The organism is Candidatus Palauibacter sp., assembly GCF_965208055.1.
GTDB lineage: Bacteria > Gemmatimonadota > Gemmatimonadetes > Palauibacterales > Palauibacteraceae > Palauibacter.
Window position 1 is genome coordinate 1,780,825 of the sequence record NZ_CBDBNY010000004.1, and the last position, 115,343, is coordinate 1,896,167.

Here is a 115,343-nt window from a genome sequence, read left to right on the forward strand (position 1 = left end):
CGTGCCCGCCGATGGCGCCATCGGCAGGCTTTAGTGCGAACATGGGCTTCCTCGCCTCCTGGGCCAGCGGCATCAGGCTCCGGTAGTGCTTGAGCGTGGCGAGGCAGTGCGGATCATTGTCGGTCGTCGTGCCCTCCGATAGCAGAGGATCGCCGACGACGGCCGCGCGGTAGACCGCGGGAATCCGGCTCATCCACCGCCTGTACGCCTTGACCGGGCGGTCCAGGCGGACGGCATGTCGCATGACGATGTACCCGATGGGTCTCATCGTGCCCTCCGGGACGGCAAGATCCGCGACGGGATTGCGTTCGCGCCTCTCCTCCCATTCGTTCTGCCAGCGGCGAAGTGTCGGCCCCAAGTTGCGAAGGCCTTGGAGCGAATAGAGATCCGGGGTCAAGGGGACCACGACGGAATCCGCGGTGACGAGGGCTGCACGATTGAATGCCCCGAGGTTTGGCCCAACGTCTACGAGGATTAGCTTCGCTTCCACCCTGTCGGCAGCCCGACTCAGGATGCGCGGAAGCGCCGAGAGCACCCGGAACGCCCTCGGTTTTTTGTCGAGGCATGCGGGCCACTGGCTCGACAGTTCGTCTTCCGCCATCGCGAGCCGGAGATCCCCAACCACGAGCCCGAGCCCGGGCTCCGGCTCCTCGACGTGAGGGTTTCCCACGTCTCCGGTTCCCTCCAACAACGGACGCAGGGCACCGTAGACTGTCCCGCGCTCCCCGTCTTCCGGCCACAGCGGCTCGAGCCTTCCGTCGTCAAGGAACATGCTGGTCAGATTGGCCTGAGGATCGAGATCTGCCGCCAGCACGTTCACGCCGAGGCGGGCGTACATCCAGGCGAGGTGGTAGACGAGAGAAGTCTTGCCGACGCCACCCTTGTTGTTGAAGAAGGCGATGGTCTTCATTGGATCGCCCATACGGTGACCGCAACCCGTGTGGGCTGGAAGTCGAAATCGGGCTCGGGGTTGCCGTTTTCGTCCAGTGTCTTCTTCGCAAGGGGCACGCCGAAGCCGAAGCGCTGAGCGAAGCCCAGGTGGTGCATGATCTCGGCGACCAGGGGATTCCTGTAATCGACCGCTCCGCTGCCGAAGTTGTCGGGCGTCACCTGACCGTAGAGTCCGCCGGGGTTCTGGATCTCCACCCGGTCGGAATACCAGTAGACCCGGACCGGCGCATTTGTGCCCTCGTACTGCCTGTGCATGACCGCGTTTCGCGCCAGCTGTTGAAGCGCCGTCACGGGATAGTCCGGCGAACGTCTCTCGAGGGAGCCAGCCGCAACCTCGGTGCGGAGCGAGATGTTGAGTTTCAGGAGTTCATCCAACTGTCGCAGGACATCTTCGAGTCTCCCTGTCAGCTCCTTCTGGCTGCGAATCGGATCCACAATCTCGGTGCCGTCAATGCGGAGGAATTGGACGTACGCGCCGGGAACCCAGCCCTGGGGGTCCTTGCCGAGGCCCAGGAGCGCACCCCAGGTCGGCGTCTCACCCGCGAGCAGACGCAGAGACTGGAGCTGTTGATCCAGGGAACGCCGGTTGTCATCCAGAACTTCCTGCGCCACCGCCTGCGACAGGTAGTGTGACTCGAGGTACTCGAGATCGAGGTCCTCGAGCGAGGCTTCCGGCGCCGGGCGCCGATCGAAAGGCAGATCTCCGGCGCGTTGCCGCTCGCTCAGGCGCTGCTCTTCCTCCGCAGAGGCGGCCCGTACGGTCGGGCCAACCCTCACCCAGACACGCCCCCTGTAACGTACCGGCGGACTCCGCGAAGGCTCAACGACGATCACGGCGACTTCGCAGCCGGAGAGGCAATGCTTCTGAACGATCAGGGACGGGACAGGAATGATGTTCCCGTCGTCCTTCATGCCCGCAAGTTGCGTCAGGAGCTCGTCATCGATGGTTGCGCCGGCGCAGCTACCGTCGTTGTCCTCGACTCCAATGAAGATCACGCCGGGCAGTCCATGTCCCGGCAGATCGTTGGCGAGCGCACAGATGTTCCGCCGTAGTTTGTTCCGGTCGGAGGCGGAACGCTTACGTTCGACCCGGTCCGACTCGAGGTCCCACCGCAATCGTTCCAGTTCGCGTTCGTCCGGTGGATTCATCGGTCTCGCCGAGTGGTCAATGGACTCCATTCTCCTTCGAAGTGGACCTCCGGTATCGAGAGTGTAAGGATGAAATCCGAGAAGACGCGCTTGCGCGGACCCGGCGGGGCCTTGTCGGTCGGGGGCTCGGAGGGTTTCCGGGATTCGCGGTGCTCATGGTGCGGATAGTATCGCGTGCCGGGTCGGACGATGCGACCCTGACGGCCTTCACATGACTTCGGGAGGACGGGAAACGTTCCCGCGCGAACGCCCAATCGACGTGAAACCGGCTATTGCGCGCCGTCGCCCGATGGCTCGCGGGCGCGGATCAGGTCGCCCAGTTCCCGAATCTCCCCGCGAAGATCCCGCATCTCCCGGCGAAGATCCGCCACGCTCTCGCGCAGTTCCACGCGGAGCGCCGTGACGTCCTCCTCGAGGATTTCGACCTGCGCCTCGACGCGGGACACACCGGCGACGAGCTCCACTTGCGTCTCGCGAAAGGCGTTGAGCTCGTACCACACGAGCGTGAACCCCCCATCAGAACGGTGAGGGCGATCGCGAGCGAGACGCCAAATGGCCTGGTGGACGGCTCCGGCGATTCGCGATGCGTCTTCCGGCTTGACCTCCGATACCCGCGACCGATCGTCGCTACCCACGATGCCGCGCTGTTGCATCGGCCTTACTCCATCAACGGCGGGTCAGGTGCGGGTCAGGCGGGGGCGGCGTGGGCCTCGCGGGCGTGGAGGATGGCTTCGACGAGGGGGTCGGGGCCGAAGCGGATGGGGTCGGTGGCGGGGAGGCCGGTGACCTCGCGCGCGTGCTCGACCGCGTCGGCGGCCCTCTGCTCGGAGATGTCGTAGGTCGCCAGGGAGACGCCGATCACGCGGCCGGGGACCTCGGGGCAGGCCCAGGCGAGCGCGTCTTCGTAGCGGCGGATCACCTCGTCCAGTTCCGGGAGCACGACCCAACTGTGGTTGCCGCCGTAGATGCGGGGGCGGCTCGGCATCCACGTGAGGATCATCGCGTGCGGCAGCGTGCCGTGGAGGAGGCCGTGCGTGACGCCGGAGTAGCCGGGGTGCATGAGCGACCCCTGGCCTTCGACGAGGACGATGTCGACGCCCTCGCCGTCCCCGCCGCGTGCCGCCTCGAGGGTGACGCGTTCGGCGGCGCCGGAGATGAAGTCCGACACCACCGCGTCGATGGCGATGCCCGTGCCGGCGATGAGGATGCCCGTCTGGCCCGTGGCGGCGAAGCCGGCGCGCACGCCCCGGGCCCGCAGGGCGCGCTGCAGCTCGAGCGAGACCGTCATCTTGCCCGTGTTGCAGTCCGTGCCGACCGTGAGCACCCGAAACGCGTCGGTCCCCATGGCCCGGCCCGCGCCCACCGGCAGGTCGGGGGGCGGTTTGCGGAGGTCGAACAGCGTGCAGCCGCGCCGCTCCGCCAGCGCCGCAAGCTCGGGATCGTCGCCGAGGAAGAAGTGAAGGCCGCTGATGATGTCGAGTCCCGCCTCGAGCGCGGCCGTGAGCACGGCCCGCCACGCCTCGGGGAGTTGTCCTCCCTGCGGCGCGATCCCCACGAGGAGGGCTTCAGGGCGGGGTTCCGTCGCGAGCGCCTCGGCGAAGGTCGCGACGATGGGGATGTCGCCGCCGAAGCCCAGCGTCTCACCCACGGTGCGGCCGGCGAAACGGGAGTCGATGACGGAACTCACCCGCTCCGGCTGGTAGCGCACGGCCGACGAGGCGGTCTTCGCCGTCTCGACCCCGAAGGCTCCCTCCGCGAGGATCGCGAGCCGAGAGGAGGAAAGCCGCTTCCGCCCCGGGCCCGGGCTCATTCGCTCTCGGCCCGCTCCGTCTCGCCGGACTCGCCCAGCAGCTCGAGGAGTTCCGCTTCGGGAATCTCTTCCGCGTCGGCGGTGGCGTCGGCGGTGGCGTCGGCGTCACCGGCTCCGTCCGCGTTCGATCCGGCGTCCGACCCGGCGGCCGCGTCCGACCCGGCGGCCGCGCCGGAGCCGAGCGCCTTCACCTCCTCGGGCTCGCCGGAGGGGAGCAGGCCCATCGAGGCCTTCATCTCCAGCAGCCTGTCCTCCACGGCGGCGTCGCCTCCCGCCTCCAGCGCCTTGAACTCGCTGAGGAGGGTGTCGCCGGTGAGTTCCTCGGTGACCTCCGCGCTCGCGAGCGCCTGGCGCTCCGCCTGCTCGATCTTCTCGGTCATCTGATCGAAGGCTCGGAAGGCGCTCTTGTCGTGCAGCCCCTGCATCGTGTCGTGGATGCGCTTCTGGGCCTCCGCGCGCTTCTGCTTCGCGATGAGGAGGTTCTTCTTGCGCTTCGCCTCCTCGATCTTCGCGTTCAGCTGGCGCAACGAGTCCTTGAGCTTCTCCGTCTCGTTGCGGTGGTTCTGCCACTGCGTCTCCAGCTCGCTCGCGTGCTGGGCGTGTTCCTGCCCGCGCACGAGCGCCTGGCGCGCGAGGTCGTCGCGGCCCTCCCGAATCGCGAGCCGCGCCCTCCGCTCCCACTCCTGCGCGGTGGAGCGCGACTCCTCGAACTGCGCGCGCAGCTTGCGTTCGTCCGCGATCGCGACCGCCACCTCCTGCTTCGCCTGGGCGAGCTGGCGGCGCATGTCCTCGATGATGGTCGTGAGCATCTTCTCGGGGTTTTCGGCCCGAGCGATGAGGTCGTTGAGGTTCGATCGAATCAGCCGTGAAAGACGGTCCAGGACACCCATGGTGTATGCTCGTTTCCTGTGCTTGCTCTTCGTTCGGTCGAAATCAGTCGGTCGAAATGTCGGCGGTAAGGCTGTCCCAATGGGAGGTCAGCGCGAGCGTGAGGCTCTCGAGCGTGGCGCGGAACTCCGAGAAGTCGAGGTTTTCCAGCTCCAGCGTATCGCTCAGGATGATCTCGCCGTTCTCGAGGCCGTAGGCTCCGTGGATGAGGTCCACCGCGTTCAGTTGCAGGAGCTTCCGGTAGAGCGCGAGCTGGTCCTCGTCGTCGACCGGCAGGTCGCGGATGTCGGCGCGGCACACGAGCACCGGCGGCTGGTAGTTCACCAAGATCCTCGGCTGCCGCCCCGCGCTCTCGCCCTCCGGGTGGACGATCCACAGTCCTTCGTCGAGTTCCTCGAAAGCCGCATCGGTGCGGATGAGGAAGCTTTCTATGTCTTCTCTGTTCAGCATCAGTTCGGTCCCCGCAGTCGTGAATCGGGTCGCCCTTCCGGGCGAGACTCGTCCGATGGCGCCCGGCTCGCGGGCGCGCCGCCCTCGAGGAGGCGGGTCATGAAGCGCTGCTCTTCCGTCAACTGGTCCACCTGGTTCGCCAGCAGCGCGACGTGCTCGCGCAGACGCTCCACCTCCGCGTCCCGGCCCGGTTCCACCGGCGTCGGCGGCGGGCGGGCCGCGACCCGCTTCGAGGCCACTTCCCCGAACGTGACGAGCGCCACGATGATGATGATGAAGACGAAGACGCTCATCGCCGTCCTTGCCGCCGTCCCTTGCCGCCGTCCTTGCCGAAACCGGTACCGCCCGGGAACCGGCCGCCATCGGTGAAACGAACCTACGAGGCGCCGCGAGCCGGAGTTTCCCCGCGGGCGGCTCGCGCGAACCGCTGGCGGCGGGCCATTATAACGTCGGGACACACGCCACGGAACCTGCGGGCCGTTCTATTACGGGGTAATGAATAACGTGACCTCCTCCCCCATTCCGCCCCGAAAAGGGAAGCCGGAGGGCGCTCACCCCCGCAACGCGCTCTCGGCAGCGTTCGTGCGCGCGGCGCCGCCGGGCAGGTACTGCGACGGCAACACCCTGTACCTGTTCGTCCAGCGGAGCGGAGCCCGGAGCTGGGTCCAGCGCCTCGTCATCCGCGGGCGGCGCCACGACCTCGGACTCGGCAGCGTCGAGCTGGTCTCGCTGGCCGAGGCGCGGGAGAAGGCGCGGACCAACCGCAAGCTGGCCCGCGAGGGCGGCGACCCGCTGGCGGAGAAACGGCGCACCTGGGAGGTGCCCAGCTTCGCCGAGGCGGCCGCGCGGGTCCTGGCGCAGAAGGAGGCCGGTTGGCGTAGCGAGAAACACGGGAAGGACTGGATGTCGAGCCTGGATCGGTACGCCTTCCCGCGCATCGGCAAGATGCGGGTCTCCGAGGTGACGAGCGCCGATCTGCTTGAGATCCTTTCCCCGATCTGGTACACGAAGGCGGCGACCGCCCGGGTCGTGCTGCAGCGCATCCGCTCGGTGCTGGATTGGGCGGTCGCGCTGGAGTTCCGCACCAGCAACCCCTGCGACCAGCTCGGGCCGGTGCTCGGCCCGCAAAACCGCGTGATACGGCACATGCCGGCCCTGCCGCACCGGGAGGTCGCATCGGCGATCGGGGCGGTGCGGGGATCGAGCCGGTCGGCCGCCGGCCCGCTGGCCTTCGAGTTCCTGGTGCTGACGGCGGCGAGGTGGGGCGAGGTGCGGTGGGCCGAGTGGGAGGAGATCGATGACGACGCGAGGGTGTGGACGGTGCCCGCGGCGCGCATGAAGGCGAAGCGTCAGCATCGCGTGCCGCTGGGCCACCGCGCCCTGGAGATCCTCGACCGGGCGCGAGGGCTCGACGGCCACAGTCCGTTCGTGTTCACCCGCGGCAGCGCGAAGCCGCTGTCGGAAAAAACGCTGCGCCGGCTCCTGATGAAGCAGGAGATCGCGGCGGTGCCGCACGGCTTCCGGTCGAGCTTCCGCGACTGGGCGGCCGAGGAGACGGACCATCCCCGCGAGGTCGTCGAGGCCGCCCTGGCCCACGTGGTGCAGAACAAGGTCGAGGCGGCCTACCGCCGCACGGACCTGTTCGAGCGCCGGCGCCACCTCATGAACGACTGGGCTGCCTACCTCGCCGACCGGAGTCGCGATTGAGGGATTGAATGAGGTAACAACGGCGATGCTGTAATCGATAACATGTCAATTACCAGCTATTTACAATTATTACGCCGTTGACACTCTCACGGCGGCAGACCCGGATGGCCTCCAGGCCAACCAGGGCTTCAACGTCACGGTCCAGGCGGGAGCCACGAACCAGGCGCCGGTAGCGGTCGGCACGATTCCGGGCTCGAGGCTCCAGATCGGCGGCACGTCGACGATCGACGTGGCGGGCTACTTCAGCGACCCGGACGGCGACGAACTGACCTATGCGGGCGCCAGCTCGAACGAGAGCGTGGCGACCGTCGCGATGGAGGGCTCGACGGCGACGATCAGCGCGATCGCGGCGGGCGACGCCGTGATCACGGTTACGGCGAGCGACGGATCCGCTTCGGTGTCGCAGGGCTTCCGCATCGACGTCCCGACGGGGCCGAAGGAGGCCACGCTCGTGATCACGAGGCTGCTGGACGCGGATCGGCAGCAGATCAGCGATCCGACGGGCATCTCGGGCACGATCTACGCGGTCCTCGATGTGCAGTCGAACGATGAGACGTGGACGGAGATCGGTCTCACGCTGAACGGCGAGACGGTCACGCCCCTGTGCCGCGGCACTGGCGGCAGCTCCGCCGACGCGATTGCGGGCCCAGGACTCGCCGCCGCAGGGCAGGTCGAGATCGAGTGCGCCCTCAAGACCAACGCCGTCGTGGGCGAATGTGCGGGGATGCCGCTCATGCCCAAGTACGGCAACGGCGCGTACGAGTTGAGCGCCTTCCTCACCACCGATGACGACGCCACGCGCGAAGTCGTCGCCTCTCAGCCGATCTCGCTCAACAACCACGGTTTCGTGGCGATCGCGCATGTGCCGGGCAGCCAGTCCGAGGTCGGAACCCACACCAAGGGTCTCACCTTCTACGGCGGTCCCTCCGTCGAGGGCAACGTCAACACCTTCCACGCGTGCCCCGTCGCGTACGACGGCACCGAGGTCGGGACGATGCAGCTCGGAACGATGGTGACCGACACGGAGCGTCCGAATCCGAATCCGATTGCCGACGCGGCAAGAGCGACCTTCAGGGAAGGTGGCAGCGGATCGTTTTATCCGATCAAGGAAGCTCCGTTCACGTGGATGATCAGCACGGCGTCTTCGAGGAACGGGAACGGCGGTGTCGAGAACGTGCCGGGCGAGACCGAGCACTGGATCGTCAACGACGGCATCATCACCGATCCGAACGGCCGCGACGTCACCGCCACGTTCCGCGTGGGCGGCGAGACGGCCAAGCTCGGGCCGCTTCACTTCGACTTCAAAGCTCCGGCGATAACCGACGGTTCGGAAGTCGTGATCGCCGCCGCAAACGCCGCCTCCGCGGATTGGGCATCGACGACGGAGATTTACTACCGCGACAGCGGCGGGTCGACCGCGCGACGCTTCCGGATCACGGAAATGAGCGACATGGGTGTCGGGCACGTGTACGGCACGACCTCGGCGATCGCCGTGGGCGACTACTCCGCGGGCAGGAATAACGACGCCAGCCCGAACACGGCGTTCGCTGCGCTGGACGGTCTTGAGAACGTCACACACATCAGCCAGCTGCCCGAGGAAGACCCGAAGGTCGATGGCATCGCCGATGGCGGCGGAATCGACGCCTACGTGGCCGAGGTTCAGTCTCTGGCGGACCGGCTGGGCAACAGCACTTGGCTCGGTGGTGGCAGGATTCGTACCGCCACGACCTTCGGCGTCGACCGTACGCCACCCGTGATCAGCCGCGAGCGGCCCGCCGAAGCGCTGGTGCTGAAGACCAACGAGCTGCTCTTCGAGATCGAAGATCCGCGGCTCGGGACCGGCGAAGACGGCAGCCAGCCGATGGCCACGGTCCATGCGTATGCCGGCGACTCGAGGTACTGGGTCACCAGCCGTCATTACTGGACCTCCCGGCCCAGCACTGCCGGTGGATCGGTGACGGTCGATATCGATCCGGAGGGGAACACCCGTTTCGCGCGTGAAGACACTCACGTCGTGTACGTTCGGGCGCTGGACGTGGCCGGGAACGCGACGTCGACGTCCTTCACGTTCGTTCGCGACCAGACAGATCCGGCCCTCACGTTGTCCGCGGTGCCGAACAACTTCGGCGCGACGACGGCGAAGTCGGTGAGCGTGACGGTGGCCGGAACGCTGAGCGACGCGACCGAGATCCGGCGCGCGTTCCTGAGCATCCACGCCGGCGCCACGTGTGCGGAGGGCGACGATGCCTTGGAATCGTCGCAGGTGAGCGGTCCCGTCCGGCGGCTCGACAACGGCACCAACGAGATCGAGTTCTCCGAGGTGTTCACGGTCAAGCAGGCCGACGACGCCGGCGAGACGTCCTACTGCTTCTACCTGAAGGCCGAGGACGACGCGCGCGACGCCGATGACCGCGCCGCCCCGAACGTGTACAGCGATCAGGTCTCCACGTTCAGCGTGATGTGGCCTGCAGGACCGCCGCCGGCTCCGACGTACGATCTCGTCTTCACGGGTGCCGACGACGCCGCGCTGGCGATGGTGTCGGTGGACGAGGGCTCGACGGCCACATACAAGGTTGCCCTGTCCGAGGAGCCGACGGCAGATGTAACCGTCGCGATCACGGTCGCAGAGGCCAACCGAGCGGTGTATGCGGACCTCAGCGATGATGAACTGACGTTCACTCCGGCCAACTACAGCACGGCGCAGGAAGTGACGATTACGACCCTCCCGGACGATGATAACGCGGTCCCGGAAACGTTCACCCTGTCACACGATGCCAGCGACGGCGGGTACGATGACGCTGACGCGGACCTCCCGGGTACGGTGAACGATGACGAGGTCGCACTGATGGCGTCGCTAATGAGCCTGGGCGAGAACGACGACACCACGATGGTGACGGTCTCCGTCGCGACAGGCGTGGCGGATCCGGGCGCGGGCGACGACAGCAATCCCAGGACGATCGAGGTAACGATCGGTGGCACCGACCCTGGCGAAGCCACCCTTGACACCGACTTCGGTCTGTTGGCTGCCGACAAGACGACCCCGATCACCGGAGCGTTCAACATCGTCCTGGCAGAGGGCGAGACGAGCAAGGACACGATGCTCTATATCGTGCCGACGGATGACGCTGTTCCCGATGAGGAAGACGAGGTCATCCCGGTCGCGGGTACCATGACGGGCGGTACTGACCTATCCGCGGAGGACAGGGAGAGCAACTTGGTGGCTGATGACGAGATCGATCTGACGGATGACGATCCCGATGTGACCATCACCGCCAACGTCACGTCGGTGGCCGAAGATGCCGATGCGACAGAGGTAACGGTTACGGTGACCGCGTCCGACAGGCGGAACGAGGACAGGACGTTCACCGTGGCAGTAGCTGCCGATCCCGAGGCCAGAGCCGCCGCCGTGGCAGACTTCACGGTGACCATCGGACCGGGCGAGTTGACCGGACGTGGGACATTCGATTTGGCGCCGACCGATAATACCGACGACGATGGCGATGCAACGGTTACGATCAGCATCGCGTCAGTGACGCCGGCAAACAAGGCAAACGGAGTCGCTTACACGTTCGGTGAGGCGGAGATCGAAATCGTCGATGACGACGAAGCAGGCAACTGACCTAAACCGGCAGTTGTGGCCGACGTAGGCGAAGTCGGCACGGTAGGAAGGACGGGCCCCGCGAAGTTTGCGGGGCCCGCTTCTGTTTTATGCGAGGAGAAGGAAATGCCCAGCCGCGACGAGGAGCACGACCCGACGGAGCCCCACCCGGAAGAGCACGACCCGAAGGACCCGAGGGCCATGAACCCGTTCTACCGGGGAGCGCGGCTGTCGGAAGTGGCGCGCGCCGTCGCCTCGCCCACGGATCCGGAAGTGCGAAAGCGGCTCAGGCGGAAGGGAACGGCGGGATAACGGGCCGCCCCTCGGCCCATGCACCAACTCCCGGTAGGTGAGACGTTTGCCCACCATGTGAATCACGACCTGCTGCATCCTCTCGAGAGTGCCGAACGGTCGAAGGTTGTGCTTGCCCGCCAGTTCATCCACGTACCGCTGCAGATGCTTCCGACTCAAGACATGAAACGTTCCCTTGTAGGCCCGCTTGAGTATCGCCCAAAAGCTCTCCATGCCGTTGGTGTGGGCATCGCCCCGGACGTACTCCCCCGTCTTATGCTTTGCCGCTCCGTGCCGGTAAGCCTTCGCCAGCCGGTTGTACGTAGGGTACTCGTCGGTGTAGATGATCGAACCCGGCTCGGCGTGCGCGGTGACGATCCGCCATGGTCGCGGCAACTATCAGCACGGACACGCCAGACAAGGCCAGCGGCGTCGCCCATACCGTCGAGATCGCTGAACTCACGATCCGTAACGCCGATAGCTCAACCGGGAACTGACGAGGAGACCGATGTCACCCGGTTCCCCGTGACGTCGGCGGGGGACCGGGACGATCATCGAGAAACGCCACACGCAAACCCTAGCGGTCTCTGACGAGAGGCCTCACGGAAGCGGGCCCCCGCGAAATCTGCGGGGGCCCGCTTTTTCTTGTCTTGAATCTGGCAACGACAGCTTCCGACGAGCTATGTTCTCCTCCGTGGGTGACCACCTTCCCTCTCTTGGATGCCCGTCCCCCTGGTGGCGGGCGAAGCGGCGCTGTTGCGCGTACATCAACGTCGAGTCCGCGCAGACGGCTCGCGAGGATGTGGGGCGGGCGATGGGGGCGATCGCCACGGAGATCGCCCACGAGGCCCGGGACACGCTGGGCGATCCGGAGACGGCCGAGGCGGCGCGGGGCCTCGACACCACCGAGCGTCCCGATGTCGCGCTGGGCACGTTGCTGCGCCTGTGGACGAAGGCAGACGCCGCTCCGCTCGTGCTGCTGATCGACGAGATCGACGCGCTGGTGGGCGATTCGCTGGTGTCGGTGCTGCGGCAGCTCCGCGCGGGGTACGCCCACCGCCCTGCGCGTTCCCTCACAGCGCCGTGCTGTGCGGGGTGCGGGACGTGCGCGACTACCGGATCCACGCGAGTTCCGAGAGGGAGGTGATCGCCGGGGGCAGCGCATTCAACATCAAGACCCGTTCGCTCCGCCTGGGGGACTTCACCCGGGCCGAGGTCGAAGACCTGCTGGGCCAGCACACGGCCGAGTCCGGCCAGGCCTTCGCTCCGGAGGCGCTCGATGCGGTGTGGGAGCAGACGCGCGGCCAACCCTGGCTCGTCAACGCGCTCGCACAGGAGATGTGCTTCCCCGCCGGCGCACTCCGTCCGCGCGACGATCCCATCTCCGACCGGGACGTATTCGAGGCGCGGGAGACGCTGATCCTGCGCCGCGAGACGCACCTGGATCAACTGGCGGACAAGCTGCGCGAGCCGCGTGTGCGCCGGGTGGTCGAACCGCTGCTCAGCGGGAGCGACGCGGAGTATTCGGGCCGGGACTTCGAATACGTGCGCGATCTCGGACTCGTGGCGCCGGACCCGCCGCTCCGTATCGCCAACCCCATCTACGGCGAAGTGCTTCCCAGGGAACTCACCTGGGTGCTCCAGCAAGCGATGCCGCCCCAGCGGACGGCCTGGTACGTGGACGCGGACGGCGGCCTGGGCATGGACGGGCTGCTGGCCGCGTTCCAGGATTTCTTCCGGCAGAACTCGGAACACTGGATCCAGCGCGCCCAGTACACGGAGGCGGGCCCCCAACTCGTGCTGCAGGCGTTCCTGCACCGGGTGGTTAACGGAAGGGGCCGGATCGAGCGGGAGTACGCGCTGGGGAGCCGCCGCGTGGACCTGTTGGTCGTCTGGCCCGGCGGACAGGGGCGCGCCGGCCGGTTCGTCGTCTTCGACATGCGCGAGGGCAGGACCTGGGCGGAGAAGATCTACCGGGAGGAGCGGCAGCAAAACGGCACACCCATCACCGTGTGGGGCGCCTGATCGGCGGTCAGGCCATCCCGGGCCCGGGAGAGTTCAGGGAGCGGGGGGCGTACCCAGGGCGCGGATATCCTCACGGATCCGGGCAAACCCCTCGTTCATTCTGCCCTCCAGCCGATCGATTCGCCGATCCCCACATGGACCTCTCCGACGCCGACGCCGGCCACCTCATCGTCTCCGGCATGCGCGAGGGCCTCCTCATCGCTTCGCATCATACCCCCAAATGAGGTAGTGAATGTGGGAATACCCACCTATTTTAGGGGGCACGAGATTTGTTCTCCCGTGAAACGGGTCGGGGTGCGTCAGGCGGGGTCGGCGCCGGTATCCGTGCCGGGATGAATCGCGCAAAGATCGCGAAACATGTCCTTATGGTCGCGCCGCGAACACCATTCATTACCACATTCGAGTGGGAGTGCGACACGATGAGGACGCTCCGCTCGTTCCATCGCGGGTGCGACGCCTTCGCCGAACCGCGCCGGTGATCCACCGATTCGGGCTCTTCACAAAGGGGCCGCCATGTCAGCGACGGCACCCGGGCGCGAACGCTGGTCTCGAATAAGGTAGCAGATAACGTAACCCATGCCCCGTTTGACAGTTATGCGTTCGCGACCCCCTTCGCCGGTCCCAGCCCACGAGGGTAGCCGCCATTTAGCCCGTACGCCGGGGGGAATCCGCTCGGTGGTATCACGAAGACCCCGCCTCGACAACCCCCTGCGACCGGTTCCGGTCCCCTGCTCAGCCCTACCTCGAGAGCGAGAGGTCGATGGTGCCGCGATGCCGCGAATAATCCGTAAAACAATGTACTACAATCAGTTATTGCGATTCCGCGACTGCCACTCTCACAGCGGCCGACCCGGATGGCCTCCAGGCCAACCAGGGATTCAACGTCACGGTCCAGGCGGGAGCCACGAACCAGGCGCCGGTAGCGGTAGGCACGATTCCGGGCTCGAGGCTCCAGATCGGCGGCACGTCGACGATCGACGTCGCGGGCTACTTCAGCGACCCGGACGGCGATGAGCTGACCTATGCGGGCGCCAGCTCGAACGAGAGCGTGGCGACCATCGCGATGGAAGGCTCGACGGCGACGATCACCGCGATCGCGGCGGGCGACGCCGTGATCACGGTTACGGCGAGCGACGGGTCCGCGTCGGTCTCGCAGGGCTTCCGCATCGACGTCCCGACGGGGCCGAAGGAGGCCACGCTTGTGATCACGAGGCTGCTGGACGCGAACCGACAGCAGATCAGCGATCCGACGGGCATCTCGGGCACGATCTACGCGGTCCTCGATGTGCAGTCGAACGACGAGACGTGGACGGACATCGGTCTCACGCTGGAAAGCGAGACGATGGGGCGCCAGACGGTCACGCCTCTGTGCCGCGGCACCGGCGGCAGTTCCGCCGACGCGATTGCGGGCCCCGGACTCGCCGCCGCAGGGCAGGTCGAGATCGAGTGCGCCCTCAAGACCAACGCCGTCGTGGGCGAGTGCGCGGGGATGCCGCTCATGCCCAAGTACGCCAACGGCGCGTACGAGTTGAGCGCGTTCCTCACGACCGATGACGACGCCACGCGCGAAGTCGTCGCCTCTCAGCCGATCTCGCTCACCAACCACGGTTTCGTGGCGATCGCGCATGTTCCGGGCAGCCAGTCCGAGGTCGGAACTCACACCGCGGGTCTCACCTTCTACGGTGGTCCCTCCGTCGAGGGCAACGTCAACACCTTCCACGCGTGCCCCGTCGCGTACGACGGCACCGAGGTTGGGACGATGCGGCTCAACACGGTCGTGACCGACACGGAGCGTCCGGACCCGAATCCGATTGAGGACGCGGCCAAGGCGACCTTCAGAGAAGGTGGCAGCGGATCGTATTATCCGGTCAAGGAAGCGCCGTTCACATGGATGATCAGCACGGCGTCTTCGCGGAACGCGAACGGTGGCGTCGAGAACGTGCCGGGCGAGACCGAGCACTGGATCATCAACGATCACATCATCACCGATCCGAACGGCCGCGACGTCACCTCGACGTTCCGCCAGGGCGGTAAGATGGCCAAGTACGGCCCGCTTCACTTCGACTTCAAAGCTCCGGTGATAAGCGACGGTTCGGAAGTCGTGATCGCCGCCGCAAACGCCGCCTCCGCGAGTTGGGCATCGACGACGGAGATTTACTACCGCGACAGCGGCGGGTCGACCGCGCGACGCTTCCGGATCACGGAAATGAGCGACATGGGTGTCGGGCACGTGTACGGCACGACCTCGGCGATCGCCGTGGGCGACTACTCCGCGGGCAGGAATAACGACGCCAGCCCGAACACGGATTTCACGCCCCTGGACGGTCTTGAGAACGTCACACACATCAGCCAGTTGCCCGAGGAAGACCCCAAGGTAGATGGCGTCGCCGATGGCGGCGGAATCGACACCTACGTGGCCGAGGTTCAGTCTCTGGCGGACCGGCTGGGTAACAGCACCTGGCTTGGTGGCGGCAGGATCCGTACGGCCTCGACCTTCGGCGTCGACCGTACGCCACCCGTGATCAGCCGCGAGCGGCCCGCCGAGGCGCTGGTGCTGTCGGGCAACGAGCTGCTCTTCGAGATCGAAGATCCGCGGCTCGAGACCGGCGAAGACGGCAGCCAGCCGATGGCCACGGTCCATGCGTATGCCGGCGACTCGAGGTACTGGGTCACCAGCCGTCATTACTGGACCGCCACGCCCGCCCCCAGCACTGCCGGTGGAATGGTCACGGTCGATATCGATCCGGAGGGGAACGCCCGTTTCGCGCGTGAAGACACTCATGTCGTGTACGTTCGGGCGCTGGACGAGGCCGGCAACGCCACGTCGACGAGCTTCACGTTCGTTCGCGACCAGACAGATCCGGCCCTCACGTTGTCCGCGGTGCCGAACAACTTCGGCGCGACGACGGCGAAGTCGGTGAGCGTGACGGTGGCGGGAACGCTGAGCGACGCGACCGAGATCCGGCGCGCGTTCCTGAGCATCCATGCCGGCGCCTCGTGCAAGGAGGACAGCGAGGCGTTGAAATCGAGTCAGGTGAGCGGTCCCGTGCGGCGACTCGACAACGGCACCAGCGAGATCGAGTTCTCCGAGGTGTTCACGGTCAAGCAGGGCGACGACGCCGGTATGACGAGCTACTGCTTCTACCTGAAGGCCGAGGATGACGCGCGCGACGCGGATGACCGCGCCGCCGCGAACAACTACAGCGATCAGGTCTCCACGTTCAGCGTGAGCTGGCCTTCAGGACCGCCTCCGGGTCCGACGATCGATGCCGGTGATGCCAAGGGCGAGGCGTCCGCGACGGAGGGCGCGACGCCCAGCGCGGGGGATGCAACCCAAACCCCGCCGGAGCCCCGCGTGAACGGCTTCCCTGTGAAGCTGGGCACCGAGCCGGACGAGGACGTTACGGTGACGGTCAACGGCGCATCGCCTCCGGTCAGCAACATCGACACGGATCTGGACACGGCCAACGACCAGAACACGCTCACGTTCACGAAAGCCAACTACAGCACGGCGCAGTACGTGTACGTCACGATCACGCACGACCTGAACGCCGCGTCGGAGTCGGTGACGCTCGATCTGTCGGCGGAGAGTGATGACGACGACTACGATGGCGTGACCGGTCAGGTGACGGTCAAGACGGCCGATGACGACATCGGCCTGACGGCGAATGTCTCGTCCATCCGTGAGGATGCCGACAGCACCGCCGTAGTCGTCACGGCGACTGCGGCCACCGCGCCCACTGATGCGGCCGGGTTGACGATCGACCTGACCCTGGCAGGTGTGAGCGGCGGCACTGGCGATGGGGCCGGAAGCGATGGCGATGACTTCCGCGCAACGGCGACCGGCACCGGCAACCAAATCGTGATTAAGAAGGGCGATAAGACAGCCATCGATACTGTGTGGGTGACGGCGATCGATGATGCCAACGCGGATTCCGAACTCGGTGAGCAGATCGAGATCAGCGACGACACCCGCACCGACGCAAACGGTGTCTACGTGGCGCCCGCGAAGATCACGATCATCGACGCCGATCCTGACATCACGCTGACGGTGACCCGGAATTCTTCGATCGATGAAGGGGCGGATGCGACGTCAGTGGAGGTCACCGCGACCCTGCCGACTGGTGTGACGGCGCCGCACATCCTCACGTTCACGATAGGAAATATCGCCGCGTGCGACGCGGTTAGTGCTTCCGCGAGTGACCAGACGTTCACGATCGACACGGGTTCGTCCTCGGGCAGCGGCACGGTGTCGGTGACCCCGGAGGATGACATCGACGGCGACGACATGGACTGCGACGTCACAGCCACGGTGGCCCCGGAGGCCAAGACTACCGGCGGCGTGAACTGGACGATCAAGGATGCCGAGTTGACGATCGTCAACTCGGACGATTCCGAGCCCTAAACCTTCAGACGTCCCTTGGTAGGCCTTACGAGGGCGGGTAGTAAGAAAAGAGGGGGCCCCGCGAAGTTGCGGGGCCCCTTCTCTCTTAACCGCACGACCCGACGAGGAGGACATGATGCCCGACCGTGCACCTGAACGCCTCTCCGCCGCCGGACGGAAGCCGGACCCGAAGGAGCATGACCCGAAGGCCGTGAACCCGTTCTACCGGGGAGCGCGTTTCTCGGAGGTGGCGCGCGCCGTCGCCTCGCCGCTCGACCCGGAAGTGCGCGAGCGGATCAGACGTATGGGACGGCGGGATAACGAGCCGCGCCCCGACCGTACACCAGATCCCGGTAGGTGAGACGCTTGCCCACCATGTGAATCACGACCTGCTGCATCCTCTCGAGAGTGCCGAGCGGCCGAAGGTTGTGCTTGCCCGCCAGTTCATCCACGTACCGCTGAAGATGCTTCCGGCTCATGACGTGGAACGTCCCCTTGTAGGCCCGCTTGAGCATCGCCCAGAAGCTCTCCACGCCGTTGGTGTGGGCATCTCCCCGGACGTACTCCCCGACCGAGTGTTTCGCCGTTCTGTGCCGGTAGCTCGGCGCCAGCCGGCTGTACGTGGGGTATTCGTCGGTGTAGACGGTCGAACCCGGCCCGGCGTGCGCGGTGATGATCCGCCATAACGTCCGGCCGTCCGTGCTGCTCACGACGTAGGCCGACACCCTGTTCGTGGCCCGGTCCTTGAGCCCTACCACCGGGATCTTCCCCGCGAACCCGCCCTCCTGGCGAAGCCGTTTGTCGGCGTGCTTGTTCCCTTCCTTCCCTCCGACGAAAGCCTCATCCACCTCCACCGGCCCCTCGAACCGGGCCGGTCGGACTCGAACGAAGACCTGCCGGATCCGGTGCTGCATGAACCACGCCGTCTTCTGCGTCACGCCGATGTCGTGCTGGAGCCGGGTCGACGCCACGCCCTTCGGACTCGTCATGTCCAGGTAGATCGCGGCCCATTTCCGCAGGGGGAGCGGGGATCCCGCCATCACCGTCCCCGTCTTGACCGAGAAGTACTTCCCGCAGTCCCGGCACCGGTACGGCATCTTCGCGTGCTTGCAACGGTAGGTCCCGAGGCTCCCGCACCGCGGGCAGTGCCGGTCCCCGTTCGGCCACACGAGTTCCTCGAACCACTCCCTGGCCGCCTCCTCCGTTGGGAACATCTCCGCCAGCTCGAGCAAACTAAGGCTCATCATTTCACGCATCTCTTTGGGTTGCTTTCGGTTGTCTCGCCCTCCCCACGCTTCCCAACAACCCCTGTATATAGCTCCCGCCTCCTCCCCCTCCCCCGCCGCCTCCCGCCAACCGGGCGCCGGTCGCGGCTGCCACGATTCCGGATCAGGCGGTCGTCGAGGGATAGACCGTGACGATCGACCTCTCGGCATCGTTCTCGGATCCGGCCGGAGACCCGCTGCTCCGAATACGACGTGGGCCACTACCGGCATCCGGACAGCCTGGAGGAAGTGGTGGTCACCGCGCTGGGCGGCAAGCTCTACGAGGCGTATACCGGGGTCTACTACGACCACGCGCGGGAGATCCAGGTCGACCACATCGTGGCCAAGGGGGAGGCGCACGATTCCGGCGCCTGCACTTGGTCGCTGAGCGAGCGCAGGGCGTTCGCGCACGATGTCGAGAACCTCGCACTGGCTACCCCGACCCTGGATCTGGGCGTGAAGGCCGGAAGCGACGCCGCCGAGTGGCTGCCGAACTTCAACCGGTGCTGGTTCGCGGTCGTGGCCGTGCGCCTCAAGTACGGCTTGACGGTGGACGAGGCGGAGCGCGATGCCCTGGAAGGCGTGCTGGCGGACTGCGACTCGACGGAGTTGATCCTTACCGCTGAATCCTGGACGGTCGAAGCGATGACGCTGGGCGACGAGAGCGGATGGCAGGCGGTGTCTCCCAACGAAGCGGATCTCGACGGGCTGGGGGTCGCGAGCCGGATGGCGGTGTTCTGTACGTCCACGTTCGTCCGTGGACTTCGCGTTCGTGGCCCGGGGCGCGCGGCTGGACACGGGCGTCGAAGACTACGAAACCGGGCGTCTGGGCTACACGTCCCGCGTCGGCATCGAGTGGTCCGCGCCGCCGTCGCGGACGCTGGAGCGGATCACCGTCCACCAGTACCCCCACTGGGAGACCTGGACGGCTCGCCTCGGCCGTGTGCCTCGCGACGCGTTCATCGACGGGCTGACCCAAGACCGCCAGCGGCTCTTCGTCACGTGGCTGCTTCACGACGAAGAGCGTCCGTGGCCTACGAGGGCGGGGCCAACGCCGGAGAGAAGATCCTCGACGCCCTCCAGCGCTGCACGGGTGGCGACGGCGACGTGGCCTCGCTCCTATCCGGCCTGTCCGGCAACCCGACCGCCATCAGAGTACGCCCGTGACGCGGCGCTGATTGCGCCCCCATGCGGGCGGGGCGACGTTCAGGGCATGCGCCGATTCAACACCGCCGGCCCCGCCCGGGCGGACGAGCACTACTGCGTGCCTCCGCTGGACCGGGTGAGCCTGGCCGGCGTGCCGGACCTGATTCGCTTCAAGGCCTACTTCGCACTTGTACGCCGCCCGGCAGACGGGGAAGACCTCCGCCCTGCCGGCGCTGCGCGACCTGCTGAACGACGGCGCCGCGGGGGAGTACCGGAGCGGGGGCTCGAACAGACGGCCGCGTACATGGACCTTTCTGATGCCGACGCCGGCCGCCTCGTCATCTTCGACATGCGCGAGGGCAGAACCTGGGCGGAGAACGTTGCGCGTCGCTGTCGACATTCCCGGGCTCCGCACTGATTGCGTCCCCGCAGGGGTGGGGCCAGCTTTCGGCCATGCGAGACTTCAACACGGCCGGCCCGGTTCGCCGCCGCCTGCACTACTGCGTTCCGCCGCTCGAGCGCCTCAACGCCGCCGAACTCCTGCATCTCATCCGCGCCGAGCGGTACTCCGTGCTGCACGCCCCCCGGCAGACCGGGAAGACGACCGCGCTCCTGGCGCTGCGCGACCTGCTGAACGACGGCGCCGCGGGGGAGTACCGCTGCGCGTACCTCAACGTCGAGCCGGCGCAGACCGCCCGCGAGGATGTGGGGCGGGGGATGGGGGCGATCGCCTCCGAGATCGCGCGGGAGGCAAGGAACACGCTGAACGACCCGGCCACGGCCGAAGCGGCGGACCGGCTCGACACGACCCGGCGTCCCGACGCCGCGCTGGGCATGTTGCTGGAAACCTGGGCGCGCGCCGCCGATTCGCCGCTGGTCGTGCTGATCGACGAGATCGACGCCCTGGTGGGCGACACGCTGGTGTCGGCGCTGCGCCAGTTGCGCGCCGGCTACGCCCACCGCCCGGCCGGGTTCCCCCAGAGCGTGGTGCTGTGCGGTGTGCGGGACGTGCGCGACTACCGGATCCACGCGAGTTCCGAGAGGGAGGTGATCGCCGGGGGCAGCGCCTTCAACATCAAGGCCGAGTCGCTCCGCCTGGGCGACTTCACCCGCACCGAGGTCGAGACCCTGCTGGGGCAGCACACGGAGGAGACGGGCCAGGAGTTCTCGCCGGGGGCGCTGGACGCGGTGTGGGAGCAGACGCGCGGCCAGCCCTGGCTCGTCAACGCGGTGGGCCGGCAGCTGTGCTTCGAGCATCAGGCGCTCCGCCCGCGTGACCGTCCGATCTCGGAGCGGGACGTGTTCGAGGCGCGCGAGGTGCTGATCCTGCGCCGCGAGACGCACCTGGACCAGCTGGCCGACAAGCTGCGGGAGCCGCGGGTGCGCCGGGTGATCGAGCCGCTCCTGAGCGGCGGAGACGAGGCGTACTCGGACAGGGATTTCGAGTACGTGCGCGATCTGGGACTGGTGGCGCCGGACCCGCCGCTGCGTGTCGCCAACCCCATCTACGGCGAGGTTCTGCCCCGGGAACTGACCTGGATGCTCCAGCACCGGATGCCGGAGCCGCAACCGGCGTGGTACGTGGACGCGGACGGCGGCCTCGACATGGGCAGACTGCTCGCCGCCTTCCAGGATTTCTTCCGGCAGAACTCGGAACACTGGGTCGAGCGGGCACGCTACACGGAGGCGGGCCCCCAACTCGTGCTGCAGGCGTTCCTGCACCGGGTGGTGAACGGGAGGGGCCGGATCGAGCGGGAGTACGCGCTGGGGAGCCGCCGCGTGGACCTGCTCGTCGTCTGGCCCGGCGGACAGGGGCGCGCGGGCCGGTTCGTGGTCGAGTGCAAGCTGCTGAAGGAGGGCCGCTCACAGGCCCGGACCGTCGAGCGGGGACTCGAACAGACGGCCGCGTACATGGATCTCTGCGACGCCGACACCGGACACCTCGTCGTCTTCGACATGCGCGAGGGAAGGAGCTGGGCGGAGAAGATCTACCGAGAGGAGCGACAGCGAAACGGCACGACCATCACCGTGTGGGGCGCCTGAGTTCGCGGTCAGACCGCTCCGGGCGCGACGGTGAGGCGGATGCCCAACGCGTCAAGAACCCTCATCACCGTACCGAGACGCGGATCACGCTCGCCGGACAGCGACTTGTACAGGCTCGGACGGCCCAGTCGCGCTCCCCGGGCGACCGTGGTCATGCCCATGGCGCGGGCGACGTTGCCGACCGCCTTCGCGAAAAACTCCGGATCGTTCTCCGCCAGCGCGGCCTTCAGGTATTCGATGCGCGCTTCGTCATCATCGAGAAACTCGGCGCTGTCCCAGGGGGTGTAGGTTTCTCCGCTCACGCCGCCTCCTCAGAGTTCGCCCGCCATTCGCCGGGCGCGTTCGATGTCGTTTTGTTCCGGATCGTTTGCCCTCCGCGACGCGTTCGATGCGAACGACGATCCGCGCACGGGCCCGCCTGTCGCGCAGGTTCTTCAGCCATCGGCGAAACGTGCCGCTCTTGACGACGGTGTATTCCACGGGAGAAGGGTTGTATCCCAGTGGATACATTTGTCAAGCCGGGGGCGTAATGCAGCCGTGACTCTACGGCCCTGACAGGCTTGAAAGACGCACGAGATGGGCTTAGGCTGTGCCGGCACCGGTCCTCCTCTTGTGTAGCCGCCATGTTATTGGGGAATAACACTTTATCGACTACTGGAGGCCGGTGCCCATTTCATCCTCTGAGAAATCCGGGCTCGCGGTCTCTGACGAGAGGCCTCACGGAAGCAGGCTCCGGCGAAGGCTGCGGGGGCCCGCTTCTTTTCTTTGTGGGGAGGTGCAGGTGAGAGCGATGATGTCGAGACGCGGCTGGGTGCGAAGCGCCCTTCCGCTCATTCTGATCGGAGTTGCGGTTCTTGGCGCAGCCTGTGGCGGGGGCGACGCGGTCGACCCGGCGGGGCCCGCGCCTCCTCCTCCGCCTCCTCCGCCCGCGAACCGGGCGCCGGTGGCGGGCGAGGCGATTCCGGATCGGACGGTCGTCGAGGGACAGACCGTGACGATCGACGTCTCGGCATCATTCTCGGATCCGGACGGCGACGCGCTGACGTATGTGGCCACGACATCCAACCCCGCGGTCGCGACCATCGGCCTGTCGGGAACCGAACTGTCCGTCACGGGCGGTGCGCGGGGCGCGGCCGCCGTGACGGTCAGGGTCTCCGACCCGGGCGGGCTCTCGGCTACGCAGAGCTTCGCCGTCGAGGTGGCGGAACCGGTGCCTACGACGGTGACGGTCGCGCCGGACACCGCGACGCTCACCGCGATCGATCAGACGACCCCGCTGTTTGCCGGCGTGCGCGACCAGATCGGCCGCCCGATGACCGATGCGACCGTGGCCTGGTCGAGCGGCGACACTGCCGTCGCGACGGTCGATACGACCGGCCTCGTGACGGCGGTGGCCAACGGGAGCGCGACCATCGCCGCGCACTCCGGCGAGGTATCGGGAAGCGCGTCGATCGAGGTGTCACAGACGCCCGCGACGGTGGAGATCGCACCGGCGACCCGCACCCTCGCCGCCGGCGACACCGTGCGGCTGGTCGCGACGGCCACCGACGGCAACGGACATGTGGTCGAAGCCGCCGCTTTCGGCTGGACCTCGAGCGATACGGCCGTCGCTTCCGTGGACAGCCTGGGCCTCGTAACGGGCGTGGCCGAGGGCACGGCGACCATCACGGCGGCGGGCGGCGATGCGGCCGCCGGGGTGGAAGGCACGGCGGAGATCACCGTCCTTCCGCCGCCTCCCGCCAACCGGGCGCCGGTGGCGGGCGAAGCGATTCCGGATCGGACGGTCGTCGAGGGCCAGACCGTGACGATCGACCTCTCGGCATCGTTCTCGGACCCGGACGGCGACGCGCTGACACATGCGGCCACGACATCCAACGCCGAAGTCGCCACCGTCGCGCTGTTGGGAACCGAGTTATCGGTAACGGGCGTTGCGCGGGGCGCAGCGGCGGTGACGGTCACGGCCTCCGACCCGGGCGGGCTCTCGGCCTCACAGAGCTTTGCCGTCGAGGTGGCGGCCGCGGCGCCTGCGACGGTGACGGTCACGCCGGCGACCCACACCCTCGCCGCGGGCGGCACCGTGCGGCTGGTCGCGATGGCCACCGACGGCAACGGACATGTGGTCGAAGCCGCCGCCTTCGGCTGGACCTCGAGCGATACGGCCGTCGCTTCCGTGGACAGCCTGGGCCTCGTAACGGGAGTGGCCGAGGGCACGGCGACCATCACGGCGGCGGGCCGCGATGCGGCCGCCGGGGTGGAAGGCACGGCGGAGATCACCGTCCTTCCGCCGCCTCCCGCCAACCGGGCGCCGGTGGCGGGCGAAGCGATTCCGGACCGGACGGTCGTCGAGGGCCAGACGGTGACGATCGACCTCTCGGCATCGTTCTCGGATCCGGACGGCGACGCGCTGACGTATGTGGCCACGACATCCAACCCCGCGGTCGCGACCGTCGGCCTGTCGGGAACCGAACTGACCGTCACGGGCGGTGCGGCGGGCGCGGCCACCGTGACGGTCAGGGTCTCCGACCCGGGCGGGCTCTCGGCGGCACAGAGCTTCGCCGTCGAGGTGGCGGAACCGGCGCCTACGACGGTGACGGTCACGCCGGACACGGCGACGCTCACCGCGCTCGGTCAGACGGTCCGGCTGTCCGCCGACGTACGCGACCAGATCGGCCGCCCGATGACCGATGCGACCGTGGCCTGGTCGAGCGGCGATACCGCCGTCGCTTCCGTGGACAGCCTGGGCCTCGTAACGGGAGTGGCCGAGGGCACGGCGACCATCACGGCGGCGGGCGGCGATGCGGCCGGCGGGGTGGAAGGCACGGCGGAGATCACCGTCCCTCAGCCTCCTCCGGCGCCCGTTCGCGGATGAGGTCGGCGAGTTCGCCTATTTCTTCGCGCAGACCGCCGATCTCTTCCCGCATCTCCGCCCGCAGACCGCCGATCTCTTCCCGCATTTCCGTCCGCAGACCGCGCACCTCGGATTCGAGGCCGGTCACCCGCTGGTCGAGGCCGGTCACCCGCGCGTCCAGACCGCCAACGCTTGCGACAAGCTGCATCTGCGTCTCGCCGAGCACCGCGGTCTGATTCCACACGAGAGTGAACGCCGCCGTCACGACGGTGAGCGCGAGCGTCAGGGAGAGTCCCAGGCTCCAGCGCGTGATCGTGATGCGGTCCCGGGCCCCCGACCGCCGAGCGCCCGCGCGGGACCGGCGGTCCTCGACAGGCACCGAACCGGCATCCGCTCCGGATTCGAGAGTTTGCGCTTTCGGCTCGGGCATGGACGTTCCCTCGGTTGATGACCTCAAGCTAGCGATTCGAGCTACCGTCCCAAAATCGCCAACGAGATCAACGGATCATCAACCGGGAACGGTGGAGGGCGGAGGGGCGCCCCTCGAGAATGTCCCTGTCGTCCAGGCTCGCGGCGGAGTCGAAGTCATCGCGGAATCACGCGGACGATGCGGCCATCGGGGTCGGCGACGACGATCGGACCTCTCCGGATGTCGTCCCCGTAGGGGATGCGCCGCTCCGGGTCGATCCGCCGGGCCGCGTCGGCGCCGGGAAGCCGGTAGGGATCGGCCGCCGCCGAGTCGACGAGATATCCGAGGTCGGCCAGGGACTGGACCGTGATCGCGCTCAGGGGCTCGGGACCGGAAGTCAGGTATCCGGTCATGAGTTCCGTGACGAGCACGGCTTCCCGCCAGTGGCCGTTCCTGGTGCCCGGTCCGCCCGTGTTCTCGACCGGCACCTTGGCGCCGGCGTAGTCGGCGCCGCCGGCTTCGTCGAACGCCTCGATGGCCCGCCGGCCCGTGAAGTGGGTGTCGGGCGCCTCGTCTCCGGAGGCGGGGTTGCGCAGCAGGTCCAGGTCTTCCCAGAGGATTCCGATGCCGAGCACATGCCCCATTTCATGGAGGATCGTGTTCTCCATGTGGCCGTCCCGCTCGAGGCGGTCGAGGTCGGCCTCGTCCAACACCATGCGGCCGTAGAAGGGCAACCGCGACGAACTTCGAATCCAGCAGGGGCCCGCGAAGGCCAGCGTCCCGCCGCGGCCATCGATCTCGCCCACGGCCGCCACGATCACCAAGTCGTCGATCGCGACGACGTACCGCTGAAACTTCGGATCACCACCGCTGCAGCCCAGAGTCGCGTTCAGCGCAGCGTCGGGGAGGTCGGTCGGCGCCAGCACCGCCTCCCAGCGCCGCGCCGCGCGGACGAAGGCCGCCTCCTGGGTCGGGGTCACGGGGGAGGCGAACACGAGTTCGATCTGGAACCCCGGCCTGGAGGTCAAGACGGTCGCGCGAAACGTCGCAGCGGCGCTCAACCCGTCCGGGTCGCGCGCGGTCACCGTGACGACCGCGGCGCCGTCCGCAACCCCGCTGACCGCCACGCTGTTGCCCGACACCGAGACGGCGGCGACTCCGGGATCCGAGGAAACCGCCGCGTAGGAGAGCGCATCCCCGTCCGGATCCTCGAAGTGGAGCGAGGCGTCCACCGTGACGGTCTCGCCGACGGGCGCGATCACGCCGGGAATCCCGGTCACCGCCTCGGGAGCGCGGTTCGGCACCGTCACGGTGAAGGTCTGCTGCGCGGCCAGGCCCCGCGGGTCGCGCACCGTCACCGTGACGACCGCGGCGCCGGCCGCAACCCCGCTCACCGCCACGCTGTTGCCCGACACCGAGACGGCGGCGACTCCGGGGTCCGAGGAAGCCGCCGCGTAGGAAAGCGCATCCCCGTCCGGATCCTCGAAGTGGAGCGAGGCGTCCACCGTGACGGTCTCGCCGACGGGCGCGATCACGCCGGGAATCCCGGTCACCGCCTCGGGAGCGCGGTTCGGCACCGTCACCGCGAACGTCTGCTGCGCGGCCAAGCCCCGCGGGTCGCGCGCCGTCACCGTGACGACCGCAACGCCCCTGGCGATCGCGGCGACCGCCAAGGCGCTGCCGGAAACCGAGGCCCCGGCGACCCCCGCGTTCGATGACGACGCCGCGTAGGCGAGGGCGTCCCCGTCCGGATCGCTGAAGTAGGAGGCGAGATCCACGGTCGCGGTCTCGCCCGCCGGCACGGTCCGCGCGGGGATCTCCCCCACCGCCTCCGGGCCGCGGTTCGGCACCGTCACCTGGACCGTCTGCTCCGCCGCATCGCCATCCGGGTCGCTCGCGCGGATGGTCACCGCGGCGACGCCCGTGCCCACGGCCCGGATCGTGACGGTGGCGGCCGCGACCGTGGCGGCCGCGACCTCCGCATCCGAAGACATCGCCTCGTACGTCAGCGCGTCGCCGTCCGGATCGCTGAAGTAGGCCGAGGCGTCCACGGAGACCGCCTGTCCCGCGAACACGGTCTGGACCGGGATCGCTTCCGCGGCTTCCGGCCCCCGGTTCGGCACGGTCACCCGGAAGCGCTGCTGCGCGAGGAGTCCGTCCGGATCGCGCGCCGTCACGGTGACCGTCACGACGCCGCGCGCGTGTGCGGCGACGACGACCGAAGCGCCCGACACGGAGGCGCCCGCAGCCGCGTCGTTCGACGAAGTCGCCGTGTAGGAGAGGGCGTCCCCGTCCGGGTCCCGGAAGTATGACGACACATCCACGGACACCCTCTCGCCGGCGGCCATCGTCCGGTCGGGGATCGCCCCGACCGCCACGGGCCCGCGGTTGGGCGCGGGAGGCGGACCCGTGACGTCCTCGGCCGCGTCTCCGCAGGCGGCGGCCCACACGATGGCGGCCACCGCCGCTACGCGCACCCGTTTCGGCAGGCTCCCGGCCCGCGGCGACGGCATGGTCTAGCGGTCATCCCGGTTTCGGCGCGTCCCGGTCAGGATGCCCGGCCGGGCGCGCTTCGCGTCGGAAATCTCCGCGGCCGCCGGCAGGAGGTCGAAACCGCTCGCGGCGCCCGTCCGACGGGACATGTCCGCACTGCTTTCCGTGCCGGTGACCTCGACCCAATCGAATTGAAGCACATCGCCGCTGCTTCCGAATCCCGCCAACCAGATGGTGGTCACCGCCGCCAAGGCTGTACGGATCCTCGGGTTCGGCGTGATTCTCCAGAGCTCGGTGTCTCCCGCCATCAGGAAGAGCTGGTTGCCGTCCAATCCGACCGCGACGTCCGTGAACTCGCCCGGCGCGTCGCGAACAGCATCCGAGGTGCCGCTCTCATTCGTGACGAGAATCCATTTCGACGTACCCGACGCATTGTCGTCCCAAAATACGAACCTGTAATTGAGCTCCCTGTCACCCAGCGGGCCGAGCACTATGCCGAAGGCCTGGTAGCGGTCGTCCTCCGTGAACCAGTACAGCCCCACCGCTCCGGCGTCGGCGGCCCGGCCCATGCTGGCGCGGATCGTCCACTCCGTGAGCACGGGGTCGACCGCGCGGTCCGCGATCGCGCCCGGAGTATCCGCTGTCTTGGTGAGGCGCAGCACCCCGTCAACGACGGCGGCTTCGGCGTACAGGAAGTCCCAGTCGTCCAGGCTGGCCGATGAGTCGAAGTCATCCCGGAATCCGGGGCCGGCCGACTCCTCGACGGTCACCTCCGCGCTTTGCGACGCCGACAGGCCGCCGGGATCGGTCGCCGTCACCGTGACCGTCGCCGTGCCCGCCGCCACGGCCGCCACCGTCAGGCTGCTTCCCGACATGCTCGCGGTGGCCACAGCGGCGTCCGTCGATGCCGCCGCGTACGTCAGCTCGTCGCCATCCGGATCGCTGAAGAACGCCGCGACGTCCACCGTCGCCGTCTCGCCCGCCGTCGCCGTCTGCGCTGGAATCGTCCCCACGGCCTCCGGCGCCCGGTTGGCCGCCTCGACCGTCACCTCCGCGCTTTGCGACGCCGACAGGCCGCCGGGGTCGGTCGCCGTCACCGTGACCGTCGCCGTGCCCGCCGCCACGGCCGCCACCGTCAGGCTGCTTCCCGACATGCTCGCGGTGGCGACAGCGGCGTTCGTCGATGCCGCCGCGTACGTCAGTTCGTCGCCATCCGGATCGCTGAAGAAGGAGGCGACGTCCACCGTCGCCGTCTCGCCCACCATCGCCGTCTGCGCGGGAATCGTCCCCACCGTCTCCGGTGCCCGGTTCGCCGGCGACACGGTCACCTCGGCGCTCTGCGTCGCGGTCAGCCCGTCCGGATCGGCCGCCGTCACCGTGACCGTCGCCGTGCCCACCGCCACGGCCGTCACCGTCAGGCTGCTTCCCGACACGCTCGCGGCGATCACGGCGGCGTCCGTCGATTCCGCCGCGTACGTCAGTTCGTCGCCATCCGGATCGCTGAAGAACGCCGCGACGTCCACCGTCGCCGTCTCGCCCACGGTCGCCATCTGCGCGGGAATCGTCCCCACCGCCTCCGGCGCCCGGTTCGCCGCCTCGACCGTGACGCCCGCGCTCTGCGTCGCGGTCAACCCGTCCGGGTCGGTCGCCGTCACCGTGACCGTCGCCGTCCCGGCCGCCACGGCCGTCACCGTCAGACTGCTGCCGGATATCGAGACGGAGACGACGCCCTCGTCCGACGAGGCGGCGGCGTACGTCAGGGCCCCGCCATCCGGATCGCTGAAGAACGGAGTCACGTCCACGGCCACGGACTGTCCCGCGGTCATGACCTGGGCCGGTATCGAGCCGACCGCCACCGGGGCCACCGGCGCGGGTGGCGGCGGCGGTGGCGGAGGCGGATCCGTCGTCCCGTCTCCGCCGCAGGAGACAACCCCGAAGAGCGCCGCGAGGCTGACGACCGCCAGGGTCCTTCGATAACGATCCGTGATTCCGTTCATTCAGTCTGCCCCCTCCGCTGCTCGTCCCGGCCGATCCGATGGGCCAATTGGGAAACGCAAGCACTGTTCAAAAACGGTTACCCGACTTCGCCTGCGTCGGCCACAACTGCAACTAGCGCGGCCTTCGGTCGAGCCTGTCCGCACCGCCGGGAATCCGGACTCGATTCGCGGCGGGGGAACCGGCGACCGCCTTCACCTGATCGAACCCGGGCGGAGCGCCGGCGTCGCCGGCCGTCGCGGCAACCTCCTCACCTGAGACCTCCACCCAGTCGAATAGCGCAGTCGCACCGGCGGCGCCCCGGTTCACGAGCCAGATGGCCACGATGCGGTCCAGAAAATCGCCCACGCGAATACCGCGCAGCGGCGCGTCCGGGCTGACCCTTAAGAGCGTAGTACTGAAATCGCCCCCGCCCACCTCGAACACGAAGGAGCCGAACGGATCGTGTCCCAGTCGGATCCGATCATACGAATTCGGAGCCGCCCCGATGCTCCGCGAATGTCCGGACAGCTCCTCTATCACGGTCCATCCGTTCTGCGCGCCATCGAACACGGCGAACTCGTAGTTCATCGTACTAGACGCGGGCAGTAGCAGCCGGATGGCGTGGAACCGGTGGTGACCGGTAAACCAGATCACTCCAGGGGTTGCCTCGCCCGTGACACGACTGATCACCGCGGTAAGTTCCCACCCCCGCAGACTGGGCGGCGACGAGCGTTCCGCGCTCCCGGTGCCCGTGACACTGTTCGTCAGATGCAACGCGCTGTCGGCAACCGTCGCCTCGGCCTCCTCGATGCGCCATCCCTGGAGGCTGGTGGAGGTTTCGAAGTCGTCGCGAAAGCCGCCCGCCCGCCCGCGGACGGTGACCTCGATGGTCTGCGTTCCGGTCAGGCCGCCCAGGTCCGTCGCCGTCACCGTCACCGTCGCCGCGCCTCCGGCCACGCCGATGATGGTCAAGTTGCTGCGGGACAGCCGGACCGACACCACGCCGGCGTTCGATGTCGTCGCGGCATATCTGAGCACATCGCCGTCCGGGTCGCTGAAGTACCGAGACACATCGAGACTCCAGGCCCGCCCCCCGTCGAGGTTCTGCGCCGGAATCGAGCCGGCCGGTGCGGGCGGGCGGTTGGTTGTCTGCACCGTCACGGCCACGCGCTGCGTCGCGCTCAGGCCGCCCGGGTCCGTCGCCGTCACCGTCACCGTCGCCGTGCCGTTTGCCACCCCGGTGAGCGTCAGCGTGCTGCCGGAGACCCCGGCAGACACGACGCCGGCGTTCGATGTCGTCGCCGCATATGCGAGCGCGTCGCCGTCCGGATCGCTGAAGTACCGAGCCACGTCGAGGCTCGCGGTTTGCCCGCGATCGATGCTCTGGGAGGGAATCGAGCCGGACGGCGCCGGGGCGCGGTTGGGCGTCTGCACCGTCGCGGCCACGCGCTGCGTCGCGCTCAGGCCGCCCGGGTCCGTCGCCGTCACCGTCACCGTCGCCGTGCCGTTTGCCACCCCGGTGAGCGTCAGCGTGCTGCCGGAGACCCCGGCAGACACGACGCCGGCGTTCGATGTCGTCGCCGCATATGCGAGCGCGTCGCCGTCCGGATCCCTGAAGTACGAGGCCGCGTCGAGCGTCACGGTCCGCCCTACGTCGATGCTCCGGGCGGGAATCGAGCCGGACGGCGCCGGGGCGCGGTTGGGCGTCTGCACCGTCGCGGCCACGCGCTGCGTCGCGCTCAGGCCGCCCGGGTCCGTCGCCGTCACCGTCACCGTCGCCGTGCCGTCAGCCACCCCGACCATGGTCAGGCGGCTGCCGGACATCGACACGGAGACCACGGCGGGAACCGCGGTGGCCGCAGTATAGGTGAGCTCGTCGCCGTCCGGATCGCTGAAGTACGAGGCCACGTCGAGCGTGACGGTCCGCCCCACGTCGATGCTCCGGGCGGGAATCGAGCCGGACGGCGCCGGGGCGCGGTTGGGCGTCCGTACCGTCACGTCCACGCTCTGCGTCGCGCTCAGACCGTCCGGGTCGGTCGCCGTCACCACCACCGTCGCCGTGCCGTCCGCCACCCCGACCATGGTCAGACTGCTGCCGGATATCGACACGGAGACCACGCCGGGGGAGAACGTGGCCGCCCCGTAACTCAGCGGCCCTCCGTCGGGATCGCTGAAATAGGCAGCCACGTCGATCACCGCCGACTCGCCCACGGTCACGATTTGAGCCGGAATCGAACCGACCTGCGTCGGCGGGACGGCCGGTGGAGGCGGGGGCGGGGGGGGCATGGTCGGTTCCGCACCGCATGAAGCGACACTCACCAGAAGCGCGGAGAGGAACGACATGGATACGGCGCGTTCTCGGGGCTGAAGCCGAGCGAGGCGAGGGTTGGTCACGAACATGATCATCCTTCGGAAGGTTCGGGTGAGATCGAGTCCAGCCAGGAGTTCAATCCCCCCAAAAAGAAGCGGGCCCCCGCAGACTTCGCGGGGGCCCGCTTCCATGAGGCCTCTCGTCAGAGACCGTTAGGGTTTACGAACCGTCGTTGTCGATCAGGTCACGAACCGTCCTGGTTGGTGATCTTCACTTTCGCACCACCAACTGTGTACACCACCGTTGGCGTAACGCCGGACTTCTCGGTCGCCGAAGCGCCGGTGATATCGATGGTGATATCGCTATCATGGTTGTCCGCAGGTGTCAGCGTGACGGTTCCGGTAACTGAGGTCGCCGTACCATCCAGATTCAGCGTGACCTCATTCGAACTGAACGTCCACATGGCAGGAGTCTCGGTATCCGCCGGCAGCGTGACCGTAATCTGAACGATGTCACCGAGCGCCTCATCCACTGATGCTGTGACGGTCAACTCGGTGGCTCCTGCGTCCTCCGCCACCTCTGTCATATCCACCGACAGCTGGATGTCCGGATCGTCGTCCAAGATCATGATTCCGACGGGATTGGTGTACGCCGCACCCACTGTGGGGTCGCTGTTTGCTCCCGTCAGCCGGATCGACTCGCCCTGCTCGGGCGTAAGGGCGTCGTCGATCGCATCCACTTCGACTGTGTCGGCCACCGCCACCATACCCGAAGCAATCGTCAGACTCAACGCAGTGATCGCGGCGAAATCGTCATTACCATCATCAGTATCCTCCCCTGCGCCGACGAAGTTCACCGTCACAGGTGTGCCACCGGCGGGCGCCTTCATGCCGGCCGTCACGGTAACGATCACATCCACGGGGTCGTCATCCTCGCGCACCGACGCCCGATTCACCGAGATCTCGAAGTCGTCGTCCATAACGCGCACGCCAACCGTCGTGTCGTCGAAGTCCTTCGCCTTGTGGGTCAGGCTCCTCAACTCGGACGCGATGTTCAGATCGTGCGTGGTGGTGACGCTCACCGAGACCGTATCCGTCGCCGACGTGAACTGGAGATCGCCATCGTTGAGCTCGGCCACCGTCCAGGCTCTCGGCGCGTCAACCGTCAGGTCGAGCGGGTACGTCGCGCCCGTCGGCGCGTCCTTCAGCGTTACGTGGTAGACCGTCGCAGCCCCCTCGGTCGCGCTCAACGAATCCGCTGCGGTCGCCGTCGACGGATCTGTGTCGTCTGTTCTCGTATTGAACTCGAACGTCGGACCCGGTGGCGGTGCCGGCGGACCTGCAGGCCAGTTCACGCTGAACGTCGCGATGGCATCTTCGTACTTGTTCGCCCCGACGCGGTCATCCGCGTCGCGCGCGTCGTCCTCGGCGCTCAGGAAGAAGCAGTAGGACGTATCGCCGGCGTCGTCGCCCTTCTTGAGCGTGAACACCTCGGAGAACTCGATCGTGTTGCTCTCGTTGTCGAGTCGCCGGACGGGACCGCTTACCTGCGACGCCCCCAACGGATCAGCGGCGGTGCAGTCGGTACCTTTATGGATGCTCAGGAACGCGCGCCGGATCTCGGTCGCGTCGCTCAGCGTTCCCGCTACGGTCACGCTCACCGACGCCGCAGTGACCTCGCTGGCGAAGCTTGAGGGCACCGCAGATAGCGAGAGAACCGGCTTTGTCTGGTCACGCGTGAACGTGAAGGACGTGGACGAGCCGTTGCCGGCTTTGTCCGGCGTCCAGGCGAACACCGTGTGACTCGATTCACGCGCAAAGCGGTGAGTCGCCGACGAAGGCGTGATATCGACCTCGACCGAGCCGTTGGCGGCGACGGTCGCTGAACCGACCCAGTAGGTCGAACTGGAGCTGGGGCTCGAGCCGCCGGCCCACGCGGTAACGCTGCCGGACAGCCCACTGCCGTCTTCGCCGGTGGCGAGCCGCGGATCTTCGACCTCGAAGAACAGCGAGTTGTCCGACAGCACCAGCGCTTCGGAGGGCCGCTCGCGGCTGATGACGGGTCCCGTATGGTCCACACCGAAGTTCGTGGCCGTACGGATCCTTACGCGGCTGAGGCTGGTGGCATTCCCCAGCCGGTCCGCCAGAGACTGAAGCTCGGCCACGTAGGTGTCGGCGCCGCCGCCATCCGCTATGCCATCTACGGTGGCATCTTCCTCAGGCAGCTGATTGACGAGCGTGACGTTGTCGAACAGGGCAGTGAACTCCGTGTCCGGGCGAGTGTCGCTATTCCTGCCCGCAGAGTAGTCGCCCACGGCGATGGCCGAGGTCGTGCCGTACACGTGTCCGACACCGCTTTCGGTCATTTCCGTGATCCGGAAGCGGCGCAGGGCGTTGCTCGGCCCGGCGCGATAGAACGTGGCCGTCGTGGGCACCCAGCTGGAATGTGTGGGATTGTTCGAGGTGGCGATCACGACCTGCGAACTCGCGGTTATCGCCGGAGCCTTGAAGTCGAAGTGAAGCGGCCCGAGCTTCGCATACTCGTCGCCCACACGGAACTTCGCGGTGACGTCGAGGCCGTTGGGGTCGAGGATCTGTCCATCATTGACGATCCACGTCTCGCTCGCGTCGTCCCCGCTCGGGATGTTCTCCACGCGGAGGTTGGGGTTCCACCATTGCGTACCGGCCGACCACGTGAACGGCGCTTCCTTGCTCGGAGAGTCCGAACCGAATCGGCTCTCCCTGAAGCTCAGGGAGGTGGCGCCCTCCACGGGCGTCGGCGTCGGCCTGCTGGTGTCGGTGTGCCTGGTGGACAGCGTCATCTTTCCAACCACGGTGCCGTCGTACGCGACGGGGCACGCGTGGAACATGTTGACGTTGCCCTCGGCGTTCGGACCGCCGTAGAAGGTGAGGCCGTTCGTGTGGGCGCCGAGCTCGAACTCACTGCCCGGAACATGCGCGATCTGCACGAAACCGTGGTTGTCGAGCGAGATCATCTGAGAGGCGACGACTTCGCGCCTGGCGTCGTCATCGGTGGTGACGAAAGCACCCAGAGCATAATCGCCGTTGGCGTACTTGGGATCGAGCTGCATGCCCGCGCACTCGCCCACGACAGCGTTGGTCTTGAGGGCGCACTCGATCTCGACCTGCCCGGCGGCGGCGAGTCCGGGGCCCGGAATCGCGTCGGCGGAGCTGCCGCCAGTGCCGCGGCACAGGGGCGTGACCGTCTCGCCGTTCAGCGTGAGACCGACATCCGTCCACGTCTCGTCGTTCGACTGCACATCGAGGACCGCGTAGATCGTGCCCGAGATGCTCGTCAGATCGACGATCTGCTGCCGATCCGCGTCCAGCACCCTCGTGATCACGACCGTGGCCTCCTTCGGACCCGCGGGAACGTCGATGCGGAAGCCCTGCGACACCGAAGCGGATCCGTCGCTCGCCGTAACCGTGATCACGGCGTCGCCCGCCGCGATCGCGCTGATCGTCGCCGTCGAGCCCTCCATCGCGACGGTCGCCACGGCCTCGTTCGAGCTGGCGCCCGCATAGCTCAGTTCGTCGCCGTCCGGGTCGCTGAAGTAGCCCGCGACGTCGATCGTCGACGTGCCGCCGATCTGGAGCCTCGAGCCCGGAATCGTGCCGACCGCTACCGGCGCCTGGTTCGTGGCTCCCGCCTGGACCGTGACGTTGAAGCCCTGGTTGGCCTGGAGGCCATCCGGGTCGGCCGCTGTGAGAGTGACAACGGCACTTCCTGCGGCTACGCCCGTCACCGTCGCGGTCGAGCCCTCAACACTCACCGTGACGACGCTCCCGTTGGACGAAGTACCGCTGTACGTCAGCTCGTCGCCGTCCGGGTCGCTGAAGTAGCCGGCCGCGGGAACGGCGGCCGTGCCACCGACGTCAACGCTGTGCGCCGGAATCGTGCCAACTGCCACGGGCGCCCGGTTCGCCGGAGGTGGCGGCGGGGGCGGGGGTGGCGGCGGCGGCGGAATGACCGGCGGCGGTGGAATGGTGATGGGCGGAATGTCCGGGAACGGCGGCGTGACGACCTCTACGGTGTCTCCGCAACCGCCGATGGCCAGGACCGCCCCGACCGTCAACAGCCTCTTGGTACCCTTCTTCATTCACTCCTCCTCAGGGATGAAGTCCTTCGGGTGTATGGCTAACTCGATCCATCAACATACCACCGTTAACGAACGATGCACCACACCCCAGCCCGTGAAATCGGGCTGAACATACCGACGCTCCCGAAGAGGGTCAAGAGCGCCGGAAGCCACTAAAACGCTGTGTTTTCGTCGATCAAACAAGTCCGTGAACCGTCTCCGGCAAGAGCGTTGTTTCTGCGGTGATCCCGGGGGATCACGCCGTCACTTCGGGTCACGTTTTTCCGGGGGGATTCGAGGCAGGCCCCACCACACTCTCCACACCCAATCCCCCGCGTACCTTGGAGTATGACATCGATTTCCGCCTGCCGTCAAGTTTTGCGCCAAGTGTTGCTGCGCCGTACCGCGCGCTGATACGGGCCCCTACACCGCTCATAGGGCCAGGGTTCCGCTCGATTTTCGGCTGGATTCCGGACTCGACTTCCGGCTCGGTTCCGGCGGGAACTCCGGCAGGAGCGAGGCGAGGTGCCGACCGGTGTGGCTCGCGGCGGTCGCGGCGATGAGTTCCGGGGGACCCGCCGCGACGACGAGCCCGCCTCCCGCGCCGCCTTCCGGACCCATGTCGATGACCCAGTCCGCCGTCTTCACGACGTCCATGTGGTGCTCGATGACGATGATCGTGTTGCCGCGGTCGGCGAGCCGGTGGAGGACGCGGAGGAGGAGGCGCACGTCCTCGAAGTGCAGGCCGGTGGTGGGCTCGTCGAGGATGTAGATGGTGCGGCCGGTGCTCGTCTTCGCGAGTTCGGTGGCGAGCTTCACGCGCTGCGCCTCGCCGCCGGAGAGGGTGGTGGCGGGCTGGCCCAGGGTCACGTAGCCGAGGCCGACGTCGGAGAGGGTGCCCAGGCGGCGCTTCACGGACGGCACGGCGTCGAAGAACTCGAGCGCCTCGTCCACGCTCATGGCGAGCACGTCGGCGATGCTCCGCCCGCGGTACAGGACCTCGAGCGTCTCGCGGTTGTAGCGGCGCCCCCGGCAGATGTCGCAGGGGACGTACACGTCGGGCAGAAAATGCATCTCGATCTTCACGAGGCCGTCGCCGCGGCAGGGTTCGCAGCGCCCGCCCTTCACGTTGAAGCTGAACCGCCCCGCCGCGTAGCCGCGCATGTTCGACTCGGGCAGGCGGGCGAAGAGTTCGCGGATGGGGGTGAAGAGGCCGGTGTAGGTGGCCGGGTTCGAGCGCGGCGTGCGGCCGATGGGGCTCTGGTCGACATCGATGACCTTGTCGAAGAGTTCAAGGCCCTCGATCGCGTCGTGCGCGCCGGGGACGAGCTTCGAGCGGTAGATCTCGCGCGCGAGGCGGCGGTAGAGGATCTGCTCGACGAGGGTGGACTTGCCGGAGCCGGACACGCCGGTGACGCAGATGAAGGTCCCGAGCGGAAACTCGACGTCGATCGCCCGCAGGTTGTGCTCGCGGGCGCCCCGCACGACGAGGTGGCCCTGCTCGGGGGGGCGGCGGCGCTCCGGGACGGAGATCTCGCGCTCGCCCCGGAGGTAGGCGGCGGTGAGCGAGCGTTCGTCCGCCAGGAGCCGGTCGATGTCGCCGGAGACGATGACTTCCCCGCCCTCGCGCCCGGCCCCCGGCCCCATGTCGACGATGTGGTCGGCGCGGCGGATCGTGAGTTCGTCGTGCTCGACCACGAGGACGGTGTTCCCGAGGTCGCGCAGGGCGCCGAGCGTCTGCAGCAGCTTGCGGTTGTCGCGCGGGTGGAGGCCGATGCTGGGTTCGTCGAGCACGTAGAGGACGCCGACGAGGCGGCTTCCGATCTGGGTGGCGAGGCGGATGCGCTGGGCCTCGCCGCCGGAGAGGGTGCCGGCGGAACGGGCCGGGGTGAGGTAGCCGAGCCCGACGTGGTCGAGGAATTCGAGGCGCTCGACGACCTCCTTGAGGATGGGGACGCGGATCTCGGCCGTCTGGCCGGCGGCGGCGCGGGCGCGCTCGAGCCAGCCGCCGAGGAGCGGGCGGAGTTCGGCCACGGACTGCGCGGTGAGTTCGGGGAGGGAGAGCCCTTCCAGGGTGACGGCCCGGCTCTCCGGGCGCAGCCGCCCGCCCTCGCAGGCGAGACAGGTGGAGAGCGTCATGTACTCCTCGAGCGCGAGGCGCACGCGCTCGCTCGTCGTGTCGTGGTAGCGGCGCAGGGTGGCGGCGACCGCCCCTTCCCAGCCCACGTCGGTGTCGCCGTAGAGGATCGCCTCCTGCCGGTCCGCGTCGAGGTCGCCCCAGGGGGTGTTGAGGTCGAAGTCCAACTTGCGGGCGAGCCGCACGAGGGCGTGGCGGCGGCCGCCCGAACCCGGCGTCCCCAGGGGAAGGAGGACGCCCTCGAGGATGGAGATCCGGTCTCCGCCCACGATGAGGTCCGCGTTGGGGACGCGCTGGGAGCCGAGCCCGTCGCACTCCGGACAGGCGCCGAAGGGAGAGTTGAAGGAGAACTGCCGCGGCTCGAGTTCCGGCATGCCGAGCCCGCAGCCCGGACAGGCGTACCGCTCGCTGAACAGGTGCTGCGTCTCTTCGCCCCCGTCGTCGCCCCCGTCGTCGCCCCCATCGTCGCCCCCGTGGTCGCCCCCGTGCAGGGCGACCTCGACGACGCCGTCGGCCATGCGGAGGGCGGTCGCCACGGAGTCCGACAGCCGCTCGCGGTCGGAGGCGCGCACCGTGAGCCGGTCCACGACGACGGAGATGTCATGGTTCCGGCGCCGGTTCAACAGGGGCGGGTCGGAGAGGTCGATCAGTTCTCCATCCACGCGCGCGCGCACGAAGCCCTCGCTCAGCGTGCGCTCGAACAGGTCGCGGAACTCCCCCTTCCGTCCCCTTACGAGCGGCGCGCGGACCTCGATGCGGGCGCCGGCGGGCCAGCCGAGGATCTGCTGGGCGATCTCCGAGGGCGACTGCGGACGCACGGGGCGGCCGCACGAGGGACAGTGGGGGGTGCCGGCGCGGGCCCACAGGAGGCGGAGGTAGTCGTAGATCTCGGTGACGGTGCCGACGGTGGAGCGCGGGTTGCCGCCCGCCGTCCGCTGCTCGATCGCGATGGCGGGCGAGAGTCCCTCGATGACGTCGACGTCGGGCTTCTCCATGACACCGAGGAACTGCCGGGCGTAGGCGGAGAGCGATTCGACGTAGCGGCGCTGCCCCTCCGCGTAGATGGTGTCGAAGGCGAGCGAGGACTTGCCGGAGCCGGAGAGCCCCGTGACGACGATGAGCCGGTCGCGCGGCAACTCGACGTCGACGTCGCGGAGGTTGTGCTCCCGCGCCCCCCGCACGATGAGGGCGTTCGGCGCGCCCCCGTTCTCCCTCGTTTCCCCGGCCTGACTCCCGGCCTGACCCCTGGCTTGATCCATAGCCGGGGATCGTAGGCGCGCCCGGCGCTCCCGCGCCAGCTTCGGAGTGCGGCGGCGGCGGGCCGGGCCCGGCTCCGCCAGGCCGGGCCACGCGTTCGAGGGCCGGGCACACTACGTTGCGCGGTGGGATCCCCGGCGCGACGGAGACCCCGCCGAGGGGGCCGCGAAACGGGGCGAACGGTATCCGGGGACGGAGGGAGAGAGTTGACCACTACCGATGTACGCGAAGAGGCGGGCGCCGCGACGACCGCGGAGGCGATGGAGTCGAGGTTCGACGCGATCGACCGCAAGCTCGTCGACATCGACCTTAATCTGGAGCGGCGGTCCGCCGGCCTGCGCAACGACCTGGTGACCGTTCGGCTGCGCATCGTCGAACTGCGCGAGCAGGTGCAGGAGCGGCTGCTCCAGCTCGACAGGCGGTTGTACCGGTTGACCCGGGACGTCGCCGCACTCCAGCCGCGCGCGCCCGCGGGCGAACCCGCACCGGCCGGCCCACCCGGCGCGGGCCATGGCGAACGGCGGGATGCGGCGCCGGGTTGATGACCCGTTGATGGCGCCGGGCATGGTTATGGCGTCACGCAATTCCGGGTACGACGGGGAGGGACGTTGTTGATCCGCAGACTCACACGCAACGGTCGCGACGAGGCGCTGGTCGCCGCGGTCGTGCGGGCACTCGAACCACGCTTCGAGGCCATCGACGACCGCTTCGAGGCCATCGACCGCCGCTTCGAGGCCATCGACCTCCGCTTCGAGGCCATCGACCTCCGCTTCGGGGCGATGGACAACCGCTTCGGCGCGATGGACGCGAAGTGGGAGCGCCGGTTCGCCGACCTCCGCAACGAGATATCCGGATTTCGGGAGCGCTCCGTCGGCGTCAGCGAGCACGTCGCCCGTCTGCACGAGCACGTCGACGCGCGGCTGAACGGGTTCGACGCGCGGCTGAACCAAATGGGCGATGAGATCACCGAGAAGTTCTCCGAACAGTTCGCCGCCCTCTCCGCGACCGTGGTTCACGGGTTCGGCGGGCCGAAACCTCCCTGACGCCGGGCGGCGACGCGTCCGCGCCGGTTGGCGATACCGGCGCCTCCGCCCTCCCCTCGCTTGCACCGTCAAGGCGGCTCGCGCGAGCTTGGTGCGGCCTCAAGGCAAGATGTGGCGTAGACCAGAGACGCCCGGCGGCGAAGAACACGTAGAGGGACCCCTCGACCATGACCGACCACGCCCATATCGAGCGTATCCATATCCAGGGCTTCCGCTCGCTGGCCGATGTCGAACTCTCGCCGGGAGCGGGCGCGAACGTCCTGATCGGCGCGAACGGCTCGGGGAAATCCAACTTCGTGAAGTTCTTCGATATGCTGAGTTGGATGCTGAAATCGCGGCGGCTGGCCGAGTTCGTCGGCTTGGAGGGCGGCGCGGACGATCAGTTGCACGGCGGGAACGACACGACGCCGCGTCTGGACGCCGAAATCGAGATACGCACGGGCACCGGGCGGAACGACTACCGGTTCAAGCTCGCCTTCGCCCATCCCGACCGGTTGCTCTTCATCGACGAGGCGTTTCGCTACAGCCGCGACGATCTTGAGGGCAACGCGCCCTGGAACTCTCTGGGCAGCGGACACCGAGAGGCCTTGATCGTCGATGCGGGGCAACTAAACGGCGAGGGGCCGGCGCCGGAGATCCGGCCGCAAACCGCGCGCACGGTGACTCATCTGCTGAGGGACTGTACCGCATATCAGTTCCACAACACCGGCGCGACATCGAAGTTCAAGAAGAACTGCGACGCCGACGATCACGCATACATGCGAGCCGACGGGGGCAACCTGGCGGCCATACTCTACCGGCTGGAACAGGAGCATCTGCGCCGGTACGACGTTATCTGCCGTCACATTCGGCGCGTACTGCCCGGGTTCGACCGCTTCGAGATCGAGGAGCAGTACGGGAAAGTGGCCCTGCGCTGGCGATCCAGGCATTCGGACAAGACCTACGGCGCGCACCTCACTTCGGACGGCTCGCTGCGTTTCTTCGCTCTCGCGACGCTGCTGAACCTTCCGGCGGAAATGCTGCCGGGCGTGCTGCTGCTCGACGAACCGGAACTCGGCCTGCATCCCAAGGCGGTGGCACTCGTGGGCGACATGATCCTTGCGCTGGCGGAGAGTCGGCAGGTCATCGTCGCGACGCAGTCGCCCCTCCTCGTCGATGCGTTCGAACTCGATCAGGTTTTCGTACTCGAACTCGAGGACGGGCGGACGGTGACGCGCCCCCAAGACGCGAACCAACTGCGCGAGTGGCTTGAAGACTACACGCTGGGCGAACTCTGGCAGAAGAACCTGCTCGGCGGACGGCCGTGACGCGTTTGGCCATCTCCGTGGAGGGGCAGACGGAAGAGGACTTCGCCAAAGATTTGCTGGCGGCCCATCTCCAAAGCTGGGGCGTCGACGTGAAACCCATCTTGATTGGCCGAGCGCGAGGCAAGGGACAGGGTGGCGGTAATGTCTCGATAGGCCTGCTCGCGAAAGAGCTGCAGGCACTGCGGCCTAATTTCGATGCCGTAACCTCCCTGGTCGACTTCTATGGGTTCAGAGGCAAGGGAGCCATGTTGCCGGACGACCTCCTCCAGGCGATCCGGGAGAGCATCGGACGATACGACGAGAGATTCGTGTTTCCTTACGTCCAGATGCATGAGTTCGAGGGACTGCTTTTCTCGAACGTAAACGCATTCGAGCGCGTGTTTCTCGATCCTCCGATCGCGGATCTGAGGTCGATCCGCTCCGCATTCGACACGCCGGAGGACATCAACGACAGTTCCGCGACGGCGCCGAGTAAGCGCATCAAGAAGCTGATTCCGAGCTACCGGAAGCGATTGGACGGTCCTCTGCTGGCGGTTGAAATCGGGCTGGATGGGATACGGAGCCAATGCCCGAGATTCGACGCCTGGCTGCGGCGCCTCGAATCCCTCGGTGAGCCTGCGACCTGAGCCCTTGCCTTCATCTCCCGACCCTGGTCAGCGACGGCGCTGCGGCCGGACCGGAAAGGGGCCTGTCCGAATTGTCGCTGTATGTGCCCAACGGTAGCTTTTTCGCCCTGCCGGCCCCCGCGTCGCTGGAAACCTCATGACCCACGAAACACCAAAGAACGGCCTTCATCTCCCGACCTTGGCCATCGCCGGGTTTCGGGGTATCCAAGAGCTTGCGATCGGCCGGCTCGGCCGGGTCACGCTGCTTACGGGAAACAACGGCGTGGGGAAGACGACCGTCCTCGAGGCCGTCCGAGTGTTCGCGGCGCGCGGCCGCCAGTCGACGCTGTCGAGCCTGCTACGCGACCGGGACGAGTACGCCGCCGAGGCCGATGACGACGATGACAAGATCCGGGCGCTCGACTTCGCCGCGCTTTTTTTCGGACGGAGCCCGTCACGAAAGCGGATCTCGATCGGTCCCGTCGCCATCGCTCACCAACTCACGATCGAGGAAGTTGCCCTGACGGAAGAGCAACTCTCCCTGGTCGAAGGGCTGATACCGGAGCTTCCTTCCGATGGCACCATCCGGTCGCTGCTGTCTCGCTTCGAGGGCACGAAGCAGATTCTCCCGTTTTTTTCGATGGACGCGGGATCAAGTGCTGACGGACGGTACACAAGGGCTCAGGCTCATGCGGCCCGAGTCCTGGGACGCGCCATGGGAGCCGAAAAGAGTCCTCCCGAGATCCGGTGCCGGTCCTTGGGCCCAGGCGTGCTGGAAGACGACAAGATCGCGAAATGGTGGAACGACGTTGCGCTAACCCCCGACGAGGACAAGGTCGTCGATGCTTTGAGGCTGGTCGTGAACGGGGTGGAGCGCGCAGCTGTGGTCACGGGACACACCGGCCACCGACGACGACGCAATCGGGTGATCGTACGGTTCAAGGGCGATCCCGCTCCCGTTCCGCTGAAGAGTCTGGGGGACGGAGCCGTGCGCTTGTTTGGCGTGGCGTTGGCCCTGGCAAACAGCCGCCACGGATTCCTCGTCATCGACGAAGCCGAGAACGGCATCCATCACTCCCTCCAAGAGCGTTTCTGGCGCATGGTTCTGCAGACTGCGGAAGCGAACAACGTGCAGGTCCTGGCGACGACGCACAGTCGTGATTGTACGAAGGGATTCGCCCGGGCGGCGGCCGGATATGAACCCATCGACGGTGCTCTTGCCCGGATCAACCGACAGAACGGGGAGGTGTGGGCGGTCGAGTACCCGGAGAAGGACATGTTGATTGCGGCGGAGCAGGGTATCGAGGTTCGATGAGCAACGATCCCAATTCTCCTCCAAGGCAGGCGACCTGAAGACCGATGGCGAACTTGCCACGAGGTTTCCGGGGTGGCTGCAACGCTTGTTCGGCGAATCAGACTGACCTGCCGCCCTGACACAGATACCGCGCTCGCCCCTTGAGCGTGCGGCCGTTCAGGAGCGCTGCGGATCCCGCCCGGCGAGGAGGCCGGCCGCCACGGTGACCGCGGTGCCGATGAGGACGAACCAGGGCCAGGCGACCGCGTCCCGCGCTCCGATCCATATCGCGGTGACGGATCCGATCCCCAGCACGATCCCGAGGCGGACCGAGCGGCTCGTGGCCCGGCGCGAGAAGCGGGCGAGCGCGAACGCCCCCAGCAGTCCGCCGTAGACGAGCGACGCGATCCCGAGCGACACCTCCACGGCGGTGCTCCCCGCGCTGAGGGGGATGAACCCGATCGCCGCCGCCACCAGCAGCACGGTCCACACCGCCGCACCGATCCTCCCCACGCGCAGAATCCGCCGCTCGTCCGCCTCCGGACGGGCCGCCGCCCAGAAGTCGTAGGCGGTCGTGGATGAGAGCGCGTTGATCGAACTGGAGAGGGTAGACATGGCGGCCGCGAACACGCCCGCGATGAGCAGGCCGCGGACGCCGGCCGGGAGCACATCGACGATGAATCCCGCGAAGATCTCGTCGGCGCGCACGAAGGCGGCTCCGTCGTACCAGGCCCAGAGGCCCAGACCAACGAAGAGGAAAAGGGTGAACTGGAAGAGGACGGCGAAGCCGCTGCCGACGAGGGCGCGACGGCTCGCGGCGAGGTCGCGGCAGGCGAGGAGGCGCTGGACGATGAGTTGGTCGGCGCCGTGCGAACCCATGGAGAGGAAGGCGCCGCCGAGCAGGCCGGCCCACAGCGTGTAGGGTCGCCCGAAGTCGAGGGCGGGGTCGATGACGGTGAGCTTCCCGGCCTCCGCGGCGCGAGCGAGGATCTCGGGCCAGCCGCCGGGCACGGCTCCCGCGAGGACGACGAGCGCGATGAGCCCCCCGGCCAGGTAGAGCGCCATCTGCGACGCGTCCACCCAGACGACCGCGCGGATGCCGCCGATGAAGGTGTAGATGAAGGTGACCGCCCCGATCACGAGTACGGAGGTGATGAGCGGCCACCCCGTGACGAGCGTGAGCGGAATCGCCGTCGCGAAGAGCCGCACGGAATCCGCCAGAAGGCGCGTGACCATGAAGATGCCGGAGGTCAGCCGCCGGGTCTCCGTCCCGAAACGGGCTTCCAGCAACTCGTAGGCCGTCCGCAGCCGTCCCTCGCGATACGCCGGCAGCAGCCAGGCGGCGACTGCGATCCGCCCGAGCACGTAGCCCGCCGCGATCTGCACGAAGGCGAGCGACCCGCCGTACGCGATGCCGGGGATCGAGAGAAAGGTGAGCGTGCTGGTCTCCGTCGCCACGACGGAAAGGAGGACGACGACCCACGGCAGGTCGCGTCGTCCCAGAAAATACTCCTCCCCCCCGCGCGCGCCCCTCCCGAGCCATGCCCCCCAGGCCGTGACCCCGCCGAGATAAACGACGAGGATCGCAAGATCGAGAGAATTCAACGGTCGCGCGCCGGCGGCGCCGGTCCGCCCGCGTCACGGGGTCCCTCCGTCCGGTCGCGGGGTCCCTCCGTCCGGTCGCGGGGTCCCTCCGTCCGGTCACGGGGGCGCACCGTCCGGTCGCGGGGGCGCACCGTCCGGTCGCGGATCGAGGTGGCGACGGCGTCGTGCACCGCGCGCCGCAACTCGATGTGCTTGCGGTTGTCCCGGGTCGGGTTCACGCGGTTCGTGAGCAGGACGACGAAGAGATCCAGTTCCGGATCCATCCACATGCTCGTGCCCGTGAAGCCGGTGTGCCCGAACGCCCCTTCACCGAAGTAGTCCCCCGCCGACGAGCGCCCGGAGGGGGTGTCCCAGCCCAGCGCCCGACTCGAGGCGGGAGCGGCCCGCGCGGTGAACTGCGCGACGATCTCGGGCGACGGCGAGTCGAGACGGGCGGCGAACGAACGGGTATACGCCCCGGGCGGGGGGCGCGCGGTGACGGCGAGGTCTCGCCCTTCGCGCGCGGCGGCGAGGATCCAGGCGGCGAACTTCGCGAGGTCCCGGGCCGACGAGAAGAGTCCGGCGTGTCCCGCCACGCCCCCCAGCGCGTGGGCGTTCTCGTCGTGTACTTCCCCGTGCACGTGCCGATGCCGGTAGACGGTGTCCACTTCGGTCGGAGCCGTCCGGCGGTACAGCGACCGGGGCGGATCGAACCAGGTCTCCGTCATCCCCAGCGGACGAAAGACGGATTCATGGAGGTAGTAGTCCAGAGCCTGTCCCGTGATCTCCTCTATCAGGAAACCCAGCGTCATGAACCCTATGTCGGAATAGACCGTCCGTTCCCCGTCATCCCCCGGCTCATAATCGGGTTCGAGGGCGGCGATCGCCTCGCGGTATTCCTCTTCTCCCCGGAGGGTGCGCCAGAAGGGACGGAAGGGCGGCAGACCCCCCTGGTGCGTCAACAGGTGGCGGACGGTGACGTCGCGCTTCCACCCCTGCGACCACTCCGGCAGGTGCTCGCCGATGCGAGTGTCGAGGGAGAGTTCGCCGCGGTCGATGAGTTGCATCACCCCCGTCGTCGTCGCGACGACCTTCGTGAGCGACGCGAGATCGTAAAGACTGGAATCCGCCGCGGCGGTCCCGGGCGCCGACGGAGCCCCGGCCATCGACGGCGCCCCGGCCGTCCAATTCAGGTTGCCGTAGCCGCGCAGCCGGACCACCCGGTCTCCCCGCCCGGCGGCGAGCACCGCGCCGGGCGTCGCGCCGTCCCGGATCGCCGCGTCGATGATCCGGTCCACGCGGGCGAGCGAATCTCCGTCCATCCCCACGTTGACCGGCCACTCCTCCCACGCCCGCCGCATGCGCCCGTCCGCGACCGGAGGACCGGGTTCGCCGATGTGCGCCGGCGCCGGCACCGGCTCCGCTTCCGGGTTTCCGCCGCTGATCAGGCCATCGCCGAGCGCATGACGAGGCGGGAGCGAGATCGGCAGGCGGCCGGAGATCGGCGCGCCGAGAAGGGCGAGCGCGGCGGCTTCCTGCGAGGCGTCCGCCCCGCCCCACGCGATGAGGTACGCCTTGGCCTCCGGCACCGACGTGAGGAGGTAAGGACTCCCGAACGAGACGAGCACGGAGGTTCGGCCGGCGTCGTCGAGGCGGTAGAAGAAGCTCCGCACCTCTTCGGGGAGGTCGGTGGAATCGCGGGCGGCGCCGGGCCGGACGTAGGCGGAGAAGATGACGGCGTCGACGGAGCGGGCGCGCCGGAGAAGCGAATCGTAGACGCCGGGGTGGGTGTCGAACCCGATCCGCGCCCGGCGGACGCGCACGGTTCGGCCGAGTTCGCGGTTGAAGACCCGTCCGGCGGCGAGGTCGTTCGTCCCGGCGAAGGTCACGGACAGCACGGAGCGCACGGAGCGCGACTCGACACGGTCGAGGGGCACGGCATCGGCCTCGTTGCGCACGAGCGTGATGGAGCGCGTGGCAACCCCGCGGGCAAAGGACTCGTGCCACTGGGTGCCGACGAGCCGGGGGATGGCGTCGGGGTCGACCTCCGCGCCTTCGTGCAGACGGGCGCGCGCCTTCAACTCGAGCACGCGCCGGGCGGAGGCTTCGATGCGCTCGGCGGTGAGCCGGCCGGAGCGGACGGCGCCGACGACGGCCGCGATGGCCCTGAGTGGCTCGCGCGGCATGAGCAGGACGTCGCTCCCCGCTTCCAGCGAGCGGATCGCGGCTTCACTGGCCCCGTAACCGTCGGCGATGGCGGCCATGTCGAGCGCGTCGGTGAAGAGGACGCCGTCGAAGCCCAGATCGTCGCGCAGCATGTCCGTCATGAAGTAGGGGGAGAGCGTCGCGGGCGGCGCGCCGGCGCCGAGGATGCCGGGGGCCGCGACGTGGGCCGTCATCACCGCATCGACGCCCTCCGCGATCGCCCGGCGGAAGGGGACGAGTTCGAGGCTGTCGAGGCGGGCGCGGTCGCCGGGAATGATGGGGAGAGCGACGTGCGAGTCGGTGCCGGTGTCTCCATGGCCCGGGAAGTGCTTGGCGGTGGCGAGCAGGCCGGCGTCGTGCGCGCCCCGGATGAACGCCGCGCCCAGCGCCGCCACGCGCTCCGGATCCTCCCCGAAGGAGCGCGTGTTGATGATGGGGTTGGCGGGGTTGTTGTTGACGTCGAGCACGGGGGAAAAGGTGATGTGTACGCCGAGGGCCCGCGCCTCGACGCCGGTGACCCGGCCCGCGGAGTAGGCGAAGTCCTCATCGTCCGCCGCGCCGAGCGCCATCGCTGGAGGGAGGACGGTCGCGCCGGGCATTTCGAGCATGTTCGGCAGCGCGAACACGCCGCTCACGCGGAACCCCGCCCCGGACTCGAAGTCCGCGCCGACGAGCAGGGGAACGTCGGCGGAGGCCTGCAACCGGTTCAGCCGCGCGGCGTAGCCGAGGGGGGTCCCGAGCGAGATCACGATCCCGCCGATCGCGTCGTCGCGCACGAGGGACTCGACGCGCGTGAACTCCTCGTCGTCGCGCGGAGCGTACCCGCCGCTCATCCACACCATCACGAGCTGCGCGACCCGCTCCCGCAGGCTGAGACCGGCGAGCGTCTCCTCGACCCAGGCCCGTGCCTCGGCGGAAAGAGCGGGCTCGACCGGACGGCCGCCAAGGAAAGCCCCGGCGTCCGAGGCGACTGCATCGGAGCCAAGCGCGCCGGAGTCGGCAGCAGCGCTGGGGTCCGCGGTGGCGCCGGCGCCGGGGTCGGCAGCGGCGCCGGCACCGGCGGGACCGGAGGCGGGAGGGGACGCCGCGGGACCGGAAACGGGAGGGGACGCCGCGGAACCGGAGGCGGCGGGATTGGCGGAGGAGACGCAGGCGAACGTACTCGCGGCCAGCAGCGTGGCCAGCCCGAGGGTGGCGACCGACCGTCCCCGCGGAACTGGCCGCCCCCGCCCGCTCCGCTTTCGGGAGCCGCTCAACCGCTCTAATCTCCGCACCATGTCGACCTCCGCCCGCCCCGCGTCTCGCGCTCGCTGCCCCGAACCTACGCGGCGCGAAGTGAATCCGCTCGCCGGTTTCCTCTTCCTTCTTCCCCTTCTTTCCCTTCTCGCGGTCGTCCTCCCGACCGTCGCGTGTGGGGGGTCGGAGGGGGGATCGGGGGCCGGCGAGGCGGAGGGGGGATCGGCAGCCGAGGGACCGGCGGCGGCGGACGCGCCCGCGTCGCTGGTGCGCCCCGGGATCGACGTGCTGCTCGCCGATTCCTCCCATCTCATCGATGGGCGGCGCGTGGGACTGATCACGAACCGGAGCGGCGTGGGGCGCGACGGCACGAGTTCCATCGACCTCCTGCACGGCTACGCGGACGCGGAACTCACGGCTCTCTTCGCCCCCGAACACGGGATCCGGGGCACGGAAGCGGAGGGCGCCGCAATCGACGACGCGACGGACGAAGGGACGGGGCTGCCGATCTACTCGCTGTACGGCGAGACCCGGGCGCCCACGCCGGAAATGCTGGCTTCGATCGACGTGCTCGCGTTCGATATCCAGGACATCGGCTCGCGCTACTACACCTACATCTCGACGATGGCGCTCGCGATGACGGCGGCCGGGCGCGCGGGCATCCCCATGATCGTCCTCGATCGCCCGAATCCCATCGGAGGTCTCACGCAGGGTCCCGTGCTGGATCCTGCCTTCGCGACCTTCGTCGGCCTTTATCCGGTGCCCGTGCGGCACGGACTCACGGCGGGCGAACTGGCGCGCCTGTATCGGGGGGCGTTCGGCGTGGAGGTGGAGTTGCACGTCGTCCCGGCCGCGGGCTGGTCGGCGGACCGCTGGTTCGATGAGACGGCCCTTCCGTGGATCGCGCCATCGCTCAACATGCCTTCGCTGGAGAGCGCCACACACTATCCCGGCACCTGTCTGTTCGAGGGGACCAACCTCTCCGTCGGCCGCGGGACGCCGACCGCGTTTCAGGTGCTGGGCGCCCCGTGGCTGGACGGCGAAGCCTGGGTCGCGGGAATCCGGGCCGTGGCGGACGCGGCGGACGCAGCGGACGCAGCGGACGCGACGGACGCGACGGACGCAGTGGGCGCGACGGTGGCGGCAGGCGAGACGGTGGCGGCAGGCGAGACGGGCGTGGTGCGGCTGCCGGGGGTCGAGATCCGGGCGGTCACGTTCACGCCGGAGTCGCCGAGCGACGGAAGGTTCGCGGGCGAGGAGATCTCCGGGATCCGTCTCACGGTAACGGACCGGTCGACCTACGATCCGGTGCGGACGGCGGTGGCCGCGCTGCTCGCCGCTCGTCGACTCTCCGGCGACGCCTGGGAGTGGAGGGTGCGACACTTCGATCGTCTCGCGGGTTCGGACCGCCTCCGGATCGCCATCGACCGCGGCGCCCCGCTCGATGACATCACTTCGGAATGGGCAGCCGATCTCGCCGCCTTCGAGGCCCTCCGCCGCTCGTACCTGCTCTACTCCCGCTAGACGAACGGGGGCCCGCCCTCCGGCCCTCCGCGCAGTCGGCCAGTCGGAGCCGCGGGGGCGCCAGACGTTCCCGCGGGAACGCGTGACCTGCCTCTCCATCCAGCCGGACGCGGTACTGCGAGTCTTCGATGATACTCCGTTGAGATCTGACCGAATACTAACCGAAGAACGGATGGAGTCGGCGCGCGTCTTCGCTTCCGGCGGTGCGCGTGCCGGCGCCTGGCTCGCGATCACGCGTTGCTCTCGGTCACCGTTTGCTCGCGATCACCCTGGACTTCGGAGATAGGCCATGTTCCACGACACGCCTCGGGGCGGCGACGCCCCTAAAGGTGACGGCCCGGGCGGCAACGGCCGCAGCCCCGCGACTCGGCTGGGCGCCCAGCCTTGCGTCGATCCCCTCGGCGATGAAATCGCCCACCTCTGCGCTCATCTGGACGCCAGTCAGTACCGGCTTCTCACGCTGCTCCAGCGCTTCGACGCGGCGGAGGGCTGGAGCGGGTGGATCTCCTGCGCGCACTGGCTGTCCTGGCGCACGGGCATGACGACCGGCACGGCGCGCGAACGGGTCAGGGTCGCCCGGCGTCTCGCCGTTCTGCCGCTCACTTCCGCCGAAATGGAGAAGGGACGCCTCTCCTGGTCCAAGGTTCGGGCTCTGACCCGGATCGCCGCGGAAGAAAACGAGAAGCGCCTGGTCGAGTTCGCCCTGCACCACACAGCGAGCCAGGTCGAACGTTTCGTCCGCGCGTGGCGTTCGGCCGAGGCGGCCGCGGACGCGTGGGATGACCACTCCGAGATCGCGACCCGCCGCTCTCTGAGCGTACAGGTGTCGGAAGACGGCATGTATCGCGTGCGGGGCTGGCTGACGCCTGAGGTGGGCGCCCTTCTCATGCGGGCGCTGGAGGCGGCGGGGGACGAATTGTACCGAGCGGAACGCGCCGCCGAGCGAGAGGCCGAACGGGCGGAGGGGACGGCCGCCGCCGAGGAACCGGCCGGCGCCGGGGAGGGTGAGCGCGAACAGGGCGCGCCCTGGGAGCCGAAACCTCTGAGACTGCCGCGTACGCCGGGGCAGCGGCACCACGATGCGCTCCAGGCGTGGATCGAGGACCGGACGCAAGCGAAGGTCCAACTCGTCGTCCATACGGTGGCCGGCGCCCCCGACATCGTGAGCACGGAGGAGTCTTCACACGTTCCCGCGGGAACGTCGCGGCGCCTCTCCTGCGATGCCGAGGCGGTACGGGTCACGCGCGGACCGGACGGCTCCGTGCTGGACGTGGGCCGCCGTCGCAGGACAGTGAACTGGCGCCTCCGCAAGGCGCTCGAGGTCCGTGACGGCGGATGCCGCTTTCCGGGCTGCGGATCGCGCTACACGCAGGCGCACCATGCGGTCCCGTGGGCGGATGGGGGAGAAACCGCGCTGCACAATCTCATCCTGCTCTGCCGATTCCATCACCGGATGGTCCACGAGGGCGGCTGGCGCGTGGAGATGCCGCAGCCGGAGACCGACGCGGCAGGCGAGGCAGCCGTGGCCGGGGCGGACGGCACCTCGGGGTCGGCGCACTTCAAGGACCCGGATGGGACTGTGGTTCCGGCTGTCGCACCGCTGTGCGAGGATGTGGCGGCGCCGAGGACGCCCGATGCGGGGCTCGCCGGCTGGCACAGGCAGCCGGGGATCGATCCCTGGACCGGGGCCGGTAAGTGGGAAGGGGACCGGCTGGACATGGACTGGGCGCTCTGGGTCCTCTGGGGTCAGTACGGAGACGCCGGTACGCCCGGCACGCCCGGCACGCCTGACGCACGGGGCGAAGCACCCCGCGCCGCCTGAGCCCTCCACTCACGTTTCCGCGGGAACGCGAACCGACGACGGTCGCCGGTGGACCCCCTACCTGGGGACGATGATCCGGGCGGCCAGCGGTGAGACCTTCGCCTCCATCGGAGTCTCACCTCGGGGGTCGCCGTCGATTTCTATGGCGACGGGCGGATCGGCCTCGATCCGCACGCTGCGGGCCTGAAAGAAGATGATCTTGTCGTCTCCCGAATACCGGTTTCGCGTGACGCGCCAGATGATGCGGGCGACCTCGGGGAGGTTGCTGGGGGCGTAGATGCACACGTCGATCAAGCCGTCCTGGAACGAGGCCCCGGGCGCCATCCGGAACTCCACGGGAAGGGGGCCGGCCCCGAGCTGGCCCGCGTTCGCGACGAGCACCATCGACGCCTTCACCTGCACTTCCTGATCGTCGGCGGTGATGCGGAAGTCGGCGCCGGGACGGTTGATGACGTTCTTGAGTCCGCTGTAGATGTAGGCCCCGAAGCCGAGGCGGCTCTTGAGTTCGGCGGTGGCACCGGCCATGACCTGCGCGTCGAAGCCGGCGCCGGCCATGAGCGCGAACGTCTCTCCGTTCGCCTCCGCGAGGTCGATTCTGGTCACTCTTCCCTCCACCGCGATCCGCACACTGTCCTCCAGTGACGTGGGAATGTCGAAGTTGAGGGCGAGCTGGTTGGCGGTTCCGAAGGGGACGATCGCGACGGGCACCGACGTTCCGGCGACGCCGCGGAGGGCCACGCTCACGGTGCCGTCGCCCCCCGCGGCGACGATGGCCCGGTACCCTCGCTCCGCAGCCTCGCGGGTGACGGCCAGACCTTCCTCTGAATCCGCAGCCTCGATGATATCGAAGGGGACGCCCCTCGCGGCGAAGGCGCCTCCCAGCCGCCGGCGCAGCGTCTCGGGCTCTGCGGTTCCGCCGCCGGCGCCGGGGTTGAGGAGCACGAGGAATCGCTCCGAATCGGGATAGAGGTGCGCGCTGGACATGGAAGGAAGTTACGGGTCCCTAGCGAGAACCGCTGCCGGAGCCGGAACTGTCGTCGGAGTCGGAACTGTCGTCGGAACCGCTGCCGAACACCCACTCACGGAAGAGGAAGAGACTGTAGGTGCGGTCGTTGGCGACGTTTGTGCCCACGCTGAGGCCGAACAGCCTCTCGTCGAATCGGCTCGCGGTGCCAGCTTCGACGGACCAGCCGGGGAGGAACGCCCACTCCAGCGCCGCCCTCGGAGGTCCGCCGCCCAGCGGCTGCCAATAGGAGAGGAAGAGGGCGTTGCTCGCATACCACCCGACTTCGAGCGCCGTACGCTCGAACAGGCTGCGGTTCGCGGCGATGCCTCCCGCGCCGCGCCCGGAAGCGATGGAGGTCAGGTTGAAGTAGGAGATGCCGGTCGCTCCCCCGAGAGCCGATGTGAGCCCGGAACTCAGCGGACCGAAGAGGAACTGCTGCCCGATCCTTTGGGCCAGCTGTTGGTCGGCGGAGCGGTAGCATGGCGTCCCCACGGCGAGCAGGCAGAGCTGGTCGGTCTCGCTCATGGGCGGATTACTCGTGAGGAGGAGCTGCGGCTCGGTTGGGGTACCGGTGATCCGAGCCTCGACGGACACAGGCCCGTCGACCGTCCGGTCCCGATATTCGGCGGTGATGTCGAGGAGGGGGTTGAAGCCGGCGTCGCCCACGAACTGAATGCTCCCCTCGGTGATCCGGAGGGGCCGGACGTAGGGCGGCACGCGGTCGAAGAAGTATGTGCCCCCCGGTATCTCGGCGCTTCCGCTGATGTAGAGCGTATCGAGGCGGCGGTCCACATGGACGGCAAGCCCCTCCGCCACCACCTCGGCGTCGAGCCGAGCCGACCGCAATGAGAGGTCGGAGCCGAGATCGACGTTGGCGTTCAGGACGAGGTTGTCGAGGAACGGGTTCTGGAACTGCGCCAGAACACTCTCGGTCGAGGCGTCGAGGAGCTCGAAGACTTCCAACTCGCCGGGATTGAAGACCTCGAGTCCGCGGAGGAACTCATCCTGCTCCAGAAAGCCGTCGGAGAGGACGACATCGCCGCTCACCCAGGGCCTCGCGTAGGCGCTGTCGAGCCGCGCCCGGCCGGTCACGGCGAACTCCATGTCGTTGCGCACGATGCCGTGGAATTCGTTGGCATCGAAGTTCAGAGCGAAGATCGGGTTGGTGATCCGGGCGATGTCCACTGTACCGCGCGCCAGCAGCGAACCGCCCAGGTCCGACCCCACGTAGGCCGAATCGACGAAGGCGAGCGAGGAACCGCGGAAGGCGATGCGGGCCCCGACATCGGTGAGCCAGACGCCGAGGTCCGGAACCCAACCCCGTCCGTTCACGATGCGCAGGCCGCCGTCGTAGCGGAGGGCGCCGGGGGCGCCGCGAATCGAGAGGTCGGTCTCGGCAGTGCCGGTGACCTCCTCGAAGCTCGCCAGCACGAGTTCGACGAGCGCCAGCGGGAGACGGCCTCCGGTCAGGTCAAGGTCGAACGGGTCGTCGAGGAGGCGGCGTTCCACCGGAAGGATCGCGAGATCTGTGGCCACGGCGCCGCCGAGTCGCGCCAGGAGGGCGCCGCCATCGACGAGGTCGATCTCTCCCCCGAGTTCGCGAGCGGCGTAGCGGACCCGCGCGTTCAGCGCGTCGTAGGCCTGATGTTGAAGGGACGGATCGAGGATCTCGAATTCCGCCGTCACAAGGGGTTCGGCCAGCGTGCCCGTCGCCGTCACGGTGCCACCGAAGGTGCCTCCGAGGACCGGTTGCTCCGAGAGCAGGTAGCCGAATTGGTCGACGCGCACGCCGAAGATCTCCACTCCGAGCGATCCCTCACCTGCGGCGGGGATGCGGCCGTCGGCGCGTAGCCGACCGAGTTGACCGTTCAGATGGAGGCCCTCGACGAGGAGCGCCGAGTCGGAGTAGACCAGTCTCGCGGGCGTCACGAGGGTGGACTCGAGTTTGCCGAGACGGAGCCGGAGATCGGTCAGGCCCGCGCTCCAGAGGTCGCCCCCGACCACGACGCCCCGGCCCGAGACCTCGAGGCTGGAGTCGCGCTGCGCGTAGAATTCGGCGTCCAGCGCGTCGGCGCCGGGCTCGCCGGCGCCCGAGCGGGCGAGCCGCACCGAAAGCGAATCCACCCGCCGTCCATCCAACTCGACATCCGTAGCCGTGAACCGAGACCGGAGATCGCCGATCCGCGGCGGGTCGAACAGTTCGACGCGGGCGGAAAAATCTCCGGCGCGGTAGCTCCGAAAACGCGCGCCCGAGGCCTCGATGGTGGCGTCGAGCGTGAAGTCTCCCCAGCGGCCGGTGGCGGTCCCCCGCGTTTCCAGTCGACCCTCCAGTCCCTCCGTCGGTCTCTGGGTTCGCCGGGCCCGGCCCAGCAACTCCTCGATGCTCTCGAACAGCGCTTCGCCGGCCTCGGCCGCCGCGCCGCCCGGAATCTCATCCACAACCCAGCGGTCCCAGTCGGAGAGATCCGGAGCCTCCGCCTCGAAGGCGATCTGCCCGCTCCGGCCCTCCGCGAGCCCGAAGTCGCCCAGCACCGAGAGCGTCCCCACGTCTGAAGCGAGGAACGCGCTGTCGATCGTCGCCACGCCATCGGCCACCCGCAGCCGCACGCGACTGTCGAAGATCTCGGCCTGATCCACCTGGGAGGGGAGGACTTCGAGGTCGAACGCCGCCTCGAGCGTCGCGGGATCGATCCCTGCTCCCCGCACCCGCCCGCGGACGGCGAGCCGCGACGCCGGGGCGCCTTCGACCCACTGGTCCAGCGAGAGATCCGTTCCCTCGATCTCCGTGTCGTAACGCAGCGCTTCCGAGGCGAGATCGAAGTCCCCGTTCAGGGTGAGTCGGCCGCGTTCCGATTCGAGTTCCGCGTCGAGGGCCAGCGCCTCGAGACTCCCGCGCGCCCGGACGGGGCCGGTCACCGCGCCCGCCAGTTCGACCCCCGAGGCCCACGGACGCAACAGCGTGAGAGCCAGCGGGTTCACGTCGATCGCCGCATCGACCCGCGACTGGGCGAGGTTGAGGAACCCGGAACCCGAGAAGCGCGAAAGATCGCCGGCCGGCGTCAGGTGCTCGACGTCGCCCTCGAAGGTGACGCCGCTGTCCTGTTCGCGATCGAGCGTGAGCGTCCCGTCGAAACGCCCGTCGATCCCCAGGTCCATGTCGATGAGACGGGTCCAGCGAGATTCGAAGGCGTCGACTTCCACGCCGAGGCGGCGGAGGCTCAGGAACTCCTCGCCGATGCCGACGCCACCCCGCGCCAGCAGGCGGGACGGCGGGATTCCCGGCTCGGGATCGTGCAGGGTGAGATCGGCGACGATCAGGAGGTCATCGACATAGCCCGAGCCGCGCAGCGTGCCGCGCATCGTCCCCGGCACCGTCTCCGCCAGCGTCGCGGGCTCCGCCACGGACGACGGGTCGGACTCCGCGTCGGACTCCGCGTCGGGAGCGGCGGCATTGCCGGGCGCGGAGAGTGAGTCGCGTCCGAGGAGTGGGCCGAGGTGCGCGAGCTCGAAGGGCGCCAGCGTGACATCGATTCGACGGAATCTGGGGCGTGGCTCGAGGGCGAGAGCGAACCCTCCGGTCATGCGGGTGTCGCCCGTTCGGAAGTCTCCGTTCGTGACGTCCACGACCGTGTTCCCGTCGCGGCCGCTGAGGTCGATGGACATGGGGCCGCCACCGGTCTCGGGCAGGTCGATGGGCAGCCAGCGGAGGTCCCGCACGTCGAGCGGATCGCCTTCCAGCGCAAACTCGAAGTCGAGACCGTTCGCGGCCATCCACCCTTCCCCGCCGATCACCGACTGGTCCGTCTCCAGCCTCTCCAGATCTACGCGCGCCGTGTCTCCAAGCGTCAGGTTCATGCGCAGGATCGAGACTTCCAGGGGCTGGTTTACGGCGAGCAGCGTGGCGGCCGCATCCTCGACCTCGATCATGAACGGGGCTTCGGGATCCGTCACCCGCGTGACCGGGAACCGGCCGCGGAGGTTCGTCAGTTCGAACACGCGCTCGAATTCGCCGTCCGGTGTCTCTTGCAGGGCCCACGGCGACTCCCCCGCGCGCGCCTCGCGCAACGCTTCCGTCCTGGCGGCTCCCGCCAGCGTTTCCGTCCACGGCGTGCGGATCTGGATGCGGCCGGAGGCGACCGTCGCGTCACGCAGGAGGATGCCGAGCGCGGCCTGCGGCGCCCCGGTCGGCGTCGGCCCCGCGTCCACCGTCTGGTCCGGCCCCTGGTCCGGCTGGTCCGGGCCCCCGTCCGGGTCCTGGTCCAAGCCCTGGTCCAAGCCCTGGTCCAAGCCATGATCCAAGCCCTGGTCGGGGGAGAGGGAGAAGGCCGCCGCGAGGAGCGAACCCGCCGGGAGGAGGGAGGCCGCCGGGAGGAGGGAGGCCGCCGCCATGGTCGCCGACTCGGCGGCAACCGCCGAGGGCTCGGCTGAAGGCTCCGACTGTGCCGACGGGTCGGGCTGTGGCAGCTCGGGGAGCGGTTCGAAGATGCGTTCGTAGTTCCAGCGGCCATCCGGGTACTGCCGGAGACGGAGGTCCAGCCCGCGGGCGTGGAGCCGGCCCACGTCGAGTTGCTGCCGCAGGAGCGCCACGGGGTCGAATTCGATCGTGACGGTGTCCAGCGCCAGGAGCAGTCCGCCGTCCTCGTCGACGATCTCGAAGCGGGAGACGGTGAGTTCGCTGAGGAGATTGCCGGAGATGGCGTGGCCGATGCGTACCTCCCCGTTCACGCTGCGGGCGAGGGCGTTCTCGAGCAGGGAGAGCGCGGCGTCCCGACCCCTGGCGGTCTGCGTCATCACGATGAAGACGCCGAGCACCAGCAAACCCGCGAGCACGGTCAGCGGCAGGGCGATCCGTCGCCGGCGCGGGGGCGGCGCGAGCTCCGACCCGCCGGACTCGAGCGTGGACTCCGACCCGCCGGACTCGAGCGCCGGTTCGCCGGACTCGAGCGCCGGTTCGTCGGACCCTGGCACGGACCCAGCGGACCCAGCGGACCCAGCGGACCCAGCGGACCCAGCGGACCCGGACGGGGAATCCGGCGGGGGGGTCGACCCGGGGGGGCGTTCGCGGGGACTCAGAACGCTTCTCCGATGGACACGTGGATCTGCACGCGGCGCCAGAGTTCGAGCAGGGGGTGCGGATCGTCGAACCGGTACGGATCGAACAAGACGGGCTGCGGCATCTGGACCAAGGTTCCGTCCTCCATCGATACAATTGCCGGTAACTCGGTCGCGAATGTCGTATTGTACCCGATATCGAGCCGGATGGAACCGACCGGGCTCGCGTACCGGAGTCCCAGGCCGGGCGTCCACTGGAGTTTCCGAAGCTCCGTGAGCCTCTGCGAGACGCTTCCCGCGTCCCCAAAAAAGACGAGACTCCACCGCTCGCTGAGGTATCGGCGCAGTTCGAAACTCAGTTCCAGTTGAGCGTCACCGCCGCGGGGCCGCTCGTCGAAGGCGCCGGGGTTCTGCGTCGCGAGCCGCTCGACGCACGCCGCGAAGTCTCCGGCCGGGCAGTCCTCCACCTGGTCGGCCACGAGCACGCGGGGTCCGAGCAGGTTCTGCCCCACGCCGCGCACGCTCTGCGAGCCACCGACGAAGAAGCGTCGCGATGGATGGATGAGCCGGTCGGTCCGGGGGGCGCCGGGCGTGAAAATGCGCGTGCCGGGGAAGCGGACCATCCCGGTGCGCGCGCGCGCGGCGAACACGAGACCGGGTTCCAGTTCCCGGAAGAGGGCGGCTTGCGCCACGATCCGCGCGTACCGGTAATGCGATCCCGTCATCTCGTGGGCGACCTCCCCCTCCGCCGTCAGGTAGTAGCCGCGGGTGGGGCGGAGCGCGTCGTCCGTGTCATTGTAGATCCCGGCGAGGGTGAGGGGCGCCAGCCAGCGCGATCTCGTCACGGTGACGATGTCCTCGGGCTCGCAGAAACCGAAGTTGATGCAGAAGAAGATGTCCGCGGACTGCTCGCCGAAGCCGGTGAAGCCCGGTGAGTAGGAGAGGGTGGCGGAGGCCCTGTGCCCGAGCCGGCGCGTGAGGCCGATTTCGGCGCCGTAGCCCTCCTGGATGAAGACATCGGGGATCGTCTCCCGCTCGAGGAAGATCCGCGCGCTGAAGCTGTTCTCGGACGAAAAGGCGACCGGGAGGAGCAGTTCCGCCTGGAGCAGGTAGTTCAGCGTCCGAAAGGCGTCGTCGGTGCCCACCTGGGAGCAGGGGAAGGATCCGTCCAGTTCGTCCGCGAAGATGTTCCCGAGCTGGCCGGTGATCTCCAGCCGCCGGGCCGCGCCGAAGAGGTTGCGGTGCGTGAGCCGCGTCTCGGTCCGGAGACACTGGTCGGTACTCCATCCGACGCCGAACCGGGCGGCCCGCGGCGAGGCCGGCGTGACCTGGACGACGAGATCCAGGGTCGAATCGGCGGTGGCGGCCCCGGGCGGCGGCGGTTCCCGGCGGATCGAGGCGAAGCGGATGGCGTCGAGGCCGAAGAGGTTCCGCTGCCCTTCCAGCTCGGCCTCCTGGTTGTAGTAGTCGCCCGCACTGAGGGGGAGGAGGTCTCGGATCACTTCCTCGCCGATCGCCTCGCCGCCCTCGATCCGGATCTCGCGCAGGCGATAGCGGGCGCCGGGGTGGACATCGAGCGCCACCTGCGCGGTCCCGTCCCTCCCGCGATGGAAGTCTTCCAGAGCCATGGCGTAGACGTAACCCTGACGGCGTAGCGAACCGATGAGGCTGTCCACGCCGGCCTGGAGCCGCTGGCCATCGAAGGGATCGCCGACGCCGAGACCCACGAGGGCCGCAGCCTCCTCCGCGCCGAGGGCTTCGGGCAGCCCCTCGATGGAGAACTCGTCGATGAGGGTGGCCGGACCTTCCTCGATGAGAAACGAGACGCTGGCATTGACGCCGTTCGTGCGGATGATGTGGTGGACGTCCGCCTCGAAGTGGCCGCGGTAGTTGTAGTACAGGCGCAGCCGGTCGGCGTCGACCGCGACCTCGAGCGTGTCGAGATAGGCGCGGCGGTGCGCGAAGCCCCAGTTCGTCGCCAGACAGAAGGGGGACAGCAGGAGGCTCGCGCACTCGGTGCCGCGGGTGCGGATGACCGCGCGCAACTGCCCGTCCGAGAGCGTCGCGTTGCCGCGGAAGTTGAGGGAAGTCACCTCGGCGCGGCGCGGTCCCGCCTCGCCCGCTGCCTGCCCGAGGAGCGGGGACGGCCCGAAATACGAAGACGGCCCGGCGAACGAAGGCGGTCCGGCGAGGGTGACGGCCAGCGCCAGCCCGGCCAGAGCCACGCGTTTCACACCGCCGCCTCGCCGGCCCGGCGGCGCAGCCTGAGGACGAGCGCGATGCCCGCCGCGAACATCAGGACCGAGATCACCTGAGCGAGCGTGAAGTCTCCGAAGAAGCGGTCGTCCTTGGCGCGGAAGAACTCGACGACGAAGCGCTCGGCCGCGGCCATCGCGAGCCACATGCCGAACAGCCACCCCTGGACGTGCGGGTGCCGCCGCAGCCGCCACAGGAGAAAGAAGATGACGAGCGAGAGTCCGGTCTCGTAGAGCTGCGTCGGGTGAACGGAGAGGACCTCGGTGTCCGGGATCGCGGGGTCCACGTCCGCCCCGAAACGCCGCAGGTTGCCGGCGGTCGAGGGCGGAATGCCGTTGGGGAAGGCGATGCCGGCGAACGATTCCGTCGGGCGCCCGTAGTCGTCGCCGACGAGGAAACAGCCGATGCGGCCGATTCCGTAGGCGAGCGGGAGCGCGGGCGCGATCGCGTCCACTCCGAGACCGGGGGAGACGGGGCGCCGGTACAGTACCCACATGACGCCGAGGAACCCGCCGATGAACCCGCCGTACCAGACGAGCCCGCTGCGCGAGAAGATCATCCCCAGCGGATCGACCACGGTCAGGTCCCAGTAGAGGAGCACGTAGTAGATCTTCGCCCCGGCGATGCCGCCGATCAGCGCCCCCAGCAGCATGTCCGCCGCGAGGTCGCGCCCGGCGCCGAGGCGCGCGGTTTCCTTGCGCAGGAGCAGGTACCCGCCCAGAAAGGCGAGCGCCATCATGAGCCCGAAGGAGGTGAGCGTGAACTCGCCGAGTACCGGCAGCGTCAGTGTGAAGAGTTCGGGATACACGTCTGGTACGCTCCTCGTTGGCTCTGTGCTGCTCGTTGGCTGCTGTGCTGCTCGTTGGCTCTGTGCTGCTCGTTGGCTGTCCCGGCTTGCGCGCCGGCCGCTATGCGAGGCCGGGAAACGCGAGCGCCGCTTCGGCGTTCAACGACCACGGGCTGCGCTCCCCTCTCGCCAGGCGGAACTGCGCGGCCGCGGCGATCATCGCCGCGTTGTCCGTCGCGAGACGGGGGGAAGGGGCGTACAACTCCCCGGACGAGCCCAGACGCTCGGCTAAACCTTCACGAAGACATGAGTTCCGCGCCACTCCCCCGCCCAGCACGACCCTCCGGCAGCCCGTCTGTTCCACGGCGCGTCGGGTCTTCTCGGCGAGGACTTCGACCACGGCCTCCTGGAATTCCGCGGCCAGATCGTCGACGGCATCGGCGAGGGCGCTCTCCTCCTCCAGTTGTCCGGCGATCCGCGCCGCGGCGGTCTTCAGACCGGAAAAGGACATGTCGTAGTACGCGGGATCGCCGGGCAGATCGCGCCGGCTCAGCATCGGGCGCGGGAGCCGGAAACGCCCCGCCGCGCCACCGGCCGCCGTGCCCCCGGCCGCCGTGCCGTGCGCCGCGGCGCTCCTCTCCGCGGCGCGCTGAATCTCGGGTCCTCCCGGATACGGCAGCCCCAGCCGGCGCGCGACCTTGTCGAAAGCCTCGCCCGCCGCGTCGTCCCGCGTCTGGCCCAGGAGGCGGTAGCGCCCCCATGCGCGGGCCTCGAGCAGGAGCGTGTGTCCGCCCGATACGAGGAGACCGATGAAGGGGGGATGCGCACCCTCGTGCTCGAGCGCGGTGCCGAACAGGTGTCCCTCCATGTGATGGACGCCGAGGAGAGGAAGCCCGCGCGCGAAGGCGTAGGCCTTGGCCCAGTTCACGCCCGCGAGCAGGGCTCCGACCAGCCCGGGCCCCGCCGTCACGCCGACGCCGGCGATGTCCGCGTGGTCGACGTCCGCCTCTCGCATGGCGTGCCGCACCATCGCGTCGAGCGAGCGGATGTGCTCGCGGGCGGCGATCTCCGGCACGACGCCCCCGAACGCGGCGTGCGCGTCCTGCGACGCGATCGCGAGACCCCTGATCCCGTGCTCGTCGACGACGGCGGCGGAGGTCTCGTCGCACGAAGTCTCGATTCCGAGGACCGGCCCGCCCCGGAAGCCGGCGGGGGGGGCGACGACGGGGGCGACGACGGGGGCGACGGGGGGCGCGACGGGGCGCTGAGCGGCGCCCGGGGCGGCCGGCGTGTCTATGGGTCGGGCGGGTCGGAGGCGATACCCGCGCTCACCCGCTCCGGAACGAGGTCGATCGTCACCGTGCCGGCCACGGCGTCGGGCAACTGGGCGCGCACGGGATAGGACCCCGCCGATTCGAAGGAATTGGGGATATCGACCGTCACGCGCACGTCCCCCGGATCGAGTCCGTCCACGATGGCCGCCGGGCCGGTGACGGCCACCGTGACCGTGGGCGGATCCACCGCCGCCATGAGGGCTCGTGGACCCGTGGTGACGACTTCGCTCGCGAACAGGCGGGTGCGGAGAGAATCCACGTCGACGGTCGCGATCACGGTGGCGGGCTCGACCGAGAGTCCCGCGAGATCCGGCGGCAGGGCGATCTCGAGTTGCTGGGTCACGCGCGTGGAGACCGCGCCGACCTCGAGCGTGGCCGTCGTCACCTCGGAGATCTGGTTGACGAAGGACGCGGGTCCCTGGAGCCACACGCTGTCGGGGGCAACCTGCATGCCGACGACCAGCACGCCCGCCGCCGCCCTCGCATCCGTCCGGCCGGAGACCGCGACCCGCTTCCCCACCCGCTCTTCGAGATACACGGTGACGGCGCCCGGAGAGACTCCCACGGGATCGAGCCCGAGTTCGCGATTGTAGATGACCTCCGAGGTGGAGAGCGGCACCTGGACCACGGTGTCTTCGACCTGGTCGAGCACCTTCCGGATCACCGGCCTCTCGAAGCGCGCGGCGAACACCTGGTTCCGGCGTCCGCGGAACGTTGTCGTGATCTCGGCAGGCCGTACTTCGCGCAGACTCCACGCGGAATCGCTCACCTGGATCTCGAGGAGCGTCGATACCGGCTGCTCGGCAATCTCGGCATCCGCCGACACGCTGAGCCAGAGAAGCACGGACAGCACGATCGCCGCGACCTTGTAGGGCCAGTTCTGCGTGAAGGCGCTCCTGAAATCCATCTAGCCCTCCTCGTCGCCGGGGGTCGCGCCGCCGGGGGTCGCGCGGCCGGGGGTCGCGCCGCCGGGGGTCGCGGGAATCGTGTCGCGGGCGGTTTCCCGCGTGAGATCCGCCGTGGCCGGGTCGGGCGGCGCCCCCGCCACGATCACGGAGACGAACCCCTCCCCCCGGAGAGCGGAGCCCGGGGCCGGACTTTGAAAGATGACGCGTCCCTGCACCTCGGGGGCCTCGACCTGGTAGCGGACGGCGCCCAGGCGGAGATCGACCTCCTCGAGGAGAAACTCGAGGTCGTCCACATGGCGGCCCTGAAGATCGGGGACGGCGACGATCGCCTTCCCCTGGCTGACGAAGAGGCGGACGCGAGCGGGGAGCGTGAGGTTCGTCCCCGCGACGGGCTCGGTCCGGATCGCGCCGGCGACGGCGCTCTCGTCGGTTTCCTCGATATCGATATCGAAGCCGAGCCGGGTGAGGAGAGCCGCGGCCTCGCCGCCCGGTAGTCCGGCGAGGTCGGGCACGCGGCGCGTTTCGATGCCGGCGCTCGCCGTGAGCACGATCGTGTCCCCGGCCCGGGCGAGCTGGCCGGGGAGCGGTCGTTGGGCGACGACGGCGCCGGCGGGAATCTCGCCGTGATGGAGCCGGCCCTGCTCGGTTGAGACGAGCCCCAGCGCGGAGAGGCGTGCGCCGGCCTCGGCGATGGCTACGCCCGTGAGATCCGGGATCTCGGTGAAAGCGACATCGGTCGGATCCGCCGCCGCCGGGAAGAGCCGGATCGCGGCGAACAGGTAGCCGATGCCGAACATGGCGGCGAAGAGGAGGACCAGGCGCAGGAATCTCACGGGACTCTCACGCGATCCGCCGCAGACGCGCGGCGTAGGCGCCGTCCGTGCCGGTGAGCCATGGGCGCATGAAGAGGTCGCCGCGAGACGTCACGCAATCGCTGCGCGCACCCGCGGGGGGCGGCTCGCGCCGGTAGTCGGACCTCCGATCCAGAAAGGCGTCCACCTGTTCTTCGTTCTCCTCGCGTTCGAGCGAGCACGTGCTGTACACGAGCAGCCCGCCCCGTCTCACGGCCGCGGCGCACGCGTCCACGATCTCGCGCTGCAGGACCACGAGGTCGTCGAGGCCGCGCTGTTCGAGCCGCCAGCGGGCATCGGCCCGCCGCCGCAGTACTCCGGTGCCCGTGCAGGGCACATCGGCCAGCACGGTCCCGGCCGCGGCGACCGGAAGCCGCCGCGCGTCGGCGACCGCCGCGCTCACGGGCAGTTCGAGCCGCCGGGCCGGCGCGCCGAGGCGGGCCAGCCGCCGGTGCGAGATGTCGAGCGCCACGACCGGCAGACCGTACTCCGCGGCGAGCCCGAGGGTCTTCGTGCCCGGCGCCGCGCACACGTCGAGTACCGGCTCCTCGAGCCGGCCACCTGCATAATCTACCACGGCGGAGGCCGCGGGGTCCTGAATCACCGCTCGGAGGTGCGAGAGCGCGGTCGCGGGCAGTCCCTTTTCGAGCCGGAAGGAGCGCGGCCAGCCGGGGACGGGCTCGAGTTCCACGCCGTCGGGCGGCGCCGGATCTTCATCAGTCAGCATGCGGACGACGACAACCGGCGGCCGGTTCTGATGTTCGACAAGCCGCCGCACATCCGCGAGCGCCCAGCGCGCCAGCCACCGCCGGACGAGCCACTCCGGGTGCGAACCCCACGAGCACAGGTGCCCCACCGGATCCACGTCCGGATCGGGAAAGGGACCGCCGCCCGCGAGCGCGTTCGGGCCGGCGCCGGAATCGGTGTCGCGGATCCTGGCGAGCGCGCGGAGCACGGCGTTCACGTATCCGGCGCGGCCGCGCCCCAGGGCCGAGCGTGCCGCGCCGACGGTTTCGCCCACCGCCGCGTGGTCCGGCGTCCTCAACTCCGTCAACTGGTACGCGCCGATGCGAAGCCAGTCGCGCACCGCCCGGTCCATGCGGGACGGCGGCCGGTCGGCGCAGGCCCGGATCCAGGTGTCGAGGCGGGCGCGCAGGCGGAGGCAGCCGAAGGCGATGTCCAGCGCCAGTCCGCGATCGGCCGGGTCCACGGCCGGGAGGATGCGCGACGCCGCGCGGTCGGAGAGCGCGCCCCGCCGCACCTCGCCCAGAATCCGGTGGGCCGCCGCGCGGGGGTTCAAGCCGGCGGCGGCACGCCCTCAAGCGGGCTCGAAGGCACCGCCCATTCACGTCGGGGCATGCGGCCGGCCAGGTAGGCGCGCCGGCCGGCTTCCACCGCCAGCCGCATGGCGCCGGCCATCTCCACCGGATCCTCCGCCGCGGCGATCGCCGTGTTCATGAGAATCCCGTCCACGCCCTGCTCCATCGTCGCGCAGGCGTCGGACGCGGTGCCCACGCCGGCATCGACGATGACCGGGACGGACAGGCGGGACTTGATGATGCGGATGTTGAGGGGGTTGAGGAGTCCGAGGCCGCTCCCGATCGGCGAGGCGAGCGGCATCACCGCGGCGGCCCCGGCTTCCTCGAGCCGCAGCGCCGTGATGAGGTCGTCGTTCGTGTACGGAAGCACCACGAACCCCTCGGCGACGAGCACGCGCGTGGCCTCGATCAACTCCTCGGTATGGGGCAGGAGCGTGTCGGAGTCGCCGATGACTTCGAGCTTCACCCAGTCGCTCATGCCCGCCGCCCGCCCGAGCCGCGCCGCGCGGATCGCCTCCTCGGCGCTGTAGCAGGCGGCGGTGTTGGGCAGGAGGCTGAACTCGTCCGGGCTCAGCGTGCGGAGGATGTCGTCGCGGTCCGGGTTCTCGATGTCGACGCGGCGCACCGCGACGGTGACCATGTCGGCGCCGGAGGCCCGGATCGCTTCGAGCATGATCTCGGGACTCGGGTATTTCCCCGTTCCGACGATGAGCCGGGAAGCGAACCTGCGGCCGGCGATTTCCATCGGCGCCATCTCATCCGCCTCCCACGAAATGGACGAGTTCGACGCGGTCTCCGGCTTTCAGTTGCGCGCTCTCGACCTCGGGCGGACGGACGATCCGCCGGTTGAGTTCGACGACGAGCGTGCGTCCATCGAGCCCGAGATCCCGGAGCAACGTCGCGACTGACGTTCCCGCGGGAACGTCTCGCTCCCTTCCGTTCACCTGAATCTGCATCTCCATGGTCTCCACGAAGTCCGTATCCGGTCCGTGATCGGTCCGTGCGTTCGTTCGCGTTCGGTCAGCGATCCCGCCGGTCTCGCCGATCGAGCCGGTCCAGCCGGTCCAGCTGTCTGCGAAGGTCGAGCGCGGCTCGCGCCGGGTCGGGCGCGGACCACACGGCCCGACCCACCACGATGCCGTACGCCCCGGCTTCCGTCACCTCCTCGATCCGGTCCGCGCCCACGCCTCCGATCGCGAGGATCGGCGGCGGACGGCGCGCGGACAGCCGGTTGGCGGGCAGCCGGTGCGCGGCCAGCCGCAGGGCTGACAGTCGGCGGCGAACCGCGGATACGGCGGCGGGCCCGCTTCCCTCGACCCCCGGGTGCGAGGGCGTCGCGTAGATCGTGCCGAGCACGAGGTAGTCGGCGCCCTCCCGGGCCGCTCGCAGCGCCCCCTCCGCGTCATGCACGGAGGCCCCGATCGCGAGCCTCCCCGCGCACGCCGCGACCATCCGGCGCGTCTCCTCCACCCCGAGCGCCGTGCGCCCAAGTTGTACGGCCCGCGCACCCGCCGCCAGCGCGACATCGGGCCGCCCGTTCACGACGAGCCAGCTCCCGGCGCGCGAGGCCGCGGGGGCGAGCCGCTCCGCGATTTCGAACATCCGCCGGGCGCTGATCCGGGCCCGCAGATGGATGGCGAGCGGGGCCGCGCGCTCCAGTACGCGCTCGACCGCCGCCAGTCCGCCCGGACCGCCGGAATCCCCCCGGCGGCCGGAGCCCCCCCCGCCGCCGGAAACCCCGGGATCGCCGGCGCCCTCCAGTTCCCGCTCCGAGACGAGGACGTGCAAGCGCGGGAGTCGTGGCTCAGTCGAAGCGAACCTCCTTCGGGTCCGGGAGACCCCTCACCCACTCGGCCGCGCTCATGCGGCGGCGGCCAGCCGGTTTCACGGCGCCGATGGCGATCGTGCCCAACCCCGTCGCGACGCGCAGCCCCCGAACGGGATCGGCCCGGACGACGGTGCCCGGCGCAGTGCCCGGCGCAGTGCCCGGCGCAGTGCCCGATACGGTGCCCGAGCGGGAGCTTCCGGCGTGGGCGCCGCCCGCGCGGGGACCGTCTTCCGCTCCGGGGGCGTCGACGCTCGGCTCGAAGCACTGCAGAGTTCTCCCGGCGAGGACGGCGGGCGCAGCGAGCGACGTCCAGGCGGCGGGCCAGGGGTCGCAGCCGCGGAGCCGGTTCGCGACTTCGGCCGCGGGGCGAGACCAGTCGATGCGCGCCGTCTCGCGGTCGAGCTTCGGCGCCCATGTCGCGCGCGCGTGGTCCTGCGCCCTCTCCACCGCCCGCCCGGACGCGAGGTCGTCGAGCACGGTGACGAGCCGCGCGCCCCCCGCTTCCGCGGTCTCCGCGTACAGTTCTCCGGCCGTCATCGCCGCCGGGATGGGGATCCGCGTCTGTCCGAGCACGGGGCCGGCGTCGAGTTCCGCGACCATGCGCTGGATGCTGACCCCGGACTCGCGGTGCCCCCGGATGATGGCCCAGTTGATGGGAGCCGCGCCGCGCAGCGCGGGCAACAGCGACGCGTGCACGTTCAGCGACCCGAGCGGCGGCAGGTCCAGCGCGGCCGGCGGGAGCAGACGGCCGTACGCCGCGACGACGGAGATGTCGGGGCGCAGGCGGCGCGCGGCGGCAAGGAAACCCTCCTCACCGGGACGCTCGGGCTGGAGCACGGGCACGCCGGCCTCGAGCGCCCACGCCTTCACCGGACTCGCCCGCGGACGCCTCCCCCGGCCGGCGGGCCGGTCCGGGTTCGTGACGACGCCCGCGATGTCGTGCCCCGCCCCCCGCATCGCCTCCAGCGAGGGGAGCCCGAACTCCGGCGTGCCCCAGAACAGGATCCTCATCGCAGGAGACCCCTCATGCCGCCCGCAGCCGCTTCAGTCCCGCTCCTGTTTCCGCCACTTCGCGAGCAGGATCTTTCGCTTGAGCGGACTCACGCGGTCCAGGAAGAGGATCCCGTCCAGGTGGTCCTTCTCGTGCTGGATACAACGGCTCAGAATGCCGTCGGCGCGGATCTCCACCGGCTCTCCATCCAGTCCGAGGCCGCGGGCGACGATGGACGCGCTGCGCTCGACGGTCTCCGACAGTCCGGGGATGCTCAGACACCCCTCCTCCTCCTTCACCGCACCCTCTTCTTCGACGATCTCGGGGTTCACGAGGACGCCGGGCGAGATCTCCTGGTCTCGAACATCGTACACGAAGAGACGGATCGGCACCCCCACCTGGGGCGCCGCGAGACCGATGCCGTCCGCGTCGTACATCGTCTCCTGCATGTCCGCGGCGAGTCGGCGGATCTCGTCGTCGATCTCCGTCACGGGGGCGCATTTCTCCCGCAGGACGGGGTCTCCGAACATGCGGATGTCGAGGATCACGAAGACTCGGCGGGGCTACCGGAGCCGGCGGGACGGAGGCGCCGAACCGGCGGCCGCTAGTTGACTTTGCCGATCTTCGAGCGCTCGACCTCGACCCGGGTGTCGCCGCTCTTGATCGTGACAATGTCGTTCGAGAGGTGGACGATCTCGCCCACGATGCCGCCGATCGTCGAAACCTTGTCCCCTCGCTTCAGGTTCTTGACCATCTCCTGGTGCTCCTTCTGCTGCTTCCGCTGCGGACGGAAGAAGATGAAATAGAAGATGGCGATGAATCCGAACATCATCATCATGGTGGCGGCCGGATTCGCCGTCCCTCCCTCGGGGGCGCCCATGAGGTTCAGCATCAGCATGGTCCGTCCTCACCTTCCTGTTCGGTCGCGGGGCGCGGGGAGCCGCGCCGGTAGGTCGCGAGCCAGTCGTCGGCCCAGCGGTCGTATTCGTCCCGGAGGATCGCCGCGCGCGCGCGGGAAGTCAATCGGATCAGGAAGCGCACGTTGTGCAGCGAAAGGAGCCGCAGGCCGAGCAGTTCGCCGCTCACGAAGAGGTGCCGCAGGTAGGCGCGGCTGTAGCCGGCGCAGCAGGGGCAGTCGCACGTCTCGTCGAGCGGCGCGGGATCGGATGCGAAGCGCGCGCCCTTGATGTTGAGGCGACCCTCGGCCGTGAATGCGGTGCCGTTGCGCCCGTTCCGGGTCGGCGCCACGCAGTCGAACATGTCCACGCCGCGCCGCACCGCCTCGATGACGTCGTCGGGATAACCGACGCCCATCAGGTAGCGGGGCCGGTCGGAGGGGAGGGTGGGTTCGATGGTGTCGAGCACGCGGTGCGTCACCTCTTTCTCCTCGCCCACGGAGAGTCCGCCGACCGCGATGCCCGGCCACTCGCCCATGGCGAGCGTGCGTTCGACGGATTCGAGGCGAAGGTCACCGCAGGAGGCGCCCTGGACGATGGGAAAGAGGAGCCCGCCGCCGCCGTGTGCATCGCCGTGTGCATCGCGATGGGCATCTTGCAGCGCTTCGTGACGCGCCCGGCACCGCGCCAACCAGGCGAGCGTGCGCTCGACCGCGGTCCGCGCCGCGTCGAGCGAGGCGTCGCCGGGGGGACATTCGTCGAATGCCATGCGGATGTCGGAGCCGATCGCGGCCTGGATCTCCATCGAGAGTTCCGGCGTGAGCCGGTGCAGGCTCCCGTCCAGGTGGCTGCGGAAGGTGACGCCCTCGTCGTCGATCCGGTTGATGCGGGCGAGCGAAAAGACCTGGAATCCGCCCGAATCGGTGAGGATGGGACCGTCCCATCCCATGAACCGGTGGAGTCCGCCGAGTTCATCGAGCACGCGCGTGCCCGGCCTCAGGTAGAGGTGATAGGCGTTCCCCAGGAGGATCTCGACCCCGGCATCGCACAGTTCTCCGGGGGTGAGCGATTTCACCGTCCCCAGCGTCCCCACCGGCATGAAGCACGGGGTGTGGATCGTGCCGCGCGCCAGGCGGAGCGTTGCGGCGCGCGCCCGCCCGCTCGTTCCCTCGACGCGAAAGCGCCCGGCGTCCGCGGGTCCGGTCACGGGATCGTGCTCATGTGATGACCATCGCGTCGCCGTAGGAATAGAAGCGGTATCGCCCGCGGATCGCGTGGGCGTAGGCCTCGAGCGTGAGTTCCCGGCCCGCGAATGCCGCAACGAGCATGAGCAGGCTGGAGCGCGGAAGGTGGAAGTTCGTCACGAGGGCGTCCACGGCGCGGAAGGTGTAGGGGGGACGGATGAAGAGGTTCGTCCACCCCCGCCCCGGTGCGAAGGGGCCGCCCGACGAGCCACCCGCGCCGGCCGCCGAGCCACCCGCGCCGGCCGCCGAGCCACCCGCGCCCGCGCCGGCCCGTGCGACGACCGTCTCCAGTACGCGGCAGGAGGTCGTGCCGACGGCGAACACGCGCCCGCCCGCCGCGCGCGTCGCGTTCAGGGCCGCGGCCGCGGAGGACGAGAAGCTGTACGCCTCCGCGGCGACCTCGTGCTCGTCGATCCGCTCCGCGGTCACGGGACGGAAGGTGCCGAACCCGACGTGGAGGGTGAGGGACACGAGGCGGACCCCGCGGGACTCCACCGCGGCGAGCATCTCGCGGGTGAAGTGCAGTCCCGCCGTCGGCGCGGCGATGCTCCCGGACGGGGCCGCGTACACGGTCTGGTAGCGCTCCCGGTCGTCCGCATCGTCGCCGGTGTCGCCGGTGTCGCGGGTGTCGCGGGTGTCGCGGACGATGTACGGGGGGAGGGGGACGCGGCCGTGGCGCTGGATCAGGCTCCACGGGTCCCCGTCGCCGGCCAGGCGCACGAGGCGGGTGCCGTCGGAGGCGGAGTCGAGGATGTCGACCGCGAACCCGTCCGCGATGTCCACGGTGCGGCCGGGCTTGAGCTTGCCGCCGGGGCGGACCATGGCGCGCCAGAGGCGGGTGTCCGCCTCGTCGAAGTCGTCGAAGGGGGCGAACGGCTGGAGCGCATCGGACTCGGGACGGACGAGGAGGATCTCGGCGCGGGCGCCGGTCGGCTTGCGGCCCAGCAGCCGGGCCGGGAAGACGCGGCTGTCGTTGACGACGACGGCATCGCCGGCGGAGAGCCGCTCGAGCAGCGCGGGGAAGGCCGCGTCCGTGAAGCGGCCCCGCGCGCGGTCGAGCACGAGAAGGCGGCTTGCGTCGCGCCGCGCGGCCGGACGGGCCGCGATCAGTTCGGCCGGCAACTCGTAGTCGTACGCCTCCGTCCGGCCCGCCGGCTCATCCGTCATCGCCGAACAGCGCACGCTGTGCTCCGCCCCCCGACCCGTCCCGGTCGCCCGGGAGGGCGTAACCGAAGCGCTCGTACGCCTTCCGGGTGGCCACGCGGCCGCGTGACGTGCGCTGCATGTACCCGTTCTGGATCAGGTACGGCTCGTAGACCTCCTCGAGCGTCCCCGCGTCCTCGCCCACGGCGACCGCGAGAGAGGCGAGTCCCACCGGCCCCCCCTCGAAGGTCTCGATGATCGCCTTGAGCACGCGCGCGTCCATCTCGTCGAGGCCGTACTCGTCGACGTTGAGCAGCGTGAGGCCCTTCTCCGCCGTCGCGGAATCGATCGTGCCGTCGCCCCGCACCTGCGCGTAGTCGCGGACGCGGCGCAGGAGGCGGTTCGCGATGCGGGGGGTGCCGCGGGCGCGCCGGGCCATCTCGCCCGCCCCCCCGGACGTGATCGGGATGTCGAGGAGGCTCGCGGAGCGGGTGACGATGCGCCCGAGGTCCGACGGCGGGTAGTAGCCCAGGCGCTCGATGACGCCGAAGCGCGCGCGCATCGGGGCGGTCAGGAGTCCGAATCGGGTCGTCGCGCCCACGAGCGTGAAGCGCTCGAGTTTCATCGAGAAGGTCTCCACGCGAGGTCCGTCGCCGAGTCGGATCTCGATGCGGTAGTCCTCCATCGCCGGATAGAGGAACTCCTCGATCACGGGCCGGAGCCGGTGGATCTCGTCGATGAAGAGGATCCCGCGTGGCGGGAGGTTCGTGAGCAGGCCGGCGAGGTCGCCCGGCTTCTCGAGCACGGGGCCGGAAGTGAGCTTGATCCCGACGCCGAGTTCCTCGGCGAGGAGGAGGGCGAGCGTCGTCTTTCCGAGGCCCGGCGGGCCGTAGAAGAGGGTGTGGTCGAGCGCTTCCTCGCGGCCGAGCGCCGCCTCCACGAAGACGGAGAGGCTCTCCTTGACTCGCGCCTGTCCGATGAACTCATCGAGCCGCTGCGGGCGCAGCGAGGCGTCCGGGCGTTCGTCGCTCTCGAGCACCTCGGGCGTCGTGATCTCCGTGCGCGGACCCGTCTCGTCGGTCATACGTGCTGCAGCGCGCGGCGCACGAGTTCCTCGGCGCTCACGTCGGGGTCCGCGTCGGCGTCCCCGGCGGCGCCCACGCCCGGGTCGCCGGCCCCCTGCGCGAGTCCCTGCAGGGCGCGGCTGACGGCGTTTTCGCTCTGCGAGCGCGGGTAGCCGAGGCCGCGCAGCGCCTGCACGGCCGCCGCGGCGACCCCGCCGCCCGGCACGGGGTCGTCGCGCATGTCGCTGAGGTCGTCGAGTTTGTCGGTGAGTTCGATCACGATGCGTTCGGCGGTCTTCTTGCCGACGCCGCTCACGGTCTGGAGGGTGCGGTGGTCCTTGGCCCGGATCGCGCGCACGATGCGCTCGGGCCGAAGCGCCCCCAGGATCGCGAGCGCGAGCCGGGGGCCCACGCCGCTCGGGACGCGGAGCCGCTGGAAGAGTTCGCGGTCGCCCGGCGTCTCGAAACCGAACAGCTCGAACGCGTCGTCGCGCACGACGAGGACGGTGTGCAGTTCGACCTCGGATCCCTCGGGCGGCAGGCGCCCGGCGACCCCGAGCGGCACGCTGACCTCGTAGCCGACGCCGTCGCCCGTGAGGACCTCGATGACGCTCTCCCCGCGCCAGGCGAGTTCGCCCCTGAGGCGCCGGATCACGGAAGCCTCCGCAGCGCCCGGCTCACGCGCTCCGCCCGGCTCACCGGATCGGTCCGGCGAGGAGGTGGCACAGCGCGACCGCGCAGCCGTCCGCCGCATCCGCCGGACGCGGCGGCTCGCCGAGCCGCAGATGGTGCTTGACCATGAAGCCGACCTGTTCCTTGCTCGCGGCGCCCGTCCCCACGACGTGCTTCTTCACTTCGCGTGGCGCGTACTCGTGCACCGGCAAGCCGCGCAGCGCGGCCGCGAGCACGAGGACGCCGCGCGCGTGCCCGAGCACGAGCGCCGTGCGCGCGTTCCGTCCGTGAAAGGCGCTCTCGATCGCGACGCACCCGGGCTCGAGCCGGTCGATGAGGTCGAGCGCCGCGGTGTGGATGTCCACGAGACGCTCGGGGAGGTCCTCTCCGCGCGGCCGCACGACGCCGCATTCGATGAGGCGATACGAGAGCCCTCCCGGACGGCGCCCCTCGACGAAGCCGTATCCCGTCGCCCGCGTGCCCGGGTCGATGCCCAGCACCTTCAGGGAGCTTCCCAGTCCGCCGCCTCCGCCTCCTCCAGATCCACGTTCGTATTCACCTTCAGCACGTCGTCGTGCTCGTCGAGCGCATGCAGGACGGCCAGCACCTTCTCTGCGTCGCGCCCCTCCAGTTTCACCGTGTTGCTGGGCAGCATCGCGAGGTCCGCCTCCTCGACGGGGACGCCGGCGTCGCGCAGCGCCCCCAGGACGTCGTGGAAGTCGGGCGCCGCCGTCGTCACGACGTACATCCCGTCCTCGGACTCGAAGTTCTCGGCCCCCGCCTCGAGCGCCGCGTCGAGCGCCGCGTCCTCGTCGCACCCGTCGGCGGGCACGAGGATCTGGCCCTTGCGTTCGAACATCCACGCGACGGAACCGCTCTGGCCCAGGTTCCCCCCCCGCTTGTCGAGCAGGTGCCGGAGTTCGGCCAGCGTGCGGCGGGGGTTGTCGGTCAGGCATTCGAGGTAGAGCGCCGCGCCCCCCGGCGCGTAGCCCTCGTGCGTGACCTCTTCGAAGCTCGCGCCCGGCAGGTCCCCCGTCCCGCGCCGCACCGCACGATCGATGTTGTCGGCCGGCATGCGCTGGCCCTTGGCGTTGTCGATCGCGGTCCGCAGGCGCGGATTGAAGTCCGGATCTCCCCCGCCTTCCCGCGCCGCCACGGCGATTTCGCGACCGAGCTTGGAGAAGAGTTTCCCCTTCGCCCTGTCGGTCACCGCCTTCTGGCGCTTGATCTTCGACCACTTCGAATGGCCCGCCACCGGCTACCGCCCGCCCATCTTCCTGGTCGTCGTCCTCGTCCTCGTCCTAATCGTCGTCGCGCTGCGAATCGGCGATCACCTTCTCCTGAACATGCGGAGGAACCTGCTCGTACGCAGCCAGGCTGCGCGTGTGCGTCGCCTTTCCGTGCGTCAGGGAGCGCAGCGCGGCGGAGTACTTGTAGAGTTCGGCCTGGGGGACGTGCGCTTTCACGACCTGCCGCCGCCCCTTCGAATCCATGCCGAGCACGCGGCCGCGCCGCTGGTTGAGGTCTCCCATCACTTCGCCCATGTATTCCTCGGGCGTCTCGACCTCGATCTCCATGATCGGCTCCAGGATCACGGGGTTCGCGTCCCGCGCGACTTTCTGGAACGCGATCGATCCCGCGATCTGGAAGGCGATGTCTGAGCTGTCCACGGAGTGATGCGAGCCGTCGTAGCATTCGGCCTGGAAGTCGACGAGCGGATAACCGGCGAGGACCCCCCTGCTCGAGGCCTCCCCGATCCCCTTCCCCACGGCCGGGACGAACTTGGTCGGGATCACGCCGCCCTTGATCGAGTCGACGAACTTGTACCCTTCCCCGCGCGGCAACGGGCTGAGCCGGATGTGGCAGTCGCCGAACTGGCCGCGCCCGCCCGACTGCTTCTTGTGGCGCCCCTGCCCCTCCGCCGTCCTCGTGATCGTCTCGCGGTAGGCGATGTTCGGCTGGTGCGTGTCCACGTTGACCCCGTACTTCCGGGTCATCTTCTCCAGCGAGATGTTGAGGTGGATCTCCCCCAGCCCGCGGATGATCGTCTGTCCGCGCTCGGGATCGTAACCGGAAGAGAAGGTCGGATCCTCCTCGTGCAGCTTCGCGAGGCCGCTGCCGATCTTGTCCTCGTCGGCCCGCGTGCACGCGGTGACGGCAAGGGAGAGATCGGGCTGGGGCCACTCGATGCCGCCGAAGGAGAGCTGGCTCCCGCTGTCGCAAAGCGTGTCGCCCGTGTGCGTGTCCTTGAGTTTCGTCACGACCCCGATGTCGCCGGGGTTCAGCGCGTCGACATCAATGCGGCGGGACCCGTGCGGAATCGCGAGGTGCGCGATGCGCTCGCTCGCGGAACGGTCGGGGTTGGCGAGCGTGACGCCGTTCTCCATCCGGCCGGAGAAGACGCGGAAATAGCTCAGGTCGCCGACGTGGGGTTCCGATGTCGTCTTGAAGACGAGCGCCGCGGTGGGCGCGGCCGCCCCCGGCTCCAGCGACACTTCGCCGTTTCCGTCGCGCGCGGTCTGGGGCGCGGCCCGGTCCGGCGAGGGGAAGAGTTCCACGATGCGGTCCATGAGCGCCGGCACTCCCGCGCTTGTCTGGCATGAACCGCAGAACACGGGGACGATGTCGCCGGAACGGATCGCCTCCGCGAACACCTCGCCGAGCCGGCCGGGATCGAGTTCCTCTCCCTCGAAATAGGCTTCGAGCAGGTCGTCATCGCCCGACACGATCGCCTCGATGAGTTCTTCCCTGAGGTCCTCCACTTCCGACGCGACGTCGGCGGGCGCGTCGGCCACGCCGGCCGCGCCCTTGTCCCCTCCCTTGAAGGTGTGCGCCTTCATCGTGAGGAGGTCGACGAAGCCGCTGAAGTCGGCGCCCGCCCCGATGGGGACGTGGACCGGCATCGCCGCGGAGGTGAGTTCGTCCCGGACCTGACCGAGCGTGTTGCGGAAGTCCGCGTTGTCCCGGTCCATCATTGAGACGAAGACGGCCCGCGGCAGGCTCACGGCGTTCGCGGCGGCCCAGGTCCTCTCCGTCCCCACTTCGACGCCGGAGATCGCATCGATGACGCAGATGCCGGCGTCCGCCACGCGGATCCCCGCCACGACTTCGCCCAGGAAATCCAGGTAGCCCGGAGTGTCGATGAGGTTGATCCGCACGCCGTTCCGGACGGCGTGGGCGACGGCGAGGTTGATCGAGATCTTGTGGCCGGTCTCTTCCGGCGTGAAGTCGGTGAGCGCGTTCCCCTTCTGGACATCGCCCTTCCGCGTGGCTCCGCCGGCGATGTAGCACATCGAGTCCGCGAGCGTCGTCTTCCCCGCCCCTCCGTGCCCGAAGAAGACGACGTTGCGAAGGTTCCGCGTTTGATATTCCGAGGCGGCAGACGCCATGTACACCTCCTGTACTCTGCTTGTACTCTGCTTGTACTCTGCCTGGGAAGACGCCGGGGCTGGCGGCCCGCGACAGGCGCTTGCTCCGGCCACGGGCCGTTCCGTGCGCGACGCTCCCGGCCGGGGGCTCGCGCGGGGCGGACATTGTAGAAACCGGCGGCGCAAAACTCCAGCCGCAGGGCCACTGCCACGGCCTGCCACGGCCACGGCCCGCTATTGCCGGGGCCTGCTAATGTGTGCGGGTCTTCTTCCCCGTCTCCTGTGTCTGCTGGTACTGCCGGCTCACCTCGTCGAGGAAGGCGCGCTCGCGCGCGGAGAGGGAGTCCATGCCGCTCGCGCGGATCTTGTCGAGGATCCGGTCCACCTCATCGAGGGAATCCCCGTCCGCCCGGCGCCGTCGGCGGGGCGAGGGCGGAGGCGGCGCGGGACGCCGCGCCTTCCCGCGCGGGGACACCGGACGCTCCTTGTAGAAGGCCCTGCGCGCGAGGCGACCGATGCGTTCCCCGTACCGGAGATAGACGAACCCGGTCACGAGTCCGCCGAGGTGCGCCCAGTGCGCCACGCCGTCCGCCGATCCCTGCACGGTCGAGAGGAGCGTGAAGGCGCCGAGCGCGGCCACGAACCACTTCGCCGGCACGGGAAAGACGAAGTAGAGGTAGATCTTCGCGTCCGGCCAGTTGAGGGCGAAGGCCACGAGGAGGCCGAAGATCGCCCCGGAGGCGCCCACCATCAGCGTCGGCCCCGTGAGCGAGTAGAGGAGCACGGAGAACAGAGCCCCGCCGAGCCCGGTCACAAGGTAGAAGCGGAGGAAGAAACGGCTGCCCCACTTCCGTTCGAGCGGCGGGCCGAAGAAGAAGAGGGCGAGCATGTTCATGAACACGTGCATGAAGCCGCCGTGCACGAACATGTAGGTGACGAGGGTCCACGGGCGCGTGAGGAAGCCGGGCACGGAGAAGCCGAGCCAGTCGATCGCCGCGACGGGCACGAGCCGCATCGCCATGGCGAGGAAGATGACGAAGTTCGCGATCATGAGCCGCAGGACCCAGCGACTCATCGGAGAGCCGTGGCCGAAGCGGATCCCGCCGCCGCCCACGCCGCCGCCCATGCCGCCGCCGCGGAAGCCGCCGCTCCGGAACGCGGGCCGTCGCATCATCCCGACCCCGCCTCGCCGTCGCCCGTTTCGCCGTCGCCCTGGAGGTCGATGGCGGAGGCGAGCCGCTCGTCGCGCTCCGCGCGCTCGATCGCGAGCCGGATGAGACGGTCGACGAGTTCGGGGTAGGACACGCCGCTCGCAGCCCAGAGCTTGGGGTACATGCTGATCCGGGTGAAGCCCGGAAGAGTGTTGATCTCGTTCACCACCAGTGAACCGGCCGGGAGCGGGCCGCAAGCCTCCGCCGCGAGGAAGAGGTCCACGCGCGCCATCCCCTCGCAGCATAGCGCGCGGAAGGCCCGGACGGCGATGTCGCGGGCCCGCGCGGTGGTCTCGGCATCGAGGTCCGCGGGAATGAGCAGGTCCGCACCGTCGTGATCCAGGTATTTCGCCTCGTAGGAGTAGAACGCGTGCGTGGGGGCGATCTCCCCCGGGATCGAGGCCTCGGGGGCCTCGTTCCCCAGCACGGAGATCTCGATCTCGCGGCCCCGGATCGTCCGTTCGAGGAGCACCTTGGTGTCGAAGGAAAACGCCTCGTCGAGCGCCCGCCGGTAGTCGGAGTCCGTGTCGACCTTCGAGACGCCGACGGAAGATCCCATGTTCGCCGGCTTGACGAAGATGGGGGCGTCGAGCGCGGCCACGGCCTCGTCCCAGGAGGGGGGTTCGCGCCGGGAAAGGACGGTGATGAAGGGCGCGACGGGGATGCCGGCGTCGCGCAGCAGCCGCTTGGCCACATCCTTGTCCATGCAGACGGCCGAGCCGAGGATCCCGGGCCCGACGAACGGCAGGTGCGCAAGCCGCAGGAGTCCCTGTACGGTGCCGTCCTCGCCGAAGGGGCCGTGCAGGACGGGAAAGACGACGTCCAGTTCCGGCAACCCGGCCGGCTCCGGGCGGCCCTCACCGGGCCCCTCGCGCCGGCCGGGGTCCTCGGGACCGTCCGGGACGACGGGTACGATCCGAGGGCGGCGGCCGGGGGTCACGGCGAGCCTGACCGGCGCGTCGGGGAGGCGGATGCGCCGCGGATCCGAGGCGTGCCGCAGGAAGCGCGATTCGTCGGCGAGATGCCACCGGCCGCGGCGATCGATGCCGATGAGCACGACCTCGTAGCGCTCCCGGTCGATCGCCTCGATCACGTTCTTCGCCGACCGGAGCGACACTTCGTGCTCCGGGGACTCGCCGCCGAAGAGGACGCCGACGCGCGGACGGCGGTCAGCCACCGGACGCCGGCACGGGATAGCGGATGGGGAGTCGCGCCCAGATGGCGGTCGGGGCGCCGCCGTGCTGCGCCGGCCGGTACCGGAGGAGGCGGGCGCCTTCCACCGCGGCCGAGTCGAGCACGGCATGCCCCGACGAGGTCACGACCGAGACGGAGTCGACGCGTCCCGCATCGGATATCCGAATGCGGAGGAGGATGTCTCCGCCCGCCCCCTCCTCGAGGGCGGCGGCCGGGTAGGGGAACGCGGGGGACGACGCGGGCTCGAGCACGGGCCACACGAAGCCGCCTTCGCGGAGTTGGTCCACGCGCAGCGCTCCGACTTCGGGGCTCGGATCGTCCGCGCACCCGGTGGACGCGGCGCCGGCGAGGGCGGCGAGGACCGCGAGGACACCCGACCTGACCGCCCGCGTGCTATGCATCGCCGAACGCCTTCCATTCGGCGAGCGTGTTCAGCGCCTCGAGCGGCGTCATCCCATCGAGGTCGATCCCGGCCAGCTTCTCGAGCACCTCGCGGGCCGCGGCGATGTCCGCGCTTTCGGCGGGATCGGGCGCGCCGGACGGCGGCGGGTCGCCATCGGGGCCCGGGGCGGGAGCGGGGGCCTCGAAGAGGGAGAGTTGCCCCAGTCCCGCCTCGGCCAGCACGGCTCCGCGGCCGCCGGCGCCCCACGGCCCGCTCTCGAGCATGTGCAGGATGCGGGCGGCGCGCCCGACGACGTCGGGGGGCAGTCCGGCCAGCCGGGCGACGTGCACGCCGTAGGAACGGTCGGAGCCCCCCGGCTGCAACCGGTAGAGGAAGACGATGTCCTGACCGGTCTCCCGCACCGCGACGTTGAAGGCGGCCGCGCGCGGCAGCGACTCCGCGAGGCCGACGAGTTCGTGGTAGTGGGTCGCGAACACCGTGCGGGCTCCGAGTTCGTGCAGCCGCTCGGTCACCGCCCATGCGATCGAGAGGCCGTCGTACGTCGACGTGCCCCGCCCGATCTCGTCGAGCAGGACGAGCGAGCGCTCGGTGGCGCCGTGCAGGATGGTCGCGGTTTCCGTCATCTCCACCATGAAGGTGCTCTGCCCCGCCGCGAGGTTGTCGCTGGCGCCCACGCGCGTGAACACGCGATCGCATACCCCGATGTGGGCTCGGCGAGCCGGGACGAAGGAACCGATGTGCGCCAGGAGCGCGATGAGCCCCGCCTGGCGCAGCACTGTGGATTTCCCCGCCATGTTCGGGCCGGTGACGATCAGAATGCGGCGTTCGTCGTCCAGCCGCATGTCGTTCGGGATGAAGGTGTCCCTCGCGGCCGCGGCCTCGACGACGGGGTGCCGGCCCTCTTCGATGTCGAAGGCGATGTCGTCGCTGAGCCGCGGACGCACGTAGTCCTCGGCGGCGGCGACCTCGGCGAGGCAGGCGAGGAAGTCGATCTCGGCGACCTGGGCGGCGGTCGCCTGAATCCGCCCGACCTCGGCGGCGACGGCGTCTCGCAGCTCGTGGAAGAGCCGGGCCTCGAGCTTCGCGATCTCATCGTCGGCCCCGAGCACCTTCGCCTCCCACTCCTTGAGTTCGGGCGTGAGATACCGCTCGGCGTTGGTGAGCGTTTGCCTGCGGGTCCACTCCTCCGGCACGCGGTCGAGCTTCGAGCGCGTGACCTCGAGATAGTACCCGAACACCCGGTTGAACCCGATCTTCAGCGTGTCGATGCCGGTGCGCTCGCGCTCCCTCACCTGCATGCCGGCGATGAAATCGACGGCGCTGCCGCGCACGCCGCGCAGTTCGTCGAGTTCGGCGGAGAAGCCGCTCCGGATCACGCCGCCGTCCTTGAGGGCGTGGGGAGAGTCGGGGTCGATGGCTTCGTCGATGCGGGCCGCCACGTCCCGGAGCGGATCGAAGCCGGAACGAAGCTCGGCGAGCCGGCCGGCCTCCAGCGGCGCGAGGGCGGTCGCCAGCCCGGGCAGCGCGCCGAGCGAGAGGCCGAGGCCGAGGAGTTCCCGCGGCGCCGCCCGTCCGGTGGAGACGCGGGCGGCGAGCCGCTCCAGATCGCGGATCGGGCGGAGCGCGCCTCGAACGCGTTCACGCTCCTCCGCCCGCTCGAGGAGTTCCTGCACGGCGTCGAGGCGGACCGCGATCTCGTCGGGGACGACGAGCGGGCGCAGCAGGCGCCGGCGCAGCAGGCGCGCCCCCATCGGCGTCCGCGTGCGGTCGATGAGGGCGAGGAGCGACGCCCCCTCGCCGGGGCGCAGGGGTTCCACGAGTTCGAGGTTCCGCCGGGTCATCTCGTCGAGGTACATCACGCGTCCCGCTCGATCCACGCGCGGCGGCCGCAGGTGGTCGAGGCCCGCCGGCCGCACTTCGTCCAGGTAGCCGAGGAGCGCGCCGCTCGCCGCGAGGAGAAGCGGGTCGCGCGCGGGATCGAGGCCGAAGCCGGACGAGGAGGCGACGCCGAACCATTCCCGGAGCCGCTCGTCCCCGAGCGAAGCGTCGAAGCGCCAGGCGGGCCGCGCGGTCAGATGCCAGGGTCCGGCGGGCGCCTCCGTCTCCTCGGGGATCACGATCTCGGCGGGCTCGAGTCGCCCGAGTTCGTCGTTGAGATCCGCGGCGGCCACCTCGCGGAGCTCGAACTCGCCGGTCGAGAGGTCGACGACGGCGAGCCCGAACGGGGCATCTCCGGCGATCGCGACCACGTAGTTGTTGCGGCTCGCCGGGAGGAGCCTGTCCTCGAGGACCGTGCCCGGCGTGATGATCTCGACGACGTCCCGCTGCACGATCCCCCGGGCCTCCGCCGGGTCCTCGAGTTGCTCGCAGATCGCCACGCGGCGGCCCATCTCGAGCAGGCGGGAGACATACTCGTTCACGGCCTTCACGGGGACGCCCGCGAGCGGAACGTCCCGCTTTCCGCCGTTGTTGCGGGCGGTGAGGGTGATCCCCAGCAGGCCGCTCCCCTCCTCCGCGTCCTCGAAGAACATCTCGTAGAAATCGCCCACCCGGAAGAAGAGGAGCGAATCGGGGTGGCGGGACTTGATGTCGAGATACTGCCGGATGAGCGGCGAGTACGCACTCGAGTCCGGGTTGGCCGCGGCCATCATCGCCTCACGAGACGACGGGGATGATGGCGGGCTCAAAGCCCGCGTCCAGGAGTCGGCGCGCGAGGCTCTCCGCCGCTTCCCGGCGGGCGAAGCGGCCCAGCCGGACGCGGTGGAACCCGTCTTGCTCGACGACGCGGGAGAAGAAGCCGGCGGCTTCCAGCTGTCCCCGCACCTCCTCCGCCGGATCCCGGCGCGAGAACGCGGCGACCTGGATCGCGAAGCGCGGGCCGCCCGGCGCGCAGCCGCGCGCCGAGGCTTCCGCGAGGAGCGTGATCGACGCGGCGCCGACGCGCCGGCCCTCCGCGGCCCCCCGTTGCCACGCTTCGCACGCCCGGTCGAGGAAGCCCCGGTCCTCGAACGTCCGCGCCGTCCAATACCAGGACGCGACCGCCTCGGCGCTCCGCGGATGGTCCGCCCGCAGGCGCTCGAGGTCGGCCGCCGCCCGAGAGGGTTCGCCGAGCGCCAGGTCCAGTTGTGCGAGCCGCAGCCATGCTCGGGATCCGTAGCGCGAGCCGCCGTCCATGGCGACGGAGAGGAGTTCCGCGCGGGCGGAATCCGGGTCCGTCAGGAGGCGCGCCCGAAGGTATCGCGCGCGCACGACGTCGCCGCGAGCCGCGTTCCGCCCCACCGCGGCGAGCCAGCCTTCTATCGCCTCGGCGGCGCCTTCGAACCTCCCGGCCTCGATCCGTGCCTCGAGATGATCCAGGTCCACGGGAGTGGCGGCTTGCGCGGCCTGCGCGGGAGAGGGGACGGAAAGCCCCCACAGCGACGCGCCGGCGAGCAGCGCCGGCGCCCACGCGCGGCGGCTCCCATGGCCCGGGCGCCCTCCGCGGCTTCGGCGGTTCCGGCGGCTCCGGGTCATCTTCCGGCGTTTCCCGCCTGCGCCAGTTGCAGGAGCGTCTCGGCGAGAACCGCCCGGTCTCCCCGCCCCGACTTGAGGTGCCGGTCGGCGCGGTGGAGCGCCCGCAGCGCGTGATCGAGTTCGTGTACGGTCCATGCCCTCGCCTGCTTCGCGTAGGCGTTCGCCTTCCAGGAGAGATAGCCGCGTCCGGTCTCCGACAGGGCGGCTCGCAGGCCGGCGGGTCCCGCTTCGAGGGCCAGACCAAGCAGAAGATGCTGTTCCACAAGTCCGGCGACCAGCCCAACCCCCCGCTCCGAAGTGAGCACGTTTTCCAACTCGCGCAAGGCGCGCCGGTAGTCGCGCGAAGCCACGAGATCGAGCCAGCTCCAGCGATCGATCCGATGAGTCCGGGGAACGACGTCGCGGATGTCCGCGTCGGTGCGGCGGTCGGCGGGAAGCGAGGCGAGCTTCTCGAGCTCGGCGTCCAGCGTCGAGAGGTCCGACCCGACGGCTCCGGCGATCCACTGGGCCGCCGCCGGCGAGAGGTCGAAGTTCCAGCGCCTCCGCGCCCGATCGTGGATCCAGCCCGGGATCTCCGCCGCCCGCGGCGTACTCCACTCCAGCGTGCGGCAGTTCTTCCTGAGGTCGCGGTAGAAGGCCGCGCGCGACCCCTTGGGGATGCGCGCCGTCACGATGAGGGCGAGGTCGGGGGGAGCCGCCGCCGCGGCCCGCTGCAGGACCTGGCGGGCCTTCGTTCCCAGCCGCTCGACGTCGCGCACGAAGACGACGCGGCGCTCCGCCATCATCGGGGGCATGGCCAGGGTGGCGGCGAGTTGCTCGTCCGTCACGTCCTCGGCCCGGAACTGGTCGTAGTTGAAGTCGCGCGTGGCCGGGTCGACGGCCGCCTCGACGAGCTGCTGCGCGGCTTCGTCCCGCAGGCGGATCGCGTCTCCGTGCAGGAACCAGGCTCCGGTGGGGGGGGCCTTGCCCAGGGCTCGCGAGAGCCGCGGGTCGAGGGGCGCGCTCACGGCGCCGAAAGAGACCCGTGCCGCGGACCGCGGCGGTGGGTCAGCGAGACTCGTCGAGTTGGCCGGTGCGTCGCTCGACCGGCAGGGGGATGGAGTCGCTTGTCGCGATCGGCACGGCGTACGTCGAACCGAACAGCCCGCCCCCGTCATCGAGCGCGGGAGCGAACGGGGCGAGGAACCAGTCCGGCACGTAGGGGTCGTCGGCAAACCGGCTCCCCTGGCTCTCGGCGACCGTCTCCGCCGGCACGTCCGCCATCACGGGCGGAAGCTGCACTTCGACGAGCAGAGGCTGGCTTCCGTTCGACACGCCGAGCGTGAAGAGTCCCGCCGACGCCACGGCGATGGCCGCGGCCCGGCCGAACTGGCCTCGCCAGGACCGCTTCGGAGACTCGTCGACGTGGTAGAGGCGGTGCTGCAGGCGGGGCAGGAAGTCCGGAGAGGTGGCGACGCGAGGCAGAGCTCGCCAGACGGCGAGCCCGCGAGTCAGGACCCGCTGATAGCGTCGACACGACTTGCAATCCTCCAGATGCGTGTCGAAACGACGGTGCTCGCCAGGGGCAAGCGCACCGTCGAGGTATTCGGTATGTCGGTCGATAAACTCTTTGCAAACCATCATTGCACCATCACGAAAAACGTCCATCCGGGCTCATCTACTCTGAACTGCGTGCCAGGGTTCCTTGCGGCGGTCCGGCCGTGCGGGCCTGGCGCCGGGATTCAATCGAGCGATTCAATCGAGCATCGGGGCGATGATGCAGGCGAACCGGTTCCGCGCCCGATTCAGGCGCGACTTGACGGTGCCCAGCGTCACTCCCGTGATCTCCGAAATCTCCTCGTAGCTCTTCCCTTCCAGTTCGCGCAGCACGAATACGACACGGTGATGCTCGGGAAGTTCCGCGACCGCGGCCTCGACCTGTTCGCGCACACGCCGCTTGCGGAACAGGTCGTCGGGCCGGTAGGCCGTATCCTCGAATTCAAGCGGCCGATGGTCGGCTTCCCAACTCTTCCTGAGCGTATGGAAGAGTACCAGCGGGTTGCGCGCCCGGTTCCGCAATTCGTTCTTCGCCAGGTTGCTGGCGATCGTATAGATCCAGGTTGAGAACTTCCGTGCGGGATCGAACCGGTGGAGGTGCCGGTAGACGCGCACGAAGGTCTCCTGCACGAGATCCTCGGCACGGTCCCGGTCTCCGATGGTGCGGTAGATGAAGTTGAGCAGGCGGTCCTGATAGCGCTCGGCAATCTCGTTGAACGCGAAGCGCTGCCCCCCGAGGTAATGGGTGACGAGTTCGGCATCCTCGAGGCGCTTCAACTCCCCGCGCCCGAGTGGTTCCATCTCCTCCGGCGCCGCGTATTGCCTCACGACTTCGAGGTTCGGCTTCGTGTCCATGCCGCTTCCTTTGCAGGCGAGTTCGGCGCGTTAAACCCCGTTGCCGCCGATTCGATCCATCCGGCGGGCAACCCAGCGCGCCGCGAGGGTCAGCGCACAGATGGTCTTGCCGTCGCTGATCTCTCCCGCATCGATCATCTCGATGGTACGGCGCAGGGGCAGCCGATGCACATCCATGAACTCGCTCGCCTCGTGACTCGTCTCCCCCGCCTCCAGATCCCACGCCGCGAAGAGGTGGATGACCTCGTCCGTGAAACCCGGCGTCGTGTGTACGGAGGCCAGCCGCTCCAGGCGTCCGGCACGCAGCCCCGCCTCCTCTTCCAGTTCCCGCAGAGCGCACGCCTCGGGGGGCTCGCCGGGCTCCAGGTTGCCGGCCGGCACCTCCCAGATGAAGCCGCCGGCGGCGTACCGGTATTGACGCACCAGCGTGACGACGGGCTCGCGCGGCGGCGCGGCGCCGGCCACGCCGGAAGGCCCGGGAAGGTCCAGCGCGACGACGGCGGCGGCGCCGGAGTGGCGGATCAATTCGAGCCGGCCGATGGACCCGTCCGGGAATCGCACGCGATCCACGTCGACGTGGACCCTGCGGCCGGAGTAGACGCGCTCTCCGTCCACGCGGCCCGTCGAGACGCCGCGCCCGGCGCCTTCGCGCGCGCCGCCGGTCGGGGCGTCGGTCACGGCGTGCTCACGAGACGGACCGCACGTCCACGGGCTCGAAGCCATCGAGCGTGGGCGCGGCCGTCGCCGCGTCGCCGACCGCGAGGAGTGTGAGGCGGTCGGGGTCGAGGTACCTGCGGCAAACCTCCCGCACCTCGTCCGCCGTCACGGCCTCGATGCGCGAACGGTACGTCTCCCAGTAATCGTCGGCGAGGCCGAATACGCGCTGACGGCTCACCTTGCCGCAAATCTGCACCGCGGTCTCGAACTGGAGCGGGAGGGAGAGCGTCAGGGCGTTGCGGGCCAGCTTCATTTCGTCGGCGGTGACGGGCGTGGTGCGCATGGTCTCGATCTCGCCCAGGATCTCCTCGAACGCGGGTCCGGTCCGGGCGCACTCGACGGCCGTCCGCGCGACGAAGGGTCCCGCGCCCCGGCGGAACCGGAAACTCGATCTCGCCCCGTAGGTCCACCCTTTTTCTTCGCGCAGATTGAGGTTGATCCGGGAGTTGAAGAGGCCGCCGAGGATCGCGTTGGCCACGATGATCGCGTAGTGGTCCGCGGTGTTGTAGGGGGCGCCCACCGTCGCGACGCGGATCTCGCTCTGGGCGCTGCCGGGCCGGTCGATGAGGATGAGGTCGTTCGCCCGCGGCACCGGCGTTTCCGGGGCCGGGACACGGGCGGTCTCGCCGCTCCAGCCGCCGAAAAGCGTCTCCGCCGCGGACATGAGACGCTCGCGGTCGAGGTCGCCGCACGCGATGAGGAGGGCGCCTCCGGGGCGATAGCGCGCGGCGTGGAACTCCCGCACGGCTTCCGGGCCGATCTCCGACACGGTGGCGGCGGTGCCGGCGACCGGGCGGCCGTACAGGCGGTCGCCGTAGAGTTCGGCGATGGTGGCAAGGCCCGCGACGGTCGCCGGATCGTCTGCCTGGCGCTCGATTTCATCGATGCGCTCGCGGCGGATGCGTTCGACTTCGTGCTCGGGGAACCCGGAATCGAGGATGGTGGCGGCGAGGAACTCCAGGGCGTCCTCGAACACCTCCGACAGGAAGTGCATGGAGACGGCCCCGACGGCGTAGCCCACCGTCGCGCGGTAGCCGACGCCGAGGCGGTCGAGCCAGCGCGCCATCTCGATGGCGTCCCGGCCGGGGGTGCCGGCGGTGAGGAGCCGGGCGGTCAGTTCGCCGAGACCGCCGAGTGCCGGCGGTTCGACGCCCGCGCCGCATTCGAGGACGAGGTGGAGCGATACTTCGGGCAGACCGCGTCGCTCGGCGTGCTCGACCCGCAGGCCGTTGGGGAGCGTGTGCCGCTCGAAGCGCGGCAGCGCGAGCGCGCGCGGAGCGGCCGGCGCCGGACGCCCGGCGCGGTCGGGGGTCGCGGTTCGGGGGTTCGTCACGGCGTCTCCTCCGTCGTGTCCGCCGCATCCGTTGCGTCCGGGCCCTCCGCGCCCTCCGCGCCCTCTTCGGGCACGACGTGGAGGACCGTGAGGCCGCGCGGGTCGAACACGGTGTGGGCCACGCGCTCCACGTCCGGGCGGGCTACGGCTCCGTAGCGCGCGAAAGCGTCGTTCACGTAGCCGGCGTCCCCGCGCAACACGGCGGCATGCGCGATCGCGTCCGCCCGGTCGCCGAAGCCCGCGCGCCCGTTCAGGAGCCCGCGCCGGGCGCGGTTGCGCGCCCCTTCCATTTCTTCCTCTTCGACGCCGCCGCGGAGCAGGTCATCGATGACGTCCCTCACTTCCGTCTCCAGGTCGGCGGCGGCGACGCCGGGGCGGGCGGTCGCGACGACGAAGCACATTCCGGCGCTCTCGGTCGGCCACGTGAAGGAGGTCACGTCGGCCGCCATCTGCTTTTCGTACACGAGCGACTTCTCGAAGCGGGAACTGTTCCCGTCGGCGAGCAGGTAGTTGAGGGTGACGACGGCCTCGAAGTCGGGGTCCGCGTAGCGCGGCGAATGATACAGGAGGTACACGCGGGGCATCTGAACGCGGTCCGGAAGGAGCGCGCGCCGCTCTCCGCCTCGCGCCGGCAGGGGGACGTCCGGACGCGGCGCCACGGGTCGCGCGGGAATCTCGCCGAACCAGGCCTCGACCCGATCCAGGGCTTCGCGCGGATCGAAATCGCCGACGAGTACGAGGGTCGCGTTGTTGGGACCGTAGTGAAGGTCGAAGAACTCGTGGACGTCCTCGAGCCGGGCCGCGTCGATGTCGGGCATGTAGCCGATGGTCGGATGACGGTAGGGGTGCCCCTCGTCGTAGGCGCGCTCGAGCAAGGTCTCGAACGCGAGGCCGTAGGGGCGGTTCTCGTACGACTGCCGCCGCTCGTTCTTCACGACTTCGCGCTGGTTGTCGAGCTTCTCCTGCGTGATCCCGGGCTTGAAAAACCCCATGCGGTCGGACTCCAGCCACAGGCCGAGATCGAGTTCGTTCGCGGGCAGGGTCTCGAAGTAGTTCGTGCGGTCGAACCACGTCGTCCCGTTGAGCGTGCCGCCGGCATCCTGCACGAGCTTGAAGTGCTGCTCCTTCGCCACGTGCTCGGATCCCTGGAAGAGGAGATGCTCGAAGAGGTGCGCGAAGCCGGTGCGGCCGGCGCGCTCGTTCTTCGATCCCACATGGTACATGACGTGAACGGCGACGAGGGGAGCGGACGCATCGGGCTGCAGGACCACTCGCAACCCGTTGTCGAGCGTGTGCTCGCGGAGTTCGAGCCTCATCGTCGCGCGAGACGCTGGAGCCAAGGTTTTTCCCTTTCGGTGCTGCTGCTCTCGGTGCTGCTGCTCTCGGTGCTGCAATGAAGTGAGGCGGAGGGAGATAAGCCGGGTTCTGTCACCGGCGGGCCAGGCCCGCGGCGAGGTCATCTATCTGGGACCTGCGGTTACCCGAGGCCTCGTGCGGCCTACCCGGAACTCTAACGCGACGGGCCGCCGCTCGTTCCTGCTTGGCCTTGCTCCCGGCGGGGTTTGCCGTGCCGCCCCTGTCTCCAGGAGACGCGGTGGGCTCTTACCCCACCCTTTCACCCTTGCCTGTGCGCCTGAACCCTTGCGGGTCGCAAGCCGCCATCGGCGGTCTGCTCTCTGTGGCACTTTCCGTCGCCTTGCGACGCCCGGGCGTTACCCGGCGCCGTGCCCTGCGGAGCCCGGACTTTCCTCGAACGGCGTGCATGCACCCGTCCGCGACCTCTTCTCCCTCCGCCGCCGACAACCTAACCGATTGGCAACCCCTTGAGGAATTGTCTACTCTAAGGGTAGGAGGTGGAGTGTCCGGCGGAGGCGTTTGCCGGACCCGGAGTCTTCCCGGAGAAGGAGTCGCGAACGCGCGTAAATCGTATGCTACCCGAGTCTACAACACCCCGCTTGGCGATGGCCCTGTGGGCGCTGGGAATGACGGTCGCGGCGGCTCTTCCCGCGGCCTCCCAGGAAAACAGCCCCGACGGCCTGTCGTCGTATTACGTCTACGTGGCGGCGGAATCGGAGGATCGCGTCGATCTCGTCCGGTTCGATGGCACCGGTGCGTCGGTGCTGGATTCCGTCTTCGTGGGCCGCTTCCCGACGGAAATCGACGGGCCGCACGGCCTGGCGGTCGATCCGAGCGGGGAACGGTGGTACGTGACGCTCGCCCACGGGAATCCCTTCGGCACGGTCGTCGCCTACTCCACGGAGACGAACCGCCCGCTCGGGAGCGCCGAACTGGGGCTCTTCCCCGCCACCATGCAGGTGACGCCGGCAGGCCTCCTCTTCGCGGCGAACTTCAACCTGCACGGCGAACACGAGCCGGGTTCGGTGTCCGTCGTCGACGTCGGCGCGATGATCGAGGTGGCGCAGATTTCGACCTGCACGATGCCGCACGGGTCGCGGCTCACGGCGGACGGGTCGCGGCACTACTCGGTGTGCATGATGGATGAGATGCTCGTGGAGGTCGACGCGCACCGGCTCGAGGTCGCGCGGCGCTTTCTCCTCGCCCCGGGTCTGGAACAGGCGTGGCCGCACGACTGGCTCCCGACGCGGCCCGTGGGGGCGCCCGGATGCAGCCCGACATGGGCACACCCGGCCGTGGACGGACGCCATGTGTACGTCGCGTGCAACCGGAACGCGGAGGTGCTGGAAATCGATGCGGAGGCGTGGCGCGTGACACGGCGATTCGAGACGGGCGAGGGTCCGTACAATCTCGATGTGTCCCCGGACGGCGCCCACCTCGTCGTCACGTACAAGAGCGGGCAGGCGACCGGCATCTGGGATCTGGCCAGCGGGACGGAAACGGCGCGGGTTCCGAACACGCGGACGCTGCCGCACGGAATCGCGATCTCTCCGGATTCGCGCTACGCCTTCGTGAGCGTGGAGGGCGTGGGCGGAGAGCCGGGAACGGTGGACGTGATCGACCTCCGGGCCGGCGTCCGGGCAGCCAGCGTGGACGTCGGTAAGCAGGCGGGCGGCATCGCCTTCTGGAAGGTGGAGTCGCGGTGAGGCGCGGCGCTCGGACCGTACTCGCGGGGATGCTCGCGGGAGTGCTCGCCGTCGCGTGCGGGGACGCGGGAAGCACGGAGGTCGGCTCTCCGCCGACGACGCTGGCGCCCGTTTCCGCCGCCGTGGACACGATCGTGACGGGCGAGGCCACGGACCCCCCGATCGCGGTTCGGGTCGAGGATGCGCTCGGAAACGCGGTCGAAGGGGCGCCGGTCCGCTTCGTCATCGTGAGGGGCGAGGGCGAGCTTTCGCCGGGGGTCGCCGTCGCGGGGCGGGACGGTGTCGCGGAATCGGTCTACCGCGCGGGCCCCACGCCGGGCCAGGCGGAGATCCAGGCGGACATCCCGAGCGCGGCGAACGTCCCGCCGCTCCGCTTTCTCGTTCTCGCGGAGGCCGCGGACACGGTGCTTCTCAGCATCGTGGAGGGAGACGGCCAGCAAGCGGAGGCGGGAAGCCAGCTGCCGCTTCCGTTCTCCATCCGGGCGGAGACGACGAGCGGAGCCCCGGCCGGCGGCGTCCGCATCGCCTTCGACTGGACGACGCCGGAAGCAACCCCGGACGTGCCGGAAGCGGAGGAAACGCCGGGACTGCCGGAGGCGGGGGACACGACGGCGGTGGCGGAAGCGCAGGAACCGCCCGCGCCGGACGAGTCGCCGGAGAGCAGGGGCGCCCTCACGCACGACATCGTGATGACGGACGCGGACGGACGGGGCGGCGCCGTGTTCACGCTGGGCTCGCGGGCGGGCGACTACCGGATCCACGTCTTCGCCACGGGCGGCGTGTACTCGGACACGCTCTCCTTCTCGGCCACGGCGCTCGCATCGCCGGGCGGGGCCGTCCAACTCGATTCGGTCGGGAACGGAAGACTCGCCGCAGGCACACGGGCGCTCCTCCACGGCAGCGGCTTCCGCCCGGTCCCGGCCGACAACCGGGTCTGGATCGAAGGCACGGCGGCGACGGTGGTGAGCGCCACGGAGACGGAACTCACGGTTGAAGTGCCCGCTTTCGCCCGCACGTGCCTGCCCGAGCGCGAGGTCGGCGTGCGGGTGCTCGTGGGTTCCGACGCGAGCAACGGTCTTCTGCTTCCGATCGAACCGGCCAACCAGCGCGTGGGCCTGGAGGTCGGCGAATCGCTTACCCTGCGCGGGCCCGTCGAGGTCGAATGCGTTCAGTTCCCGCCGGGAGCGCCGCTGGCAGCGGGAGAAACAGGAGACGCGGGCGAAACGGGAGGGGCGGGCGAGCCCGGGGCGCCGGAAGTCATCGGGGCCGCGACGCGAGAGTATCGGATCGTCATCGGCAACACGGGGCGCAGCGCCTCCAGCGGGCTCCCGCTCCGGCTCACGTTGCGGACGCCCGGCGACATGTCGGGGGATGGCCCGGCGACCGCGGTGGGCCGCGGGGTGATCGACGCCGGGATCGCGGAGGCCGCGCTGGCCGGCACGCGCAGGGACATCGGGATACGCGCACGCACGCTTACGCAGCTTGTTCAGGCCCGCATCTCGCCCCTTCGGCCGGATGGATCGACTGGATCGATGGCGGTCTCGGCGCCGGCGCCCGGAGACACGCTCGAGTACTTCTTCGCCGTCGGTGCGGAGTTGGCGGGCACCTGCATCGACCCCGCGAGCACGGTACGGGGAACGGTGCGGGCCGTGGGCGAAGGCGTGGTCCTGGTGGAGGATGTCGCCGCGCCTGCCGGAGGTCCGACGGAGGAAGAGTGGCTCGCGCTCGCCCGGGCACTGGACGGGACGGTTCTCCCGGCCGTGACCTCCTATTTCGGCCCCCCGGAGGACATCGACCGGAACGGGCGCGTCGTCGTCCTGTTCACGCCCGATGTGAACCGGCTCGGCGACGGCGAGGCGGGCGTCGGAGGGTTCTCCCTCCCTCAGGATCTTGCCGCTTCCGGACGGGGCGACGGCGAGTTGTCGGACCCGGACGGCGGGATCTGCCCGGCGAGCAACGAGGCGGAGATCATCTACAGCGTGAGCGCGGACCCGGATGCGACGCTCGGCCGCGCCGTCTCGACGGAGGACCTGCTGCGCGAGACGCCCGCCCTCGTGGCGCATGAGGTGCAGCACATCGTCAGCGCGGGGCGCCGCGTGCCCGCTTCCCCGGCAGGGTTCGGGGCCGCCGAGGAAGTGTGGCTGGATGAGGCGCTTTCGAGTCTGGCCGAGGAAGTGGCGGGACTCGCCGCACTCGGGCTCCCCGTCGGCGATCGCCTCACCTTCGACCGCGTATCCGAGACGCCCGAGGCGCTCGACACCTTCAATGCCTACATGCTGGGCAACTTCCGCAACCTCGGCCTGTACATGCTCGGACTCCCCGGGGCTCCCACGGTCTCGACGGACGACCTGGACGGCGTCGGCGGGCTGCAGATGCGAGGCTTCGGCTGGTTCCTCCTGCGACGGCTCGCGGACCAGGCGGGCGGGGACGAACGGGCCTTCTTCCGGTCCGTCGTCGGGGGCGGAGAGAACCACGGGCGCGGGGTCGCGAACCTGGAGCGGGTCACCGGCCGGGAGTGGGCGAACATTCTGGCGGACATGTCGGTTTCGCTGGCGCTGGGCGCGCGGACGCTGGACGAGGGAATGGAGGGACCGTCGGGAGAGGACCCCGAAGCTGCGGAGGCGGGGCCGCCGCTCGCCGCGGCAACGTGGAATGCCACAGATGTGTTCCGGTCCTTGAACGAGGATACGGACGCCCGGTCGGGTCTTCCGACCGCGATCGCGCTCCGGGCCGAACCGCTGGGGTTTGAAACCCGAGTGCTGAGCCTCGACGTAGGGCCGTCGAGCGTACAGTACTTCTCACTCGCCTCGGTTCCGGGCGCACCGGGCCTCTCGCTGTCGCTGGAAACGGCGGGAGGAACCCCGGCGGGTGAGACCGCGGAACCGCTAATCACGATCGTGAGGACCAAATGAGACGCCTTTCCGGCGTTTTTCTCTTTCTCTTTCTCTGCGGGCTGTCTCTCGGAGCGTCGAAGCTGACGGCGCAGATGACTCCCGCCGTACCGTTCGGCGAGGATACCGGTCCGGAACTGTTCGGACTCGCCGGCGTCATCCAGCCCCTCAACAACCTCACCGACAACACCGGCGCGTACGGCATCGTGATTCCGCCGGACGTGATGATGGGGGGCGAAGTGACCTACTGGGCCTCGCGCGCGGTCGGGATCGGCGTGATGGGGCTCTATTCTCCCGCGACGCTCGAAGCCGTCGCCGGCGGGCCCGGACGGGGACCGGGAACGCTCGGCGAAATGGAGTACCTGGCGGGCACGGTGAATCTGACGTTCCGACTGCGGTCGTCGGGCTCGGCGGGCGCGCTCGAACCCTACGTCACGATGGGCGGAGGGCTTCGGCAATTGAAGTTCTACGGCGCCGAAGTGCCGAAGCTCAGCGCGACGGACCCGATGGCGACGGCCGCGATCGGCGTCCGGGTCCATCTCATGTCGTCGGTCTGGTTTCGGGGCGAACTGCGGGACATGGCGTCCTACTACATCTCCGCCGCGACGGACGCGTCAAGACTCCAGAACGACATCGGCATCACGATCGGCTTCGGCGTCCGCTACTAGCCCGGCAGCGTGACGCGCACTTCCAGGGTTTCGGGCGCGATCGAAACGGACGTCTTCTCGCCATTCGGCCACACGACGTGCAGCGTCGCGGGACGGCCGGCCGTGTCGCCGGGCGCGCGGGCCGTGCCGGCCGCGGCGCCGGCCATGCCGAGCGTCTGCGTCGATTCATGGCGGGCCAGATAGCCCTCTCCTGACCGGACCTCCCGCACCGGACCGAGCGTTCCGTCCGCGTATTCGAGCCGGAGGCGGGCGCCGATGGCCCGCGGGTTCCCGGGTGGCCCGTCCAGCGTGATCCGGAGACCGGGCGTTGCGCCGACGTTGCGGTAGAGCCGCGTTTCGCCGCCGTTGACGCCGAAGGCCACGTCCACGCGACCATCGCGGTCGTGGTCCGCAAGCGCGACCGCCCGGGCGTCCCCGTAGACCGCGATCCCGGACCGGGAGCCCCGAACGGGCTCGAAGCCCCCCTCGCCATCCCCTCTCAGCCAGAGCCCGCGCCCCGCGTCGTAGCGCGGCGCCCCCGGCCGGCCGGCGTAGAAGTTCTGCGCGAGGACGAGATCTTCGTGACCGTCCCCGTCGAGGTCGGCGCTGGCGACGCCGAACGCGGGCGCGCGCTGAGCCGCCGCGGGCAGCGGGGCGCTCTCGAAGCCGGAAGGACGGTTGAGCCACACGGTGTGGCGCAGTTCGTTCGCGTCCAGCCGGCGCTCCGGGTCCATGCCTCCGATGAGGTCGGTCAGGGGTGCGGTCGCGAAGCGCTCGTACGTCACGCGCAGGAGCGTCGAGAGTCCGCCGGGGACGGCGAGCGCGTCTCTGCCCCGAAGAGGGCGCCACGTGCCGGACTCCATCCGGGCCTCGACGAGATCGACGATGCCGTCGCGATTCATGTCGCCGTAAATGAGCGAGTAGGCGGACGGTACGTCGAGATTCGCGCCCCAGCCGGTCGCGACGAGGTCGGGCAGGCCATCCTCATTGAAGTCCGCGGCGGCGAGACCGTTCCAGCGCCCCGTGAGACGCGTGAGCCCCAGCGCGTCGCTCACATCGGTGAAACGGCCGTCGTCGTTACGGAAAAGGCGGACGCTGCCCCACTCCAGGGCGAGCGCGAGATCGGGGTCGCCATCGAGGTCGTAGTCCGTGAAGAGGGCGGCGGTGACGAGCCCGAGACGCGCGAAGGGGAGGGAGCGCTCCGCATCGACGCGCAGGGCGCGGCCATCGTCGACCAGCAGACGGGAATCCACGGCAACGGGGTAGGCCCCGGGGGCGACGCGTCCGCCCACGAAGAGGTCGAGATCGCCGTCCCCGTCGATGTCGGCCTGGGCGAGCGGGCCGGTCGCGGCGGGGGGCTGCCCGGGCGGGGCGCCGGGCGCTTCGATGAGCGGGGGCGCCGGCGCGGACGCGCCGAGCGGCGCCGCGATGACCGCGGGAACGGCCGCGGCCTCCGCGGGAGTGCCCGCCTCGTACGCGCTCATACCGATGAGCAGCGCGACGCGACCGTCGGCCGCGCGATGCGGCAGCACGGCGGTCGCGTCCCAGGCCAGCGCGGGCACGAGGGCCCGCGGGGCGGCGAAACCGTCGCCCTCGTTCCGCATCACGACCGGGCTGCCCCCCCGGCCGCTCCCGACGACGAGATCGGCATCGCCATCGCCTTCCACGTCGATCCACGATACGCCCGGACCGGGGCGATCGAGCGAATGGGGCAGGAGCGGCTGCCGGAGCCGGTCGTCGAAGGGCGATTCGACGTGCCGGTGCCCGAGCCGATCCGAGATGTCGACGAAGTGGGGACCGGCCTCGGGCGCCGCCGCCGTGACGGGGTCGGCCGGGACGGCGGGCCCGCCATCGGGCGCGGCCGCGCCGGCGGCCGGGTCGGGCGCCGCCGGCTCGGCGGTGGCGGCGTCGATCTCGTATTCGCGGTTTGCGACGATGCCTTCCAGCCGCGTGCGGCGACCGTCCGGCCAGTCGACGGTGAGGACCATCTCCCCGTCCGTCGCCGCGGCGAAGCTGGCGACGGGTTCGGAAGAGGAGAGATAGGCGCCTCCCGCGGTGATCTCGCGCACCTGGGCGGGCACCGCCCCCGGGCTTCCCGGCGTCGCAGGGTCGCCGGACCGGCCGGGGCCGCCGGGTCCCTCGAGGCGGATCCTGGCTCCGATCCCGCGCGTGTTCGGACCCGCCGACCGGAGACGCACGAGGATACGGGGCGCCGCGGCTTCGTTCCGGTACAGGAGGGGAGGCGCCCCGAGTCGCGTCACGACGATGTCGAGGTCTCCGTCACGGTCGAGGTCGCCCGCCGCGAGGCCGTGCGAGATGTCCGCGTCGACCCCCCAGCGCCAGCGCTCGCTCACGTCGGTGAAACCGTCCTCCCCTCCGCGGAAGGCGACGTTCGGCTGCGCGAGCGGCGGGAACATGCGCAGGGCCTGATCCGCCGGCAGCCCGGGGATCGCCGCCACGCGGGCATTCGCATCGCCGTCCAACTGGTCCCACGCGTGGCCCGTCGTGACGAGGATGTCGTTCCAGCCGTCCAGGTCCGCGTCCATGATGAGCGCGCCCCACGTCCAGTCGGAGGCGGCGAGCCCGAGTTCCCACGCCGCCTCGGCGAAGGTGCCGTCCCCCCGGTTGAGTTGGACCGCGTTCCGGTTCACCTGGATTCTCGTGTCCGTGACGCCGGGAGGCGCCGGGACGGCCTCGTAGCTCGGGGTCTGGACGAGGCGTCCCGCCGGCTCCCGTGCGAGCATGTCGGTGGTGAGGAGATCGAGGTCCCCGTCGCGGTCGAGATCCCCGACATCGACGGCCATCGAGGAGAGGCTCGTCGTGCGGACGGCCTCGCTCGAAGCCGGCGCGAACGTCCCGCCGCCGATGTTGATCCAGATCCCGTCCTCGCTGTTGAAGTCGTTCGCGACGTAGAGATCCGGATCGCCGTCCTCGTCCCAGTCGCTGAACCTGGCCGCGAGTCCCCAGTCGCGAGCCGCCGTCGAGACGTTCCCGCGGGAACGCGAGAGCGGCGCTCCGGGGCCCGCCGACGCGAAGCGTCCATCCCCGAGTCCGGTGTAATACTCGTCCGGCTCTCCAAGCTCGAAGCGGCGCACGAAGCGGCCATCGAACTCCACCCGGTAGTGCTCGTCGTAGAGTTCCCGCAGTTCCGGAGGGGTGACGAGATTTCCGTCCTCGCCGCGCTGGAGGTGGTTGATGTCGAGGACGTCCGGCGGGTACAGGTCGTCGACCTGCCGCGTCTTGTAGTTGGCGACGTAGAGGTCCAGGTCGCCGTCGCCATCGGTGTCGGCCAGCGCGAGGGTCGTGCTCCCCCACTCCCCGGCGAGACCCGTGTCCTCGAGTTCCGTGAAGCCGCCCGCGCCGTCGCCGAGGAAGATCCGGTTCCGGCCCCCGTGGACCGCAATCGCGAGGTCAAGATCGTCATCTCCATCGACGTCCGCGAGCGCCGCGCCTCTCGCCAGCACGTCATCGAGCGCGAGGGCGGGGGGCGTGATCTCCTCGAAGCGCCAGCCGCCGAGGTTGCGGTAGAGCGCGCTCGCGCGCCCGAAGCCGGCGAGGAAGAGGTCCGCCAGGCCGTCTCCGTCGACATCCCCGATCGCGACGCCCTGCCCTTCCGCGAGCACCCGGTTGCGGAGCCGCGCCTCCTCGTCGACGTCGTACAGGAAGGACACGCCCCGCCCGGAGGCATCGAGCGGCCGGAAACCGCCGGAACCCCGGGGCCTCAACTCGCGCCACCGGTATCCGTCCGCTTCGACCCAGGGCCCGGGCTCGGGAGCCCCGCAGGCGGACAGCGCGAGGAGTACCGGGACAAAGAGGACCGGAGCGCGGAGGGCCGGGGCGAGGCCGATCAGCGCGCGGGCCGGCCGCATCATCGGTCGGTGGAGCGTGTGTTCAGCCACCCTCCCCGTTCGCCGATGCCCCGTGCCCGCCGCCGATCACGCGCTCGAACAACTCGTAGATGCGCCGGTACTCGTCGGTCCACGACGAGGGCTCCGTGAAACCGTGGTTCTCCACCGGGTACACGGCCATCTCCCAGTTCTCCTTGCCCAGTTCTATGAGACGCTGGGCGAGGCGCACGACGTCGGAGAAATGGACGTTCGTGTCGTACATGCCGTGCGCGATGAGGAGATGTCCCTCGAACCCCTCGGCGAAGTAGATGGGGGAGGACTGGCGGTACGCCTCCTCGTCCTCGTGGGGGAGGTTGAGGATGCGGCTCGTGTACCAGTGGTTGTAGTGCGCCCAGTCGGTCACGGCGCGGAGCGCGCCGCCCGCCGCGAAGGACTCCGGCGCCGTGAAGAGCGCCATGAGGGTGATGAATCCGCCGTAGGACCCGCCGTAGATCCCCATCCGGTCGGGATCGACGCCCTCCTCGCGGACGAGGTAGGCGGCCCCGTCCACCTGGTCGGAGAGGTCCCAGCCGCCCATGTGACGGTAAATCGCCGTGCGCCAGTCGCGCCCGTATCCGGCGGAGCCGCGGTAGTCGATGTCGAGCACGGTGTAGCCCTGAGCCGCCAGGAAGTGATGGAACATGTATTCGCGGTAATAGTTCGACCACCAGTTGTGGACGTTGTGCAGGTATCCCGCCCCGTGGACGAAGATGACGCCGGCCCCGTTGGGCTCGACCCCGAAGTCGGCGGGCCGGTAGATGCGCGCGGGCACGGCCACGCCGTCGCGAGCCTCGAAGTGCACGATCTCGGGCCGGAGCCAGGGGAATCCGAGCCACGTCCCGGTGGGGGAGGTCGTGACCCGGGTCATCGCGGCCCCGGGGCCGGCGTCGGCGAAGTAGAGTTCGGGCGGCCGGTTCGCGCGCGAATGGAGGACGGCGAAACGCCCGCCGTCGGGCGACGGAGTGACGGTGAAGGAACCCTCTCCCTCGAGGAGTTGGACCCGGTCCGAGCCGTCGAACGCCATGCGCCACGGATGCTGGTCGAAGGGTGACAGCTCGCTCGTCTGCAGCAGGAACGAGTCCCACCCATCGGGGATCGTCACGCCGAGGACCTCCCACTCTCCGGCCGTGAGCGCCGCGCGGTTTCCGCCGTCCGCGTCGATCGCGTACAGGTGGGAGTAGCCGGTCTCCTCGCTCACGTACCATGCGCGGGGCATCCCGCCCGCCGCCTCCGCCGGGAGCCAGCCGATGCAGCCCGCGCCCTGAAAGCCGAAGCAGGGGCCGCCGACCCACGCCTCGTCGTGATGAGTGTCCAGCATCGTGAGCGAACCGGTCGCCGCCTCGTAGGCGTAGAGCCTCCACGTCTTGTAGTCGTAGTCCACCGCGAATACGAGCCCGTGGGAGCCGGAATCGTTCCAGCCCGCGAAGCTCGCCACGGCGAGACGGTCATCCGCCGCTTCCGGTTCCGACTCGGACTCCGCCGCTTCCGGTTCCGTCTCCTCCGACTCCGGGTCGGGGTCCGGGTCCGAGCCGTCTCCCGTGAGGTCGAGCCAGGTGGCCTCGCCCGTCCCGGTGTCGACGACGGCGAGGCGCGAGACGCCCTGCTCGTCCCCGACCTTGGCCCGCATCTCCGTGTTCTCGGTGTAGCCGGACTGCGTGACCCAGCGGGGGATGTCCGTGCTCCGGCCTTCGCCGCCGAAGCCGCCGCGCGTGACGGTGACCGCGACACGGCTCCCGGTCGGGTCGGCGACGAACGACTGCGCGCGTTCTCCCTGCGCGAGGTGCAGCGTCTCGCGTTGCCCGGCCTCCCGCAGTTCCCGTCGCTCCTCGGCGCGCTCCTCACGGATATCCTGCACGCGGATGTGCTCGAACAGCTCCCGCTGCTGTTCCTCGAGGAAGGCCTTGTGTCCCTCGGCATCGGGGTCGTCGGGCTGCTCCGGCCCGCCCACGGAGGTGAGCTGCCGGATCTCGCCGTCGTCGATGTCGAAGGCGAAGAGGTTGTTCGCCCGGCGGAAGAAGATGGACGCGCCGTCGCCGGAGAAGACGGGACCCGCCTCGAAGTCCTCCGTGTGCGTCAGCCTCCGGCTCGAGGAGGCGGCGCGGTCGATGAGATGGAGGTCTCCATCGGAGGACGTCACGCGCCAGCGGCCGTCGGGAGAGACGTCGCCCTGCGCGAGGATGGGGCCGAGGCGAAGTTCTTCTTCGTCGTCGACCCGTTCGGGCGCGCCGCCCGTCGAACGGACGCGGTACAGGGCGCGCTGCTCGTGCCACTCGGCGCCGCCCGGGAGCCAGCGGAAGTAGATCCACTCGCCGTCGTCGGACCAGCTCACGCCGACGGGCGCCTGCCCGACGTGCTCGGAGCCCCGCATGATGGACTCGAGCGTGAGCGCGAAGGCGTTGTCGCGCGCGGGGACGGGCTCGAAGCCGGCCAGGGTCTGCGCCTGGAGCGACGGAGCGGCGGCGACCCACGCGGCGGAAATCGCGGCGAACATCGCGGCGGCGACGATGCGGGCGCTTCCGGATCCCGCGCACCGGGGTCCCGCGGGCCGGAGGGCGGCGCGCCGGAGGGGGACGCGTTCGAATGTCGGGGAAGACTTCACGGGGCACCTCCTCCGTTCCCGGAGGGCAGATACTGTCCGGGGATCGGCAGATCGGGCCGCTCGCCGGCCCAGTAGATCGTGACGACGTACCAGCGGTCGCCGTCGTGCATGAGCTGGATCGAGTTGATGCCGCGGGCGAACGGCTCGGGGTCGTCGGCGTTCCGCTTGGAGTCGTAGGTGGAGAACGCGTGCACCACCGGCCCGAAGCGCGCCTCGCTGCGGGCGATCTCCCGCTCGAAGAACCCGTTCTGCTCGAGGAAGGCGCCCGCCTGTTCGGCGTATTCGCCCGGGCTCCACACGTTGTAGCCGTGCTCGCCGCCGGGCCCCCGACCCGTGGGAATGAGGCGGGCTTCCGGAATGAACAGGGAGCGGAAGCGGTCCCAGTCGCGCGCCTGTCCGGCCGGGCCCGAGATCACGTCGTAGAGCGCGGCGAGGATGCCGTCGACCGACTCCACATCGGCGGGAGCGGCGTCGGGCCAGCTTTCCGCCATGGCCACGTTCGGTCGGCCCTGGGCGAGCGAGGGGGTGGGCATCGCGAGCGCCAGGGGTCCGGCGGCCAGCGCGCCAAGGAGGAATAGTGTGCGCAGTCGTCGCATCGTTCCGCTCCGGTTCTCGTGGAAGGCGTCCCGGAATCTAGCCCGGACCGGACGCCGGGTGCGACCCGGCGGCGACGACGCGTACGACCCGAAGGCGGGGACGCGTACGACGGGAGCGGCGGCGTTCGGTTGCATCGGACGCGGGCTGCGTCTACCGTTTTCGGCTCGTGGCGCCCGCGCCCGTAGCTCAATTGGATAGAGCGTCTGACTTCGGATCAGAAGGCTGGGGGTTCGAGTCCTCCCGGGCGCATGATCCCTCGTCCGACAGAGCAACCACTCCGAGAACTCCGAGCCCTGACGAACGTCGCCGACATGAAGCCGAATCCGAACATGCCGCGGGGCCAGGCGGCGCCCCATCGGCAGGCGGCCCAGTGCCCCATCGATCACCAGGCGGCCGAGCGCGCCGCGCGCTCGCTGCCGGGCCCGGTGCGGCGAGCCGTCTTCCTGGGGGTGGGGAGCCTCAGCGTGACCGCGGGCATCATCGGCATCGTCGTGCCGCTGTGGCCCACGACCTGTTTCCTCCTGCTCGCCGCGTGGTGCTTCGCGCGCAGTTCCCCCCGCGCCGAGCGCTGGCTGTACGAGAACCGCATGTTCGGCCGCTACCTCGCCGCCTACCGCGAGCGCGGCGTCATCTCCACCCGAGTGCGGCGCGGCGCGACGATCTTCCTGTGGAGCGCGATCCTCGTCTCGGCCGTGCTCGCCGCCGGACAACTCTGGATCGTCGCCCTCCTCCTGCTCGTCGCCGCGCTGGTCACCGCCCACCTCTACTCCCTGCCCAGCGAAGGCTGACTCCGGCTCGGCGACCGGAAGCGGTGCGCTTCAGGTCGTGGCGGCGCGCTCGCGCACCACATCCGGGGGTGCCGGGGTGATGATCCGACACGCGGGGCCGATGGCGCGCGCAAGGCGCCGGTCGAGTGTGAGCAGCGGGCAGGAGAGCGCCTCCGCGAGCGCCACGTACCACCCATCGTAGATGCTGAGGTTGCGGCGCAGTTCCCAGGCGCGATCGGCGAGCGGTTCGAAGGGGAACAACTCGACCTCGAGCGTGAGCAGGTCGTGCCGGGCAAGGTTCGCCTCCGCGCTCTCCAGCCGCTCGGCGAACTCCAGGCGGCGAAGGACGTTGCTGGCCTCGGCGAGGGCGATCTGCGGACCAGCCAATGCACGGCCCTCGCGAGCTGCTTCCGCGATCACGGCTTCGGACCAGGCGCCGTCCGGCCCGACGTGGGCTACTGCCGCCGCGAGGACCGAGGCGTCAACGACAACCGTCACTTCCGGTCGGCGTCTCGCGCCTGCAGGATGCTCTCGGTGGTCACGCGATTGTTCGACAGCCGCTTGCGGGAGTGAACGTCCGCCAGCCACTCGTGAACGGCGGGTTTCGTCACCAGCCGCTTGAGTTCGCCGCGCAGATACCGCTGCATGGACTGGCCGCGAGAGGCCGCGCGAACCTTCAGCCGGTCACGCACTTCCTCGGGGATGTCTCGGATGGTGATTTGAACGCCCATGACATCATTATGACATCAACAGCATCTTCCTGCAAGCAAACGCGTTCCCGCGGGAACGTCCCCCGGGCTCGCCGGACGCCTCACGCGCCGAGCGCGGCGATCAGATCGGAGCGGGTGAGGATGCCGAACGTGCCGTCTTCCTCTCGCACGAGCACGGCGGGCTGCTCGCCGCGCAGTTGGCGCGCGAAGCCGTGGATGGGACTCGAGGCCTCGACCACCGGGAAAGGCGGCCCCATGAGGTCCCGCACGAGGCGCCCGCGCGCGTCCGGGTCGCCCATGAGGGAGCGGAGGATGTCGAGTTCGGTGAGACTGCCGATGACCTCCTCCCCCTCCATCACCGGCACCTGGGAGATGCCGCGCTCCCGCATCGCCGCGATCGCGTCGTCCAGCGACATGTCGGCCGGGGCGGAGACGAGCGCTTTCCCGGTCGAACGGCGCCTGGCCAGCGCCCCCGCGGTGAGCGTCTCCGCCTCGTCGAGAAAGCCGTGCTCCTGCATCCAGACGTCGTTGTAGACCTTGCCCAGCGCGCGGTAGCCGCCGTCGGGCATGATCACGACCAGGACGGACTCGTCGTCGATCGCGTCCCGGTGCGCCTCCATCCACTGGAGGACGCCGGCCATCGCCATGCCGCACGAGCCGCCGAGGAACAACCCTTCTTCGCGCGCGAGACGGCGGGTCATGAGCATCGATTCCCTGTCCGTGACGCGCACGTAGTCGTCCACGATGTCGAAGTTCATGTTGCCCGCGAGGATGTCCTCCCCCACCCCTTCGGTGACGTAGGGATAGATTTCGTCCTCGTCGAACTCCCCGGTGTGGAAGTACTTCCAGTAGACGGAGCCGTACGGGTCGACCCCGATGATCCGGACATCGGGGTTGCGTTCCTTGAGATAGGCGGCGGAGCCCGAGATCGTGCCGCCCGTGCCGGAGCCGACGAAGAGGTGCGTGATCCTCCCCTCCGTCCCCTCCCACAGTTCCGGGCCGGTCGTCCGCAGGTGGGCGAGCGCGTTGGCCGGGTTGTCGTACTGGTTCATGTAGAAGGAGTTGGGCGTCTCGTCCGCCAGCCGCCGCGAGACCTGGTAGTAGGAGCGCGGATCCTCGGGGGCGACCGCGGTGGGGCAGACGATGACTTCGGCGCCCAGCGCCCGCAGGATGGCGATCTTCTCGGGGCTCTGCTTGTCGGTGGTCGCGAAGATGCACCGGTAGCCGCGCGCGATGGCGGCGAGCGCGAGCCCGACGCCCGTGTTCCCGCTCGTGCCCTCGACGATCGTGCCGCCGGGCCGGATCTCGCCCCGCGCCTCGGCATCCTCGAGCATCGAAATCCCGATCCGGTCCTTCACGGAGCCACCCGGGTTGAAGTACTCGAGCTTCGCAAGGACGGTGCCGGGGAGGTGCGCGGCGAGGCGGTTTACGCGGACGAGGGGCGTGCCGCCGATCGTGCCCAGGATGTTCTCATGCCACATGGATGCTACCCGGTAAGGTTGAAGAGCCGGCTGTACTTGACCACGAGCTGGCGCTGCCTGGGGCCCGCCATGATGCCCGTGCGCTCGAGCGAGCCGGTGTGATTGGTGTCGTTCCACACGATGTATAAACCCGTGCCGGCCGTATCGAGCCATGCGAGCCGGACGTTGGTCCCGACGTCCTTCGTGTCGTCGTTGTACTGGACGTTCGTCTGCAGGTACAGGCGGGGCGTGAACGAGTAGGACGCGTTGAAGCGCACGACGGCCGTCGTGAAGCTGCCCTCGTCGAGGCGGACGTCGAAGTAGTTCGTGATCAGGCTCGCGCTGAACGTGTCGCCGTAGCGGTACGCGAGCGTCGCGTTCGGGCCGAAGCGGGTCCCGGTGTAGAACCCTCCGAGTGCCCATCCGACCGACAGCGAGAGGGGGGCGCCGCGATTCGTGTTCGCCCTGAACTCCCAGTCGAGGTTGTGGTACGTGCCGGCCGGGATGACGATGTCTTCCCGGATCGCGAACGGTGCCTCGAGACCTTCGCCCGTGAGGTTGAAGCCGGGGAGCTGGAAGAACGCGCCGTTCTCGAACGCGAAGTGGTTGTCGAAGTGCACGAGATACGATTCGTTGAAGCCGCCCAGCGTCCACCAGCTGTTGCCGGAGATGTGGGGGCGGAATTCCCGGAACCAGGACACGCCCTCGGTGCGCAGGTGGCGGAGAAAGCGCCAGTTCACCTGCCGGTAGCCGCGCCGGTTGAGAAAGCCGACCTCCGGGTTGAAGGCGTCGCCGACCTGCCGGTACCCCGTCGTGACCTGCCAGTCGCGCGTCACGTAGCGCATGCCGCCGGCGAAGCCGTACTCGCCGTCGTTGAACCCCGTCCCCGGCACCTCGTCCCCGGCCGTGGCCGGCGTGGCGGTGAGGCTCGCCCAGCCATCGAGCGTCAGCGCTTCGCCGACGCCGAGCCGGCCATCGATGCCGTACGTGAGATTGTGGTCCTCCGCATCGGCCGTGTTGAGGCGCGACACGAAGATGGCGCCGAGCTGCGACCGGTTGCCGAACTCCCGGTACGCGCGCAGCACGCCGAAGTTGTTGGCGGGCGCAATCCGCTCGCTCACGCCGGTGTCGTCGTCGAGGTGGAAGGCCTCGCCGGTCTGGATGTTGAGCATGCCGACCTGGAAATCGCCGACCTTGCCCGTCATCCGGGCGCCCGCCCGGATCGGCACCTCCCGCCCTCCCTGGAGTCCGATGCGGCGGCTGAAGAAGAGTTCGGCCGAGCGGCTCGCGCCGACGGCGAACGTCCCCGCGTTCTCCAGGAAGAAGGCGCGCTTCTCGGGGAAGAAGAGGCTGAAGCGCGTGAGGTTCACCTGCTGGTCGTCCACCTCCGCCTGCGCGAAGTCGGTGTTCACGGTGAGATCCAGCGTCAGGCTCTGGTTGAGGCCGATCTTGGCGTCGCCCCCGATCTGCCGGCCGAAGGCCACGTCCGACGACGCGGCGCCGTAATCCCTGAAGCCGTCCACGAGCGCGTACGGACTGACGGTGACGGTCCGCCGGGCGGGGGCCTCCAGGGTGACGGTGCCGGCGAGCGAGATCCGGTACACGTCGAACTGTCTCGGCAGGGGCGCCCACATCGACTGCTCGCTGTTGCGCCGGATTCTCCGCTCGAAGTTCAGGCCCCAGTCCTGCGCTCCCCCGGCGCCGTAGCGGAGGGTCGAGAAGGGGATCCGCATCTCGGCGAACCAGCCGCGTTCGTCCCGGGTCGTGGCGACCTCCCACGAGCCGTCCCAGTTGAGGTTGAAACCGCCCGCCGAACCGCGCTGCTGGCGGCCGCCGCCCCGGCCGCCGCCCACGCCCTCGCCGGTGACCTGGCCATCGTATTCGATCCCCGCGGGCGTCGTGCCGAAGACGAAGGCGTTCTGCCGGTCCAGGTAGGTGTCGAGCACGACGACGAAGGCGTCCGAGTCGTTGAGCGAGGCGTCGCGCAACGTCTGGCCCGTGACGATGCCCGACGGGTCTTCATCGAAGAGCCATGCGCCGATGTACAGGGCGGCGGCGTCATGGCCGACCCGGACCTCCGTCGGCTGCGACACCGGCTGCCCCTCCGACGGCTCGCGCTGGGTGAAGCCCTCGAGCGGCTCGATATCTGACCACGCGTCGTCGTCGAGCCGCCCGTCGATCACCGGAGGCGCCGCGACCCGGGAGGCGCGCGCGACGGGGGATTGCTGGGCGTGGAGCAAGGCGGGCGCCACGAGCACGGCGAGCATGATACGGACGGCGATGCCACGAATCGGGCGCATGCGGACCCGTTTCCCTCTCAAGTGACGGATCGCTGAGGAGACACGATCCCCCCGCGGATGGCGGCGATCGCGGACGGGCCCACGCGGCAGCACCCTCCGATGCCATCGGCTCCCGCGGCCCGCCATTCGACCGCGCGCCGCGCCCAGTCCACGGGGATCGCGCCGCCGGTCCAGCGCTTCGCCTCCGCGTCCCAGACCTCCCCCGAGTTGGGGTAGACGAGGATCGGCTTCCCGGTCGCGCGGCGCGCCGCCCCTATGAGAGACACGGTGAGGGCCGGATCCGTGCAATTGACGCCGACCGCCACGACGTGCGGTTCCCCGTCGCACAGGGCGGCGGCGGTCTCCAGCGGCGTCCCGTCGGCGAGGTGCGCGCCATCACGACACTGGAAGCTGATCCAGGTCGGAAAATGGGACACGGCGGTGAGCCGGCAGTAGGCGCGCGTCTCCTCCACGGACGGGGTCGTCTCGCAGGCCATGAGGTCGGCCCCGGCCTCGGCCAGCGCTTCCCAGCGCGGGGCGTGGAAGTCGTACAGTTCGGCCGCGGCGAGCCCGTAGTCGCCCCGGTACTCCGACCCGTCGGCGAGGAAGGCGCCGTAGGGGCCGACGCTCGCGGCGACGAGGGGTCGCGGACGGTCGGGCGGCTCCATGGCGCGGTCGGCCAGAAACTCGTCGCGCGCGGAGACTGCGACCCGGACGGCCCGCCCGAGCAGGCGAGCCGTGTCGGCTGCGTCGAGACCCCGGGCCGCGAAGCCCTCGAAGGTCGCCTGGTAGGTCACGGTGGCGATGCAGTCGGCGCCCGCCTCGAGGAAGCGGCGGTGCGCGGTGCGGATCACGTCCGGGGCGTCGATGAGGGCGCGGGCGGACCACAGAGGGTCGTTGAGATCGCAGCCCAGCGCCTCGAGTTCCGTCGCCAGGCCGCCATCGAGGACGATGAAGCCCTTCCGCTCGATAAAGTCGCGGACCGGGTCGGTCAAAGCTGGTCCGGGTCGAGCATGATCGAGAACCCCTCGAACACGAACTCGACCCCGCCGTCCTGAAGCCGGTTGCCCACGGCGATGCCCTCGAACATGGCGTCCAGGGCATCGGTCAGCTCAAGCAGCCGGGAGGGCTGTGCCACCGGCGTGCTGTGGGCCGTGAACAGCATCGTCAGCTCGGGGACAAGCTCGGCGAGCCGGGCCATCGAGGTCCGGTACGCCTCCAGATCCGTCTCGGGCGCAAAGAGCCAGATCGGGCCCTCGTAGAAGGAATCCCCGGTCCAGAGGAACCCGGCCTCGCGGTCGAGGAGGGCGATCGCGTCGGGCGTGTGGCCGGGGACGGCGACGACTTCGAGCGTCCGTCCGCCAAGAGCGATGGTGTCTCCGTCGCCGACGAAAGCGGCGATCTCGAACGCGGGCGTGTGGTAGTTGTTCTCCGTGATCCCCGCGGGCAGCGCCCGGCAGAGTGCGTTCGCGGACACCTCGCCCCGCACCTCGGAGTTCGCGCGGCCGCGGGCGCGCGTGCGGGTGAACTCCGTGTCCATGGCGAGCACGCGCTCGAAGGCCGCGTTGCCTCCGACGTGGTCCATGTGCGTGTGCGAGTTGAGGACGGTCACGGGCAGCGTCGTGAGTGCGTCCACGACGGCGCGGATGCGGCCGATCCCCATCCCCGTGTCGAACAGGAGAGCGCCCTCGTCACCCAGGATCAGGTAGGAGATGACCTCCTGGAACTGGAACGGCTCGTAGATGGCGTACACGCGCGGCGCGACGCGAAAGACTTCGAACCAGTCGTCCGCGGCCTCGGCGCGTTCCAGCTCGGCGTACTGCGAGCGGGGCACGTTCGAGCAGAACCCCGCCGTCGCCGCACGCGACTCGGAAGCGACATCGGGGCCCGGCGCGCAGGCGAAGACGCCCCCGGCCAGCGCCCCCGCGGCCGCCAGCCGGAGGATCACCGCACGCACACCCGGCGGCGGCCCGCCTATCCGTCCTGGTCCGTCGTGATGACGCGGCCCACCCTCGCCTGGAGCATCTGGTTGAACTCGGCGAGTTCGTCGGCGAGGACGGCCTGCAGCCGCACCTCCACCTCGTCGATCTGGTCGCTGAGAAGCTGCGCCACGTCGGCGTGCTGGTCCGTGGGCGGGAAGTCGGCCGTCCCCACCGTGCGCTGGAGATAGGACAGGCGGCCGCCGATCATCGAGGGCCAGCGCACGCCGTCGGGCCCGGTGTTCTTCAGCTGCACGAGTTCGCCCTCCACCTCGATGAGCGACGCGTCGAGCGCCTCTCCCGCCTCGAGGACATCCTCGGCGTCCCCCGCGTCTTCGAGTACGGGACGCAGGTCGTAAATCTGCCGCCGCAGCAGTTCGATCTGGTTGACGAGGTCGGCGAGCCGGTTCCGGTCCTCCACGATGTCGTCGAGCAGCACCTTCTGCGCGAGGATGTCCGCCATCGAGCCCTCGGCGTTCGGGTCGCGGAGGACCGTCAGCTCCTCGGACCCCACGTCCTCCTCGTCCACTACCAGAGTTACCGTGTAGGTTCCCGGAGGCTGCCGAGGCCCGCCGCCGCCGCCGAAGAAGCCGCCGCCGACCTGCCGGGAGACCTCGGGCATCGGCATCCAGTCCGCGAACTGCGGCTTCGTCCGGTACTCGATCGGCTTCGCGTCGGGCCCCCGGAAGTTCCACCACACGCGGTTGAACCCGTCGTGGGTCGACCCGTCCAGGGTGGCGAGCGTCTCGCCGTCCGCGTTCTCGACCCGGACCTTCACCTCGCGCCCCTCCGCGCCGCCGAGCCAGTAGTTGATCGACGCCCCGTTGGGCGGGTTCTCGCCCACGGACCAGTCCTCGTACATCACCTGGGGTTCGGAGATGTCGTTGAAGCGGTACGCATCGCGCGGCGCGAACAGGTGCGCGTCGGCGGCCGCGATCTCCGGCGTGAGCTGCTGCACGGGGCTCAGGTCGTCGAGGATCCAGTAGCCGCGCCCGTACGTCCCCGCCACGAAATCGTTGAAGTGCTCCTGGATGATGAGGCCGTAGTACGGCGTCGGCGGCAGGTTCGGCATGAAGAGCTGCCAGCTCTCCCCGTCGTCGTAGCTGATGTAGACGTTCGTCTCCGTGCCGAGGTAGAGGAGGCCCGGCCGCACCGGGTCCTCGAGCAGGTAGCGCGTGTAGTCGACCGGATAGTTGTCGACCCCGTTCGTGATCTGCGTCCACGTCTCCCCGAAGTCGTCCGTCCTGTAGGCGCGCGCCTCGAAGTCGCCGACCTGGTGGTGCTCGATCGTGATGTACGCCTTGGCGACGTCGAAGCGGGAGGCGTCGATGCTCCGCACGATCCCGTCGGGCGGCAGGTTCGGGATGTTCTCCGTGACGTTGGTCCACGTCGCGCCGTCGTCGCGGCTCACCTGCACGAGGCCGTCGTTCGTGCCGGCCCAGAAGACGCCCTGCTGGATGGGCGACTCGTCGAAAGCGTAGATCACGCAGCAGAACTCGACCCCGATGTTGTCGGGCGTGAGCCCGCCGGAGATCGTCATCTTCGAGCGGTCGTTCGTCGACAGGTCCGGGCTGATGACCTCCCAGCTCTGGCCCCGGTTGCGCGTGCGGTGCACGTGCTGGCTCGTGACGTAGATCGTCTCGTTGTCGTGCGGCGAGATGAGGAGGGGGAAGGTCCACTGGAAGCGGTAGCGGATCTCCTCGGCGGGATACCCCATCGTGGACTCGGGCCACACCTCCACATCGCGGAACTGGCCGCGTTCCCGGTCGTGCCGGACGACGATGCCGCCGACCGCGCCGGCCCCGGAGGCGCTCGACCACACGATGTTCGGGTCCGTCGGGTCGGGGGTCGCGAAGCCGCTCTCGCCGCCGCCCACGGTCGTCCAGTCGCCGCGCGGGATGAGTCCGCGCGCCCAGAAGCCCGTGTAGCGGGTGTTCGACGGCCCGTGGTAGGACGGTCCGTCCTGCCGGTTCCCCATCACGTTGTAGGGGATCTCGTTGTCCACCGTGACGTGGTACATCTGCGCGATGGGAAGCTGCATGCGGGACCAGGACCGCATCCGGTTCTCCGTGATCGCCACGCCGCTGTCGCCGCCGATGAAGACCCGGTCCGCGTTGGTCGGGTCGACCCAGATGTCGTGCAGATCCCACCCCGGAGCCGCCGGATCGCCGCCGGGGGGGCCGCCGCCGAGGAAGTTGAACATCTCGTACGTCGCGCCCCCGTCACGGCTCACGCTGAAGCTGGACGAAAGGAAGTAGAGTTCGTCGCGGTCATCGGAGGAGACGCCGCAGCGGGTGTAGTAGGCCTGCCGGGAGGCGAGGTTGTGGCTGTAGTTCACGAGCCGCCACGTGCGCCCGCCGTCGTCGCTGCTCCACAGCTCGCCCGTGTCGGCCTCGTAGCCCTCCATCGGCACGCCGTCGCTCGTCTCGATGAGGGCGTAGACGCGGTCGGAATCCGAGTGGGACATGCAGACGGCGATCTTCCCGAGCGTCCCCGTGGGAAGCCCGTTCCCCTCGAGTTCGGTCCACGTGTCTCCGCCATCCATCGTGAGGTGGAGCCCGCTCCCCGGGCCTCCGCTGTCGCGCTTCCACGTCTTGAGATCGATGTCCCACATCGTGGCGAAGATCTTCCGCGGGTTCGCCGGGTCCATGACCATGTCGTAGGCGCCCGTCCCGCGGTCCGCGAACAGGACCCTCTCCCACGAGGCGCCGCCGTCGGTGGTGCGGTACACGCCGCGCTCGTCGGACTCCGCGTAGGCGTGGCCAAGCGCCGCGACGTAGACGATGTCCGCGTCGCGGGGGTGGATCAGAATGCGACCCACCCGGCCGGTGCCTTCGAGCCCCATGTGGGTCCAGCTCTCGCCGCCGTCGGTCGACTTCCACACCCCGTTCCCGATCGAGACGTTGGAGCGGATCGAGGTCTCGCCGGTTCCGGCCCACACCACCGCGTGGTCGCTCGGGGCCACGGCGAGGGCGCCGATCGAGTGTACGGGCTGGTCGTCGAACACGGGCCGCCAGTGCAGCCCGGCGTCGTCCGTCTTCCAGATGCCGCCGGTCGCGGCGCCGGCGAAGTACGTGTTGCGGTCGCCGGGGACGCCGGCCACCGAGGAGACGCGGTTGCCAACCGGTCCGATGTGGCGCGCCCGCAGCCCCTCGTACTGCTCCGGGGCGAGCTGCTGCGCGTCCAGCGGCGCGACGGCCGCGAGCGCGAGGGCGAGACTGATGGAGAAGCGGCGAACGTTGGTCATGGCTCTCTGCCTCGTGATGCGGGTCGCTTGAGCGAGGAAACGTGCGGCGAAAGAGGGGCGCGGACCAGAGCCCCGGTTGTTCAGTTCAAGCTCAATCCCGGCGTCAATCGGAGTCGCGGACGCCCCCGGATACTTCGTCAACCGCATCGCCCCCATCCGGGCGGGTGGCCGTCGAGAGAAGTTAAAACAAGACGGGTCCCCGCCAAAAAGCGGGGACCCCAAGATCAGGGCCGCAGAGGCCCCAGTCCAAAACAACTAGCGGTAAGTACGCTAATCGTGCGGCATGGCTTCCACAAGATCCCGTTTCGGACCCGGGCTTACCTCGTCGCGAAGGCCCCGCAGCGTCAGTTGTAGGCCGGGAGGCCGGTGGCGTCGTGTCCCAGGATGAGGGAATGGATGTCGTGCGTGCCCTCGTAGGTATAGACCGACTCCAGGTTCGCCATGTGACGCATCGAGGCGTACTCGGCGAGGATCCCGTTCGCGCCGAGCAGCCGCCGCGACTCGCGGGCGCACTCGCACGCCATGTTCACGTTGTTCCGCTTCGCGAGAGAGACGTGCTGCGGCCGCATCGTGCCTTCGTCCTTCATCCGCCCGAGCCGGAGGCAGAGAAGCTGCGCCTTCGTGATCTCGGTGAGCATGTCCGCGATCCGGACCTGCTGGATCTGGGTCTGCGCGATCGGCGTCCCGTCGAACTGCACGCGGTTCTTCGCGTACTCGACCGACTCCCGATAGCAGGCCATGGCCGCGCCGACCGCCCCCCACGAGATGCCGTAGCGCGCCTGCGTGAGACACTTCAGCGGGCTCTTGAGCCCCCCGCTGCCCGGGAGGAGGTTCGTGCGCGGCACCCGCACGTCCTGCAGGACGAGTTCGGAGGTGTCGGACGCGAGGAGGGAGAGTTTCCCCTTCTGGTCGCTGGCCGAGAAGCCGTCGCGTCCGGTCTCGACGATGAAGCCGCGGATCGAGCCGACGTCATCCAGGTCTGCGGTCTTGGCCCAGATCACCGCGACGTCGGCCATCGACCCGTTCGTGATCCACATCTTGGCGCCGTTGAGGACCCACTCGTCCCCGTCCTCGACGGCCCGCGTGATCATGCCGCCGGGGTTGGAGCCGAAGTCGGGCTCGGTGAGGCCGAAGCACCCGATGGATTCACCGCTCGCCAGCCGCGGCAGCCACGCGCGCTTCTGTTCCTCCGATCCGAAGGCGAAGATCGGGTACATGACGAGGGCGCCCTGTACCGAGACGAAGGAGCGGAGTCCCGAGTCCGCCCGCTCGAGTTCCTGCATGATGAGGCCGTAGGCCACGTTGTTGAGGCCCGCGCAGCCGTACTCCTCGGGGAGGTTCGCCCCGAAGAAGCCGAGTTCGCCCATCTGGGGGATGAGTTCCCGCGGGAACGTGCGTTCGATGTAGTGGTGGCCGATGATGGGCAGGACTTCCTGGTCCACCCACTCGCGCACCAGATCCCGAATGGCGGTCTCCTCTTCGTGGAGGAGCGCATCGAGATTGAAGTAGTCGACACCCTCGAAACTCATTCGCGAATTTCTCCGGATTCGGGGCAGCCCGTGGCTGCCGGTTGAGAGGCGGCGGACGAATCCGCGCGGAAACAGCGGAAACAGCGGAAACAATGGACGCCGAGCGCGACGCCGGCGACGGCGAGCAGGCTGCCGGCGACGACTCCCGGCCAGCCGTACACGTGCGCATTGATGACGAGGACGATCCCGACCATGGTGGCGAGCGCCGCGGCGGGAAGTCCCAGTACGGTCCGGATGCCGGCGCGCGTGCCGGGCCGGGCGCCTATCGGGCGAGACGCCATCGGGTGTAGCCCTTCACGACCTCGCGGCCGATGCGGAAACCGAGATAGTACGCGGCCACGAGCGGCAGCCCCCACGCGTAGGCGGGCAGGAAACCGAGATCGGGGGAGGTGCGGAGCCAGATCGCGACCCAGACGGCGAACGGCAGCGTGATGCACGCGGCGACCACATGGCGCCAAAACCGCATGCGCCGCTGCATGCGCGGCCCGCAGGCCTCGCACCAGTCGTCGGCGTCCAACTGTCCCTTGGGGAACATCTGGCCGCAGGCGCCGCACATCACGCCCTTGAAATGAAGCTCATCCACCGGTTCGCGCCCCGTGCCGGTCATTCACCGGCGGCGTCCAGTCGTTCGATCACCGCGTCGGCGAACTCCGTCGTGCCGGCGGAACCGCCGATGTCCGGGGTATGGCCGACATCCTCGTGCAGAGTCCGGTGCAGGGCGGCGCGGATGCGCGCGGCGACCTCGGGTTCATCGAGGTGGTCGAGCAGGAGGCAGCCCGCGAGCAGGAGGGAGGTGGGGTTCGCGATCCCCTGCCCCGCGATGTCCGGCGCCGACCCATGCACCGCCTCGAAGATCGCGGCCCGCTCGCCGAGGTTCGCGCCCGGCGCGAAGCCGAGCCCGCCGATGAGTCCCGCGACCTGATCCGAGAGGATGTCGCCGAACATGTTCTCGGTCACGATCACGTCGAAGCGGTACGGATCCAGTGCGAGTTGCATCGCCGTGGCGTCCACGATCCTGTCGTCGAATTCCACCCTTCCCTCGTACTCGGCCGCGACGTTGCGCCCGACCTCGAGGAAGAGACCCTGCGTATACTTGAGGATATTCGCCTTGTGGACGAGGGTCACGAGACGACGGTTGTGGGCGAGGGCGTACTCGAACGCGAAGCGCACGATGCGACGCGACCCGTAACGCGTAATGAGCATGACGGACTCGGCGACGGCGCGCGGGTCGTTCTCCATCCCGATGAAGTGCTCGATCCCGGCGTAGAGGCCCTCGGTGTTCTCGCGCACGATGACGAGGTCCACATCCGGATAGCGGGCGGCCGGAAGAAGGGTTACGGCGGGACGGACGTTCGCGTAGAGGTCGAAATGCTTGCGGAGCGCGACGTTCACCGACCGGAAACCCGAGCCGATGGGAGTGGTGAGCGGCCCCTTGAGCGCGACGCCGGTCGCCTCGATCGATTCGAGAGTCGCCTGCGGAAGCGGCTCTCCGACGGCCTCCATGGCGGTCACGCCGCCGAGGCACTCGCGCCAGCGGATGGGCGCGCCCGCGGCCTCCAGGATCGCAACGGTGGCTTCGGATATCTCCGGGCCAATGCCGTCGCCCGGAATCAACACGACGTCGTGTATCGGTTTCATCGTCACGAAGGTGCGAGTCGATCGGCCACGCGCAGCGCGAGCGTGGTGAGGGCGAATGGGGATGCGGCTTCCGCGGCCGCCCCCGCGACCGCGCCGTGCCAGAGGACGGCGCTGCGCCGCACGTCGATGAGGGCGAGTTGCAGGACGGCGCGGCTCTCCCGATACGACACCGCGAGCGGCAGCACGACGAGGCGGGCTCCGAAGAGGGCGGCCACCCGGCGAAGCTGCGAGTGGAGCGGTTCGTAGAGTTGCGACTCGGGATCCGGCGCGGTGAGCAGGCCCCGGTAGGCGAGCCGCCCCGGGTCGACGCCGATCATCGGGTTGCGCGAGAGGCGGGCCTCCACGGCAGGCGGAAGAGCCCAATGCGCGGCCCCCTCTTCCTCGCCGAACGCAAACTCGATCTCGGCGTTGAGGAGGTCGATCGTGCGCTGCGCGCTCCCCGTCCCCCCGACCCACGTCCCCTCGAGGTCCGGGACGGCCGACTGTACGGGGAGGATGATCACGGGCGCGTCCCCCGCAACGCCCCGCGGAAGGATCTCCTGCGCCACCGCGCGGTCGGCGAGGCAGCCGAGTCCGGCCAGTCCAGCCAGCGCTGTAGCTGCGAGGCGGATCCTCATACGGGGGCCTGCTCCCCCTGGACGCGCCCGATCTCGGCTTCGATTTCCTCGGGCGAGAGTGTGTGATCGCACTTCTTGGCGAGTCGGAACAGCGC

General features: G+C 69.5%; 86 protein-coding genes, 1 tRNA gene, 1 other RNA gene and 2 pseudogenes (2 of these 90 only partly in view). 22 read left to right on the forward strand and 68 right to left on the reverse strand.

Features of this window, described 5'->3' with window-relative positions; all coding sequences use genetic code 11:
• From ACOGXI_RS07920 to ACOGXI_RS07950, 7 genes are all read right to left on the reverse strand, one after another.
• Nucleotides 1-910: the 5' portion of a ParA family protein gene (locus tag ACOGXI_RS07920; RefSeq protein WP_419938328.1), read on the reverse strand. The gene continues 1,127 nt to the left of window position 1, outside the view; the window shows 910 of its 2,037 coding nt (coding positions 1-910); its start codon is at nucleotides 908-910; its stop codon lies beyond the left edge, outside the window.
• The gene (locus tag ACOGXI_RS07925; protein ID WP_419938329.1) at nucleotides 907-2,100 is read right to left on the reverse strand and encodes an ATP-binding protein; all 1,194 of its coding nucleotides are present in this window, start codon (nucleotides 2,098-2,100) and stop codon (nucleotides 907-909) included. The genes ACOGXI_RS07920 and ACOGXI_RS07925 overlap by 4 nt, the downstream gene beginning before the upstream one ends.
• Nucleotides 2,101-2,369: 269 nt before the next feature.
• Complete coding sequence (locus ACOGXI_RS07930) at nucleotides 2,370-2,564, reverse strand: hypothetical protein (RefSeq protein ID WP_419938330.1); 195 nt, start codon at nucleotides 2,562-2,564, stop codon at nucleotides 2,370-2,372.
• A gap of 224 nt (nucleotides 2,565-2,788) precedes the next feature.
• Nucleotides 2,789-3,910: a DUF1611 domain-containing protein gene (locus tag ACOGXI_RS07935; RefSeq protein WP_419938331.1), complete on the reverse strand. Its 1,122-nt coding sequence runs from the start codon at nucleotides 3,908-3,910 to the stop codon at nucleotides 2,789-2,791.
• Nucleotides 3,907-4,800 carry a PspA/IM30 family protein gene (locus ACOGXI_RS07940; protein ID WP_419938332.1) on the reverse strand — a complete coding sequence of 298 codons (894 nt, stop codon included), beginning with the start codon at nucleotides 4,798-4,800 and terminating at the stop codon, nucleotides 3,907-3,909. Before ACOGXI_RS07940 ends, ACOGXI_RS07935 begins: the two co-directional genes overlap by 4 nt.
• Nucleotides 4,801-4,843: 43 nt before the next feature.
• On the reverse strand, nucleotides 4,844-5,248 hold the full coding sequence (locus ACOGXI_RS07945; RefSeq protein ID WP_419938333.1) for a CesT family type III secretion system chaperone: 405 nt from the start codon (nucleotides 5,246-5,248) through the stop codon (nucleotides 4,844-4,846).
• Nucleotides 5,248-5,541, reverse strand: coding sequence for a hypothetical protein (locus ACOGXI_RS07950; protein ID WP_419938334.1), 294 nt, complete (start codon nucleotides 5,539-5,541; stop codon nucleotides 5,248-5,250). Before ACOGXI_RS07950 ends, ACOGXI_RS07945 begins: the two co-directional genes overlap by 1 nt.
• A 202-nt stretch (nucleotides 5,542-5,743) precedes the next feature.
• Between ACOGXI_RS07950 and ACOGXI_RS07955 the strand changes: the two genes are divergently transcribed.
• From ACOGXI_RS07955 to ACOGXI_RS07965, 3 genes are all read left to right on the forward strand, one after another.
• Nucleotides 5,744-6,955: a tyrosine-type recombinase/integrase gene (locus ACOGXI_RS07955; RefSeq protein WP_419938335.1), complete on the forward strand. Its 1,212-nt coding sequence runs from the start codon at nucleotides 5,744-5,746 to the stop codon at nucleotides 6,953-6,955.
• Nucleotides 6,956-7,184: 229 nt separating this feature from the next.
• Complete coding sequence (locus ACOGXI_RS07960; protein ID WP_419938336.1) at nucleotides 7,185-10,574, forward strand: hypothetical protein; 3,390 nt, start codon at nucleotides 7,185-7,187, stop codon at nucleotides 10,572-10,574.
• A 105-nt stretch (nucleotides 10,575-10,679) separates the two neighbouring features.
• A complete protein-coding gene (locus ACOGXI_RS07965) occupies nucleotides 10,680-10,865 on the forward strand; it encodes a hypothetical protein (protein ID WP_419940247.1) in 186 nt (61 codons plus the stop codon).
• Nucleotides 10,866-10,976: 111 nt separating this feature from the next.
• Here the strand turns inward: ACOGXI_RS07965 and ACOGXI_RS07970 are convergent.
• Nucleotides 10,977-11,240 (reverse strand): annotated as a pseudogene (locus ACOGXI_RS07970) (IS1595 family transposase); the annotation flags it as partial.
• 418 nt (nucleotides 11,241-11,658) lie between these two features.
• Between ACOGXI_RS07970 and ACOGXI_RS07975 the strand changes: the two are divergent.
• The 3 genes from ACOGXI_RS07975 to ACOGXI_RS07985 all read left to right on the forward strand — a co-directional run bounded on the left by ACOGXI_RS07975 (nucleotide 11,659) and on the right by ACOGXI_RS07985 (nucleotide 17,274).
• Complete coding sequence (locus tag ACOGXI_RS07975; RefSeq protein ID WP_419938337.1) at nucleotides 11,659-11,991, forward strand: hypothetical protein; 333 nt, start codon at nucleotides 11,659-11,661, stop codon at nucleotides 11,989-11,991.
• Nucleotides 11,949-12,869, forward strand: coding sequence for a hypothetical protein (locus ACOGXI_RS07980; protein WP_419938338.1), 921 nt, complete (start codon nucleotides 11,949-11,951; stop codon nucleotides 12,867-12,869). The genes ACOGXI_RS07975 and ACOGXI_RS07980 overlap by 43 nt, the downstream gene beginning before the upstream one ends.
• A 1,048-nt stretch (nucleotides 12,870-13,917) precedes the next feature.
• Nucleotides 13,918-17,274 carry a hypothetical protein gene (locus tag ACOGXI_RS07985; RefSeq protein WP_419938339.1) on the forward strand — a complete coding sequence of 1,119 codons (3,357 nt, stop codon included), beginning with the start codon at nucleotides 13,918-13,920 and terminating at the stop codon, nucleotides 17,272-17,274.
• Between the two features lie 275 nt (nucleotides 17,275-17,549).
• Here ACOGXI_RS07985 and ACOGXI_RS07990 read toward each other — a convergent pair whose 3' ends face one another.
• Entirely contained in the window at nucleotides 17,550-18,500 is a 951-nt protein-coding gene (locus ACOGXI_RS07990) for an IS1595 family transposase (RefSeq protein ID WP_419938340.1), read from the reverse strand.
• Nucleotides 18,501-18,731: 231 nt separating this feature from the next.
• On the opposite strand from ACOGXI_RS07990, the gene ACOGXI_RS07995 reads away from it, so the two are divergent.
• Genes ACOGXI_RS07995 through ACOGXI_RS08005 form a run of 3 tightly spaced genes read left to right on the forward strand, consistent with a single transcriptional unit; the run spans nucleotide 18,732 to nucleotide 21,707 of the window.
• Nucleotides 18,732-19,685 carry a hypothetical protein gene (locus ACOGXI_RS07995; RefSeq protein ID WP_419938341.1) on the forward strand — a complete coding sequence of 318 codons (954 nt, stop codon included), beginning with the start codon at nucleotides 18,732-18,734 and terminating at the stop codon, nucleotides 19,683-19,685.
• 46 nt (nucleotides 19,686-19,731) lie between these two features.
• Nucleotides 19,732-20,082: a hypothetical protein gene (locus tag ACOGXI_RS08000; RefSeq protein ID WP_419938342.1), complete on the forward strand. Its 351-nt coding sequence runs from the start codon at nucleotides 19,732-19,734 to the stop codon at nucleotides 20,080-20,082.
• A 35-nt stretch (nucleotides 20,083-20,117) separates the two neighbouring features.
• Complete coding sequence (locus tag ACOGXI_RS08005; protein ID WP_419938343.1) at nucleotides 20,118-21,707, forward strand: AAA family ATPase; 1,590 nt, start codon at nucleotides 20,118-20,120, stop codon at nucleotides 21,705-21,707.
• 8 nt (nucleotides 21,708-21,715) lie between these two features.
• Here the strand turns inward: ACOGXI_RS08005 and ACOGXI_RS08010 are convergent, their stop codons facing one another.
• Nucleotides 21,716-22,009 (reverse strand): addiction module antidote protein, encoded by a 294-nt coding sequence (locus ACOGXI_RS08010; RefSeq protein ID WP_419938344.1) that lies wholly within the window; start codon nucleotides 22,007-22,009, stop codon nucleotides 21,716-21,718.
• Nucleotides 22,010-22,497: 488 nt separating this feature from the next.
• Here ACOGXI_RS08010 and ACOGXI_RS08015 point away from each other — a divergent pair, with 488 nt between their 5' ends.
• Nucleotides 22,498-24,576 (forward strand): Ig-like domain-containing protein, encoded by a 2,079-nt coding sequence (locus ACOGXI_RS08015; protein WP_419938345.1) that lies wholly within the window; start codon nucleotides 22,498-22,500, stop codon nucleotides 24,574-24,576.
• Here the strand turns inward: ACOGXI_RS08015 and ACOGXI_RS08020 are convergent.
• The 7 genes and pseudogenes from ACOGXI_RS08020 to uvrA form a co-directional block, all read right to left on the reverse strand.
• Nucleotides 24,536-24,934, reverse strand: coding sequence for a hypothetical protein (locus ACOGXI_RS08020; protein ID WP_419938346.1), 399 nt, complete (start codon nucleotides 24,932-24,934; stop codon nucleotides 24,536-24,538). The genes ACOGXI_RS08015 and ACOGXI_RS08020 overlap by 41 nt on opposite strands.
• 206 nt (nucleotides 24,935-25,140) lie before the next feature.
• A complete protein-coding gene (locus tag ACOGXI_RS08025; RefSeq protein WP_419938347.1) occupies nucleotides 25,141-27,477 on the reverse strand; it encodes an Ig-like domain-containing protein in 2,337 nt (778 codons plus the stop codon).
• Between the two features lie 3 nt (nucleotides 27,478-27,480).
• Nucleotides 27,481-29,454 carry an Ig-like domain-containing protein gene (locus ACOGXI_RS08030; protein WP_419938348.1) on the reverse strand — a complete coding sequence of 658 codons (1,974 nt, stop codon included), beginning with the start codon at nucleotides 29,452-29,454 and terminating at the stop codon, nucleotides 27,481-27,483.
• 112 nt (nucleotides 29,455-29,566) lie between these two features.
• The gene (locus ACOGXI_RS08035; protein WP_419938349.1) at nucleotides 29,567-31,720 is read right to left on the reverse strand and encodes an Ig-like domain-containing protein; all 2,154 of its coding nucleotides are present in this window, start codon (nucleotides 31,718-31,720) and stop codon (nucleotides 29,567-29,569) included.
• A gap of 269 nt (nucleotides 31,721-31,989) precedes the next feature.
• A complete protein-coding gene (locus ACOGXI_RS08040; protein WP_419940248.1) occupies nucleotides 31,990-35,262 on the reverse strand; it encodes a hypothetical protein in 3,273 nt (1,090 codons plus the stop codon).
• A 210-nt stretch (nucleotides 35,263-35,472) separates the two neighbouring features.
• A pseudogene (locus tag ACOGXI_RS08045) lies at nucleotides 35,473-35,865 on the reverse strand (Ig-like domain-containing protein); the annotation flags it as partial.
• A 411-nt stretch (nucleotides 35,866-36,276) separates the two neighbouring features.
• Entirely contained in the window at nucleotides 36,277-39,240 is a 2,964-nt protein-coding gene (gene uvrA, locus ACOGXI_RS08050) for an excinuclease ABC subunit UvrA (RefSeq protein ID WP_419938350.1), read from the reverse strand.
• Nucleotides 39,241-39,444: 204 nt separating this feature from the next.
• Between uvrA and ACOGXI_RS08055 the strand changes: the two genes are divergently transcribed.
• The 5 genes from ACOGXI_RS08055 to ACOGXI_RS08075 all read left to right on the forward strand — a co-directional run bounded on the left by ACOGXI_RS08055 (nucleotide 39,445) and on the right by ACOGXI_RS08075 (nucleotide 43,508).
• Nucleotides 39,445-39,780 (forward strand): hypothetical protein, encoded by a 336-nt coding sequence (locus ACOGXI_RS08055; RefSeq protein ID WP_419938351.1) that lies wholly within the window; start codon nucleotides 39,445-39,447, stop codon nucleotides 39,778-39,780.
• A 69-nt stretch (nucleotides 39,781-39,849) separates the two neighbouring features.
• On the forward strand, nucleotides 39,850-40,281 hold the full coding sequence (locus ACOGXI_RS08060; RefSeq protein WP_419938352.1) for a hypothetical protein: 432 nt from the start codon (nucleotides 39,850-39,852) through the stop codon (nucleotides 40,279-40,281).
• Between the two features lie 167 nt (nucleotides 40,282-40,448).
• Nucleotides 40,449-41,588 carry an AAA family ATPase gene (locus ACOGXI_RS08065; RefSeq protein WP_419938353.1) on the forward strand — a complete coding sequence of 380 codons (1,140 nt, stop codon included), beginning with the start codon at nucleotides 40,449-40,451 and terminating at the stop codon, nucleotides 41,586-41,588.
• Nucleotides 41,585-42,214, forward strand: coding sequence for a DUF4276 family protein (locus tag ACOGXI_RS08070; protein WP_419938354.1), 630 nt, complete (start codon nucleotides 41,585-41,587; stop codon nucleotides 42,212-42,214). Before ACOGXI_RS08065 ends, ACOGXI_RS08070 begins: the two co-directional genes overlap by 4 nt.
• A 136-nt stretch (nucleotides 42,215-42,350) precedes the next feature.
• Nucleotides 42,351-43,508 carry an AAA family ATPase gene (locus tag ACOGXI_RS08075; RefSeq protein ID WP_419938355.1) on the forward strand — a complete coding sequence of 386 codons (1,158 nt, stop codon included), beginning with the start codon at nucleotides 42,351-42,353 and terminating at the stop codon, nucleotides 43,506-43,508.
• 156 nt (nucleotides 43,509-43,664) lie between these two features.
• Here ACOGXI_RS08075 and ACOGXI_RS08080 read toward each other — a convergent pair whose 3' ends face one another.
• Together ACOGXI_RS08080 and ACOGXI_RS08085 are read right to left on the reverse strand one after the other, a co-directional pair.
• Nucleotides 43,665-45,092, reverse strand: a complete 1,428-nt coding sequence (locus ACOGXI_RS08080) for a sodium:solute symporter (protein ID WP_419938356.1) — start codon at nucleotides 45,090-45,092, stop codon at nucleotides 43,665-43,667.
• Complete coding sequence (locus ACOGXI_RS08085; protein WP_419938357.1) at nucleotides 45,089-48,532, reverse strand: glycoside hydrolase family 3 N-terminal domain-containing protein; 3,444 nt, start codon at nucleotides 48,530-48,532, stop codon at nucleotides 45,089-45,091. The genes ACOGXI_RS08080 and ACOGXI_RS08085 overlap by 4 nt, the downstream gene beginning before the upstream one ends.
• A gap of 79 nt (nucleotides 48,533-48,611) precedes the next feature.
• On the opposite strand from ACOGXI_RS08085, the gene ACOGXI_RS08090 reads away from it, so the two are divergent.
• Nucleotides 48,612-50,036 carry an exo-beta-N-acetylmuramidase NamZ domain-containing protein gene (locus tag ACOGXI_RS08090; protein WP_419938358.1) on the forward strand — a complete coding sequence of 475 codons (1,425 nt, stop codon included), beginning with the start codon at nucleotides 48,612-48,614 and terminating at the stop codon, nucleotides 50,034-50,036.
• Between the two features lie 289 nt (nucleotides 50,037-50,325).
• Nucleotides 50,326-51,858, forward strand: coding sequence for a DUF222 domain-containing protein (locus tag ACOGXI_RS08095; RefSeq protein ID WP_419938359.1), 1,533 nt, complete (start codon nucleotides 50,326-50,328; stop codon nucleotides 51,856-51,858).
• Nucleotides 51,859-51,915: 57 nt separating this feature from the next.
• Here ACOGXI_RS08095 and ACOGXI_RS08100 read toward each other — a convergent pair whose 3' ends face one another.
• The 33 genes from ACOGXI_RS08100 to rnpB all read right to left on the reverse strand — a co-directional run bounded on the left by ACOGXI_RS08100 (nucleotide 51,916) and on the right by rnpB (nucleotide 89,133).
• The gene (locus ACOGXI_RS08100; RefSeq protein WP_419938360.1) at nucleotides 51,916-52,842 is read right to left on the reverse strand and encodes a diacylglycerol/lipid kinase family protein; all 927 of its coding nucleotides are present in this window, start codon (nucleotides 52,840-52,842) and stop codon (nucleotides 51,916-51,918) included.
• Between the two features lie 19 nt (nucleotides 52,843-52,861).
• Nucleotides 52,862-57,832, reverse strand: a complete 4,971-nt coding sequence (locus tag ACOGXI_RS08105; RefSeq protein WP_419938361.1) for a translocation/assembly module TamB domain-containing protein — start codon at nucleotides 57,830-57,832, stop codon at nucleotides 52,862-52,864.
• A 101-nt stretch (nucleotides 57,833-57,933) separates the two neighbouring features.
• Nucleotides 57,934-60,150 carry a BamA/TamA family outer membrane protein gene (locus tag ACOGXI_RS08110; protein WP_419938362.1) on the reverse strand — a complete coding sequence of 739 codons (2,217 nt, stop codon included), beginning with the start codon at nucleotides 60,148-60,150 and terminating at the stop codon, nucleotides 57,934-57,936.
• Entirely contained in the window at nucleotides 60,147-60,980 is an 834-nt protein-coding gene (locus ACOGXI_RS08115) for a prolipoprotein diacylglyceryl transferase (protein ID WP_419938363.1), read from the reverse strand. Before ACOGXI_RS08115 ends, ACOGXI_RS08110 begins: the two co-directional genes overlap by 4 nt.
• 100 nt (nucleotides 60,981-61,080) lie before the next feature.
• Nucleotides 61,081-62,139, reverse strand: a complete 1,059-nt coding sequence (gene tsaD, locus ACOGXI_RS08120; RefSeq protein WP_419940174.1) for a tRNA (adenosine(37)-N6)-threonylcarbamoyltransferase complex transferase subunit TsaD — start codon at nucleotides 62,137-62,139, stop codon at nucleotides 61,081-61,083.
• Nucleotides 62,140-62,252: 113 nt separating this feature from the next.
• On the reverse strand, nucleotides 62,253-63,200 hold the full coding sequence (locus ACOGXI_RS08125; RefSeq protein ID WP_419938364.1) for a YbbR-like domain-containing protein: 948 nt from the start codon (nucleotides 63,198-63,200) through the stop codon (nucleotides 62,253-62,255).
• Nucleotides 63,201-64,034: a PASTA domain-containing protein gene (locus ACOGXI_RS08130; protein WP_419938365.1), complete on the reverse strand. Its 834-nt coding sequence runs from the start codon at nucleotides 64,032-64,034 to the stop codon at nucleotides 63,201-63,203.
• 7 nt (nucleotides 64,035-64,041) lie between these two features.
• The gene (locus ACOGXI_RS08135) at nucleotides 64,042-65,352 is read right to left on the reverse strand and encodes an RsmB/NOP family class I SAM-dependent RNA methyltransferase (protein ID WP_419938366.1); all 1,311 of its coding nucleotides are present in this window, start codon (nucleotides 65,350-65,352) and stop codon (nucleotides 64,042-64,044) included.
• Entirely contained in the window at nucleotides 65,349-66,146 is a 798-nt protein-coding gene (locus ACOGXI_RS08140; protein ID WP_419940175.1) for a thiazole synthase, read from the reverse strand. Before ACOGXI_RS08140 ends, ACOGXI_RS08135 begins: the two co-directional genes overlap by 4 nt.
• Nucleotides 66,127-66,333 carry a sulfur carrier protein ThiS gene (gene thiS / locus ACOGXI_RS08145; RefSeq protein WP_419940176.1) on the reverse strand — a complete coding sequence of 69 codons (207 nt, stop codon included), beginning with the start codon at nucleotides 66,331-66,333 and terminating at the stop codon, nucleotides 66,127-66,129. The genes ACOGXI_RS08140 and thiS overlap by 20 nt, the downstream gene beginning before the upstream one ends.
• Nucleotides 66,334-66,391: 58 nt before the next feature.
• A complete protein-coding gene (locus ACOGXI_RS08150; RefSeq protein ID WP_419938367.1) occupies nucleotides 66,392-67,159 on the reverse strand; it encodes a thiamine phosphate synthase in 768 nt (255 codons plus the stop codon).
• Between the two features lie 16 nt (nucleotides 67,160-67,175).
• Nucleotides 67,176-68,210, reverse strand: coding sequence for a methionyl-tRNA formyltransferase (gene fmt, locus ACOGXI_RS08155; protein ID WP_419938368.1), 1,035 nt, complete (start codon nucleotides 68,208-68,210; stop codon nucleotides 67,176-67,178).
• A 33-nt stretch (nucleotides 68,211-68,243) separates the two neighbouring features.
• Nucleotides 68,244-68,738: a peptide deformylase gene (def, locus tag ACOGXI_RS08160; protein ID WP_419938369.1), complete on the reverse strand. Its 495-nt coding sequence runs from the start codon at nucleotides 68,736-68,738 to the stop codon at nucleotides 68,244-68,246.
• Nucleotides 68,739-68,794: 56 nt separating this feature from the next.
• A complete protein-coding gene (yajC, locus tag ACOGXI_RS08165; RefSeq protein ID WP_419938370.1) occupies nucleotides 68,795-69,088 on the reverse strand; it encodes a preprotein translocase subunit YajC in 294 nt (97 codons plus the stop codon).
• Nucleotides 69,082-70,293 carry a tRNA guanosine(34) transglycosylase Tgt gene (gene tgt, locus ACOGXI_RS08170; protein WP_419938371.1) on the reverse strand — a complete coding sequence of 404 codons (1,212 nt, stop codon included), beginning with the start codon at nucleotides 70,291-70,293 and terminating at the stop codon, nucleotides 69,082-69,084. The genes yajC and tgt overlap by 7 nt, the downstream gene beginning before the upstream one ends.
• Before the next feature lie 10 nt (nucleotides 70,294-70,303).
• On the reverse strand, nucleotides 70,304-71,512 hold the full coding sequence (gene queA, locus ACOGXI_RS08175) for a tRNA preQ1(34) S-adenosylmethionine ribosyltransferase-isomerase QueA (protein ID WP_419938372.1): 1,209 nt from the start codon (nucleotides 71,510-71,512) through the stop codon (nucleotides 70,304-70,306).
• Complete coding sequence (gene ruvB, locus ACOGXI_RS08180; RefSeq protein ID WP_419938373.1) at nucleotides 71,487-72,557, reverse strand: Holliday junction branch migration DNA helicase RuvB; 1,071 nt, start codon at nucleotides 72,555-72,557, stop codon at nucleotides 71,487-71,489. Before ruvB ends, queA begins: the two co-directional genes overlap by 26 nt.
• Nucleotides 72,554-73,192: a Holliday junction branch migration protein RuvA gene (gene ruvA, locus ACOGXI_RS08185; RefSeq protein WP_419938374.1), complete on the reverse strand. Its 639-nt coding sequence runs from the start codon at nucleotides 73,190-73,192 to the stop codon at nucleotides 72,554-72,556. Before ruvA ends, ruvB begins: the two co-directional genes overlap by 4 nt.
• Before the next feature lie 40 nt (nucleotides 73,193-73,232).
• Nucleotides 73,233-73,709, reverse strand: a complete 477-nt coding sequence (gene ruvC / locus ACOGXI_RS08190; RefSeq protein WP_419938375.1) for a crossover junction endodeoxyribonuclease RuvC — start codon at nucleotides 73,707-73,709, stop codon at nucleotides 73,233-73,235.
• A gap of 2 nt (nucleotides 73,710-73,711) precedes the next feature.
• Nucleotides 73,712-74,464, reverse strand: coding sequence for a YebC/PmpR family DNA-binding transcriptional regulator (locus ACOGXI_RS08195; protein WP_419938376.1), 753 nt, complete (start codon nucleotides 74,462-74,464; stop codon nucleotides 73,712-73,714).
• Nucleotides 74,465-74,510: 46 nt separating this feature from the next.
• The gene (gene fusA, locus ACOGXI_RS08200; RefSeq protein ID WP_419938377.1) at nucleotides 74,511-76,598 is read right to left on the reverse strand and encodes an elongation factor G; all 2,088 of its coding nucleotides are present in this window, start codon (nucleotides 76,596-76,598) and stop codon (nucleotides 74,511-74,513) included.
• Between the two features lie 229 nt (nucleotides 76,599-76,827).
• Complete coding sequence (locus tag ACOGXI_RS08205; protein ID WP_419938378.1) at nucleotides 76,828-77,751, reverse strand: rhomboid family intramembrane serine protease; 924 nt, start codon at nucleotides 77,749-77,751, stop codon at nucleotides 76,828-76,830.
• Complete coding sequence (gene ddlA / locus ACOGXI_RS08210; protein ID WP_419938379.1) at nucleotides 77,748-78,965, reverse strand: D-alanine--D-alanine ligase; 1,218 nt, start codon at nucleotides 78,963-78,965, stop codon at nucleotides 77,748-77,750. Before ddlA ends, ACOGXI_RS08205 begins: the two co-directional genes overlap by 4 nt.
• Nucleotides 78,958-79,383: a TonB family protein gene (locus ACOGXI_RS08215; RefSeq protein WP_419938380.1), complete on the reverse strand. Its 426-nt coding sequence runs from the start codon at nucleotides 79,381-79,383 to the stop codon at nucleotides 78,958-78,960. The genes ddlA and ACOGXI_RS08215 overlap by 8 nt, the downstream gene beginning before the upstream one ends.
• Complete coding sequence (gene mutS / locus ACOGXI_RS08220) at nucleotides 79,376-82,036, reverse strand: DNA mismatch repair protein MutS (RefSeq protein WP_419938381.1); 2,661 nt, start codon at nucleotides 82,034-82,036, stop codon at nucleotides 79,376-79,378. Before mutS ends, ACOGXI_RS08215 begins: the two co-directional genes overlap by 8 nt.
• A gap of 4 nt (nucleotides 82,037-82,040) precedes the next feature.
• Nucleotides 82,041-82,898, reverse strand: a complete 858-nt coding sequence (locus ACOGXI_RS08225; protein WP_419938382.1) for an SPOR domain-containing protein — start codon at nucleotides 82,896-82,898, stop codon at nucleotides 82,041-82,043.
• Nucleotides 82,895-83,905, reverse strand: coding sequence for a DNA polymerase III subunit delta (holA, locus tag ACOGXI_RS08230; RefSeq protein ID WP_419938383.1), 1,011 nt, complete (start codon nucleotides 83,903-83,905; stop codon nucleotides 82,895-82,897). The genes ACOGXI_RS08225 and holA overlap by 4 nt, the downstream gene beginning before the upstream one ends.
• A gap of 40 nt (nucleotides 83,906-83,945) precedes the next feature.
• Complete coding sequence (locus ACOGXI_RS08235) at nucleotides 83,946-84,521, reverse strand: anti-sigma factor family protein (protein ID WP_419938384.1); 576 nt, start codon at nucleotides 84,519-84,521, stop codon at nucleotides 83,946-83,948.
• A 111-nt stretch (nucleotides 84,522-84,632) separates the two neighbouring features.
• Nucleotides 84,633-85,289, reverse strand: coding sequence for a sigma-70 family RNA polymerase sigma factor (locus ACOGXI_RS08240; RefSeq protein ID WP_419938385.1), 657 nt, complete (start codon nucleotides 85,287-85,289; stop codon nucleotides 84,633-84,635).
• Between the two features lie 30 nt (nucleotides 85,290-85,319).
• Entirely contained in the window at nucleotides 85,320-85,967 is a 648-nt protein-coding gene (locus ACOGXI_RS08245; RefSeq protein WP_419938386.1) for an NUDIX hydrolase, read from the reverse strand.
• A gap of 7 nt (nucleotides 85,968-85,974) precedes the next feature.
• Nucleotides 85,975-87,339, reverse strand: a complete 1,365-nt coding sequence (locus tag ACOGXI_RS08250; protein ID WP_419938387.1) for a M16 family metallopeptidase — start codon at nucleotides 87,337-87,339, stop codon at nucleotides 85,975-85,977.
• Nucleotides 87,336-88,679, reverse strand: coding sequence for a M16 family metallopeptidase (locus tag ACOGXI_RS08255; protein WP_419938388.1), 1,344 nt, complete (start codon nucleotides 88,677-88,679; stop codon nucleotides 87,336-87,338). The genes ACOGXI_RS08250 and ACOGXI_RS08255 overlap by 4 nt, the downstream gene beginning before the upstream one ends.
• Nucleotides 88,680-88,738: 59 nt before the next feature.
• An RNA gene (gene rnpB / locus ACOGXI_RS08260) (RNase P RNA component class A) lies at nucleotides 88,739-89,133 on the reverse strand.
• A 161-nt stretch (nucleotides 89,134-89,294) separates the two neighbouring features.
• Between rnpB and ACOGXI_RS08265 the strand changes: the two genes are divergently transcribed.
• From ACOGXI_RS08265 to ACOGXI_RS08275, 3 genes are read left to right on the forward strand one after another with little or no spacing between them, the layout of a single operon-like run.
• Nucleotides 89,295-90,401, forward strand: coding sequence for a YncE family protein (locus tag ACOGXI_RS08265; RefSeq protein WP_419938389.1), 1,107 nt, complete (start codon nucleotides 89,295-89,297; stop codon nucleotides 90,399-90,401).
• Complete coding sequence (locus ACOGXI_RS08270; RefSeq protein ID WP_419938390.1) at nucleotides 90,398-93,313, forward strand: IPT/TIG domain-containing protein; 2,916 nt, start codon at nucleotides 90,398-90,400, stop codon at nucleotides 93,311-93,313. The genes ACOGXI_RS08265 and ACOGXI_RS08270 overlap by 4 nt, the downstream gene beginning before the upstream one ends.
• Complete coding sequence (locus tag ACOGXI_RS08275; protein ID WP_419938391.1) at nucleotides 93,310-93,960, forward strand: hypothetical protein; 651 nt, start codon at nucleotides 93,310-93,312, stop codon at nucleotides 93,958-93,960. The genes ACOGXI_RS08270 and ACOGXI_RS08275 overlap by 4 nt, the downstream gene beginning before the upstream one ends.
• Here ACOGXI_RS08275 and ACOGXI_RS08280 read toward each other — a convergent pair.
• Genes ACOGXI_RS08280 through ACOGXI_RS08290 form a run of 3 tightly spaced genes read right to left on the reverse strand, consistent with a single transcriptional unit; the run spans nucleotide 93,957 to nucleotide 101,021 of the window.
• Nucleotides 93,957-97,838 carry an FG-GAP-like repeat-containing protein gene (locus ACOGXI_RS08280; protein ID WP_419938392.1) on the reverse strand — a complete coding sequence of 1,294 codons (3,882 nt, stop codon included), beginning with the start codon at nucleotides 97,836-97,838 and terminating at the stop codon, nucleotides 93,957-93,959. The genes ACOGXI_RS08275 and ACOGXI_RS08280 overlap by 4 nt on opposite strands.
• The gene (locus ACOGXI_RS08285) at nucleotides 97,831-100,425 is read right to left on the reverse strand and encodes a S9 family peptidase (RefSeq protein ID WP_419938393.1); all 2,595 of its coding nucleotides are present in this window, start codon (nucleotides 100,423-100,425) and stop codon (nucleotides 97,831-97,833) included. Before ACOGXI_RS08285 ends, ACOGXI_RS08280 begins: the two co-directional genes overlap by 8 nt.
• Complete coding sequence (locus ACOGXI_RS08290; RefSeq protein WP_419938394.1) at nucleotides 100,422-101,021, reverse strand: hypothetical protein; 600 nt, start codon at nucleotides 101,019-101,021, stop codon at nucleotides 100,422-100,424. Before ACOGXI_RS08290 ends, ACOGXI_RS08285 begins: the two co-directional genes overlap by 4 nt.
• A gap of 176 nt (nucleotides 101,022-101,197) precedes the next feature.
• Here ACOGXI_RS08290 and ACOGXI_RS08295 point away from each other — a divergent pair.
• Nucleotides 101,198-101,271: transfer RNA gene (locus tag ACOGXI_RS08295), tRNA-Arg, on the forward strand.
• Nucleotides 101,272-101,333: 62 nt separating this feature from the next.
• On the forward strand, nucleotides 101,334-101,810 hold the full coding sequence (locus ACOGXI_RS08300) for a YbaN family protein (RefSeq protein ID WP_419938395.1): 477 nt from the start codon (nucleotides 101,334-101,336) through the stop codon (nucleotides 101,808-101,810).
• Nucleotides 101,811-101,840: 30 nt separating this feature from the next.
• Here the strand turns inward: ACOGXI_RS08300 and ACOGXI_RS08305 are convergent, their stop codons facing one another.
• From ACOGXI_RS08305 to ACOGXI_RS08365, 13 genes are all read right to left on the reverse strand, one after another.
• Nucleotides 101,841-102,287, reverse strand: a complete 447-nt coding sequence (locus ACOGXI_RS08305; protein ID WP_419938396.1) for a type II toxin-antitoxin system VapC family toxin — start codon at nucleotides 102,285-102,287, stop codon at nucleotides 101,841-101,843.
• Nucleotides 102,284-102,520 carry a FitA-like ribbon-helix-helix domain-containing protein gene (locus ACOGXI_RS08310; protein WP_419938397.1) on the reverse strand — a complete coding sequence of 79 codons (237 nt, stop codon included), beginning with the start codon at nucleotides 102,518-102,520 and terminating at the stop codon, nucleotides 102,284-102,286. The genes ACOGXI_RS08305 and ACOGXI_RS08310 overlap by 4 nt, the downstream gene beginning before the upstream one ends.
• A gap of 80 nt (nucleotides 102,521-102,600) precedes the next feature.
• Complete coding sequence (locus ACOGXI_RS08315; RefSeq protein ID WP_419938398.1) at nucleotides 102,601-103,980, reverse strand: pyridoxal-phosphate dependent enzyme; 1,380 nt, start codon at nucleotides 103,978-103,980, stop codon at nucleotides 102,601-102,603.
• A 5-nt stretch (nucleotides 103,981-103,985) separates the two neighbouring features.
• Complete coding sequence (locus tag ACOGXI_RS08320; RefSeq protein ID WP_419938399.1) at nucleotides 103,986-106,259, reverse strand: DUF5916 domain-containing protein; 2,274 nt, start codon at nucleotides 106,257-106,259, stop codon at nucleotides 103,986-103,988.
• A 17-nt stretch (nucleotides 106,260-106,276) separates the two neighbouring features.
• Nucleotides 106,277-107,233, reverse strand: a complete 957-nt coding sequence (gene mmuM, locus ACOGXI_RS08325; RefSeq protein ID WP_419938400.1) for a homocysteine S-methyltransferase — start codon at nucleotides 107,231-107,233, stop codon at nucleotides 106,277-106,279.
• The gene (locus tag ACOGXI_RS08330) at nucleotides 107,230-108,186 is read right to left on the reverse strand and encodes an MBL fold metallo-hydrolase (protein ID WP_419938401.1); all 957 of its coding nucleotides are present in this window, start codon (nucleotides 108,184-108,186) and stop codon (nucleotides 107,230-107,232) included. Before ACOGXI_RS08330 ends, mmuM begins: the two co-directional genes overlap by 4 nt.
• 26 nt (nucleotides 108,187-108,212) lie before the next feature.
• Complete coding sequence (locus ACOGXI_RS08335) at nucleotides 108,213-111,464, reverse strand: VPS10 domain-containing protein (RefSeq protein ID WP_419938402.1); 3,252 nt, start codon at nucleotides 111,462-111,464, stop codon at nucleotides 108,213-108,215.
• 344 nt (nucleotides 111,465-111,808) lie between these two features.
• On the reverse strand, nucleotides 111,809-112,993 hold the full coding sequence (locus ACOGXI_RS08340) for an acyl-CoA dehydrogenase family protein (RefSeq protein ID WP_419938403.1): 1,185 nt from the start codon (nucleotides 112,991-112,993) through the stop codon (nucleotides 111,809-111,811).
• Nucleotides 112,990-113,187 (reverse strand): hypothetical protein, encoded by a 198-nt coding sequence (locus ACOGXI_RS08345; protein WP_419938404.1) that lies wholly within the window; start codon nucleotides 113,185-113,187, stop codon nucleotides 112,990-112,992. The genes ACOGXI_RS08340 and ACOGXI_RS08345 overlap by 4 nt, the downstream gene beginning before the upstream one ends.
• 68 nt (nucleotides 113,188-113,255) lie before the next feature.
• A complete protein-coding gene (locus ACOGXI_RS08350; RefSeq protein WP_419938405.1) occupies nucleotides 113,256-113,600 on the reverse strand; it encodes a hypothetical protein in 345 nt (114 codons plus the stop codon).
• Nucleotides 113,597-114,631, reverse strand: coding sequence for an isocitrate/isopropylmalate dehydrogenase family protein (locus tag ACOGXI_RS08355; RefSeq protein ID WP_419938406.1), 1,035 nt, complete (start codon nucleotides 114,629-114,631; stop codon nucleotides 113,597-113,599). The genes ACOGXI_RS08350 and ACOGXI_RS08355 overlap by 4 nt, the downstream gene beginning before the upstream one ends.
• A 2-nt stretch (nucleotides 114,632-114,633) precedes the next feature.
• Nucleotides 114,634-115,248 carry a hypothetical protein gene (locus ACOGXI_RS08360; RefSeq protein ID WP_419938407.1) on the reverse strand — a complete coding sequence of 205 codons (615 nt, stop codon included), beginning with the start codon at nucleotides 115,246-115,248 and terminating at the stop codon, nucleotides 114,634-114,636.
• Nucleotides 115,245-115,343, reverse strand: the 3' end of a protein-coding gene (locus ACOGXI_RS08365) for a LeuA family protein (protein ID WP_419938408.1). It continues 1,149 nt past the right edge of the window; only the last 99 of its 1,248 coding nucleotides appear in the window; its start codon lies beyond the right edge, outside the window — the gene reads right to left on this strand; it ends in the stop codon at nucleotides 115,245-115,247. The genes ACOGXI_RS08360 and ACOGXI_RS08365 overlap by 4 nt, the downstream gene beginning before the upstream one ends.

Excerpts from the sequence above, each read along its gene's own strand:
- ACOGXI_RS07965 (WP_419940247.1), top strand. The coding sequence starts at position 10,680 with ATGCCCAGCCGCGACGAGGAGCACGACCCGACGGAGCCCCACCCGGAA.
- ACOGXI_RS07950 (WP_419938334.1), bottom strand. The coding sequence starts at position 5,541 with ATGAGCGTCTTCGTCTTCATCATCATCATCGTGGCGCTCGTCACGTTC.
- ACOGXI_RS08075 (WP_419938355.1), top strand. The coding sequence starts at position 42,351 with ATGACCCACGAAACACCAAAGAACGGCCTTCATCTCCCGACCTTGGCC.
- ACOGXI_RS07975 (WP_419938337.1), top strand. The coding sequence starts at position 11,659 with ATGGGGGCGATCGCCACGGAGATCGCCCACGAGGCCCGGGACACGCTG.
- ACOGXI_RS08275 (WP_419938391.1), top strand. The coding sequence starts at position 93,310 with ATGAGACGCCTTTCCGGCGTTTTTCTCTTTCTCTTTCTCTGCGGGCTG.
- ACOGXI_RS08290 (WP_419938394.1), bottom strand. The coding sequence starts at position 101,021 with ATGCGACGACTGCGCACACTATTCCTCCTTGGCGCGCTGGCCGCCGGA.
- ACOGXI_RS08225 (WP_419938382.1), bottom strand. The coding sequence starts at position 82,898 with ATGACCCGGAGCCGCCGGAACCGCCGAAGCCGCGGAGGGCGCCCGGGC.
- ACOGXI_RS08335 (WP_419938402.1), bottom strand. The coding sequence starts at position 111,464 with ATGACCAACGTTCGCCGCTTCTCCATCAGTCTCGCCCTCGCGCTCGCG.
- mutS (WP_419938381.1), bottom strand. The coding sequence starts at position 82,036 with ATGATGGCCGCGGCCAACCCGGACTCGAGTGCGTACTCGCCGCTCATC.
- ACOGXI_RS08030 (WP_419938348.1), bottom strand. The coding sequence starts at position 29,454 with ATGAACGGAATCACGGATCGTTATCGAAGGACCCTGGCGGTCGTCAGC.
- ACOGXI_RS08065 (WP_419938353.1), top strand. The coding sequence starts at position 40,449 with ATGACCGACCACGCCCATATCGAGCGTATCCATATCCAGGGCTTCCGC.
- ACOGXI_RS08320 (WP_419938399.1), bottom strand. The coding sequence starts at position 106,259 with ATGCGCCCGATTCGTGGCATCGCCGTCCGTATCATGCTCGCCGTGCTC.
- ruvB (WP_419938373.1), bottom strand. The coding sequence starts at position 72,557 with ATGACCGACGAGACGGGTCCGCGCACGGAGATCACGACGCCCGAGGTG.
- ACOGXI_RS08235 (WP_419938384.1), bottom strand. The coding sequence starts at position 84,521 with ATGATGGTTTGCAAAGAGTTTATCGACCGACATACCGAATACCTCGAC.
- ACOGXI_RS08100 (WP_419938360.1), bottom strand. The coding sequence starts at position 52,842 with ATGTCCAGCGCGCACCTCTATCCCGATTCGGAGCGATTCCTCGTGCTC.
- ACOGXI_RS07990 (WP_419938340.1), bottom strand. The coding sequence starts at position 18,500 with ATGATGAGCCTTAGTTTGCTCGAGCTGGCGGAGATGTTCCCAACGGAG.
- ACOGXI_RS08025 (WP_419938347.1), bottom strand. The coding sequence starts at position 27,477 with ATGCCGTCGCCGCGGGCCGGGAGCCTGCCGAAACGGGTGCGCGTAGCG.
- ACOGXI_RS08345 (WP_419938404.1), bottom strand. The coding sequence starts at position 113,187 with ATGGTCGGGATCGTCCTCGTCATCAATGCGCACGTGTACGGCTGGCCG.
- ACOGXI_RS07940 (WP_419938332.1), bottom strand. The coding sequence starts at position 4,800 with ATGGGTGTCCTGGACCGTCTTTCACGGCTGATTCGATCGAACCTCAAC.
- thiS (WP_419940176.1), bottom strand. The coding sequence starts at position 66,333 with ATGGAGATGCAGATTCAGGTGAACGGAAGGGAGCGAGACGTTCCCGCG.
- ACOGXI_RS07925 (WP_419938329.1), bottom strand. The coding sequence starts at position 2,100 with ATGAATCCACCGGACGAACGCGAACTGGAACGATTGCGGTGGGACCTC.
- ACOGXI_RS07935 (WP_419938331.1), bottom strand. The coding sequence starts at position 3,910 with ATGAGCCCGGGCCCGGGGCGGAAGCGGCTTTCCTCCTCTCGGCTCGCG.
- uvrA (WP_419938350.1), bottom strand. The coding sequence starts at position 39,240 with ATGGATCAAGCCAGGGGTCAGGCCGGGAGTCAGGCCGGGGAAACGAGG.
- ACOGXI_RS08315 (WP_419938398.1), bottom strand. The coding sequence starts at position 103,980 with ATGTGGCATGAGAACATCCTGGGCACGATCGGCGGCACGCCCCTCGTC.
- ACOGXI_RS07955 (WP_419938335.1), top strand. The coding sequence starts at position 5,744 with ATGAATAACGTGACCTCCTCCCCCATTCCGCCCCGAAAAGGGAAGCCG.
- ACOGXI_RS08240 (WP_419938385.1), bottom strand. The coding sequence starts at position 85,289 with ATGGACACGAAGCCGAACCTCGAAGTCGTGAGGCAATACGCGGCGCCG.
- ACOGXI_RS08000 (WP_419938342.1), top strand. The coding sequence starts at position 19,732 with ATGCGCCGATTCAACACCGCCGGCCCCGCCCGGGCGGACGAGCACTAC.
- ACOGXI_RS08350 (WP_419938405.1), bottom strand. The coding sequence starts at position 113,600 with ATGACCGGCACGGGGCGCGAACCGGTGGATGAGCTTCATTTCAAGGGC.
- ACOGXI_RS08215 (WP_419938380.1), bottom strand. The coding sequence starts at position 79,383 with ATGCATAGCACGCGGGCGGTCAGGTCGGGTGTCCTCGCGGTCCTCGCC.
- ACOGXI_RS08095 (WP_419938359.1), top strand. The coding sequence starts at position 50,326 with ATGTTCCACGACACGCCTCGGGGCGGCGACGCCCCTAAAGGTGACGGC.
- ACOGXI_RS08205 (WP_419938378.1), bottom strand. The coding sequence starts at position 77,751 with ATGATGCGACGGCCCGCGTTCCGGAGCGGCGGCTTCCGCGGCGGCGGC.
- ACOGXI_RS07945 (WP_419938333.1), bottom strand. The coding sequence starts at position 5,248 with ATGCTGAACAGAGAAGACATAGAAAGCTTCCTCATCCGCACCGATGCG.
- ACOGXI_RS08125 (WP_419938364.1), bottom strand. The coding sequence starts at position 63,200 with ATGGATTTCAGGAGCGCCTTCACGCAGAACTGGCCCTACAAGGTCGCG.
- ACOGXI_RS08300 (WP_419938395.1), top strand. The coding sequence starts at position 101,334 with ATGAAGCCGAATCCGAACATGCCGCGGGGCCAGGCGGCGCCCCATCGG.
- ACOGXI_RS08310 (WP_419938397.1), bottom strand. The coding sequence starts at position 102,520 with ATGGGCGTTCAAATCACCATCCGAGACATCCCCGAGGAAGTGCGTGAC.
- ACOGXI_RS08015 (WP_419938345.1), top strand. The coding sequence starts at position 22,498 with ATGATGTCGAGACGCGGCTGGGTGCGAAGCGCCCTTCCGCTCATTCTG.
- yajC (WP_419938370.1), bottom strand. The coding sequence starts at position 69,088 with ATGCTGATGCTGAACCTCATGGGCGCCCCCGAGGGAGGGACGGCGAAT.
- fusA (WP_419938377.1), bottom strand. The coding sequence starts at position 76,598 with ATGGCGTCTGCCGCCTCGGAATATCAAACGCGGAACCTTCGCAACGTC.
- ACOGXI_RS08340 (WP_419938403.1), bottom strand. The coding sequence starts at position 112,993 with ATGAGTTTCGAGGGTGTCGACTACTTCAATCTCGATGCGCTCCTCCAC.
- ACOGXI_RS08035 (WP_419938349.1), bottom strand. The coding sequence starts at position 31,720 with ATGCCCCCCCCGCCCCCGCCTCCACCGGCCGTCCCGCCGACGCAGGTC.
- fmt (WP_419938368.1), bottom strand. The coding sequence starts at position 68,210 with ATGAGGATCCTGTTCTGGGGCACGCCGGAGTTCGGGCTCCCCTCGCTG.
- ACOGXI_RS08360 (WP_419938407.1), bottom strand. The coding sequence starts at position 115,248 with ATGAGGATCCGCCTCGCAGCTACAGCGCTGGCTGGACTGGCCGGACTC.
- ACOGXI_RS08005 (WP_419938343.1), top strand. The coding sequence starts at position 20,118 with ATGCGAGACTTCAACACGGCCGGCCCGGTTCGCCGCCGCCTGCACTAC.
- ACOGXI_RS08355 (WP_419938406.1), bottom strand. The coding sequence starts at position 114,631 with ATGAAACCGATACACGACGTCGTGTTGATTCCGGGCGACGGCATTGGC.